This window comes from Sporosarcina sp. E16_8 (assembly GCF_017347095.1).
Classification (GTDB): Bacteria; Bacillota; Bacilli; order Bacillales_A; family Planococcaceae; genus Sporosarcina.
The window spans coordinates 1-115,343 of sequence record NZ_JADPRZ010000008.1; the positions used below are offsets into that span (position 1 = coordinate 1).

The window sequence follows — 115,343 nt, forward strand, 5'->3', positions numbered from 1 at the left end:
TATTGAACTCATTTCTTTATTTAGGGAATATTACATTTTTTTACTGCTATGCAACGCTAGTGAAAAATATCCGTGCACCACCTAATTGTGAAAAATGAAAATTATCTGAGTCCATGATAGACCATAGAAAAGCCAATGGGTAATAAAAAAGCAAACTCTTTATAGCCAGGAATTTTCCGTTTACAATTATTTTTCATTCACATCATAATAGTGGTTACGATAATCCCGAGAATGATCCCAAATGTAATGGTCGCACCAAATAATAATACTCGCTTCAATTCTACATCCCTTCATATAGTTAGTACTTGAAGTATATTAATGGGGTCTGAAACATATTCAGTAAATAAATAGACAAGCAATATAGTTTTGAGGTGAAGCGGTTATAGGCTAGTTATTATAGGTTGTCAGATCACTTTGTATTGTGAATTTGTGATGGTTTAATGCCGATTCAAGGCATTCTTCTGGCGATTGCCTTGATGTCTGCACTCGGCCCATCTATACCGAATGAATGTCAGTATCCTTTGTTTGTTTATATGGATGTGTGAATTGCTCTTTATTTAATGAGGACTAAAATTACCCACTTAAAATCGAATAGAACTCGTCTACAAACTGAAATTCTATCATATAATCAACAAGTATTATGTGTCTGGAAATTCTAAAAAGATGGAGGCGAAATTAGTGGAGGGTTTTGTAAATGGTCTGAATAACATTTTATGGAGTATGCCGGTCATCTATATTTTACTTGCGGTCGGTTTGTTTTTCACTATATTGACACGCTTTTTGCAGGTAAGACACATTAAAGAGATGGTCAGATTGATGTTTCAGGGGAAGAGTTCGAAAGCGGGTATTTCCTCCTTCCAGGCGCTATCGATTGCGCTTTCCGGGCGGGTCGGGACAGGAAATATCGCGGGTGTGGCAACGGCAATTTATTTCGGAGGACCAGGCGCTGTCTTTTGGATGTGGGCAATTGCTTTCATTGGGGCCTCAAGTGCCTTTGTTGAATCAACACTAGCACAAATCTACAAAGTGAAACAAGATGGACAATATCGAGGTGGTCCAGCTTACTTTATTGAGAAAGGGATAGGCTGGAAGTGGTTTGGGACTTTATTTGCAATTGCAGCTCTGATTGCGATGGCGGTCCTCATGCCAGGCGTCCAATCCAATTCAATTGCCGTTGGGATGAATAACGCATTTAGTATTCCTCAATGGGGAACTGGACTTGTAATCGTAACTATATTAGGTTTCATCATTCTAGGTGGAGTCAAGCGAATTGCGAACGTTGCACAGATAATCGTTCCGTTCATGGCACTTGGATACATGTTGGTTGCACTTGTAATCATCGTAATGAATATCAATTTATTACCTGAAGTCTTCGCTTTGATTTTTAAAAGTGCTTTTGCAATGGATTCGGCTTTTGGTGGAATTATTGGTATGGCGATCATGTGGGGCGTGAAAAGAGGAGTATTTTCAAACGAAGCAGGGCAGGGAACTGGAGCGCATGCGGCCGCGGCGGCAGAAGTATCCCATCCTGTCAAACAAGGTTTGGTTCAGTCGTTTTCCGTATATATTGACACATTGTTCGTCTGTTCAGCGACAGCATTCATGATCCTGTTTACGGGAATGTATAACACGCAAGCAGAGGACGGCACACATATCGTTAATAATATCCCTGGTGTAGAACAGGGACCAGGGTATACACAGGCAGCTGTCGACAGTGCTCTCCCTGGTTTTGGAGCAGGCTTTGTAGCCATTGCACTCTTTTTCTTCGCATTTACTACAATCATGGCTTATTACTATATAGCAGAAACAAATATTGCTTACTTAACACGAAAAAAGAACAAGAAAACGGCTATGCTTTTGTTGAAAATCATTATTCTAATCACGACTTTTTGGGGAACAATCCGATCCGCCGAGTTGGCCTGGGCACTTGGAGATGTAGGGTTGGGTATTATGGTTTGGCTGAATGTCATTGCAATCTTACTATTGACCAAACCGGCGCTACTTGCCTTGAAAGATTACGAAAGTCAGAAGAAGTTGGGGCTAGATCCTGTTTTTGATCCCAAAAAGCTTGGTATTAAGAATGCGGACTTTTGGGAAAATGAATACAAGCAGGATTCAGATGACCGTTTATAATACTAGGCCAAACATCAATGTCTATTATTGGCATTAAATAGTGTTCAGAAATGAAAAGTATCAGATTCTAACATAAATAACAATAGTATCAGAATCAGTTTCCTGAGGTTTAGTTAAAATCAGCCATGTATGTGAATGGCTGATTTTTTCGTTTCTTCACTTAATATGGATGAATTGATCGCCTTTGAATGTCACGCAATAGTCCTGTTGTATGTGACTAAATTCGGGGGAATTGGTTGTGGTAAAATAGGACAACAGATGTTTTTTCGAAATTGAATGGAATTAATAGTAGACAGATTATACTCGATATAAATGGAGGGACAAACATGAGATTGAATCAATATATTAGCTCATCGGGACTTTGTTCAAGACGGAAGGTCGATGTGTTGATTAAAGAGGGAAAAGTGACTGTGAACGGGGAGCAGATTTCACTGGGGCATGTAATTAGTGAAGGGGATCGGGTAGAAGTGAATGGGCTTCTTATAGAAGCGAAAGAAAATGATATATATCTTATGCTCAATAAACCACCCGGTGTGACGTGCACCGCAGCGAGCCAAATTGAGGGGAATATTATCGATTTCATCAATTACCCGGAACGAATTTTTCCTGTTGGAAGGCTAGATAAACAATCTGAAGGTTTAATTCTATTAACGAATGACGGTAGCATTGTCAATGAACTTTTACTGGAAGAAAATAATCATGAAAAAGACTATATTGTAACAGTGGATAAAAAAATAACGGCAGTGTTTATGGAGGAAATGGCTAGTGGTGTAGAAATTTACAATCCTAGAAAAAAAGAAAATGTACGAACAAAGCCATGTAAAGTCGTTCAACTAGATGATACTTGTTTTAAAATCACCATATCACAAGGGCTTAACCGGCAAATTAGAAGAATGTGCAGACGTTTTCAATTTACTGTCACTCGTTTGCAACGGGTAAGGATCAAGGAACTCCCACTTGGTGCGTTAGCTCTTGGTCAATGGCGTCAATTAACGGAAGAAGAAATAGCTGGGTTGAAATGAAACGTGTATAACTAGGAATTCGGAAAGTTCACTAGTTTCGCGGAGGAGTACTGATTTATCTTTGTTGGTTTATCCGTACAGATGAATGGCTATAAAAAGTCTGACGCAGGAAGCTGAAAAGTTACGGGAGTGTAACTAATCCTTTTGGACATACTACAATTTGAACTAAAAAATTGATGTGATGTCTAAACGGAGGTGAAAGAAATAATGCCAAGAAACAAAGATGCCAATAGTGATAGCAATAACGATAAAGGGAAGAAAGCCACTAGTGTAACGCCTCAAGGAAATAGAGATACGGAATTCGGTGAAGAGCCAAAAAGTAAGTTAGAAGAAGCAGCCAAAAAGAAAAACACAAAATAGATTTTAGCTGCTCAACACATTGGTCTAAACAAATAGAAATGCCCTGCCTTAAAACAAGAGACAGGGCATTTTGTAACTTCTCTAAGAACCATCGTTAACGCCTCAAAGGGCTTGAATCTTATTCCGGTGGTTTATTTTACGTATTTGATAAATCACAATCAGTAAAATAAACCAAACTGGAGTTACGAACAAGGCAACACGAGTATCTTCGACAAGTGCTAGCACGACAATAACGAATGCTAGGAAAGCAAGGATCAAGTAATTGGAAAATGGATGAAGCGGCATTTTAAACTTGCTCGCATTTGCAAGATCTGGTCTCGTTTTACGGTATTTCAAATGGCAGATGACAGTTATTCCCCAAATAAAGATGAAACATACTGTAGAAATACTCGTAATCAGTGTAAATACTCCTTCTGGCATGACATAGTTCAAAACAACTGAGATTAGAATGACGACGGTTGAGAAGAACAATGCATTAGAAGGGACTTTATTTGAAGTCAGTTTTGAAAATGGTGCAGGTGCATTATTATCTTTTGCAAGTGAGTATATCATTCGACTTGTACTAAAGACAGCGCTGTTACATGCCGATGCCGCAGATGTTAGCACGACGAAGTTAACGATACCAGCAGCTGCAGCGATACCAACTGCAACAAAAACTTGAACAAATGGGCTTTCCATTGGGTTGATGGCATTCCACGGATAAATACTCATGATCACAATTAGTGCACCGATATAGAATATCAAAATCCGAATCGGGATATTATTGATTGCTTTTGGAATAACCTTTTCCGGGTTTTCTGTTTCCCCAGCTGTCAGCCCTACAAGTTCAATACCGGCAAACGCAAACACAACCATCTGGAATGAAAGGATAAAACCATGAATACCATTAGGGAACATGCCACCATGGCTCCATAGATTTGAGAAGCTAGATGGTCCTGAATCAGTGGAAAAGCCTTTTATAATCATATAAATCCCAATAACAATTAATGCAAGAATCGCAATGATCTTAACTAATGCGAACCAGAATTCCATTTCGCCAAAAAGTTTCACGGTAGCAAGATTCATAAATAGTAAAACAACCAGCGCAATTAATCCTGGCATCCACTGTGGTACGTCGGGAAACCAAAACTGCGTATAAAGCCCGACTGCGGTTAAGTCGGCCATTGCGATAGAAATCCAGCAGAACCAGTACGTCCAACCGGTGACAAATGCCGCCATGTTTCCCATATAGTCTTGTACAAAGTCAACAAAAGAATTATATTCCAAATTAGTTAAGAGTAGTTCTCCAAGTGCACGCATGATTAAAAAGCAAACTATGCCTGTAATCAAATAAGCGAATAAAATAGAGGGTCCCGCTAAATGAATCGACTTCCCTGCACCAAGGAATAATCCAGTTCCGATTGCTCCCCCAATGGCAATTAGTTGTACGTGCCTGTTTTTAAGACCTCTTGACAATTGCTGTTCCTGCATATGTATTTCCCACTCTCCGCTTTTCTAGGATGTTCGCACTTTGGGTGTCTCACAATTTAGAATTGATATCCTAGTAAAATTTTAACATACTACCAATAAACTCAACAGCGGAAAATTAATACTCAATATGTTTTGATAATTAAGCTTGATCGAAGACCATTTCCCATACTAAAAAGTAAAAGCGCATTGGCTAACCAAGTTTGGCTGTTCAACACGCTTTTACTATACATAAATTTCTATTTCAATAAGTAACCTGATGACCGAAATTAAATTCGTTCCAGTATTGAATTTCATATGTGGGACGCGCGGTAGTTGAATTTATCTTTTGTTGCGGATTGAACCAACAAGTATCGATTCCGAAGTTATTGCCGCCTTGAATATCAGATGAAAGTGAGTCTCCAATCATAAGGACTCGGGATTTGTCTGCTATTCCTAGTTTATTGAAGGTGTACTCGAATATCTCCGCCTGCGGTTTTTGGTAACCTGCCTCTTCAGATGTAATGATAGCTTCGAATGAGTTTTTTAATACGGATCCATCTATTCGGGCCAACTGAACATCTTTAAATCCGTTAGTCAATATCGCCAATTTACAACCCGCCAGGCTAGTTAGCATTTCGGTCACACCTTCAATGAGATGGACTTCTTTACCCAAGTTTTCAAGATAAGTTTGTCCAAATACCTCGGCATTCATATCGAGACCGTGTTGCATGAACAAACGCTTAAATCTTTCCGTTTTTAACTCTGCCAATGAAATACGTCCTTGTTCCAAATCATCCCACAGTACCTTGCTGATTGTGTTGTAACTAGCCCTGTAGTCCCTTAATCCATTCGGGAAACCACTTGATTGGAATGAATGAGAAAACGCGCTTTTTTCTGTTTCGCCAAAATCAAACAACGTATCATCTAAATCAAATAAGAATATATCATATATCACAAACGTCTCATCCTTTTCAAACAGCACTTTTTTATTATGATGCCAGTATAACATGATTTACCGTTTTAATATCCGCAATAGGTGCCACACAGATAACTACTTTAAGTCATCAAAAAAAGCGCGCGTGCAGAACTTGTTCATCTGCAAGCGCGTTATTTAGATTTTCGGAAAAAACTTTCTTGCAGCTATAAATAACCAAGTACATACGATGAAAGGGAACGTTAGCGCAGGAAGTCCTAGTGGATTGAGAAGAAATTCTAATCCTGCAGTAACCGGAACTGTCAAAGTAGCAGCTATTATCCCAGTCAGTGGCGTTTTATCAGGTTTATTATCAAATACGAGACTTACGGCTATAATTGTCAAAACGGCGTTGTAATTATACAAACCTAAATTCAAAGATTGCGGATCTACACCCATAAAATAGGCAGCTATCCAGGATACAAACGTACCAATAATCGCATAAATCCCGAATCGCCAACCTGCCAAGAAAAGCCCGACAAGAATGAGGGATCCTGTCAAAAGAGAATCAATGATGAAAACTTCACCGATTCCTTTTATCAAACCAACTATTAAAGTCGGCGTCCCCTCAGTTTCCAAATTCCAGCGTGCGGGGGAGCTTATGACAAAATCTGGATCCATGTGAAGTGCATCGGACCGGTAAGTAACTAGTAGTCCGATCCATGTAATAAAAACGAACGGTATCGTTAGTATAGGAATTCCCCAATTTGCAATCCATTTCGTTAGTATAGCCATTGATAAAGCGGCAATTGCTGCAGAAATGAGAGCAATTAGCCAGCGATTCCCCCCAGTTAAAAAAAGAATTACGGCCATTCCACTTAGAACGGAATTGAAACTGTAAATCCCAGCATCAATCAGCGAACGGTCTCCACCGCAATATTGTGCAGTAAGCGTTCCGACTAAAGAACAAAGAAAAGCCATTAGACCAAGAAATGGGAAGTGGAGCGTAATGCCCAAAAGAATCAGAAACCCTGAAAAAGCATTATCAACTAGAATGACTTGTGAAAACCCTTTTAATGACGCCAAAATAAGAGCTGTAAACTTATTGGAAAGTGTGGGATTAGAATTAATTTGCTGCATTTGGACATCTCCTGTGTATTATTTGCGTTAAAGAGTTCATAATTAGTTGTCCAATGAGCGCAAAAAATAGTGATAGTAAGTACCTTTTAAATACTATTAAAGTATAGTACCACGAAAAGGGCTTTACTAATACAAAGAATAGTGTAGAATGTAAATTTGTAAATAAATAAAAACTCATTTAGGAGTGTCTAATGAAATTTTCAGAGAAGAATGTACTGATTGCCACAGGGATATTGTTTATTATTGTCGTAGCCATGTTGTGAACTTTGGCAACCAATAGACTGCTGGGCAACTTGAGAAGAAGCCTACTATAGAACTTGCTTCATTATCTGATAGCATAGATGATGGGAAACTGACTTTGGAATTTAGAAAACCGACTAACGATATTCAATAAGAATAATAATTCATTTTGTGGAGAGCCTAAACGGCAGAATCGGCAGAATGATTATTTACAAGTTGAAGCCTATATTCCTGGATTAATTCAAGGAGATATAGTAAGAATTGTAATAGAAGATACTACATCAAAAAGAATTTAAGATTAAATACAAAACTTCTCGAAATAGCGGCATTACGATTTAAGACAAATGTTGAACGCATTCAAGAGCTTTTAGGTGCAATATCCATGTTTTCATTATAAGATTGAAAAACCTATGACTGATTGTCTCCGAATATGGAGCAATCAGTTTTTGAGTGTCCGAATATAGGGCTAGAAATGCATTCCTTTAAATTAAAATAATTGTCATCCCTTAATAGTAATTGAACCAATTGATTGTTTGTATACATTTTTCATAAATACAGTGTCATACTTAAGAATAGACCAAATTTACGGAAGGAAGGCATGCTTAATGGGACAAAAATCAACCATAAATGAAACGATGCGCTGTGGGCTTGAAATTACGGCTAATGCACGCAAAGAACTCATGAAATGGTCAACGGATGAGCACGCCTTTTTTTCGATGCAGGTTGCCTTCGATGTACATATTGAAAAGCGTCCCAATAATAGACAAGGCAATATGTCTTTTTCGTTGTTCTTTGATAATGGCTCGAACGAAGCTTTATCCAAGCGTTTAAACAATAGAGTAGCCGTAATGGAATGTGTTTATCAAAATGATGGTTTTTTAGCAACAGGTTTTCACATAAGGGGCCGTAGAGAACCCGTACAGACGAACAGGCGTCTTCCGGCACGGTTGAAGTTTCTTGTAGGCCGCAGCACTGGAATTGCGATGCCTATTGATTTGTATACAAGCATCCGTGAATTGCCGATTGCCCAAGAACGCTCTGAGTATGTGAAGAAAAGAATTGCCAGCTGGGAAGGTTATTTGCGTATACAAGAAAGTAATGCGGATGTTGCAGATTTGACAACGGCTTTTTCAATGGCTAGTTTTAATGAAGATTTCAGTAAACTGAGTATTGTTTGTAGTGGATTAAAAGGAAATGAATGGAATACAATTAAAGGTTTTAGTGCCAAGATGAAAGGGCTACAATATGACATTGGAAGCGTTATAAATGCAGATAGGTCTAAGAAAATTATTGAAATCGAACTAAGTCGGAATTATAAAGAAATGGCAAGACGGAATGAATGGCATCCGAAATCGTATAAGGAAGTTGTATTTAGTAATTTTGCTGAGCTTAGTCAGGTAAAAAGACTAAGGAAAGGTTTTAAAGATCTTCAAGATGGTCTAGCAGCCAATGCGAATTTAGAAAAAGTGCTTTTTGAGGAGCGACCAGTCGTTCGTATCTCGAAGAAACAGCAAGAACTAGTTTTTCATAACGAGTTAAATGAATTCCAGCAAGAAGCCGTAACTGGCGCAATGACATCAAATGATCTGTACGTGATTCAGGGGCCTCCAGGGACTGGAAAGACGACGGTTATCTCTGAAATTTGTCATCAAAATGTCAAGGCAGGGTTGCGCACACTCGTAGCCTCACAAGCAAATCTAGCAGTGGACAATGCACTCGGCAGATTATTAGCCCATCAAGATATTAGGATTTTACGTTATGGTCGGACAGATAGCATTGAAGAAGAAGGAAAAAAGTTTATTGAAGAAAATGTAGCATTGAACTGGAAAAACGAAACGTTAGAAGCTGTGAATAATCAGCTTCAGTCAAATTCTGAAAAAGAAGCGCAACTTCAGGATGATTTAGCTAGTTGTGAAGTACGATTGGGAAAAATTCAACTTGACTTACTGTCATTAGATGAAAAAGTAAAGCAAAAAGAAGAGGCTGAAGCACAACACCTTGTCCTTTCTAGCGAAATCATGAAGCTCAGTAAAAAAGCAGAAATCTATAAAAAAGAACGTGAAGAATTACTAGGTAATGAAGCTGCTTTAAATAAACTAGCCGATGTATTAAACGAGGAAATTAGTCGACTTGAACAAATTTTACTAGTAGCAAATATTAGTCCAAAGACAATTGATAAGATGGAGAAATTAGAATTCCAATTAGAGAAAATGCGTCATTACATAAGCTATTATCAAACAAGACAAATGATTGATGATACAGAAAATGCAATTGTAATTATAGGTAAAGAACTAGAACTGAAAAGTAATAAAATCGATACTATTCATGTATTTGTGAAACAGTTAGATTCAATAACCAAAATAGATTTATTGAAAAATCGGTTGGAGTTTTTCGGAATTGTACCGACCTTTAATATGAATTGGAAAATGACCGAACTAAATAAGGTGATTGATTCAATTAAATCTGACACGACCAGCGGCGAATACAGTGATTGGCAAGAACTACAAAACCGACTTTTAGCCGCTATAGAGATGATAGAGCGTTTGTTGAAAGAGCATGGATTTCTTCCAAATGCAGTTAGAAGAACAGTGAATCAAAAGTATAGTTCAGTGACAGATATTCATGGGCTCATTGATCGTGTTGGGAAATTTCTAATCGATCCATCGACTAAAAGTAGTCTTGAAACGAGGAATTATTCGGCTCGAAAATATGACAATCTCGATAAAATAGCCATTGCTTTGGAGATGTTACGTGAAAGAAAGAATTATGTGCAGACACAGGGCGGAAACTTGGAAAAGCAAAATCAAATCAGGTTGGATGCCGAAAAAATGTTTGCTGATATTAAGACAGAAATAATCGATCATACCCATCAATTCATTTCAGAAATAGAACAGGAAAGAAGCGCCATGCAGCGCAATGCAGAAAATCACCAAATAACACTAAATGATCTCCAGCGTACAGCTGACAAACTTCAAAATGTGGTAGAAACTGTCGATGAAACGGTATCACTTAGTGAAGTGAAAGAACAATTGGTCCAAAAAGAACGAGTCTATGCCGATTATTTGGATAAGAAGGAGATGCTTAAAGAATATACCAAGGGGTTAGATGCTAAAAACTGCGAAGTCGACGTTAATGCTCAAGCATTGAAAAACAATAATGCGGCGCTTCAAGTCATAAGTGAAGAACTTGAATTGGTAAATGACGAGCGCCTTGAGCAGGAAAGCCTACTAGCACCTCTAATGGAACTGCTCGCCCAGAATCCCGAAGAACAGCGTCAACAAACGCAAACTTCATTAATGAATTTATCGGAAAAAATGAAAAAACTCAAAGTTGACAAAGAGCGCATGCCTATCAACCATTCACTTCAAGAAGAATGGAGGACACTGCTCACGGAAGCGAATGAATATGATCTTGACGAAATTCGGAAAATGTATGTACAACATGCGAATGTAATCGGAACAACTTGCGTCGCGTCTGCGAGACGTGATTTCATGGAGGAGTATCCAACATTCGATGTGGTCATTATCGATGAGGTTTCTAAAGCAACCCCTCCCGAATTGTTGCTGCCAATGTTAAAAGGGAAAAAGATTATTTTAGTAGGGGATCATCATCAGTTACCGCCACTTATGGGGCAAGATACACTAGAGGAATTGCTTGAGGAAAGCGACAATGTTGAAGAAAAGAATGAACTAGAAAAACTATTGAAGGAATCATTATTTGAACGTCTTTTTAGAACATTACCTAAGCAAAACAAAACGATGCTTGCCATCCAGTATCGCATGCATGAAAGTATCATGGAAACAATTACGCCTTTTTACAAAGAAGGAAATTATGGTCTTCAATGTGGTTTAACGGACTCCGATTCTGTTCGTGATCACCTTATAGAATCCCGCTATGTCCAAAGGAATGATCATCTTCTGTGGTTTGACATGCCGAACGAACCGAAGTATTTCGAGGAGAAGGTTAAAGGGGGAACAAGTCGTTTTAATCAGGCTGAATTGACAATGATTAAAAACCTTTTGATGGATTTAGATAAGGGCACTGAAAATGCGAAGAATGCAGGAAGAATAAAGCAGGAAGACAAAAAAAGTGTTGGTGTAATAAGTTTCTATGGTGAACAGGTGAAAAGGGTAGACCGATTGATCCAACAAGAGTTAATTCCGCAGCATCTACATTGCAGAACTGGATCAGTGGACAAGTTTCAAGGCATGGAAATGGACGTCATTATTTTAAGTTTCGTTCGGAATCACCAGGATAAGGGTGGAGACATCGGATTTGCTAGGGACTATAGACGTCTAAATGTTGCTTTGTCTCGTGCACGTGAGTTGCTCATAATTGTGGGGAGTTCGGGTATGTTCACGATGAGGACGAAACACCCAAGTTCAAGGGAAATGTATGGCCGTCTTTTAGAAAGCATCAAATCGGAAAATGGGTTTAGAAATCTCGAAGGAATTATTAAATCGTGATTTGTAGGGGGCTACTGTTTTTGAATGACTTAAAGGAAAGGTTAACGAAAGAACTGCAACAGGATTTTGATGTAAAAATAATGGGCTCTCAGTCATGGAGTTTGCCTGTAAATTCAATTGAGATTGTATACCAAACCGTTATGCGGACTAAAGTAGATATTCTGATGAAAATGATGTTGATTGCATTTGGAAAAGCCGATATTGCAACAGCTGAAGAGTTGAGTGATATTCTTCTCGTCGAACAGCTTTTTATCAATGATTTAATCGATAAAATGACTCGCTCAGGTGTAATCGAAAAAAGAGAAGGATTTTACTCTTTGACAGATGTTGGGGTACGGCAGTTTAAAACAGGGATTTTTGTCCATGAACCAGAAAATGGCTCTAGACAGGCACTTTATAGTCCGTGCCATCAAACTTTTCTGAATGGAGAAATCAACTCTATTCCATATGAAGAGAAGGGAATATATCGCTTTAAAAACGAATTCGACGATTGGTCTGTAGCGACACTTGAAGATACCGTTCTACTAGATGCGCTTAAAATAATGGGGGTAGAATCAGGTGAAGGAAACGTTCAGATTGTTGTGTCCGAAATTATATCTGCTTCTGATATAGAAGTAGATTTGGTTCCTTGTATTGAATTTCATATGTATAACGAGGCTGAAGATTTACTTTATGCAAGGGTGTGGAATACGCTGTCGGAACACTGGGATGAAAAACTTGAAGCGCAATTGAATGAAAAAGAACGGAAGAAGTGGCGGGAGATTTATTTGTAGTGAACAGCTACAGACAGCTATCTACATTGAAAACGGGAGAATCCTTTAGGAGGGAATCTGCCGTTTTTTTATTGTATAAACTTCGTGTTGTCTAAGTAAAAAATAATTGACAGAATGGCAGAAACGCGTATTGATAGGTCTCATTTGTTGGTGGATAGAATCAAAAACTTGTGCTACAGTTAATTCGCAGACAAGTTCAATTAGTTTTAGTCCATAAAAAATAAGAAATGTAGGGATGGAACATATGAAAATACTAGCAGTGGATATTGGGGGAACATCTATTAAGATGTGCATGGCTGATGAAAAAGGGAATGCTTCTGGATTTATAGAATTCGATTCTGAAGCTGAAAAGGGTGGACCGCATTTGGTTGATAATATAATCTCGAAAATTATCGAGGCTTATATTGGATTCGATGCCATTGGTATTAGTACAGCCAGTCAAGTAAATAGTGAAGACGGCTCTATCATTTATGCGAATGAAAACTTTCCGAATTATACGGGTATGAAAATAAAAACTATTTTTGAAGCTAAGTTCGGTGTACCTGTAAGAGTCGAAAACGATGTGAATGCGGCCGCTTTAGGGGAAAAACATTTTGGGGCTGGCAAGAAATTTGACGATTTCTTATGCTTAACTTATGGAACAGGTATAGGTGGCGCAATTGTAATGGATTCTACTGTTTATAAAGGGCTTAATGGAGGTGCAGGCGAATTTGGGCACCTGATTTTGCATCCGGGGGGCAAGAAGTGTAATTGTGGCTGTGTAGGATGTTATGAGATGTATGGATCGACCACCGCCTTAGTTAAAAAAGCATTGGAAATCGATAACAAATATATCAATGGGCGAATGATTTTTGAAGGCCTGGAAAAAGGCGATCTAGCGCTTGAGAAGGTGCTTAATGACTGGGTACTAGAAGTCGCATATGGCCTCGTCTCATTAACGCATATCTTTAATCCTCCTGCGATTATTATAGGCGGTGGCGTGATGGAACAAGATAGATTAATAGCAATGGTGACTAGCAAAGCAAAAGAATTAATGTTGAAAAGTTTTTCAAATGTGGAGATATTGAAAGCCTCGCTTGGAAATAAAGCAGGATTATTAGGGGCCGCGTCATTGCATATACCTAGCTGAAACTAGAGAAAGTATACACTATACAGGATTGTGAAAGTCGAAACTTTGAGAGATAGCTCCTTGTGTTACTTCTATAAATGAGAGTGATCACATTAAGTGGTTAACTCTCATTTTGGTATTTGTACAAGATGACAACATTCAATTTAGAAAATAAGGAGTGATATAAGTATGAATAACAAAGCAGGTTTTATGGGTGGCTTGTATGCTATTAGTGAATGGATTATGAAGTTTTCTTTAATTAATCTGTTTTGGATACTTTTTAATATACCTATTGTTTTTTTACTTTTAAATCTATTAATCATTGAATCAATAGAAGAGTTACCTCTATTATTGATTCCCTTAATACTACTAATGCCAATTTTATTCTTCCCCGCAACGACTGCAATGTTTGGGATGGTAAGAGGTTGGATTAGTAAAGATGAAGATAGTAGCCATCTTTTCAAGTCTTATTTGCAGTACTATAAAGAAAATTATAAAAGAAGTGCATTAAGTGGACTTCTTTTAACAATAGCTTGGATGATTTGGGCGGCAGATGTCTATTACTTCATTAATAAAAATAGCATTATGATGTTTCTTTTCATGATTATGGGTATTATTTTATTTGTCTTTTCAATCAATCTTTTTTCGGTTACTGTTCATTATCATATGAAATTGGTTCCTGCATTAAAAAATACGTTTCTTCTAACGATAGGAAGTCCAGTATTATTTATTGCGGTTGCAATTAGTAGTGGTGTAGTCCTATATATCAGCTTAAACGTTTTCAGGGTCTTCCTCCCCTTTTTAACAGGCTCCCTTATTGCGTTTTTATCCTTTTCCGCTTTTTATAGAAATCATCTCAAACTAACTGATAAAAGCGAAAACTGAAATCACCTAAAGTTTAATGAAAACTAATAAATCAATTATTTGTATTGCGCAATTTGAAATTGAATGTTAGTCTAAAGATGCGTAATTAATGCAACCGGTTTCATAAGCAGTCTGGGGGAGATAAATCTATAGGTGATAGATACTAGCGTGAAAATATGCAATCGCTTTCATTGAGGAAAACAAAAAAGGAGAGATTATATTGACGAATAAGAAGCATTTTATGGGTTTAGTTTCTGTACTGTTAATTTCTATTATTGCATTAGTGGGATGCTCAGCTTCGGAAGGTGAAGGAAAAGACACTTCATCTGCGGATCAGGTTACAGTAGATATTTTTCAATTTAAAGTAGAGATTAAAGAACAATTTGAAAGCCTTGTAAAAGTATATGAAAAAGAAAATCCTAATGTGAAAATTAATGTTAAAACTGTCGGCGGAGGAAGTGATTATGGTGGATTGTTGAAAACTTCATTCTCTTCCGGTGAAGCCCCAGACATTTTTAATGTCGGCGGACCATCCGCTGTTGAAGAATATAGAGAGTACTTAGCGGATGTCTCTGATACCGAGGCAGCCAAAACAGCTAATGAAGGAACACTTAACACCGTAACAGACGGTGATAAAGTGCTAGGATTACCGATAAATCAAGAAGGTTATGGATTGATTTATAATAAGAGGATTTTTAAAGAGGCAGGTATCAATCCCAATGATATTGTAACTTTCAAGGATTTAGAGAATGCAGTTGAAACGATAGATAGCCAAAAGAAAAAACTTGGTATAGATGCTGTGTTTGCATTAGCAGCAAAAGAAAAATGGGTGATTGGTAATCATTTAGCAAACATTTTCTTTGCCCCAGAATTTAATAATGATATTCTAGAAGCTTTTGATGCAAAGACAATCGCATTTGAAAAAAGCGATGAATTGAAAAGACACCTTGACTTGGAAAATAAATATTCAGTTCAGCCTGTCCTTAGCTTAGACTACTCTCAACAAGTGGAAGAACTATTCTCGTTAGAACGCGTAGCGATAATTCAACAGGGCAACTGGATTTATAATTCAGTTTATGATATGGATCCAGAACTAGCGGAAAATGGGATCGGTATTCTACCAGTTCCTCTTGAAGGATATGAAGGAAAGGTTCCAACAGGTGTCCCATCCTATTGGGCTGTAAATAGTAAGAGTGATCCAAAAGTAGTGCAAGCAAGTAAAGACTTCTTGAATTGGATGTACACATCAGAAATAGGTAAAAATGCTGTACTGGAAGACTTTAAATTCATCCCAGCATATAAAAACTATGATGCAACAAAAATAGCAGATCCACTTTCGCAACAAATTTATGACTATGCTTCTAAAGGGAACACGATTGAAGGATGGGTATTTTTAGCGTCTCCAACTTCTTGGAGTCAAGAAGTACTTGGCGTTAATATGCAAAAGTATTTAAGCGGTTCAATGGAATGGGATGACGTTATTTCTCAATCAAGAGCTAAATGGGAAGAAGAACGAAAATAACAGGATTCACAAGCAAATTACAGCTAAAAAAAACCTAAGCCGTTTTTATTAGCTGTACTACATATTGGGGGTGCTAGTAGTGCGTAACCGTGATCTTTCATTTTGGCTATTTATCATGCCAGCGATAGTAAGTTTATGTATTGTAATTATTGTTCCATTTATTTATGGTTTAATTTACTCCTTTACAAATTGGAATGGTATAGTGGCGACTGAATTTATTGGGTTTAATAACTATATTACATTATTTAAAGATGCTGAATTTAGAGCATCCATTTGGTTTACTACTAAATTTGCTGTTACATCAGTCATACTTCTAAACTTCCTGGGGTTAGGGCTAGCTTTGCTTGTGACTCGAAAAATGAAATCAAGTAACTTTATGAGAACGGTTTTCTTTATGCCAAACTTGATTGGTGGACTAATATTAGGGTTCATTTGGCAGTTTGTTTTTATCAGTGTTTTTGGAAGTATAGGGAAATCATTAGGGATTGAGGCATTAACGGGTTGGTTGTCTACGACAGCAACTGGTTTTTGGGGGCTAGTGATTTTGACATCTTGGCAAATGGCAGGCTATATTATGATAATCTATATTGCTTATTTAGAAAATATTCCGAAGGATTTACTTGAAGCGGCAGAAATTGATGGGGCATCTAGTTTTCAACGCTTTCGTAACATAACTTTCCCACTCGTAGCACCGGCATTCACCATTAGTATGTTTTTAACGTTGTCTGGCTCTTTTAAAATCTATGACCAAAATTTATCATTGACGAATGGAGGACCTTATAACTCTACACAAATGGTTGCGATGAATATTGTGAAAACAGCTTTTACTGAAAATAAAATGGCCTATGCTCAATCGCAAGCCGTTATTTTTTTCCTGATAATAGCATTTGTTGCAGTCACGCAAGTTTACTACAATAAAAAACGGGAGGTGGATCTATAATGAAGAAGAGTAAGCGTAAACTGTATATAATAGAGCTTCTTGGACTCTTTCTTGCTTTATTATGGCTATCACCGTTCTATTTAATGATTGTTAATGCATTTAAAACAAAAAGAGAAATTTTTTCGGATGTACTTGGTCTACCTAAGGAACTCATGACAGATAACTTTGTTAAAGCGTTTAGTGATTTAGACTTTTTTAAATCCCTTTTCAACTCCGTTTTAATTACCGTTTTAGGTGTCGGGGTGATTATTATCTTTTCATCTATGGCGGGCTATGCACTTGCTCGAAACAAAAGTAAAATTAGTGGCATAATCTTGTTGGTATTCGTTGCTGCTATGTTAATTCCGTTCCAATCCGTTATGATTCCACTTGTATCTCTTTTCGGAAAAGCAGATATGCTGAATCGCCCAGGCCTAATATTAATGTATTTAGGATTCGGTTCTAGTCTATCAATTTTTTTATACCATGGGGCGATGACTGGAATATCTAATTCTATGGATGAGGCGGCAATTATAGATGGAGCGAATAAATTCCAAGTGTTTTGGAAAATAATTTTCCCATTACTAAAGCCTATTACTGTTACAGTAGGAATTTTAAATGTCATTTGGATTTGGAATGATTTCTTATTACCATCACTCATATTATCAGATTCAAATGCGACTATTCCTTTGAAAATGTATCTGTTCTTTGGTCAGTATACAAAACAATGGCATTTAGCATTAGCGGGGTTAACAATTGCAGTTATTCCGGTAATTATTGGTTACTTCTTTGCACAAAAGCAAATTATTGAAGGAGTATCGGAAGGTGCCGTTAAATAAGCGTAAAAAGGATGATGGTTATGTCTGTAACAATTAAAGATGTTGCGGCTCAAGCAAATGTAGCCCCATCTACCGTTTCACGTGTAATTTCAGATAGCCCCCTCATTAGTGATAAAACGAAGAGAAAAGTCCAAAAAGTTATGGATGAAATGGGTTATCATTTAAACTATAATGCGCAAATGCTTGCTACACAATCAACAAAGACAATCGGTATTATTATGAAAAACTCTACGCCAGAATCCATGCATAACTCTTTTTTTCCGGAAGTCATTCGGGGAATCAGTGCCTTGTGCAGTAAGCATGATTTCAGTATCAGTCTAACTACAGGGGAATCTGAGGAAGAAATCTTTACTGATACGGTAAAAATGGTGCGTGGAAAAAGAGTAGATGGCATGATTGTCTTATACTCAAAAAAAGATGATAAAGTGGTTCCTTATCTAATTGAATCTGGCATTCCTTTTGTCGTCATCGGCAAACCTCTAATTGAATCCGGTAAGATCATGTTTGTAGATAATGACAACGTTCAAGCAGCGAAAGAAGCGACAGAGTTCTTACTAAACCTTGGCCATGAAAAAATTGCATTTATTGGAGAAGATGAGCAGTTTGAAGTAAGTGAAGCTAGATTAAATGGTTTCATTCAAGCAGTAAACGGAAAGAACTTAGATATTCGAGAGGAGTTCATCAAGAATATACAATTCGGTCTTAACCATGGCAAACAAATCGTCACTGAATTATTGGACTTAGCTGAACCACCTACAGCACTAGTTGTATCAGATGACTTAAATGCGTTAATTGTGTTAACTGCTTTAAGTGAGAAAAACATCAAAGTACCAGATGATATGAGTATGATTGTTTTTAATAATTCAGTAATATCAGAAGTAGCCAATCCACCCTTAACGACAGTGGATACGCAAATATATCAATTAGGGTATGAATCAGCGAACTGCCTAATCGAACTGGTGAAAGATCCGCAAATGTTTAGAAAAAGTGTTATCATACCAACTGTTATTGTGGAAAGAAATTCGTGTTTACCCTTGTAAGTAGGGAGAATGCAAAATTTCAAGCATAAATGCAACCGGTTGCTTGAATTCATGCAACAGATCATTTAGAAGGAGGAACTATTCATGAAAATCGTCGTATGGAATGAAAATCGTCATGAACAAAAAAATCCAGTTGTCTCGGATATTTATCCAAAAGGAATCCACGGGGCAATTGCAAATTTTTTGAAACAGGACTCTAACCATGTAAAAACAGCAACGCTTGACGAGCTAGAACATGGTTTAACGCAAGAGGTTTTGAATGATACTAATGTACTTGTTTGGTGGGGGCATGTTGCGCATGATGAAGTACAAGATGAGATAGTGGAAAGAGTTAAGAAGCGTGTATTGGAAGGCATGGGCTTGATTGTTTTGCACTCAGCTCATTTTTCTAAGATATTCAAGACATTGATGGGGACGACTTGTGATCTTAAATGGCGTGAAGCAGATGAGAAAGAACGATTATGGGTTGTTGATCCGAGCCATCCAATTACAGAAGGTATCGGGGAATATATCGAACTTGAAAAGGAAGAGATGTATGGGGAGCACTTTGATATCCCAGCACCTGATGAGTTAGTATTTGTCAGTTGGTTTGAAGGTGGAGAAATATTTAGAAGTGGGGCCACATTTAAGCGCGGCAAAGGAAAGATATTCTATTTCCGTCCAGGGCATGAAACATACCCTACATACTACAATAAAGATGTACAACAGGTTATTCGTAACGCAGTGAAATGGGCCGCGAATTCGAATACACCGACACCAATCTATGGTAATGCTAAGCCATTGGAGAAAATTGCGAATCATAACGAGTGAAAACAACTGGAGGGGTGAGTTAATGTTGAAATTACGAGTTGCGGTTATTGGATGTGGTAGCATTGCTAAATATAGACATTTAGGAGAATTTAATAACCATTCAGGAGTAGAAATTATCGCTGTCTGTGACATTATAGAAGAAAGAGCACAAGATATTGCGCAACAATATGGAGCAAAAGCGTATACGAGCTATGAAGAGTTATTAGAAGTGGAAAAACCTGATGCTGTGAGTGTTTGTTTACCAAACTATTTACACGCACCCGTTTCAATTGCTGCTTTACAAGCTGGTTGTCATGTTCTATGTGAAAAGCCTATGGCAACATCGAGAGCAGAAGCAGTGGAAATGATTAAGGCTGCAAAAAATAATAATAAAAAATTAATGATTGCTCATAATCAACGTTTTGTACCATCGCACGCTAAGGCACGAGACTTAATTGCAAAAGGTGAAGTAGGTAAAATCTATAGTTTCAGAACTGCATTTGGACATGGCGGACCTGAAGGGTGGAGTATTGACGGAAAAGATAGTTGGTTCTTCAATAAAGATCAAGCTTTTATTGGAGCGATGGGGGATCTTGGCGTACATAAAGCTGATTTACTCCGCTATCTACTTGGGGAAGAATTTGTAGAAGTTGCTGGTTTTATCGAAACAAGTGCAAAAGAGAATACAGATGTTGATGATAATGCTGTTTGTATTTTAAAGTCTGAAAGCGGTGTGATTGGAACGCTTGCAGCCAGTTGGGCTTATACGGCAAAAGAAGATAATTCCACAATTATCTACGGTGAACATGCTACATTACGTTTAGAAGATGATCCAAACTATTCGTTAATTGTGCAATATAAAAATGGAGAAGTCGTTAACTATGAATTGGGTGGAATTCAGTCTAATGCCGAAGGTGGTCAAACAACGACGCATATTATCGATCATTTTGTTGACTCAATTGTGCAAGATACTGAACCACTTATTAATGGTGAGGAAGGCATGAAATCATTACAGGTAATCTTGGCAGCTTTGGAATCAATGGAAACAAAAAGAATCACCCAAATTTAACTAACCATTGGAGGTACGATTTATGAAACTAGGCGTATTTGCTGTTTTATTTTCACAAAAGCCATTTGAGGAAATGCTGGATTATGTAAAAGATGCAGGTTTGCAGGCGATAGAAATTGGAACAGGTGGAAATCCAGGGGACGCCCATTGTAATGTAGATGAGCTACTTGCAAGTGAGGATAAGCGGAAGATATATCTGGATAAAATCCAATCTCGTGGATTAACGATTAGTGCATTCAGCTGTCATGACAATCCAGTTTCACCAAATAAACAAGTTGCTCAAAAAGCGCATGATACATTCGTAAAAACTGTTAAACTAGCACAGTTATTAAATGTACCTGTTGTCAATACATTTTCAGGGACACCGGGATCTCACGAGGGATCAACACATTCAAACTGGCCGATATCTCCATGGCCAACAGAGTACTCGGATATTTATAACTGGCAATGGGAACAGAAACTCATTCCTTACTGGAAAGAACAAGGGAAATTTGCTGAAGATCATGGTGTAAAAGTAGGGATTGAGCTTCATGGTGGTTTTTCAGTACATACACCATATACTCTATTGAAATTAAGGGAAGCAACCTCACCAGCTATCGGGGCCAATTTAGATCCAAGTCATCTTTGGTGGCAAGGGATCGATCCGGTCGCAGCTATTAAAATTTTAGGGAAAGAAAATGCCATTCATCATTTCCATGCCAAGGATACATTTATTGACCAGGATAATGTGAACATGCATGGCTTAACAGATATGCAACCGTACGGGGATGTACAATCACGCGCATGGACATTTAGATCTGTCGGTTGTGGGCATAGTATCCAGGAATGGTCCGATATGATGAGTGCTTTACGCACATATGGCTATGATTATGTTGTGAGTATTGAACATGAAGATCCGTTAATGTCTGTTGATGAAGGGTTTTCACGTGCGGTGACGAATCTGAAATCTGTAATGATTAAAGATAAACCTGCAGATATGTGGTGGGTGTAACAAACAAAAAAAGTTGCGTTGTATGAGGTTGATATTCATGCAGCGCAACTTTTTTATCGGCTAAATTAATGCCTGTATTCATATAGTAGACCCATTCGATTGATCAACAACAAATTGTAGATAATCTAAAAAGGAAAAGAGTGTTATGAATGAGTGTATTAAGAGTTGGAATTATCGGTGCTGGGGGAATTGCTAGTGATGTACATATCCCCAGTTATTTGAACAGCGCGTTTAAGGTGGAAATAGTCTCAATTGCTGATGTAATAGTGGAACGTGCACAACAAGTTGCAGAAACATATACGATTCCTCATGTCTTTTCTTCTTATAAAGAAATGCTTGAGCACGTAGAATTAGATGCGGTAAGTGTTTGCGTACCTAATAAATTTCATGCGGAAGCTTCGATTGCGGCGCTCAAGGCAGGTTGTCATGTGTTGTGCGAAAAACCACCGGCAATGACTGTGGAAGAAGCAGAATTGATGGCGAAAACAGCTACCGAGTGTGGAAAAAAATTAACTTATGGCTTTCATTATCGCTACCTACCTGAAGTAGAAATTGCAAAATCGTTTATTGAAGCGGGAGAATTGGGTGATATATACGCTGCTCGTGTTCACGCTATTCGTAGAAGGGGTATTCCCGGTTGGGGGGTATTTACAAATAAAGAATTACAAGGCGGAGGTCCGTTAATAGATATTGGCGTTCATATGCTAGATATTGCCCTCTATCTCATGGGCTATCCAGAGCCTGATGTTGTGTTGGGGAAAACGCATCAACAAATTGGCCATAAAAAAGGAGTAGGGCTATTTGGTGATTGGGATCATGAAAACTATACCGTAGAAGATATGGCTGTTGGTATGGTGACATTTAAAAATGGAGCCACCTTAACATTGGAAGCTGCTTTTGCTGCAAATGTAGAAAAAGATGAGACAATGCAGGTTTCCTTGATGGGGAATAAAGGGGGAGCTGATATTTTTCCTTTGAAAATTTATCAAGAGAAATATAACACATTAATTGATAGTACTCCTGCATATGTACCAGAAGTAAATGGGCATCAGCTTGAAATAAATCAATTTGTAGAATGCTGCTTAGAAGGTAAGACTCCATTAAGTACGCCTGAACAAGGGCTCATCATTCAAAAAATCGTGAATGCTATTTATGAATCTGCGGAAACTGGGAAGGCGATAGAGTTTTAAAAAACTAGTTTAGGAATAATTTACTATGTCGGGCCTAACACGTTTCCTAAAATTTCAAATTGATATACAGATTGTTTAGACCTGGAAAATTAAATTTGGCGCGCTAGGTAATTTGCTAACTACAGCATTTACCTAGCGCAATTTTTGTAGGGGATTAAAGTAAAGGGGAAGAATGAATAGCGATATCGATGTAGTTCAACTATCAAATTATTTAGAAATACATACTTCTAAAGCAATATCAGTGTTCATTTAACGGAATAAACTCAAAAGTAAATTATTGTGTTGACTGAAACGGATAATGATAGTAATATTCAGTATGTAATCGATTACATTAAAAATAGATTTCGAAAGTAGGCTGTTAAAATGGCTACCATTCAAGATGTCGCTCGAAATGCAGGGGTTTCAGTCGCGACAGTTTCAAGGGTGTTGAACAATCAGAATGTCGTAGCGAAGGAAACGGCAATTAAAGTAGAAAAAGCAATTAATGAACTAAATTATGAACCAAGTGTGCTAGGGCGTAACTTGAGGACGTCAGAAAGTAGGCTAATTCTTGTGCTGATTCCTAGTATTGCAAATCCATTCTACACTGAAATAATAAAAGGTATTGAAGATACTGCTATTGAACAAGATTATAACATCCTTCTTTGTGAAACAGGTTCCAATCCAAAAAGAGAAGCGATTTATATTAATTTAGTAAGGAATCGCCTAGCGGATGGAGTTATTTCCATGGATCCAGCTGTAGATAAGGTGAGGTTGACTGAGCTGGCTAAAAAGTATCCAGTTGTGCAGTGTAGTGAATATGACAAAGTTGGAACTATATCCTATGTAACTATTGATAGTGAATTAGCTGCATACCAAGCAGTAAGATACTTAATTCAGATAGGTCATAAGAAAATTGGACTTATCAATTCAGATAATAAATATTTATATGCTCGTGATCGTTATGAAGGTTATATAAAAGCTCTAAATGAATTTGATTTGCCAATTAACACTGATTGGATCTACAATGTTGAAAGTGTAAGATTTCAAGATGGCCAGCAAGCAATGAGGGGCCTATTAAATCAGCCCGATAGGCCAACTGCAATATTCGCTGATTCGGACGTATTAGCTATCGGTGCTTTAAAAGAAATTAATTCTAATGGATTGAATGTACCAAAAGATATTGCATTAGTCGGGTTTGATAATATTGATTTTTCAAATATGACTTATCCAACTTTAACTACTATTTCACAACCAATGTATAAAATGGGTAGTGCATCAGCGAATATGATTATTCATAAAATTAAAGGAAAAAAAGTGGGGAATATTATTTTAGACCATGAACTTATTATTCGTGAGTCTACTTAAATTTACGTTTAAAATAGATTGACAATTCAACTAAATGTGTTTAGAATTTATTTTATACTTAAATTGGAATATGAAGCACTAATAAAGTCCACCATACCCTATTAGTATCTAAATGAATGAATTAGATGACAAGATGAATATGTTATGGCTGTGTTGTTTATCTGTTATAAGAAATAATTTACCTATAAACACAATGACGATAGGGGGACAAGATTATGAAATTAGATGTAAGTTAAGGTACCATACAATAATTCGGTTCTAATTTTAAAACACTAATGTAATCGATTACATTTCAGAAGTGAGAAGAATGTAAGCTTGGAAATCAACGAATGAATTTTACATGGTAGCACCGAAATCTTAAAAAAGGGGAACTGACAAATGCAAAGTATACCAATTGCTCTTCAAATGTTTTCATTACGTAATGAAAGTGAAAAAGACTTTATCGGAACATTGAAAAAGGTTGCTGATATGGGGTACGACGGAATAGAGTTTGCTGGCTATGGGGGATTAGCCGCGGAAGAATTAAAAAAAGTATTGGATAATCTGGGTTTGAAAGCAGCTTCTAGCCATGTTTCACTTACCACACTAGAGACAGAGTTGGAGGAGATAATTAACTATCAGCATATTATAGGTAGTAAAAACATTGTTTGTCCATATCTTCCACCGGAAAGACGGGAAAAAGAAGACTACTATAATCTAATTCCATTCCTAAACAAAGTGGGGGAACGGTGTTTTGATGAAGGTATTACTTTCTCATACCATAATCATGATTTTGAATTAATTGAATTAGATAATGGGAAAAGACCACTTGAATTATTAATGGAAGAAACAAACCCTAAATGGGTTCAAACAGAATTGGATATTTATTGGCTAACTAAAGCTGGTGAGAATCCGGTCGAGTGGATAGAACGCTATCAAAATAGGACTCCATTAATTCATTTAAAAGACATGACGACTGACGGTGAACAGTTTTTTGCCGAATTAGGCACCGGTGGAGTAGATATTGATGGGGTTTTAAAGCAAGCAAGCAATTCGAATGTGGAATGGTGGGTTATTGAACAAGATCAAAGTAGACGTACCCCACTTGAAAGCGCAAAAATTAGCATCGATCATTTAAAAACAAAATTTGCGACTATTTCTTAAATACTAAACTTAACTAATAGGGGGATTAGAATGAAAAGATTATTATTCATGTTAATAGCTTGTTCAATGTTGTTTTTAGTTGCATGCGGAGGTAAAGATTCGTCTGAAGCAAAGGGGACTGCTTCTGACGAAAAGGTAATTGAGTTTTGGCATATTGAACCTGGTGAAAGAGGAAAAATATTCGAAGAAGTGGCACAGCAATTTGAGAAAGATAATCCGGGAGTTAAAGTAAAGTTAACCCGTATTCCTAATGATACATTTAAACAAAAGCTATCGGTAGCAATGGCCGGTGGAGAGGTACCCGACATATTCCAAAGTTGGGGTGGCGGATGGTTAAAAAACTTTGCCGATGAAGGTAATGTGCTAGATATTACGGATGATATAGATGAAGGCCATTTTAATCAGCTTGCTTTAGCTAATTCTACTTATGGTGATAAGGTATATGGGATGCCATTAGGTTTATCGATTGATGTCGTGTTTTATAATAAAGAAATATTCGATAAATACGGATTAAAGGCACCAAAGACATTTGATGAATGGCTTAAAGTTATTGATGTTTTGAATGAAAATAAAGTTATTCCGATAGCCCTAACAAACCAAACTAAATGGCCGGGAGCATATTATTTAATGAACTTTGCAGCTCGCATTGGCGGTCCTGATTTGTTTAACAGTGCGTTTAAACGTGAAGGTAAAGGATTTGATGATCCTGCATATGTCCAAGCGGGAGAATACATTCAAGAATTAGTGAAAAGAAATGCATTTAACCCAGGCTTTAACGGTGTTCCATATGATGAGGGACAAGGTCGGCAATTATTTTATTCAGGACAAGCGGCAATGATGGATATGACAATATCAATGCTAAATAATATTAGGGATGAAGCTCCGGAATTTGAAGAAAAGCTAGACTTTTTCCTTTTCCCTACAGTACCTGGAGGAAAAGGTGACCAAACACAAGTTGGTGGATCGGCATCCCCAGTTTTTTCAGTTTCGCAGGATAGTGAAGTTGCTGACTTATCGATAGCGTTAATCAAAGCACTTACAAGTGAAAAAATAGGACATGAATTTGTAAAACGTACTGGCGGTTTGAGTGCCGTTGCAGGAATAGAACCAGAAGATGAGTTAGTCAAACGGTTTTTTGAAATCACGGAAAGTGCTTCACACATCCAAATGCCTTATGACCAAACATTACCGCCTGAATTAGGAGAAATTCATAAGGATACTACTCAAGCAATCTTTGGTTTGGATATGACACCAGAAGAGGCTGCAGAACAAATGGAGAAAAAAGCAGTGGAATTGTTAGACAAATAATAGAAGGGGGGGAGAGTCCATCATCTCCCCATCTTCAATCAATAAATAAAGGGGGAGGAAAATCGTGGAGACAGAACTTAGTCCTACAAATTCAAAGGTAGTAAAACCGAAACGTAGACCAACGAATAAGAAGGTTAAAAAAGCAATGACGATTAGCCTTTTTATTGCACCAGCATTATTCATTTACTCTTTGTATGTTATTTATCCGATTTTAACTACATTAAACTATAGTTTTTTTGAATGGAATGGCATAAGCGATAAAGTTTTTATTGGTTTGGATAACTACGTTAAAATGCTTAACGATGATGTTTTTTGGATTTCTTTAAAAAATAATGCTTGGGTAGTACTGGCTTCGGTTTTCATTCAGATCCCATTAGGATTAGTCATGGCGCTATTGCTTTTCGCCCCTATTAGAGGGATTCGTTTCTTTAATGGTATTTACTTCATCCCCTTTCTTATGTCCACAGTCGCGGTCGGTATGTTATGGAGATTAATGTTCGATCCAATTAATGGAACAATTAATCAGTTGATAAACTTATTAGGACTTGAAAATGTCGCTTGGCTAAGCGAAAAGAACACCGCCATATTTTCAGTGTTAATGGTTATCGTATGGCAGTTTTCACCATTCTATATGATTCTTTTTAAAGCAGGAATAGTTGGAATATCGGAGGAGATGTATGAAGCTGCAGACATTGACGGGGCAAATTACCTACAAAAATTCGCGAAAATAACGTTGCCATTATTATCACCTACAATCGTAACATCGTCTATTTTAGCGATCGTAGGTTCCTTAAAATCATTTGATCTATTCTATATTATGACGGGTGGAGGACCGAACCATGGTACAGAGATACTTGGCACTTACATGTATAAACAAGCTTTTATAAATTATAACATGGGGTATGGAAGTGCTATTGCTTTTGTTATGTTTGTGCTTGCTTTAGTTGTAGTAATAATCATTCAGTATCTTGATTATTATCGTAAAAAGAAAGGTGATTTACTATGATTGCTAAACTGAAGCAAGGTTTACTATACCTATTTGCCTTAATTTTGTTGCTTTTTACAGCTTATCCGTTCGTATATATGATTTCAACGGCATTAAAGAGCCAACAGGAGTTTTACGAGTCCCCATTTGCTTTGTTTTCATCATTCAATTTTGAAAATGTCCAAACAGTCTTTGAAATGGGATTAACTCAATACTTTACAAATAGCGTATTTATAACTGTTACATCTGTTTTGGCCGTTATGTTATTTGCGTCAATGGCGAGTTATCCTTTAAGTAGAATGAAATTTAAATTGAGCGGTCTAGTATATATACTTTTTATCGCTGGAATGATGCTTCCAATCCATGCGACATTGATACCGATTTTTAAACTTACACAAAGTATGGGATTATATAATAATTTATGGGCATTATTGGGACCGTATATAGCATTTAGTTTACCAATATCAGTTTTCATCTTGACACAATTTATGCGGGATATTCCAAAGTCACTAGAAGAGGCTGCAGAGTTAGATGGAGCGTCGCACTTCAGTATATTTTGGAGAGTAATATTGCCAATGGTTTCGCCAGCCTTAATGACAGTACTAATTTATAATTTTATCCATTTATGGAATGAGTTTGTATTTGCTCTTGTGTTAATTTCTACGCCTGAAAAGATGACACTTCCACTTGGATTACAAAATTTCAAAGGAGAGTTTTCTGTTAATATCCCTGGACTAATGACTGCGTTGGCATTGGCTAGTATTCCGGTGCTTCTGGTTTACTTGTTTTCGCAAGAGAAAGTTACTACAGGATTAGCTGGTGGGGCAGTAAAGGAATAATGGCTGTTTATTTATTTTGAGAAAATATATTATTATATGGGGGGATTGAAATTTATGGGGACATTAAAAATAGGAGTAATTGGGTGTGGAAGTATTGCAAGAAGACGGCATTTACTCGAATATGAGGCGAATTCAAAGGTAGAAATTATAGCAGTTTGTGATATCGTTTCCGAACGAGCGGATGAAATGGCTACTAAATATAATGCAAAAGCATTTGTTGATTACAAAGAATTATTAGCCATCGAAGATCTAGATGCTATTAGTGTTTGTCTACCGAATTATTTACATGCTACAGTTTCTATTGACGCTTTAAATGCAGGATGTCATGTGTTATGTGAAAAACCAATGGCGATATCTAAAGAAGAAGCTGAAAGTATGATCAAAGTCGCTGAAAAAAATGATAAAAAGTTAATGATTGCCCACAACCAGCGATTTGTTTCGTCGCATCAAAAGGCGAAACAATTAATTGATAATGGAGAGCTCGGGAAAATTTATAGTTTTCGAACTACTTTCGGTCATCCGGGACCAGAGAAGTGGAGTATTGACGGAAAGGAAAGCTGGTTCTTTGATAAGGAAAAGGCATTTATTGGAGCTTTAGGAGATTTAGGTGTACATAAATCAGATCTAATGCGATATCTCTTGGGTGAAATTACCGAAGTAAGCGCGTTTGTAGAAACAAACGCAAAAGAGAATACAACAATTGACGATAATGCCGTTTGTATCGTGAAGACGGCAAATGGTGTGATTGGTACCCTAACTGCTAGCTGGACTTATGTGGCAGGAGGAGACAATTCTACAGTAATTTATGGTGAAAAAGCGACACTAAGATTAGAGAATGATCCAGTTTATTCTTTGATTGTACAGTATGTAAATGGAGAAACGGTAAATTATGAATTAGATAAGATTCAGACAAATGAAGAGGGCGGTCAAACAAATACTCATGTAATTGATCATTTCGTCGATTCTATCATTCATAACACGGAACCACTAATTAATGGAGAAGAAGGCAAGAAGTCGTTAGAAGTTATTTTAGCAGCACTCGATTCGAGTGCAACAAAGAAAATTATTCAACTAAATGCGGAAAGTAATTAGGTATAAAATAAAGATAATCACAACAATGTAGAATTGAAGAGGGTTCTTAGTAGAGTGGTATTGTTCATTAAGCCCTTGAACATAAATGTATGATTATATTGGCAGAGGTGAATGATTTGGAAAACTCTACTAGTCTCATGGGATCTCTTCACGGTTTATGTGATTGGATTATGAGGTTCTCTATTATTAATATGCTTTGGATAATTTTTAATATACCTATTATCTTAGTAACTATACTAATGATTTTTACAGATCCCAAAGAAGGCTATTATACCTTGGCAGTATTGATTGCTCTATTAATGCCATTACTATTTTTTCCTGCAACAACAGCAATGTTTGCATCAGTAAGACAATGGGTTATGCAAGGAACGATAAGCCCTTTGTTGAAATCTTATTGGGGTTATTATAAAGAAAATTATAAAAAAAGTTTTCTTGGGGGAGTTGTTTTAACAGCTGCCTGGACAGTATTGATTGCGGATTATTATTACTTTGTTAATAAAAGCACCCTTTGGTCATATATAGTACTCATAATAGGGATTTTCTTATTTGTTTTTTCGATGAATTTCTTTTCAGTTGTATCACACTACAATTTGAAATTAGGGCAGTTATTTAAGAATGCATTACTTGTTACAATAGGGAACCCGTTATTGACTGTGGTGGTTTTTATCGGGAGTAGTATTATTTTATATGTAAGTTTCTATGTTCTACTATTTCTAATTCCGCTTTTTACAGGAATACTAATAGCCTACTTATCATTTGCACTTTTTTATAGAATGTATTTAAAAACAACGACTATACAAATGGATACGAATTGAATAACAGCGGAAAGTAGTCTTGAACTTACTTGTTTAAAGCAGAACTACTAAAAACTATGGAGGTTAGATAGATGAAACTCGGTGTATTTGCAGTTTTATTTTCACAAAAACCATTTGAAGAGATGCTCGATTGTGTACAAGCCGCTGGTTTGCAGGCGATTGAAATTGGAACTGGTGGTAATCCCGGGGATGCGCATTGTAATGTCGACGAACTTCTCGCAAGTGAAGACAAGCGGAAAGAATATCTAGAAAAAATCCATTCGCATGGATTAACGATTAGTGCATTCAGTTGCCACGATAATCCGGTTTCCCCAAATAAACAAGTGGCACAAAATGCGCATGAAACGCTTGTAAAAACGATTAAACTCGCACAGTTACTAAATGTGCCTGTCGTTAATACATTTTCTGGAACACCCGGTTCACATGAAGGTTCCAAACATTCTAACTGGCCAATATCCCCGTGGCCAACGGAGTACTCAGATATTTATAACTGGCAATGGGAACAAAAACTGATTCCCTATTGGAAAGAAATAGGGAAGTCGGCAGAAGATAGCGGCGTGAAAATCGGGATCGAGCTACATGGTGGATTCTCCGTGCACACCCCTTACACATTGTTGAAATTAAGAGAAGCGACTTCACCTGCAATTGGTGCGAACCTAGATCCTAGTCATCTTTGGTGGCAAGGGATTGACCCGGTTGCGGCTATTAAAATTCTTGGAAAAGAAAATGCGATTCATCATTTTCATGCGAAAGATACCTTTATTGACCAAGAAAATATCAATATGCATGGTCTAACAGATATGCAGCCTTACGGGGATGTACAATCGCGTGCGTGGACATTCCGCTCTGTCGGATGTGGTCATAGCATTCAAGAATGGTCGGATATGATGAGTGCACTTCGCACATATGGCTATGATTATGTTGTCAGCATTGAGCATGAAGATCCATTGATGTCAGTAGACGAAGGATTTTCACGTGCAGTTACGAATTTGAAATCAGTATTAGTTAAAGATCAGCCTGCGGATATGTGGTGGGTGTAAGGAAATGAGTAATTGTGACATACGAACTTCTAGCTCATATGTCGCAACTTTTTTTGTTTATCTATTGGTCAAGTAAAATGGCATCAACTCAACTATTAAAAGGGAGATGGCATGATGAAATCGATTAATATCGGGATGATAGGCTATAAATTTATGGGGAAAGCACACAGCAATGCTTACCGGGCATTGCCGATGTTTTTTCCGAAAAGCATTCAGCCTAAGATGAAAGTTATCTGTGGAAGAAATGAAGAGGCTGTCTCCGAAGCAGCTAAGCAATTCGGTTGGGAAGAATATACGACAGACTGGAAAGACCTTTTGAAACGGGATGATATTGATTTAATTGATATAAATGCACCGAGTAATGTACATAAAGAAATTGCGATTGAAGCCGCTAAAGCAGGCAAACATCTTTATTGTGAAAAGCCATTAGCTTTTACATTAAAGGATTCTCGTGAAATGCTGCTGGCTGCTGAAAAAGCTGGTGTAAAGCATATGGTTGGCTTTAATTATCGTTTTACGCCGGCTGTCATGCTTGCAAAAAAAATAATTGAAGAAGGTCGTTTAGGGAAAATATATCATTACCGAGCGTGGTTTTTACAAGATTGGATTACAGATCCAGACTTCCCACTCGTATGGAGGCTCCAAAAAGAGATTGCTGGCTCGGGTGCCCACGGTGATTTGGGAGCGCATCTTATTGATATGGCCCATTATTTGATTGGTGAAATTTCAGAAGTAATTGGTATGAATGAAACATTTATTAAAGAAAGACCACTCCCCACAGAGATGGATGGGTTATCAGCAACAAGTGGAGAAGGCAGTGAAAAAGGGCCTGTTACGGTCGATGATGCAACATTATTTTTAGCGAAATTTGCAAACGGAGCACTTGGTAGCTTTGAAGCAACACGTTTTGCGACAGGACATCGTAGTACGAATTCATTTGAAATCAACGGTAGTAAAGGAAGTGTTATTTTTGATTTTGAACGAATGAATGAACTGCAAGTTTATTTTGAAAGTGACGCGGAAGATGTCCAAGGATTTCGACGTGTGCTTGCGACTGATTCTGCACATGCGTATTCGGAAGCATGGTGGCCAACTGGACATGCAATTGGCTATGAGCATACTTTTACTCATGCCTTTGTTGAATTAATGGATGCTTTTCGTGAAGATAGGCAACCTGTCCCTAACTTTGAGGATGGGGTGAAATGCCAACAAGTCCTTGAAGCAGTTGACATGTCAATTGAACAGAAACGATGGATTAAAGTATCTGACCTGTAATAATTTTGGCGAAAGGAGCATTAATCATATGAAGAAAAAGGCACTCATTGTATATGGCGGTTGGGATGGTCATGAACCAAAAGAAGTGGCTGATATTTTTAAAGGAATCCTTGAAAAAGAAAATTTTGACGTGGAAATGTCTGACACGCTTGATGCCTATGGAGACGTAAAAAAACTGAAAGGGTTAGATTTAATTGTCCCTCATTGGACAATGGGGGAGATTGAACAGGAATATGTGAATAATATTTCTGAAGCCGTGATGAGTGGTGTTGGACTAGCTGGATGCCACGGTGGGATGTGTGATTCCTTCCGGAAAAACGTAGACTGGCAGTTTATGACTGGTGGCAATTGGGTGGCGCATCCAGGAAATGATGGCATTGAATATAAAGTTAATATTAAGCATTCTTCGAGCAGTATTTTAGAGGGGATTGAAGATTTTGAGGTTGTGAGTGAACAGTATTATTTACATGTTGATCCTGCTGTTGAAGTACTTGCAACAACCCGATTCCCAATCGCAGAAGGGCCTCATTCTTTAAATAAGGCAGTGGATATGCCTGTTATTTGGACAAAACGTTGGGGGCTTGGTAGGGTGTTTTATAATTCAATAGGTCATTCAGCTAACATTGTGGCGATGCCAGAAGTATCAAATGTTATGCAGAATGGATTTTTATGGTCAGCAGAAGGAAAAGACCTGGCTGGGAAAGTTGCCAATTCAGGCAATGCTAGCCTATATTCTGGTATGGGAGACAATCAATAAAAAATGGGGGAAAGAAAATGGGGAAAGTAAGAGTAGGTATTATAGGTTGTGGAACAATTAGTTCTATTTATATGGAGAACATCCCGACCTTTGAAAATCTTGAACTTGTAGCGTGTGCAGATTTAGATATAGATCGGGCACGTGCTCAGGCGGAGAAATATCAGATTCCAGAAGCGTCCACAGTGAAAGTACTATTAGAAAATCCAAATGTAGATTTAGTTATTAATTTAACGATCCCTAAGGCACACGCTGAAGTCGCGATTGAGGCGCTTAAAAATGGCAAACATGTCTATGGTGAAAAACCATTAGCAGTCACACGTGAGGAAGGTAAAGAAATCTTGGCAGTTGCAAAAGAAAACGGGCTGTTTGTAGGAAGTGCTCCAGATACATTTTTAGGTGCAGGTGTCCAAACAGCTATCGATTTAATTGTAAAAGGGGAAATCGGGGTTCCGATTGGTGCTTCAGCCTTTATGATTGGACGCGGTCCTGAACATTGGCATCCAGATCCGATTTTTTATTATAAGGAAGGCGGCGGTCCGATGTTTGATATGGGTCCCTATTATTTAACAGCACTCATTGCTTTGTTGGGGCCTATTAAGCGACTTTCAGGTTCAGTTGGGATCAGTTATCCAGAACGAACCATTTTAAGCGAACCAAAAGCAGGAACAAAGATTAAGGTAGAGACACCAACACATATTGCAGGAACGCTTGAATTTACTTCAGGAGCAATTGGAACGATTACTACTAGTTTCGATGCATTCGGTGGTACAACTCTTCCGCCAATCGAGATATATGGAAGTGAAGGCACTATACTTGTTCCTGATCCCAATACGTTTGGTGGGCCTGTTCGACTTCGAAAGAGAGATGAGAAAGAATTTATTGATATCGAACTAACCCATAATCACGATGGAAACAGTCGCGGAATCGGTGTTGCCGACATGGCAAAGGCAATTTTAAGTGGTGGTTTATATCGAGCGAATGGAGAACTTGCTTACCATGTGCTTGAAGCAATGCATGGTTTTCATGATTCTTCTGAAAAAGGTTTATTCTATCAGATGCAAAGCACCTGCGAGAGACCAGAGCCATTGCCTGTTGACAATCAATTTTCACATGCGTAAGCGTCAAATACTGCCCACCTATTTTCCGATCAATCTTAAACGAAACATCACACTACTAAAAGAATAATAAGACAAAAAAATAGGCAACATCCTATTCAGAATCGAATAGGATGTTGCCTATTTTTTTTGGGGGAAACAGTTACGAAATAAAAGACGCAAGTTTTTCAGTGGCCTTATCATACATTGACTTTTTTTATTTGGAGTGACTAACACTGGTGTAATTTATAGGGAGTTTATACCAGAATAGTAAAAACGCAGTGTATCGTTTTTAATCTTTTATGTTTTGAATTATGTGAGAACTCTTGTCACACTGCGAGAAATTTCATGCGTATTAATTGTAGATTCTAGTTGTTTATTTTTGACGCATTTTATAAACTCTTCAACCTCATAGTACATAGAATCAAATTCATGCTTAACAGAGATATCCTCAGTTTGACCGTCTTTGTATTTAATAATAATTTGTTTTGGATCACTGATTTTATCGATTTCGATGACACCATTCTCACCCTGTATTTCATTTGGGGAATGGGAATCTGAAATTTTGGAGTACATAATAACTGCTTCAAATTCATCGTAATTCAAGATCATACTTCCTTGGCCATCCGCACCAGTGGATAGTAAATAAGTGTTTTTGAGTACAGATTTAGGTTCACCGACAAGATGAATAATAGGTGCGATACAGTAAACACCTAAGTCTGTTTTGGCACCATTCCCCAGTTCAGGTTTAAAAGCATTTTCAATAATACCTGCTTTGTATTTATCGTAACGCGAAGAGTATTGGTTATAATGAAATACGAATCGTCGGAGAGGGCCAATCTTATCTAGGTTCTCTTTCAAATTGAGAAATGTAGGTGTAACTGTGGATTTCATAGCTTCCATATAGGTTGTTTGATACTCAATAGATGCGTTGATTACTTGATCCATTTCATTTAAGGACGTGACAGCTGGTTTTTCGCAAAGAACATGAATACCGTTTTTCATTGCCAAAATACTTTGTTCTGCATGAAACGCATTTGGTGATGCAATATAAACGGCTTCAATAGTACCACTTTGAAACATTTCTATCATATCGGTATACACATGTTCGATATTATGCTTATCTGCGAACGCTCTCCCTGTTTCCTCAGTCCTTGAATAGACTGCGCCTACGCTAAACTCTGGATGTTCTTTAGCTGCTTTAATAAGTCGATCTGTTATCCAATTCGTTCCGATAATTCCAAAGTTCATAGTAATAGCCCCTTTTGTTATATTGATTGACATAAAGAATTTCATTTAATTCGCTGGGGTGCTTGGTGATGCCTCTCGCCCTAAGCCAAGCAGGTGCGCCGACAGTCTTATGGCTACGGTCATCCTTGAAAGGCGCATTCGCGCTATTTATATATAGGTGTTCATTTGTTCAATATATAGTCAATAATAAGTATACCTTGCCGTATAAAATGAATTTACCCCTTAATGCCAAATGAAAAAACTGTCTGCTTCTCATATAATTCATGGGCCTTTAAGATAACGGGCGGAAAGTCATCGTGATGCAAGGAGGCAGGGGAAGCTTGTGTTTCAAAACAAACACCTAAATAAGGTTTTGATTTTCCTTCTGCTAACTCAAGGTCGTCTTCAAGGTTATTCGATGTGTACATAACGACGCCTGGTTGGGTGGTCTTAATCGTCATTACACGGCCACTCGTTTCTTCATTTACACTAACGTTTGGGCGGTTAGTTTGATTGAGAATAAAGTAATGATCATAGCCATGATTAGCAACTCTATTTTGCGCTGACAGGGAATTAATACCGTCAGCAAGTTTCCTTTCAGTTCGGAAATCAAATGGCGTCTTCGCTACATTGATCTTTTTACCAGTTGGAATTAGTTCCTTATCAAGTTCAACAAATTCATCACTCTCTATTGTAACATGATGGTTGTGAATCGAGGCCGCTAAATTGCCATTTAAATTAAAATAAGAATGATTTGTCATAGTAAGCACAGTCGTTTTGTTGGATGTCCCCGAATAATCAAGGATGAGCTCATTGTTATTAGTCAATGTATAGGTAACGGAAACCTTAATAGTACCAGGGTATCCACCTTCACCATCTAAACTTCTATGGCTTAATTTCACGCCGACTGTATCATCTGTTTGAAAGGGGCTAGCCTGCCAGATTACTTGATGAAATCCTCCATCTCCTCCATGTAAATGATGGCCACCTTCATTTGCTACCAATGTATATAGTTGATCTTCGATAGTAAATGAAGCATCTTGAATTCTTCCAGCAACACGGCCGACAATCGCGCCAAAGAAGTATGGGTTTTTTTCATAATCGACATAATTTTTATAGCCAAGGACCACATTTTCTAGTTGATTATACCGGTTTGGAACGCTTATGTCAGTGATGATGCCACCGAAGTTCAAGAAGCTTACTGTCATGCCGGTATCATTCGTTAATGTATACAACTTCCATTTATTCAGTATATCTTGGGTTTTAATTTGCATCTCATTAGCCACCTACTTATTTAATGTCTTGATAAATCGTTCACACTCACTTTGTACTTTGAAAACGCCTGCATCTCCAAGCACTTTGGCGAATTTAATTCCAAGTTCTTTTTCTAAAATGGGTTCAATTTGCTTTAGGTTTGATAATTCTTCATGGTTAACTTTGATTTGCGTTGCCCATTCTTGATGATAGGGGGCTACAGCACTTGTTTGACCTAGTAAAAACTTCTTGATTTCAGCTAATTCATCTTTCAGACGCGCTGGTAATACTGCAAGACCCATTACTTCAATAAGTCCAATATTCTCTTTTTTAATATGATGGACATCTGCATGGGGGTGGAAAATCCCTAGTGGATGTTCATCGGTTGTTCGATTGTTGCGTAAGACAAGATCAAGTTCATACTTGTTAGCGCGCATTCGGGCAATCGGTGTGATTGTATTATGTGGGGTATCATTACTAAATGCTCTGATATCCGCTTCCTCATCACTATAATTTTTCCATGTGGTTAGGAAATGGTCAGCTGCTTGAATCAATGGCTCAATCTCATAGCTCTGCAAGCGAATGGTTGTTAACGGCCATTCCAGGACAGATGCAGTTATGTTTGAAAAATTTTCTAACGTAAACGAAAATGCATTTGTTGCAGTTGTCATTGGGAAATCATAACTTCCTGCTTGATAATGATCATGATTCAAAATAGATCCACCGACAATAGGTAAATCGGCATTTGAACCAATAAAATAATGTGGGAATTTCTCTATAAAAGTAAGTAAGCGTTTAAAAGTGTCCTTACTAATTTTCATATCACGATGTTCTTCAGCAAGTAAAATACTATGTTCATTATAATATACATATGGTGAATATTGCAGATACCAATTTTCATTTACAAGTGGCACTTGAATGATACGATGATTCGCCCTAGCTGGATAACCTGTTCGACCAGTATATCCTTCGTTATCTATGCATAATAAACATTTTGGATAATCAATATCATGTTTCAATTCGCTTTCTCTCTTGATTTGTTCAGGGTCTTTCTCCGGTTTTGACATGTTAATGGTAATATCCATTTCACCATAGATTGTTGCAGCTTTAAAATGGATATTTTTCTTGATGCGGTTCATCTGAATATAATTGCTGTTTTTACTTAATTCATAAAAATAGTCTGTTGCTTCTTTTGGGGAGTTACTATATTTTTTTCGGAAAATTTCATTGATAACAGAAGGCCTCGCTAAAAAGCAATTCATAATTTTTGCCGAAAGTATTTCTTTGTCATCAAAAACAGTGTCAATGACATTATTTTCGGTAGCATAGGCAATGACTTTGTCGAGTAGATTTGGAATTGAATCATCTGTTGCGCCTTCAGTTGTTGCAGGCATAGATGCGAGATGGAGCAATGCAAGTACTTGGTTCGTCACATAAATCTGGTCAGCTTTATCGATTAATCCCACTTCGATGCCTTTTTGAATGATGCCTCTAATATCAGAGTAAATCATTTAGCTGTCACGTCCTTCTTATAACCATTAGGGTTGTTGAGATGCCAGTTCCAAGCATCTTGAATGATTTTTTCAATCGAAGTCCGTGTTGGCTTCCAACCTAGAAGGATAGCTGCTTTATCAGAGCTTGCGATTAAGATACTAGGATCACCGGCACGGCGTTCGCCTGGTTTCTCAGGGATTTCTTTACCTGTAACTGCCCGTGCTGTATCAATCATTTCTTTGACTGAAAATCCTTGATTACTGCCAAGATTAAAAATATCGCTTTCCCCATCATTGTTTAAATAATTTAGTGCTAATAGATGCGCATTGATAAGGTCTTCTACATGAACATAATCTCGAATACATGTGCCGTCAGGCGTTTCATAATCTTCTCCGAAAACAGTGATATGTGAACGTTGATCGAGTGCTGCTTCGAGAATGATTGGTACGAGATGTGTTTCGGGATGATGGTCCTCACCAATTTCTCCAGATTCTCGTGCACCTGCAACATTGAAATAGCGTAATGCAACATAGCGAATGCCATAGGCTTGTTCGCACCATTTCATCATTTTTTCCATCGTCAGTTTTGTTTCCCCATAAGTACTTGTTGGATTGGTTGGCATCTCTTCTGTAATTGGGACAGATTCTGGCTCCCCATAAGTAGCTGCCGTGGATGAAAAAATAATTTTTCTGACAGTAAACTCAGTCATGACTTGCAGTAATACTTGAGTACCGTAGACGTTATTATCAAAGTACTCCAATGGTTTTTCCATTGATTCACCGACAAGAGAATTCGCTGCAAAATGAAATACTGCATCAATGGATTCATTGGTAAATACATTCCGCATAAACGCGATGTCTCGACTATCACCTTCGTAGAAAATTGCATTGGGATGGACAGCTTCTCTGTGCCCAGTTTGTAGATTATCAATCACTACGACATCCATCTGTTGATCAATTAACTGATAAACCGCATGTGAACCGATATATCCAGCTCCACCTAGAACTAATACACTCATTTAGTACACTCCTTCGGTAAGTTCTCTTGCTCCGTCACCAATGGTAGCGGTATAAAATGATGCCTTATAACCAATTTTTTCACTGTAGATTTTATTTACATTGTTCTTAAAGTTATCGACTTTGTCTGTTTCAACAATTGCAATCGCACACCCACCAAAGCCAGCGCCAGTCATGCGAGCACCTACAATCCCTGGTTGATCCCATGCTGCTTGGACAATCGTATCAAGTTCGATGCCTGTTACTTCATAATCTCGTTGAAGGGATAGATGTGATTCATTCATTAATTGTCCAAAGGCCTTTAAATTGCTTTGTTGTAGTTGTTGAAGGGCAACAACTGTACGTGCATTCTCATAGACAGCATGTTTTGCCCGCTTTTGGTTCGTAGTATTAGTAATGAGGTGTTTGTGTGATTCAAATTGTTCTATCGTCAAATCACCAATACTCTTTATTTGAAGGACTGTTTGCAAGTCTACCAAAGCTTGCTCACATTGAGCGCGGCGTTCATTGTATTTTGAACCAGCAAGTGTTCGTTGTTTATTAGTATTAATGATGATTATCACATGGTCAGCAAGCTCAATAGGTGCATAGTTGTAAGCTAATGTTTGGCAGTTTAATAGGATGGCATGCCCTTTTTTACCTTTACCGATTGCAAATTGATCCATAATTCCACTGTTGACACCGATATAATCATTTTCTACTTTTTGCCCAAGTTGGATCAACTGTACACGATCAATATTTAAATCAAATAGTCCTTCTAAAAGGACGCCGGTGACCATTTCAATAGAAGCAGAAGAGGACAGTCCGGCACCGTTAGGAATGTCACCATAAAATAAGATATCCATTCCAGTCGTTATTTCGAATCCACTTTCCCTCATATAGTTAATCATACCTTTAGGGAAATTCGCCCAATCATGTACTTCATTATAGTCTAAATCGGCAAGATCACATTCGATGGTTCCTATATGGGAAAAGTTTAACGAATAAAAACGTAACTTTTGATCATCACGTTTTTGAGCAAGTGCGTATGTTCCAAATGAAATTGAGGCGGGGAACACATGGCCACCATTATAATCCGTATGTTCACCAATTAGATTAATTCGTCCTGGTGCAAAAAACATACGTGGTATATTGATAACGTTGAAGGTAGATTGGAATTCATCTAGTAAATTTGGTTTTTTCAAGGTTGCTACCTCCTGAAGTTAATAAGTTAATTTAATTAAGTTGAGTGTACTATACATTGAGGCAATATTCAAACTAACTAGTCCGATTTTATTATATATTCGAGTTTGAAGACATGGTTCGATTAGCTGGAGACGGGGTTATCTATTAGACAACGATCAAAAGAAGAGTGTAGATTCAGGAAATACTGAAAGTAAGAGTATAAAATCTTGTAAAGTAAATCATTTACATCTATCATATATGGTAGTTGATTATTCTGTTTGTTTTCTTGGCAAGCTAAACTAATCGACTAAAAATAGTATAATTAGCGTAAAGAAAAATGAGAGGATAATAAATATATAAACTTTTATTACGGATGACTTTTTATTATTGATTGGTACAGCGAAAGAATTACAAATTATCGATTAAAATAGCCAATAGAGTAGAAGTGAATTTTACAAGATAAGAAGCTAACTAGTATATCTGTACTATTGCTAGGCGGGGATCTCTATAAATAGAGAGTTGTATTGCAAATGGCATTGATGAGAGGGCTACAAAGGAAGAGGTAGTAGCTGTTTTTCTGAAATGACTACACGCTGGAAATTAGCTGCAAGAGAAATTAAACAGTATAAAACCTATACATTACTAGCATTAGGTGAATTATATGCGGACAAAGGTTAGGTGACGCGAATGCATCTAAGTGCCTTTAGGGATAACAATACTAGAATGCCTCGTTTGCTTGGTCCAGATACTGGTTTTGATTCTATTGGTAATTTAATCATCGCTAATAAAGGAAGAAAGTTAAGTACCAATGAATATGGAGTTACTAGAAAAATATGATGCAAATAGTTACTATGAAAATTCAAATCGTTATTTTGGACTTTAAGATACATTAATTTGAATTAAATCGTTGAAAATAGTAGATAAAGAGAGGATGTATAACATGTCGAAACAACAAATTGGTGTAATTGGTTTAGCTGTTATGGGGAAAAACTTGGCGCTTAATATTGAAAGTAGAGGGTATTCTGTTGCTGTCTACAACCGTACAGCTGCAAAAACAGATGAGTTTTTGGGAAATGAAGCAGTAGGCAAGAACTTTTTCGGTGCCAAGGGTATTGAAGAATTTGTTAACTCATTGGAAGTACCGCGTAAAATTATGCTAATGGTTCAAGCAGGACAAGCAACAGATGCAACAATAGCATCCTTACAGCCGTATCTTGAAAAGGGGGATATCCTGATTGATGGAGGAAATACTTTATTCGAAGATACGATTCGCCGCAACAAAGATTTAGAGAAAACAGGCATCCATTTCATTGGTACAGGGGTTTCTGGGGGAGAAGAAGGTGCGCTAAAAGGTCCTTCGATTATGCCAGGTGGCCAAAAAGAAGCATATGATCTAGTTGCACCTATTTTTGATGCGATTGCTGCACGAGTAGATGGTGAATCTTGTAGTACATATATTGGGCCTGATGGTGCAGGGCATTATGTGAAAATGGTGCACAACGGGATTGAGTATGGGGATATGCAATTAATCGCAGAGGCCTATTTCATATTGAAGCATGTCCTTGATCTTGATGTACAAGAACTACATGAAGTCTTTTCAGTATGGAATAAAGGCGAATTGGATAGTTACCTAATTGACATTACTGCCGAGATTTTTACAAAAATAGATGAAGAAACAGGTCAACCACTTGTTGATGTTATTTTAGATAAAGCAGGCCAAAAAGGGACAGGAATGTGGACAAGTAAAAATGCCTTGGATTTAGGCGTTCCACTACCATTAATTACTGAATCCGTATTTGCACGTTGCATATCTGCGATGAAAGATGAACGTGTCAGAGCAAGCAAAGTGTTAGCGGGGCCTGAGGTAGGCAGCTATGAAGGTAATAAAGAGGAACTCATTGAAGCCGTAAGAAAAGCATTATATATGAGTAAAATTTGTTCCTATGCACAAGGTTTTGCACAAATGCGCGCGCAATCTGTAGAAAGTGGCTGGAATCTTCGCTATGGCGATATTGCGATGATTTGGCGTGGTGGTTGCATTATCCGTGCTCAATTCCTGCAAAACATTAAAGATGCCTATGATCAAGACCCAAATCTAGAAAACTTATTGTTAGATGCTTACTTTAAAGAAATTGTAGTAGGTTATCAATCTGCATTACGCGAAGTCGTATCAGTTGCAGTTAAACAGGGTATTCCCGTGCCATCATTCTCAAGTGCAATTGCTTATTATGATAGCTATCGTTCAGAAAATCTTCCTGCAAATCTAATTCAAGCACAGCGCGACTACTTTGGCGCTCATACGTATGAGCGTAAGGATAAAGAAGGATCATTCCATACAAACTGGTTCTAAGAGGAAAAGTACTGAGCCCTGATTGCAGGTGGGTGACTCTAATTGGTTTTAGTTGCGAGGTGTAATTATTAGTATTGATAGTGCACTCGACAATGAAAGGGCTGCTTCCCGTATATCAGAGCAAAATATAAGGAAAAATAGACCTCCCTTCTATAGATGGGGAGGTCTATTTTTTATTGCTATATATTCGACACTACTTATTTGGTGATAACTAGGTGATACATCTCACGAGTGTAACGAATAAATCTAGCGAAGGAGCTACACTAATGAAAGTCAGCACAATAGCACCGCATCCTGCAGGCGCCGGAGCAATAAGACTTAGGAAGGATGCAGTTCAATCCATCCCTAGTGATCTTCTGGCGGGCTTATTGCGTGAGGCCATCGCCAAGCGATAAAGTGGTTTTGGAAGAACATTTTAATTGTTAAGTGCTGACTATATAGTTGCAATTTAGATAGAATTGCTTCGTTTATGGGGCACACATCTATGAATCGCTTTGGTGATCCGAAACAATTGAACGGAATGGTCCATTGGCTTGTATCAAATCGTGCATCTAGCTTTGTAACAGGAGCACTATCACATTCCATTAACCACATCCGGGTTTGGGTGAACTAGATCCACTAGAAATTGAAAGGTCATCTGTAGGAGCAATTAAAGACGTGGTAGGTAAGGAGAATATAAGGCAAGAAGAACTTCTAACATGAGGGGATTCTTGTGTGATCCATTCATTTATTTGTGTGAATGAAAACTATAAGCCTTTATCTCCAGCCACTAAATGGCCATCAAATAAAATTAACAAAGAAAAAGCTCCTTCATTTGAGAGTGCTCAACTGAAGGAGGATTATTTTAAGTTAAACCTGAAGTTGCAAGATAGCTCGGATTGCCAATCCAACACCATCATGTTCATTTGTGGTTGTAATTTCAGTGCAAGCGGCTTTAATTTCTGCAGGGGCATTACCCATAGCAACAGAGCGTCCTGCACGTTCCATCATTGATAAATCATTATAGCTATCACCAATTACCATGACATTAGCCATTGAGATATCTTTACTCTTGGCATATTTTTCAACTGCTATTCCTTTTTGTGCATTGATATCTGTAATCTCTAGATTTCCCGCTCCTGAAGAACTGATAGCAAGTCCAGGTAACAGTTGAAGTGCTTTTCTAGCCTTATCTAAATTCACTCTATTAAAAGACGTTCCAAATACTTTATAAATTTCACTTCCGCGTTGGTTAATGAGCTCATTATAAGAATCAACTTGGCGGATATAACCTCGTTCTACTCTATTCATTACTTCTTGCCGGATTTTATCCACTGCGGGGATTTGGTTAGCTGCTTCAGCAAGTTGAATGAAAGTATCGATTTGATCTTCAATACTGTTAATATAAATTAGCGTATCAATAAATAGTTGATAATCTATTGTGTGAGCATCTAAAATAGATGTTATTTGTGAGATGTTATTTTCATCTATATGGGTTGCAGAAAGCAAATCCCCAAATGAATCTCTAATTTCTGCTCCATTAAGACAAATGTATGAAAGATCCAAACCACTATCACTAATAGGACCATAGGCCTCCGAGAAACCTCTTCCAGTAGCGATTACAACCTCAATTCCATTGGACTGTGCGGCTAAAATTGCTTGTTTGTTTTTAGTACTGATGGTGTGGTCAGGACTCAATATTGTTCCATCCATATCAATTGCAATTAGGCGTATCATAATTGTCCCCTTTCTTAGTACATAGAGACTGATAATACCAATGAATGCGATATATATCAACTTGCCAGTTCGACAGAGTTTTTTCTAACCCTAGCCAAAAAATATCGAAAATAAGAATAATCTGATGAAATGATTGAAAATGTCCTAACGAATCCTATAGAGATTTTAACCAGGCCAACTTAACGGGTGTATTTGAAAAGAATGTTGAAGAGTTGTTTACAAATGATGTTCATCTGTAAGAAAATGACAATCGCACAGATGCTTACTGCGCAAGCTTGGTTAATCGATATGGATTTGGTTTAATGGCGATAAGCATTAGTTCTACATTCGATTTTTGGACTACTTAAATATGATGTTACTGATTTTAAGAAAAGAGATTGTATTGTCCGACAGTCGGATGAAAAGCGCAATGGGGTATGTTCAATTTATGCGGCCAAAGACAATCGGAAACAATTAGTATAACTTTCAACCTTTCGCGAATTAAACTAAATTATCCGTGTACTCAACTAGAGAGATTAATGATAGTATAAAAGCTAAAGAGTGTTTCTTATATTTGAAAAAATGGCTTTAGGAAGTTCACCTCTTCAAGAAAAAGCGAAAAGTCATTGCAACTGCAAAGGTTAATATATATCCCCTAGTCAAAGTGGTTTATCCTATCAGGAAAAACCACGTTGGTTGATAGTGATAATATTTGTACTACCATCAAAGTAGGGATGTCCCTGTTCTGTCACTTTGATTATTAAAATAATAGGGGGGTTAATATGCGGCAAGGCACATTCCGGTGGATGAAATCGGTAAATAAGTCTATTATATTAAATAAAATACGGGCCGACGCACCCATCTCTAGGGCGCAAATTGCCAAAGAGACAAAACTAACGCCACCAACAGTTAGTAGTAATGTGAAAGAGTTGATTGATCAAGGGATTGTGATAGAAAGCAAGCTTGGTGAGTCTCAAGGCGGCCGAAAGCCAACGATGCTCTTAATCAATAATCAAGGTTTCTATGTTGTTGGAGTAGATGCGGGACCGGAAATGATAGAGTGTATCCTTACCGATTTATCTGGGGAAATTATTAAGCGAACTTCAAATAAGTTGACCACACCGATAACAAATACCGAGTTTCTGGCTGTTTTAAAAGAATGTATTCACAGTTGTTTACAAGGTATATCTACTACTCGTAAAAAAATTATTGGAATAGGTGTCGCAATGCATGGTGTTGTTGACGTTGGAGCAGGTACTTCACTGTTTGCTCCTATTTTAGGTTTGACCAATATCCCGATTAAGGAAGAACTTGAAAAGGAATTTGAACTAGTAGTCAAAGTAGAAAACGATGCACGCGCAATGGCACTCGGGGAATCTTGGTTTGGAGATCATGGTGAATTAACAAGTATGTTGGTTATGAATATTGGACGTGGTGTTGGCGCTGGGCTTGTCATTGATGGAAAGTTATACCACGGGGCACAAGATATTGCCGGTGAAGTGGGACATATGACAATTGATTTGTACGGTGAAATTTGTGAGTGTGGTAATCGTGGATGTTTGCAAACGTTTACAACCGGCCCAGCAATTGCTAGACGTGCAATGAAGGGGATATCTCCTGATCCAATCACTGCTGAGAAAGTATATGAATTAGCTATAGGTGGTAATGATGAGTTTGCGACCATACTTAAGGAAACCGGAAGAGTGATTGGGATAGGTTTAACAAATTTAATACATATTATTAATCCGCAAAAAATTGTTCTTGGTGGTGGGGTAACAAAGGCCGAAGAACTAATTTTACCAGTCATACTAAAAACGATTGAAGAGCGTGCATTGACACCACGGGCAAAACAGACTGAAGTAACCATAACTAAACTTGGTGATGATGCAACACTTATTGGTGCTGTGTCTTTACTTTTAGTAGATGTATTTGACCCAAATTGAATTTTCTACTAAACTAGGATAGATAGCTATGAGAAGAGTCTGAATAGAACGATTTTTTATCATTATTTTAGGAGGTCATTCATATGACGTGGCAAGTTGAAGCAGAAAAGTGGCTTAATCAAGAGAATCTAGAAGTTAGACTCAAACAGCAACTTATGATTGAAGAGAAAAATTCAGAATTGTTGGAAGACAGTTTTTATAAAAATCTCTCATTCGGCACGGCTGGCCTGCGCGGAGAACTCGGGTTTGGCACGAATCGGATGAATATTTACACAGTGAGGAAGGCGGCGCTTGGGCTTGTTTCCTATATTAATAGCTGTGGGGAAGCCGCGAGAAATAGAGGCGTCGTCATTGCATATGATTCGAGGCACCAATCTGCGGAATTTGGCCTTGAAGTGGCGAAAGTTCTTGGGTTCAATGGTATTCGCTCCTATTTGTTTGACGAACTGCAATCTACTCCATTGTTATCTTTTGCAGTACGCGAATTGAATACGTTTTCAGGCATTGTCATAACAGCAAGCCATAATCCGTCAGAATACAACGGACTGAAGGTGTACGGAGAAGACGGTGGACAAGTTACTTTAGAAGCAGCAACTGCGATTACTACACATACGGAGAGTATCGATGATCTATTTTCGGTGGAGGTAGCGGAAGAAGCTTATCTCTTAGAAAAAGGACTACTTACTTATTTGGATAATGATTTGAGTAATCGTTATTTATTGCATTTAGATGGAATACTTTTAAGTGGGGAACTAGATAAGAGTCTCTCGATTGTTTATTCCCCACTCCACGGGGCTGGTGGGAAATTAGTTTGTAAAGGACTAGAGGTAGCGGGCTTCTCGAACGTAACCATCGTCAGTGAACAGGCAATTCCAGATCCGGAATTTACGACCGTCAAGTATCCGAACCCTGAAGATCCACAAGCTTTTGAAATGGCACTTACGTATGGTCATAGAGTGAAAGCGGATCTACTCATAGCAACGGATCCGGATGCGGACCGAATGGGTGTGGCAGTCCGAGGTTTAGATGGCGACTATATATTTTTAACAGGAAACCAGATTGGTGCATTACTCGTAAATGCATTGTTGGAAGATAAATCAGACCGTAATGCAATGCCGGAAAACGGTATTGTTTTAAAGACAATAGTCACATCAGAGCTTGGCAGGGCCATTGCAGACAAGTATGGTGTTAAAACGATAGATGTATTGACAGGGTTTAAATTCATCAGTGAAAAAGTGTTAGAATTTGAAGAAACTGCAGAGTCAACTTTCTTATTTGGCTATGAGGAAAGCTATGGCTATTTGATTGGCGATTTCGTACGGGATAAAGACGCTGTTCAAGCTTCTGTATTAATTGCTGAAGTGGCTGCAAGTTATAAAGCAAACGGACAAACATTATTGGAAGGGCTACATGTGCTGTATGAAGAGCATGGCTATTACCAAGAAGGTTTGGAATCGATAACGCTAAGAGGGAAGACTGGCATGGTGAAGATTGATGAAATCGTAAATTATTTCAGGTCGACATCATTTGTTAACGAGTTTACTCAACCCCTTTCAATAATTGAAGATTATGCATCTGGTAATTCTGTTGTGGTTGAAACAGGGGATCGGCAGCCACTCGACTTGCCTATTGCGAATGCGCTTAAATTCAAGTTGTCTAATGATGCATGGTTTGCCATCCGTCCATCTGGAACAGAACCTAAAATCAAGTTCTATTTTGGGGTGAAGGGTGAAACAAAAGTCGAAAGTGATGAGGTTTTAGCAGCATTAAAAGCAGCCGTCATGACGATTGTTGAAAGGTTTACTTCCCACTTATTACAATAAGCGATGAAATTCTATACCGCTTTCGATAATGGCACGTTTACAGGTATTGATTTTTCAGGCTGGAGAAATCTACCTAGCGATAGCTGGGAAGTTACTGAGAAAATGTGGAATTGGTTGTTGTGATTGGTGATGGGGGATTAAATTTAAGTGCAAAAGAAGTTCAAGATACGCCCTCTCCCTATATTGAAAAAAGTGAGACCCTTTCCACCGATTATGGTGAAAAGGTCTCACTTTTTTTGTGTCGAATGTGATTTATGTCTTCAACTCTCTGTGTTTTAAAAAAGTTTAGGAGTTAATAATCATCAATTAGATAATTTACTCTGATAGCTAACTTAGTATTTCTCTATTCTCCAGGGGATTTACCGAGAGAAGCGCGAACTATTTTCTGGAGATAGTTACCACAGAAAATTTATTTTAGTAAACAAGATGCATTTGTTTACTAAACAGATGTATTTTGCATCCCGTAATATTGATTATATAGGTCGAAGTATTAAATTACATATGTAAACTTAGGATAGGTGCTTAACAGTACATCTGATGCTGTAACACCGTTGAGAAGCTTGAAAAAGGCATATTTTAGGGCTAAATTGGTGTTCTTTAGAATTAGATAATCTATATACATTCTAGATAAACTCTTTAATACTATACTTTTTCAAGAAAAGGCTTGCGAATAATTAGAATATTTGATATATTACTTTTAATACGTTTAGTTAACTTAACTAAAAAGGGGAGGTGAATCATGGCGACGATGAGAGAAATAGCAATAAAAGCTGAGGTTTCTACAGCTACTGTGTCTAGAGTTATCAATGGAGACCCTACATTATCGGTAACTGCTGAAACAAGAAGAAGAATAATGGAGGTCGTTGATGAACTCCAATACAAGCTACCTAGAAGAAAAAGTGGCAAAGCCTCTGAATCCGTCCAAGTGCAAAATATTGGGCTCGTCATATCCAATGATGAAACAATTGACCCGTATTTCCTTTCTATTCGACTAGGAGTGGAAAGTGTCTGTGAAAAATATTCAATGAATATTTCATCTGTACTCACGGTTGGTAAAAGTGATTTTACAGCTTTAGCACTCAGTCGCTTGGATGGGTTAATCATATTCGGGGACGTGATCATTGAAGATTTACGAGATGTATATTATCACAATGACAATATTGTTATCGTAGACTTTTTACCTGAAGAAAATACCTATGATGTAGTTCTATCTGATTTTGAGACAGCTACCGGTCGAGTAATGGATTATCTGTTCAACCTTGGTCATACGGATATTGCTTATATTGGCGGACAAGGTGCAATTAGGGGCATTACAACTGAACAAATAATTCCGAAAGAAGACACCCGCAAGCAAATATTTGAAAAGAAAATGAATGAGAAAGGTCTATACAATCCGGAATACATTCTTTTGGGTGATTTTGGTACCAATAGTGGCTATTTGTTAACGAAAGAGTTGATTGAATCTACCGCCAAACCAACAGCAATTGTCGTTGCTAGTGATCCGATGGCGATTGGAGTTATGCGTGCCCTGCATGAAGCAGGAATGAAGGTGCCAGATGAAATATCGGTTTTCAGCTTTGATGATATCGACTCTGCCGCCTACTTAAATCCATCATTATCTACCGTTAAAATTCATACCGAAGAAATGGGACGGACAGCTGTTAAGCTGTTGTATGATCGTATACATGGTGATCGGGTATTGCCGCTCAAAGTAGTACTCCCGACCGAATTAGTCGTTAGAGACAGCGTAGGCATTAAAAAAGCGTAGAAGTAAAAAAATGTATTGGAGGATCATATATATGAAAAAAATGATTTTGTTACTCGCGGCAGGTGTTCTATCCGTTGTTCTATTTGCCGGCTGTTCTAATGGAAATACCTCTAGTTCCAAAAGTGATGAAGTGAAAATTGAGTTCTTTCAATATAAAAGTGAAGCCATTCCTACTTTCGCTAAATTGATTGCGAAGTTCGAGGAAGAAAATCCAACGATTAAAGTCGAACAAGTAAGTCCGCCAGAAGCAGAAGTTGTTTTAAAAACGAGAGTCATGAAAAGTGATATACCCGATATCATTGGAATTGGCGCTAACAATAACTTTAAAGAACTATCAAAAGCAGGCGTATACAAAGATATGACAAATGATGAAAACCTAGATAATGTTCAACCTGCTTACTTGCAAATGTTGAAGGATGTCACAGGATTAGAAGAAATTTATGCAGTTCCTTACGCAGCTAACGCAGTAGGTGTTATTTATAACAAAGCAATCTTCAAAGAGTTAGGACTCGAGGTACCGACAACATGGGATGAGTTTATTGCAGTTGCAGAAAAGGTGAAAGAATCAGGGAAAATACCTTTCTATTTCACATTCAAAGATGCTTGGACAACACTTCCAGCCTTTAATGTACTTGCAGCAAATACACAAGGCGATGATTTTTATGATGAATTAAATAAAGGAAACGTGCTCGTTGGAACAAGATATAAGGAAGCAGCGGAAAAGTTTGTAAAGTTGCTCGATTATGGGCATAAAAACCAACAAGGTGTCGCTTACAATGATGGGAACACCGCTTTCGCAAACGGAGAAAGTGCCATGTACTTACAAGGTATTTGGGCAATTCCTGAAATCAAAAAAGCGAATCCTGCTATTGATCTAGGTGTTTTCCCTTATCCACTAACAAATACGCCAGGGGAGAGTAATGTCGTTTCTGGAATCGATTTACTTTTAAGTATAGGCGCATCATCGAAGCATCCTGAAGAAGCGCAGAAATTTATCGAATTCCTATTAAAAGAAGAAAATATAACCATGTATATTCAAGAACAAAATGCATTTCCAACGCTAAAAGGAATCTCACAAGAGGAGCCATCGCTTGAGGGCTTGAAAGAAAGCTTTGCAAAAGGGGCACTTGTCGATTTTCCTGACCATTATATACCCGTAGGTGTCACAGCTGATCAGTCCCTACAAATATTAGCTCAAAATAAAGATGTAGCTGCATTTTTAGATACGATGCAGAAAGACTGGGAAAAGGTTGAGGATCGAAAGTAATGCCAAAAGAGAAACTGAGTAAATTCAGTTTCTCTTCCTTTGATAAGGAAGGAAGGAGGAATAATAATGAAAAAAGCTAGTCCTACTTTGACACCTCCCGTAAATTCAAGAAAAAAGGCGAAGCAGAGGTTTATAAAAAAAAATTGGGCTTTTTATGCAATGGTTATACCAGCTGTATTACTTTTCGCTACTTTTCATACCTTTCCCGCTTTACAGGGAATCTATTATTCTTTTACGAACTGGAACGGAATCAGTTTAGAGTATGACTTTGTGGGCTTTAAAAATTATTTGCATTTGTTTAAAGACAAAGTTGTAAAAGATTCGTACATATTTACGTTTTCATTCGCCATCATGGCTACAGTTCTTGTAAACGCAATTAGTTTAGTGGTTGCGATAGGCTTAAATGCGAAAATAAAAGGGCGTAACTTTTTCAGAGCCATTTACTTCCTCCCTAACATATTGGGTGTATTAATCGTTGGATTTATTTTCAACTTCTTTTTCACGAATATTCTTCCGACAATTGGTGAGCGATTAGATATCCAGTTTTTGATGGTAAATATTCTTGGCTCAGAAAAGTATGCATGGATGGGAATTTTGCTTGTTGTCGTTTGGCAAGCCTGCGCATTTAACATCATTCTTTACCTTGCTGGATTACAGACCGTGCCAGGTGAATTATATGAAGCAGCTGGTTTAGATGGTGCAAACTATTGGCAGCAGTTTTGGAAAATAACATTCCCTATGATTGCCCCATTCTTTACGATTAATATGGTTTTGTCGATGAAGAACTTCTTAATGGTGTTTGACCAGATTGTCGCTATGACAGCTGGAGGACCAGGTCACTCGACGACATCCATTTCTCTACTAATTTATAAAGGTGGATTTCAAGGTGGGGAATTTGCATTCCAATCAGCGAACGCCGTTATATACTTCCTCCTGATTATGTTTGTCTCTATTTTTCAACTTAAAATCTTGCAAAAAAGAGAGGTGGATATGTAATGAAACAGCGAACAAACTGGCCTGTCACAATTCTGATTACACTTGGCTCGCTAATCATCCTTTTCCCATTATATATGTCCTTCTCAATTGCCCTGAAAAACCCACAGGAACTTGCTAAATCAGCACTGGCATTTCCAACCGTATTTCGCTGGGAAAACTTTACGAGAGCAATCGAGGCAACCAACTTTTTTAATGCGTTAAAAAACAGCGCGCTTATTACGGGTGTTACACTTGTGTTGACAATTTTATCTAATTCACTTGTAGCCTATGCAGTGGCAAGAAATATGCATAAGAAATTCTTTAAAGGCTTATATTTCTATTTTGTCAGTGCGTTATTTATTCCATTTCCAATAATCATGCTGCCCATTGTAAAGCAAACATCCGCACTCGGACTAAATAACCCAGGTGGACTTATCTTACTGTATGTTGTATACGGTATGGCTATAAATATTTTCATCTATGTCGGGTATATCCGATCAATTCCCAAGGAGTTGGAAGAGGCTGCTATTATCGATGGATGCAATACATGGCAAGTATTTTGGAAAGTCATCTTCCCGCTTTTAATGCCGATTAATGCGACGATTGGTATTTTGACATGTCTATGGGCGTGGAATGATTTCTTGTTGCCATTAATTATATTAAGTGATTCGGCTCATGCCACGCTCCCACTTGTTCAATATGTGTTCCAATCAGAATTTGGGACAGATTACAACTTAGCTTTCTCCTCTTATTTAATGGCATTGGCACCGATGGTTGTTGTCTACCTGTTTGCACAAAAATGGATCATTGGCGGCGTTGTACAAGGATCGGTTAAGTAAACCTATAATATAGTTAAGGAGCTGAATATTAATATGGCGATACATTTTGATTCCAAGAAAAACAGATTTCATCTACAAGCAAATGATACGAGCTATGTCATGGAAGTTGTACGTGACGGCTATTTACTCCATCTGTATTGGGGTAGAAAAATAAACGACTTTAATTATTCAAATGAAATTCAACTTGTAGATCGTGGCTTCTCTGGGAATCCCTACAAGGAAGATCGTACGTTTTCGCTGGATACATTACCACAGGAATACCCGCAATTCGGGAATACGGACTATCGCAAGCCAGCTTATCAGGTCCAACTTGAAAATGGTTCAACAATTAGTGATTTACGCTATGAGTCGCATGAAATCCGGAAAGGAAAGCCCGCATTACCAGGTCTTCCGGCTACTTATGTGGAAGACGATAATGAAGCGGAGACGTTAGAAATTGTCATGCGTGATGCGGAAACAAATTTAAAGGTCGTGCTTAGTTATACCGTTTACGAACAGTTTAATGTCATTACGCGATCTGTAAAATTCCTAAACGAAGGAACAGCATCACTCAAACTATTACGTGCTTTAAGCGTTAGCGTTGATTTTCGGGATGCAGATTTCGATATTATGCATCTTCATGGTGGTCATGTCAAAGAAAATCATATCGAGCGTCAGCCACTTAGACTTGGTGTTCAATCTATTGAAAGTGCAAGAGGCGCAAGCAGTCACCAACATAATCCCTTCATAGCATTGCTGAGAAAAGGAGCGGACGAGCATACAGGTGATGTATATGCGTTCAACTTTGTTTACAGTGGAAATTTCCTTGCCCAAGCAGAAGTAGATCAATTTAACAATACAAGAGTAACGATGGGCATCAACCCATTCGATTTTAATTGGAAATTGGAACCAGGAGAGGCGTTCCAAACACCTGAAGCAGTAATGGTGTTTTCAGCGACCGGACTTGGAGGTATGTCGAGAACGTTCCATGAGTTATACAGAACTAGGCTAATGAGGGGGATGTATAAGGAAAAAGAACGTCCGATTCTCGTAAATAACTGGGAAGCAACTTACTTTGATTTTAATACTGAAAAAATTATTGATATTGCCAAAACCGGTCAGGAGCTTGGAATTGAGCTAGTCGTTTTGGATGACGGTTGGTTTGAAAAAAGAAATAGTGACCACTCATCACTTGGTGATTGGTTCGTAGACGTTGAGAAGCTGCCGAACGGACTTAATGATTTGGCTGGTCAAGTGGCAGAAATGGGTATGAAGTTCGGTCTGTGGTTTGAGCCGGAAATGGTTTCAGTTGACAGTAATCTTTACCGTGATCACCCCGACTGGTGCCTACATGTTCCGGGGCGCAATCGCTCCGAAAGCCGCAATCAGCTAGTCCTTGATTTTTCGAGGCCGGATGTTTGTGAGGAAATCACAAAGCGCGTCTGTGCCATTTTGGCAAGTGTGCCGATTTCTTATGTGAAATGGGATATGAACCGCTCCATGACGGAAATTGGTTCCGCAGTACTTCCTGCTGACAGGCAAAGAGAAACGGCTCACCGTTACATGCTCGGCTTGTATAACGTCATTGAGACCATCACTTCTCGTTTCCCTGAAATTCTATTTGAAAGTTGCTCTGGAGGGGGGGGTCGTTTTGACCCTGGTATGCTTTACTATATGCCTCAAACATGGACAAGCGACAATACAGATGCAATTTCACGCTTGAAAATTCAATACGGTACAAGTATGGTTTATCCCATAATTTCAATGGGTGCGCATGTATCAGCAGTTCCGAACCATCAAGTTGACCGGGTTACGTCGCTAGCTATGCGTGGAGATGTTGCGATGTCAGGGAATCTTGGGTATGAGCTTGATTTAACGAAGCTGACGGAAGCAGAAAAAATAACGGTTAAAGCACAAGTAGAAAGATATAAAGAAATACGCAAGCTTATACAGTTCGGTGACTTTTATCGTTTGAAGAATCCTTTTGAAGGCAATGAGACGGCTTGGCTGTTCGTCAATAAAGATAAAACAGAGGTCATCGCTTACTTGTTCCGCGTGCTTGCGGAGCCGAATGCAGCAATTGGAAGCGTACGGTTATCGGGCATTGATACTACGAAGAAGTATGAATTGCTTGGAACAGATAAGGTATATGGCGGCGATGAACTAACCTTCGTAGGTTTAAGCATTCCAATCGATATGAAGGGTGATTTCCAAAGTCATGTCTGGCATTTCAAAGAATTATAAGTAAAGTAAAAACGATGAGTATTCCCTGTTCAAAGGAATGGGGAACATCGTTTTCTTTCTATCTAGGTTGAATAACGTTAGTTTGTATGGCGTATTCAATACATCAACTTAATTATACATAAAAGTGAGGGATTATAGTGGTTACACTTCATCAAGAACGAATCATGAAGGCTGAAAAGGCTTTACAAGTGGCAAGTGGAAAAGTGAAAGATACGCCATACCGACTAGGCTATCATATCATGGCTCCTGCACACTGGATTAATGATCCGAACGGATTAATTCAATGGAATGGGGACTATCATGTATTCTTTCAGCATCATCCATTTGGTGCGAAGGGAGGCCCAATGCACTGGGGACATGTGAAAAGTAAAGATCTTGTGCATTGGGAACATCTCCCCATCGCACTCGCACCAGGAGATGAGTTTGATAAAAGTGGGTGCTTTTCAGGAAGCGCCCTTGAACATGATGGGCAATTGCTCCTTTTTTATACAGGGCATAACAATTTGATTGAAGATGGCTCTGATTTTTTTGAAGTGCAATGTCTTGCAACAAGTAATGACGGAATTCATTTCGAAAAGCTGGTAAGTAATCCAATTATTTCGAAACCACCAGAAAATGGTTCTCTGCATTTTCGAGACCCAAAAGTTTGGAAATACCAAGATACCTGGTATATGGTGTTGGGGAATCAAGTCGATGAATTAGGCAATGTACTTTTATATGAATCCCATGATTTGACTACATGGGTCTATCAAGGCGTCATCGCACAGAGTGAAGGGGAGATGGGCTATATGTTTGAATGCCCGGACTTTTTTGAACTTGAAGGAAAGCATGTACTACTATTCTCTCCCCAAGGAATTGAGCCAGAAGAGGATATATATCAGAATTTGTATCAGAACGGGACTTATATTGGTGATTTTGATTATTCAACAAAACAGTTCTCGCATGGTCAATTTACTGAGCTTGATAAGGGCTTTGATTTTTATGCAGGACAGACCTTACTCGATGATCGCGGAAGACGAATTTTGTTAGGCTGGATGAGCATGTGGGAAACTACGATGCCAGAACAAGAACATGGTTGGGCTGGGGCCCTAACCTTACCGAGAGAGTTGAAGTTCAATAATCATGGTGAACTTTCAATGACTCCAATTGAGGAACTTCAAAAATTGAGAACGGTAAAAAATGTAGTTGAGAAAACTATGATTAACGACAACGTTCGATTATCAACTATCAAAGGTGATCAGCTTGAAATTATTGCTGAGTTTTCGTTAAAAAATAGCACTGCTGAAAAATTCGGTCTTAATATTCGTTGCTCTGCAGATGGAGAGCAGAAAACAGAGATTTTTTATCAAGTGGCTGAAGGTAAAGTTGGGATTGACCGTAATCATTCAGGGCATGGAGAGGGTGGAATTAGACAGAGCATCATTCACGGACGAGACTGTGAAACTCTCAAACTCCATCTGTTTATAGACCGATCATCTCTTGAGTTATTTGTCAACGACGGCGAAACAGCGATGACTGCCCGTATCTATCCAGATCAAACGAGCATATCTGTAGAATTATTCAGTGATAGTGGAGAAACAAAACTGATTAAGCTCGACGCGTGGGAATTGAAGGATAGTTGGATGGGCATTTCTTAACTAACGTGTAACCGAGTGTTTCAAACGCATTGATCATACATCCATTGGTTTACCAAGAAATAATAGACTTATCCATGATAAATAAACCAGCATACTGATAAATTCAACTGAATAATAAAAACCCTCCTACTCTATTATTTAATGCAAGGCATAATAGAGTAGAAGAGATTGATTAACTTCCGATTTCTCACACCACCGTATCAAACAGGACTTTTAGAAATTGTCTAGTCACATTTACGCATGTTAGCCCATTCGTATGCTATATCTTCCACAAAAACCAAAATAAATTGATTGACAATTTTGAATTCCGGTTCTATAATTCGTTGTAAGCTCTTATATTAGTTTTTAGATAAAAACTAAAACGTTTTCGAAAATTAACAAAATGAACTTCTCAATCAAAACGCATATTTTTTTAAACTAATACAAAAACGTGGAGATTAAAGGGCGTATTAAGTTAGGAATGAGGCTGCAAAAAGATAATATGCTTGTTCTACTAGAAGCACTTAATATTTATTAGTCATCTCAAAAACGCCAAAGGGAATTTCTTTAGGCGTTTTTACATTACTTGGTTCTACTGTGATAGCCTCACGTTTATGTTGGAGTGTAGTTACAAAAAGGGTATCATCTAATTGCAAGGCGTATATATGTATTAATGTGGTACTATTAAATTTGACGCAATAGTCTAAAGTGTAAATGCTTTTTGAAAAAAGAAAGGGGTGTTTTGATGATCAATCAATTACGTAAAATTTATTCGTCACTCCTTGTATATTCAGAGGGACATGATAACTTAGATACTACATATAAGTGGTTTGTGACAGGTGAAAATGAAATTGTTGGTATTCATGACGAGGAATTAACCTCTAAAGACGTATCATTATTAACTACTTTTTTATTACCATATAATATAAATTTACCAATACCTACTGATGAAGAACGAAAATGGAAAAATGCTATTCATGCGACTGAATCAAGTGCTAACTTTGAAATTAAAAATCCCTATCGTTTTATCTACTTTTCAATCAAAAAAAATCAAATTGACCCTACTGTATTTAAAGATGCTATTCATGAGCTTTTTGCTAATCCTGTACCTATTTTATGGGGAAATGGACATGAAGGGATAATAATAGAAGAACAGATTGACTATGAAGATAGTATCTCATTTGAAGAGATTAAAGATATACTCATGAGCGATTTATCTGTAAAAATCCACTTCTTTATTGGATCTTATAAGGAAGGTTTGGAGGACATCGCGCAGTATTATCACTCATTAACAAATGCAGCTAAGAAAGTATTTGTATATACGAATAAAACAGTAGTAACGTATATTGATGCTGTACCTTATTTACTCATTAATCAAACAGAACCAGACCTACGTTCGGATATTGGTAAAACTGTTTTACAAGAATACATAAACGATGAAGAAACACTGAAAATGATCGAAACGTTTCTTCAATGTAATTTAAATATATCAGAGACAGCAAAGGTATTGCATATGCACCGCAATAGCCTCCAATATCGTTTGGATCGTTTTTTTGAAAAGACGGGAATAGATGTGCGACAATTTCATCATGCAATGACAGTTTACCTTGCCCTTCTAGCAAGAAAGTAACACTATTTATTTGGAAACGTCGTTCATAGTAAATATGCACGAAGACTATCCAGATCTTTGTGCATATTCACCATTACTAGAATAGTATAAATAATGTATGCTATTAGTAGTTAATGAAAGCACTTACATACTCTGGAGGGAATAAAATGGCAGACTTAAAATTGGTAAATATAAGAAAAGTATATGACAAAGATGTGGTTTCTGTTAAAGATTTTAGTTTGGAAATTAGAGATAAAGAATTTTTAGTATTAGTTGGTCCATCAGGCTGTGGAAAATCAACAACACTGAGGATGATTGCTGGTTTGGAAGAAATATCAGGAGGCGATCTTTACATTGGTGATAAAAGAGTGAACGATGTCCCACCAAAAGATCGTGACATCGCTATGGTTTTCCAAAACTATGCATTATATCCACATATGGATGTTTACAATAATATGGCGTTTGGTTTGAAGCTTCGTAAATTTAAAAAAGACGAAATAAAAAAACGGGTTGATAATGCAGCTAAGATATTGGGACTTGAAGACCTGTTAACGCGTAAACCGAAGGCTCTATCAGGTGGTCAGCGTCAGCGTGTTGCTTTAGGACGTGCAATTGTACGGGATGCCGAAGTATTCTTAATGGATGAGCCCTTGTCTAACTTAGATGCTAAGCTACGTGTACAAATGCGTGCAGAGATTCAAAAACTACACAGACGCCTGCAAACAACAACCGTTTATGTAACACATGATCAAACGGAAGCAATGACAATGGCGACGCGCCTTGTTGTCATGAAAGATGGATATATTCAACAAGTAGGGGCTCCTAAAGAAGTTTACGATGAACCTAATAATGTTTTTGTTGGTGGATTTATCGGTTCTCCTGCAATGAACTTCTTGAACGGTAAATTAGAAGAGAATTATTTTGTTATGGACGATGTGAAAATTCTTGTACCTGAAGGGAAGATGAAATATCTTCGTGAGCAAGGTTATGTCGGTAAAGATATCATTCTTGGGGTTCGTCCGGAAGATATTCATGATGAACCGCTATTCCTAGATTTTTCTCCTGAAACAAAAATCAAGGCCTCGATTGAAGTTGCTGAATTAATGGGAGCAGAAATTATTCTTTATTCTAAAGTAAATGACCAAGATTTCGTTGCACGGGTTGATGCACGTTTCAGCGTTGCAGCAGGCGAAACAGTCGACTTAGCATTTGATCTTAATAAAGCGCACTTTTTCGATTGTGAATCAGAATTACGTATAAAATAAGAGTGTAACGTAAAGCCGCCAAGGGAATCGAGTCTCCTTTGGCGGCTTTTTAATTGTATTTTTTGATGTTGAAAGTGATTGTCGAATACCACTTGTTTTTAGCTGGTGTTCGACAATCACTTAATTATGTTATTTGAAATCTGATGAGAGTCAGATACCATTAACTTTGTTTAAAAACTAAAAGATTTGGACAAACTAAGTAATCAAGATATAAACATGGAAAGGAGAGTATACAAATGAATGAGAAAAAGCCTCCACATGAACAATTGACCGATAAAAATAATGGATTGTCTTCAGCGCAAGAAGTACTGTATCAGGAAGAATATAAAAAAGCGGATAAAGAGGGCGAGAAAGAAGAAAAAGATAGGGATAATAACAAAAAAGGCTGAAGTTTGCATATGGAATAAACTGATTTCCAAGAAATTTTACCCTCTACTAATAAGATTATTTCCAGAAAAAACGGTTGCACAATAAATGCAACCGTTTTTGATATTGGGAAATAAATTTATATCTAACTATATGCTGAACAACTGAATTTCCTATATAAACTGAGCGAAGGCATCCCCTAACACCGTAGCGAATTCAATGGGATTTCTTAATCTCACTATTTCCAGGTTGATTCTAAGCACTAACAAACTTTATTTACTGTTGATTGTAAAATTCATCTATCGGTATAAATAACCCGACTTTTCCATACGTTTCTTGATCTAACGTGGCGAAAATTATGCCAATCACCAGCCCATTTCTATTTAGTACAGGGCTGCCGCTATTTCCTCGATAAACGGGTGCTTGCATCATTACGACAGGTACATCCCAATACGGTAGCTGGATATAATCAATAATCGTGCCTTCATTTGCAATGCCCTTAAAACTTAAAGGATTGCCAATAAAGTTGATGGCTTCATTAGTTGTAAAACTCGTTTTTTCAGCGAGTTCTAAATAGGGTAGATCTTGTCCATAGACTTTCAGTACAGCGAGATCGACTGAAGGATATGTATGCACAACGTCTGCCGTTAAACGACCTTCTTCTGGGAAGTAGACATTTACAGTATCGCTACCTTCGACAACATGATAGTTCGTTAGAATAATTCCTTCACTCGAAATGGAGAAACCTGTGCCTTTGCTTTCAGCGGACTGAATAACAACGACAGATTTCTTATAAGTTGCAATGTTTTCTTGCTTCGATAATTTTGAGGAAGTCTGTAAGAATTCAATAGCTGGAATTGAATAAACTTCAAAAATAATCGCAAATGTATTGAAAACCATCACAATGGAGATGAGCCAAAATAGCCATTTTGGAAATGGACGCTTAGTTTTGCGGTTGTTTTTTTCTTGCGCCTCTCTAAAAAGGGCCAGCTGTTGTGCTTCTAATACCAGTTCTTGCAATTCTTCATCATCAATTTCTTCATTTGAATCAACGTTATTTAAATCAGGCGATTGTTTTTCATTCGACTCCATACACCCACACACCCTAACTATTAAATACATATCGTTATAGTTCATTATAGCAAAGGAAAGAATACAAGGTTTTCTTCTTTTATTTGTTTGTCATAATTATGTAGTCAGCGCATATAATGAATAGTTCAATGACATTTAAATGGAAGAATGAATATTGTCCAAGCGTCTTCTTATTACACTATTATTTTTAAAAAAGGGGAATGAATTATGAGTAGGGAAAAGCAGAGGATGTTTGTCGTTTCAATTGCGTTGGCACTTGGGATTGGTGGAGTGATGCCTTCTTATACTTCCGCGGCAGTGGAACAAACTAAATCACAAATTCAAATCGGACAGATTGTCAAAGGGACAGTCGTTGAAAATTGGGGTAATGAAATAATCGTTAAAGGTGATAGCGGTGAACGCTACCATGTTGGATTGCATACTTTTGCTGAAGAGCAAATCCAGGCTATGAATTTCTCAGTTGGAGCTTTGGTGCAAATCGAAGGAGAAGTCTTGGAAAGCATTGCCGATTTTTATAGCGTTGACTACTTTGTTAAAAATCTACCACTCGGCGTAACAGAAGATGAAATTAATAAGCTTGAACTACTTTACAATGAGGTAATGACTTTAGAAAAGAATGAGTTATGGGAGGAGGCAGGAGAATTATGGACACAAATAAATCGCATAATAAATCCGCATTATCTTGCCAATTGGGAGCCTGAACCATTTGACGTTTATATAAGTATGTTTGAATATCCATTTACGAGTGATGAACTGCTGCAAATGGAAGAACTATATAATCAATGGATTTCACTTGCAAAGAGTGGGGCGGAGATAGAATCTGGTGTGAAGATCGACCGATTATTTGAAATTGTCAATAGTTATTTTGTAGAGCCAACATTTGATGAGTATATTATACAGTTAGGAACGACTATTTCCAAAAAGGATTACCCGGTGATTAAGAAATTATATGAGGATGCTCACCAAGCTAGTAGCGACGGAGACGACCAACTCGCGATGGATAAATGGGAGGCATTTGACTTGGTGATGCGCCCGTATTATCGTGCTGCCAATCCAATGCCAACATTTAATGAACAAATGGCTAATTATGATTTCGAAGTATCTAAGGAAGATCTGTCTAAACTACAAAAAGTTTACACGAGCATCATTGACTTAGAGCTTAATGGTAAATATGAAGAAGTAGATAATCAATGGGAGTCTTTTTATAGCATTTTAGAGCCATATTTTTCAACGAATATAAATATCCCATTCCGTGCCTCGGAAGTCATTATTAACGGTGAGACTTTTCACAGATAAAGCTAATGTTAGAATGCCTATCATTTCGATAGGCATTTTTGTGTTGGATTAAATGTAACGTACTATTTTTTATACACTGAAACTCTGATCTATATATGTTGAACAAATGAATTACTATATAAACTGAGCGAAGGCGGCTTACAAGGGGTAGCCGAAGCTCTAAGACTAGCCCCGTAGCGAATTCAAAGGGATTCTCATTGCAACATATATAGCTAGACGTCTGCGTAAAGAGGGGACTCGGATAATACACTCGAAATTCACTACAGCTTTCTAATGTTAATCTGAATAACTAATGACTAGTAAGGCCATATTAATAAGTAAATCACATTTTTCACCTCTGGCATAAGCAATTAATAAATTCCTTTTTAGATGCATTTATCGTTAAAAATAATAGCTTATTTTCATATTAAGTAGTATTCATAGGGGGACCTCCATGAAAAGTATAGTCAGGGTAACCAAAGTAGAAATAACCAATTTGAAAAATGTTAAAAATGGTGCGTTTCACACAAATTCAACATTCAATACGTTAGAGAAAGCGGATGTCATAGGGTTTTATGGTCAAAATGGCTCGGGGAAAACTGCGGCAGTGGAAGCGTTCAATCTTCTAAAGACTTTATTATCAGCCAATCTTGATGCACCCCTTCCTAAGCTCACATCTAACTTGCTGTATTTTAACGAAAAGGCTATTCGCTTATTGTTTCAATTTATTGTTGAAAATCAATTCGGTGAATACTTCGTAAACTACTCAGTTTCTTTGTCGGCGGGAAAAGGAAGGTATCAAGTTGTCCAAGAACGAGTAGTATATCGTGAAAATAAGGAAAATGAGCGATTCAAAGTTCTAATTTCAAAAACTGTTAAAGGCTTAACGATAGGAGATAATGAATCACATGAAATGACTGAAACTGCAAGGGTTTCAGTCATGGTAGCCAATCGAATGGCTACTAGTAACTCAACTTCATTTGTGTTTAGAGAGGAATTAAAGGATGTATTTGAAGTGCTCTTAGAAGAAACAGAAACTGAAATTATGAAAAACCTTTCAGATGACCTCAATCGAGATTTACACGTTATTGATACGATTCAATATGGTCTATTAGTTGCTAATCTTGTTATGCCTTTTAGTGTTCATTTGGAAAGAAAACGTGGACATATACCTTATGAGATGCAAGATACAATGGTGTTGCCATTGGATTTGTTTGAAACGATTGACCAAGTGGTTAGTCAGACGAATATTGTCTTGCAGACCATTATCCCAGGTCTTCTAATAAAGATAAGAAAAATCAATAAGCAAAAGTTGAGTGATGGAAGTGAGGGAGTTCGCTTTGAGTTTCTATCGGAAAAAAGGGATATCGAACTTCCTTTACGAAGTGAGTCTGAAGGTACGTTGAAAATTATTTCAATTTTAAGTACACTCATTGCCGTTTATAATAATCCGAACGCTTGCGTTGTCATTGATGAGCTCGATGCAGGGATTTTTGAATATTTACTTGGCGAAATATTAGAAGTCCTGGACGAAAATGCACAAGGTCAACTCTTTTTCACTTCTCATAACTTGCGGATATTAGAAGTGCTTCCAATTCGAAACTTATGGTTTACTACTCTAAATGAAGAGGACAGATACCATCAATTAAAAGGGGTTGAAAAGCTAAGTAATGCACGGGATATCTATCTACGTGCTGTACAGCTGGGTGGTCAAGATGAAGAAATCTATGCGGAAACAAATTTATATGATATTAAGACGGCATTCCGAAAAGCAGGGATTTCACATGACAATTACTAAAAAGAAGGTCGTATTATTACTTGTCGAGGGAAGCTGCGAAGAGGTATTGCTATACAATCGGTTACGTAGTCTTTTCGAACAGCATAATATACGTTTCCATATTCAGCACGGCGATATTTTATATGACTTGGACAGGCCGGACCAACCTATCAAGTCTGTGATAGGAAATGCAGTAAATGAATTTATGCTTAAAAGTAAATTTCGTCCGGAAGATGTATTCTGTGTACTACATATTATTGATATGGATGGTTGTTTCATCCCAGAAGACGCGATTGTAATTGAAGATACCCAAAAAGAATTAACACTTTACCATGAAGATCGAATAACTGTTCCGCATGAAAAACAAAAGCAACAAATAGCAGCTAGAAATGCGGATAGGAGTACAAATATCAATATAATGAAGGCATTAGATAAGATACTATCTGCTGAAATCGATTACCGTATGTATTATTTTTCAAGAAATTTAGAACATGTACTATTTAAAGAACCCAATCCAGAAAAGGAAGGGAAATTTCCACAGGTAGAACGATTTATAGAACAGTTAGAGATGCCGATTGAAGACTTTTTACAGCAATCCATGCCATTATTAACCGGAGCAGATCCTTATACGGAAAGCTGGGATAAGATTTCTGAAAGCTCAGCTTCCTTACAACAATACAGTAATGTACCTTTGTTATTTGAATTTGTTAAATTGCAATCCGGATTTTAGATTTCCTAAATTAACACATAGTTAAAGTGTTTGTTTTCGGTTATATAAAAGCAAAGAAATCACTTTATTACCAAAGTGGATTCTTTGCTATGTCTTTCTATTTGTTAATCGGGGTCGTCATTAAAGGCACATATTTAGCATTGGTTTCCCACTAAATCTTACTAGAACTCTTCAAAATTTGTTGAAGTGCCTTCTCGATTGTATCAAATGTAAAATGAAACCCTTCCTTTTCCAATCTATCAGGAACAACCCAACGGCTTTTTAAAACCAATTCCGTTTCGGTTTTCATAAAAACAGCCCCCATTTCGAGCATCCATTTCGGTGAAGGTAATCCAAACTTTCGGTCCATTGTTTTCCGCAGTTGTGTCATGAATACTCGATTCGTAATCGGCTGTGGGGCTGAACAATTAAATATCCCATCCAAATCTTTATTCTTTTGAAGAAAAAGGATGATTCGAAATAGGTCTTCCATATGAATCCAGCTAAACATTTGGTTGCCCGATCCTTGAATACCGCCGAGCCCATAGCGTACCAAGTTGAGGTAGGGCTCCATCACTCCACCATCCTCACCAAGTACAATTGCAATTCTTAATGCGACTTTCCTTGTCTGAGGAAGCTGGAAAGCAAATAGGGATTTCTCCCATGCTTGTGCTACCTCAACGGAGAAACCTGTCCCAATCTCGCCACTAGCCTCCGTCATAGGTCTATCTTCTGCATGTCGATAAATCGTAGCGGTACTTGAATTGATCCATAATGACGGCGGATTTTTACAGGCTAGCAAAGCGTTTCCAAGTATTTCTGTGGTTCCTGTTCTGGAATCAAGGATTTCTTTTTTATTGTTCTCGTTATAACGGCAGTTGACAGACTTCCCAGCAAGATTGATGAGCATCTCCGCTCCTTCCAAGGCCTCTACTATACCTACGTCATCCGCCCAAATAAGTTGGTCAGACTGTCTTGAAATGATGATTATTTCATAGCCCAAATTCGTAAACTTCTTTTCAAAATATTGACCTAGAAAACCCGTTCCACCAGCTATGACTATTTTCTTTTTCATATCATCCACTCGTTTCCTATAGTTCTTCCTAATTGGACGATTGAGTGCTCAATTATGTTGCGAAGACAGCTATTTTCTTAGAGAACCAAGGGCCCTTTTTGTTAGTATGAAATAAGCGATGAAAAGTAATGAAACCGATGAACTTATTGTGATACAATTTATTAAAGATTTCACTCGCGATATATATATTCGGCACTACTTATTTAGAATTAACCAAGTGGTATACCTCACCCTTATAACAAACAACTCTAGCGAAGAAGCGACACTAATGAAAGGTGCCCAATATTGCGGCATCCTGCAGGCGACGGAGCAATAAGATCAAGGAGGGATGCAGTTAAATCCCTCCCCAGTTATCTTTTGGCGGGGTAATTGCGTGAGGCCATCACCAAGCGACAAAGTGGTGTTGGAAGAAAACTCTATTTGTTAAGTGCCGACTATATAGAAATCTATTTTCTCAACTTAATCAGGAGGCAAATAGAATGATTTATGTAAAAGGAATTGTATCTTTTCTGTCAAACAGTAAATTACCAAAATCCAAAATATATATGAAAAATAAATTTGTGAGTATGAAAGTTATTGAAATAAACCAGCGAATATCATCTACCGATGAAGAACAATCTGTGGTGATCACATGTAGTTTTACTGTTTCTATGGACGAAGACTACATATGCAAATCACTTGAAGATTACACTGGAAAAGTTAAACCTTTTTTACAGAAATATATTAAAAGTTTGATTTATAGAGTAGAGATTCAAAACTTGAATTATTTAAGGAACAGTGAAATGAAATCTACTTCTCGTATGTCTTCATATTAATTAATCAGAAAACTCTTCCGGTGTAGCAACACTAATCGTTCATTACTTTAACCGTTAAAATGTGTGAAATATATGTCATGAGCTCAGAAATAATCCGCGTAGATAAGTGAGGGGAAATCATGATCCAAGTATTCGATACAGTAGAAAGTTACCAATGTCCTATTTGCAAAGAAAACAATAATTGTTGTAATTCCACAGAAAAGTCCCTAGGTACATGTTGGTGTAATGGAGAGTTCTTTCCGAAAGCTATTTTCGATCTAGTACCTTACGAGAAATCGAGAAAATCATGTATATGTAAAAAATGCCTAGATGAGTTCGTAGGGTGATGGAAGAAAGGGGAATAGAATATGTACGAGCAAAAAACGAAGGAAACAGACAATGACGTCATTGAATTTATAGAGAATGTAGAAAATCTCAAAAAACGTGCGGATGCTTACAGGCTACTTGATATTTTTAAAGAGGCGACAGGCTATGAAGCAAAAATGTGGGGACCTAGTATTATTGGCTTTGGAACGTATCATTATGTATACAAAACGGGCCACGAAGGTAACGCACCGTTGACTGGTTTCTCTCCACGTAAAGCAAAAACTAGTTTGTACTTTGCACCCGGCGATAGCGAGCGTGATGCATTGCTGGCGATGTTTGGAAAACATACTTCTGGCAAAGCGTGCGTGTATATTAATAAAGTAGATGATATCGACACGAGTGTATTAAAAGAGTTAATTACTCAATCGGTTACGTTTTTGCAAACACAATACCCGGATAATAAATAACGCTTTACCTAACGAGAGGTTTGCAGTGGTCCATTAAGTAGATGGGGACTGTAAATTCTGATAATACAGTAGTGCCTTGTGTATACTTAAATCCATCAAGTATACATATGGCAACAATAGAAGTGACAAAATAGCGTTTACATTCGATTGCCTAACGAATGTAAACGCTTTATTATTGGGAGTAATCAAACAGTTGTCGCTTCATAAAAAAGGAAGGGAGTGTGTGGGAATGGAAAATGAACAGCAACATAATTCAAGATTCAAAATGAAAGTTCAACGTTTTGGAAGTTTTTTGAGTGGGATGATCATGCCGAATATTGGCGCTTTCATCGCTTGGGGAATCATCACTGCATTATTTATTCCAACAGGTAGGTTTCCGAACGAAGATTTTGCAGAACTTGTAGGACCTATGATCAATTACTTACTGCCAATTTTAATAGGATTTACGGGTGGACGCCTTATCCATGGTATCCGTGGAGGAGTCGTTGGTGCAACGGTTACGATGGGGGTCATTGTTGGGGCAGATATTCCAATGTTCCTTGGTGCAATGATTGTAGGACCTTTAGGCGGATGGGCAATTAAGCAGTTTGATAAATTAATTGAAGGAAAAATCAAGTCAGGTTTTGAAATGCTTGTCAATAACTTTTCATCAGGTATTATTGGGGTTATTCTAGCACTGTTTGCTTTTAAAGGAATTGGTCCGGTAGTAGAGGTGTTGAATAAATCACTTGGAGCAGGTGTTCAAGCGATTGTTGATGCTAATCTATTGCCAATTGCAAGTATATTGATTGAGCCTGCAAAAGTTTTATTTTTAAATAATGCCATTAACCACGGTGTTTTAAGTCCAATCGGAATTGAACAAGCTACACAAACAGGCAAATCAATTCTCTTCCTATTGGAGGCCAATCCAGGACCTGGTTTTGGGATATTACTGGCGTATATGATTTTCGGCACAGGTATGGCGAAGCAAACAGCATCAGGTGCAGGTATCATTCATTTCCTTGGAGGGATTCATGAAATTTACTTCCCTTATATTTTAATGAGACCATTGCTATTGGTCGCTGCGATTGCGGGAGGCGCAACGGGCGTGTTTACACTTCAATTATTGGGTGGAGGTTTAGTTGCAGCGGCATCACCAGGTAGTATTTTTGCCATCCTTGCGATGACACCAAAAGGAAGTTATTTAGCTGTCATTGCAAGTGTCTTCTTTGCAACGCTCGTATCTTTCATAATTGCATCCATTATTTTAAAAACAGGGAAACAAACGGATGAAGACGATTTATTGAGAGCGACAGAAAAAACGTCTGCGTTAAAAGGAAAAGAGAGCCATGCGGCAAACTTCATGCAACAATCAGTAGCTGAAGAAGCTGTTCAAGAAGTGTCATTTGCAAATGTTAAAAGTATTATTTTCGCGTGTGATGCAGGAATGGGTTCAAGCGCGATGGGTGCTTCTATTTTGAGGAATAAAATTAAAAAAGCTCAAATTGATGTTGCTGTTTCAAATATGGCAATCAGTAATTTACCGTCCGACGCGGAAGTGGTAATCACTCATAAAGATCTTACTGAACGTGCGAAAGCAAAATCACCAAACGCATATCATATTTCAGTCGAAAACTTTTTAAATAGTCCTAGATACGATGAACTTCTTGAAAAACTGAAAAAGTAATGAGTGTACACTTAAGCTCAGCCTAATTCGAAAGAAATTGGGCTGAGTTTTACCAATGATTATAGAGTATTTCAATGGGGTGTTTAACATGGATATTTCAGCTCGGGAAAAAATTATCTTGGATGAATTAATCGACAGAAATGAAGAAGTAACCATTAAAGAATTATCGGAGAAAATAGCTGTTAGCCCTCGAACGATTCACCGTGATTTGAATACGTTAGAAAAATTACTACGCGCGTACAACCTTGAACTTATACGAAAAACTGGGGTTGGCATTCAGATTGTAGGGGTAGAAACAGATAAGGAAATCTTAAAACAAAAGTTAAACACTTTCTCTTCTCGTGAGTATACGCTGGACGAGAGGCAAACCATGATTTTGTGCACATTGTACGAATCATCAGAGCCCGTGAAGCTTTTTGCACTTGCCAATGAAATAGGAGTGGCAATAGCGACAATCAGTGCAGATTTACTTAAGCTAGAGGAACAATTAAAACCCTTTAAGCTTCTAATAGTGAAAAAAAGAGGGTATGGAATTGAAATAAGCGGTTCAGAAAAAGCAAAACGAAGAGCAATGAGTTACGTGATTGCCAAAACATTAAAAGAAGACGAGCTATTTTCGTTTACAAAAGAACGTATTCAGAAGAAATCTGGGAATCAAGAGAATCCTATATCCAAACGGTTATTGCATCTTGTTGATCGGGAAAAAATACTGATTATTGAAGATGTCATGCAACAATTAAATCGAGTATTACCATTTCCAATTACGGATAATGCTTATGTCGGGCTCATTGTTCATCTAACGTTGGCAATTGAACGTATTATGTTAGGTGAAAATATTCAGATGGATACTGTGTATTTAGAGCAGTTAACAAAGGAACCGGAATACCACATTGCACAGGAGATTATTGCCAAATTATCGGCTCGGTTCCAGATAGAAATACCTAAAGCTGAAATTGGGTATATTACAATGCATCTTCAAGGTGCCAAGCTTCGTCATAATGAAGGACAATTACTTGAAGCCTCCAATTTGGAAACATTCATACATGCGAAGAAACTGATTCAGTGCATGGAAGATGCTACGGGTGAAGATTTAATGGATAACGCGCCCTTGTTAGAAGGCCTTGTTACACATTTGAAGCCTGCAATCTATCGTATTCGACAGGATATGGGTATCACCAATCCTTTGTTGAAAAGTATTCGTAAAGATTATGAAGAGTTGTTTCAGATTGTCAAGAATGCCGTTGGAAAAGTATTTCCGGAACTACAAATACCTAATGAAGAGATAGGTTACTTAGTCATGCATTTCGGATCTGTCTTACTCGGTGTGAAGGGTGAAAAAGATTTAAAAGCCTATATTGTTTGTTCAAGTGGAATAGGGACATCCAAAATGCTCGTATCGCGACTTCAACGAGAAATACCAGAAATTGCAGAAATAGCGAATGTATCTCTTTTTGAATTAAATGAACTTCAAATCTCAGATAGAGACTTAGTTATTTCTACTATTTATTTACAAGATTTTACCAAGGAATATTTGATCGTCAGTCCATTTATGACAGAAGAAGAAATTAAACAAGTACAGCTGTATGCAAGAAGGCAGAAGCTTATTAAAAAACCGGTTACCTTGGTAAACCATAGTAATTCCACAATTGAAGAAATAACTAACAGAATGAAAAGTATCCATTTATACACGGGAACTGTAGCCGAGTTATTATCGGGTTTTCAGCATTCATCACAAAAAGAACATATGTCAGTAGAAAAATATATACGAGTAGCATGTAACCAATTGGAAAAGAAAAATATTATCAAAGATGCTGAAATTGTGGCAGATGCTCTATTTGCAAGAGAAGCAATTGGAGGAATAGGAATACCTGAAACAAAGCTAGCTTTATTCCATACCCGCCACGAACAAATTCTTAAGCCTTCGTTTACGATCCAAACACTTGTGGATCCAATCGTTATGAAAGCGATGGACGGAACGGATAGCGAAGTCAGGCATTTATTACTGTTGTTAGCCCCTCATTCATACCATGAACAGGGTTTAGAAGTACTAAGTTATATTAGTTCACTCATTATCGAAGACGAAAAAAGTATTGAATTGTTTGAATCCAGTCCGGGGACGCATATCCATTCCTATTTGGCACAGAAATTTGAGCAGTTCATTAATGAAAAAATAAAATAACTAGAGGAGTTTTTACAATGACATTACCTATTTTATCGATTGAAAACATTGTGTTGAATCAAGTGCTAGCGACAAAAGAAGAAGCAATCCGCTTAACAGGGAAAATCCTTTTTGACAGGGGTTATGTTGAGTCAAGTTATGTAGAAAAAATGCTTGAACGCGAAGAAATGACAACTACGTATATGGGGAATTTTGTAGCCATTCCACATGGTACAGACGATGCAAAGCAAGAAGTAATGGAGTCAGGAATTGCAATTATTCAAGTGCCACAGGGTGTAGATTTCGGAGATGGGAATATCGTCAAATTGATCTTTGGGATTGCTGGAAAAGGGGACGAGCATTTAGAAATCCTGTCGAATATTGCAATCGTAGTTTCTGAAGAAGAAAATGTAGAGGCAATTGTGAATGCATCGTCTAAAGATGAAGTTTTATCCTTTTTTGAAGGAGTGAACTAACATGATCGCTGTTCATTTTGGCGCTGGAAATATAGGTAGAGGTTTCATTGGAAACTTATTGTATCAATCCGGATTTGAAACATGCTTTGTAGATGTGAACAGCGAGCTTGTTAAGTTGATAAACGAAAAAAAACAATACCGTGTTGAACTTGCAAATGCAGCTCATGAAGGACTGCTTGTGAAAAATGTTCGGGCCATTAATAGTGCGACGGATCCGGAATTAGTTATTGAAACAATTGTCAAAGCAGATCTTGTGACGGCTGCGGTTGGGCCGAATGTGCTGCCCTTCATAGCGGGTTTACTTGCTGAAGGACTTAAGGAGCGTCTCGTTCAAACGGGACAACCGTTAACAATCATCGCTTGTGAAAATATGATTGGCGGAAGTGCTTTTCTTAAAGAAAAAGTATATGAAAAATTAACTGAAGACGAAAAGTTACGATTTGATGAATGTTTTAGCTTTCCGAATGCAGCAGTAGACCGCATCGTTCCGAATCAAGTAAATGAAGATAAGATTGCGGTTCAAGTGGAGCCATTTTATGAATGGGTAGTTGAAGAATCAGAAATCATTGGCGAAAACCCGCCAGTTAAAGGGATTACGTTCGTTAAAGATTTAGAACCATATATTGAAAGGAAACTGTATACCGTGAATACAGGTCATGCTGCCGTTGCGTACTTTGGTTATTTGGCGGGTATTAGGAGAATGGACGAAGCACTTGCGAGCGAAGAAATCAGGACTTTGACTGAGAATATTTTGCAAGAAACCGGTAAATTACTCATTGCTAAATATCAATTTAATGAGCAAGAGCATGGCGATTATATTCAAAAGATTATGGGGCGATTTGCAAATCCATATCTATCTGATGATGTAACACGAGTGGGTCGATCACCTTTACGTAAACTCAAATTCAATGATCGGCTGGTCGGCCCCGCGACTCAATACGTGGAGTTGTTTGGTGAGACACCGACTTACTTGGCGCTGGGAATAGCAGCAGCATTGCGTTTTGATTATTTGGAAGATCCAGAAGCAAAACTCATTCAAGAAACAATTAAACAGCAAGGTATTCGTTATGCAATTGAAAAATTTACCGGGTTGAAGGCTGGAACAGCTCTATTTACGGCTGTTGAAGAGGGATATCGAAAACTTAAGGGAAATTGACTAATAGTAATGACGGTCGTAAGTTTAAGTATTTATCAACTTAATTAAAAAATGCCTACCTATATGCACTTCGCATATAGGTAGGCATTTTTATATGTGAATTTGAATACTCACACTTAGGCCCTAGTGAATACTTTAATAAACCAGATGTATCTGTCTACTTAGCATCATTTGTCCTGTTTGTTATGAATGTTTTCTTCGCTAATGATTCGCTCAGGATGAGTGTACAGGTTAAAGGAGCTTTTGCGAATAAATCCGACGGTCGTAATGCCAAGTTCTTCTGCAAGTGTTAGTGCCAATTCCGTAGGTGCTGATTTTGAAAGAACTATTTCGCAACCGATTTTTGCCACTTTCAATAAAATTTCCGATGAAATACGACCACTGAACACAATTACTTTGTCGCTGACTGGAATCTTATGTTTCAAACAATGACCGTAGATTTTATCCAGGGCATTATGCCTTCCAATATCCATCCTCGACATAATAATGTCGGTAGGCGTGCAGAGGGCTGCATTATGGACGCCGCCAGTTTGATGGAACATGTCTGCTGATTGTTCCATCTGCTCCATTAGGAAAAAGCACTCTTTCGGAGTAAGTGAAATATGAGTTTTTGTCATTTTCTTTGCCGTCAATGCATCATTTGCGAACACAAATCCTTGTCGACTCATGCCGCAACAAGAGGAGATATAGCGTTTGTTCAGCAATTTTTCGTAAAAAGGATACATTTTGTCCGTTTTGATATGGACAATCCCCAATTCTTCCTGCACGGAAATAGCTTTGATATCTTCATAGTTCGGAATGACGCCTTCAGATGCTAGAAAACCGACGACCATATCTTCGATGTACTCAGGTGAACAAACGATTGTTGCAAATTCTTGGTTGTTGATTTTGATGGTAATTGGATGTTCAATGACAATTTGGTCTTCCTTTTTCACTAAATACCCATTTGAGTATCGAAAGACAGTCCGTTTAGTTACTTGTTCCATCTGCTTATCCCCCCTACGTTTGTAAAAGAAAAGTGCTCTAATTGTAAATTGTTTATTCTATCAATTTAAAGTATACTAGTATTTAAGAGGGCGTTACAGTATGAAACGCTATGGTGTTATCAAACGTTAATTAGAATTATGTATTGGTAGTTCACCATGTCCTGTTAGAGGACTATTCCACTAAGAAAGTGCACATGTCAAGTTGGTGTATTTTTTAAGGTGGTTTTTTATTTATTAAAAAGGAGGCGACCACATGCCAATCAAGATTGACGGTTCAAATTATGACTTCGTGGAAGGCAAGACGATTCTTGAGGTGATCAATCAATATCAAATTGATCATCCGCAAATATGTTTCTTACCTGAAGTGGATCCGATTGAGACATGTGATACGTGTATCTTGGAAGTAGATGGTCGTCTAATGCGTGCTTGTTCAACAAAAGCTGTTTCTGGAATGAGTGTAGAACTGTCTTCGACTCGTGCAAAAGAAGTCCAGATGGAGGCGATGGATCGAATTCTCGCAAATCATCTCCTGTATTGTACCGTGTGTGACAACAATAATGGCAACTGTAAAATACATAACACGGTGGATATGATGGAAATCGAACATCAAAAATATCCGTATGAACCAAAATGTACACAAGAAAGTGTGGATTTCACACATCCATTTTACCGTTACGACCCAAATCAATGCATTGCTTGCGGTCAGTGTGTGGAAGTATGCCAAAATCTACAGGTAAATGAAACCTTATCGATTGATTGGAAGAGGGACCGTCCAATTGTCCTGTGGGATGGGGGTACGAAAATCAATGATTCATCTTGTGTCGGTTGCGGCCATTGTGTTACCGTATGTCCATGCAATGCACTTATGGAAACATCAATGCTTGGTGAAGCAGGATTCATGACTGGGCTAAAAGAGGAAATCCTATCGCCGATGATCGATCTTGTCAAAGAAGTGGAGCCGGGGTATAGCGGCATTATGGCCATCTCAGATGTTGAATCAGCGATGCGTGATACGAGGACGAATAAAACGAAAACAGTCTGTACATTCTGCGGTGTTGGCTGTTCATTTGAAGTGTGGACGAAAGACCGGAAGATATTAAAAATCCAACCCGTTTCAGAAGCACCAGTCAATGCGATTTCAACATGTATTAAAGGGAAATTCGGTTGGGATTTCGTCAACAGCGAAGAACGAATTACAACACCACTTATTCGGAAAGGCGATTCTTTTGTTGAAGTTACATGGGAAGAAGCGCTTGACCTTGTTGCTCTGAAACTCGGTACAATCAAAAAAGAGCATGGCAAAGAAGCTGTCGGCATCATTTCATCTTCGAAGATTACAAATGAGGAAAACTATGTCATTCAAAAGTTGGCACGCCAGGTATTTGAAACAAATAACGTAGATAACTGTTCACGCTATTGTCAGTCTCCAGCTACAGACGGTTTATTCCGTACAGTCGGCATGGGAGGGGACGCTGGAACAATTAAAGATATAGCGAAGGCTGGTCTTGTTATTATTGTTGGAGCTAACCCAGCTGAAGGGCATCCAGTTCTCGCCACTCGTGTGAAGCGTGCGCATAAGTTACATGGACAAAAATTGATTGTCGCCGACTTGCGGAAAAATGAAATGGCTGAACGCTCAGATATATTTATTAGCCCGAAGCAAGGAACTGATCAAGTATGGCTCATGGCAGTGACAAAATACATGATTGATAAAGGATGGCATGATCAGTCGTTCATTGATGATAACGTCCATTATTTGGATGAATTTAAAGAAGTTCTTGAGAAATATACACTCGACTATGCTGAAAAAGTATGTGGCGTATCAAGGGATTTGCTAATCAGAACGGCGGAAATGATTCGTGATGCAGACGGTACTTGTATTCTTTGGGGAATGGGTGTTACGCAAAATACTGGTGGATCGGATACTTCCGCGGCAATATCCAATTTGCTACTCGCGACGGGTAATTATCGACGTCCTGGCGCAGGTGCCTATCCGCTACGTGGACATAATAACGTTCAGGGTGCATGTGATATGGGATCGCTACCAGGATGGCTTCCGGGCTATCAACACGTCACTTATGATTTGGCCCGTCTGAAATTCGAAAAGGCATACGGCGTGAAAATCAATGATAAGCCCGGACTTGATAATATTCAGATGTTGCATTCCGTCGATGCTGGAATCATGAAAGCCATGTATATCGTAGGGGAGGATATGGCGCTCGTCGATTCTAATGCGAATTATGTACATGATGTCTTGTCTAAGCTCGATTTTCTCGTTGTGCAGGATATTTTCTTTTCAAGAACTGCACAATATGCAGATGTCATATTACCGGCAGTTCCATCGCTTGAAAAAGACGGCACATTTACAAATACGGAAAGACGTGTGCAGCGTTTATACAAAGCACTTCCGGAATTGGGCGACGCACGGGCGGACTGGTGGATTGTACAGGAAATCGCTATCCGTCTCGGTGCAGACTGGACCTACAGTCATCCAAGTGAGATTTTTGCGGAAATGGCGAGTCTTTCACCGATATTTAGTCAAGCCGATTATAGCGTAATGGAAGATTGGGACAGCTTCTTATGGGGCAATTTGGATGGTGCAAGCACACCGCTATTATACGTGGACGGATTTAATTTCCCCGATAAAAAGGCACGGTTCGCTCTGTCTGACTGGGTGGAACCTGTAGAGTTTCCAGTAGAATATGATCTCCACATTAATAACGGGCGCTTGCTGGAACATTTCCACGAAGGCAATATGACGAATAAATCGGATGGGATTCAGGAGAAAGTACCGGAAGTTTTCGTTGAGGTTTCGCCGGAACTTGCAAAAGAACGTGGTGTGTTAAGCGGATCCCTTGTACGCCTGATATCGCCATACGGCGCACTAAAGCTGCCGGCACTTGTAACGGAACGTGTGAAGAAAAACGAATTATTCTTACCGATGAATTCGGTTGAAAAAGAATCAGCCATTAATTTCCTAACCGGACCTGCTGTCGATCAGCGCACGAATACACCTGCGTATAAACAGACAATGGTACGAATGGAAGTACTTCGAAAAGAGGGCGAAAACCCGTTGCCGAAATCGAACCATCGCAATAAAGAGCGTCACCCGCAAAATGGTGTGGAAGTAGAGCGGAAATGGGCGCGTCCAGGATATCTACAATTAGCAGAAGATGAGAAAGAGAGATGATCTACGATGGCGGCGCCAATTACTTCTATAAAAAAGAAAGTAATGACAACGCAGGAAATCAAACAGAATAAACTTGAGGAGCTACAGTCATTAATTGCAGAACAAGACCAGGCTCTCAATAAAATATTAGAGATCACTGGAGAGTTGGATGGCGCAGGAGTCTTCGACGCGCTGAAGGCAATGGTGAAAGCAAAGGGGGATATCGCAAAAATTGCAGTAGACCAAGCGTCACGTGACCCAGTGACCAACATCATCAACCATGTGCTAAATGCAACCAGTGTGATTTCATCTATTGACCCTGATGTTACAGCGAAACTTGCAGCGAGTGTTAAAGGTGGATTGCATGAAGCTGAGCTCTATAGCGGTAATGGGCAAAAAGTAAGTGTTTTTCAATTGATGACTGCATTAAATGATCCTGATACGAACCGTGCTGTGAAATATGGACTGGATTTTCTGAAAGGGATGGGGAAAGCGTTAGAATAAGATAGCAAGTAGTAGGACATTCAAATAATTGCTAGTAATATGTTTCGATTAGCCATAAAATAATCAGCCATGTATGGTAATGGCTGATTTTTATTTTGCGTTATTCATTACTTAATTACGTCGATAACTCCATTGTTGGTATTGGAAGCGTACAAAGCAACCTATGCAAAAACCTAGAATTGCGATGAGTGCAGCTAGGCCAACCATCATCGTAGCAATATTAAATAATATAATCCAATTCAATAAAAAACTCACGTTTGCAACGAATAGAAATCCGACAGCCAACCATTGGTTAAATCGTAACTGCGAGTAGTCTTCCTGAATATATTGATTAGCTGGTCTAGCTAAAAATCGCTTTACAAGTACTAAAATCGGATGGAATCCCGTTAATAAACTTGAAAGATTCGCGATTAATGGAATGAGTAAAATCCAAGCTGACTGTGTTAGTAGTGAAATAATTACAGTCAAAACAATCGTCCATTGATTCGCCATTACCAAAGGTTTTGGTATTGTCTTCATATTAAAACCTACTATTCTAATTGGATTTTATACTATTATATGTTATGGTGACCGGATTGTACATTAGGAGGGATAAAAGCAGTGTAAAGGGGCTCCCATAACTTCTTAATGTAAAGTAGAATCGGTTTTTGGTATTTATCTAAAATTGAAGTTCAAGGTCTCCATACGTAATAGAGAGCTCAACTATATTTCGACTGGCTTTAATTTTCCAACCTATTCAGTGTATTTTATAGTTATACTTTCTTCCTTTATTAGTCAAAATGACAGAATTGAGTTTAAGGACAACTATCAGCCCTAGATGTACATAGCTGAAATTTTGTTTTGGAAAGGATTACTGTATGAATAAAAAAGCTTTTTTACTTGCGCTGTTTACAGTCATTGTATGGGGATCAGGGTTCGCCGCTATACGAGCTAGTTTGCTAGGTGGCTATTCACCGGGCCATTTGGTACTTACTCGCTTTTTAATCGCATCCAGCGTGTTCGCCATTTATGCACTCTGGCCTGGGACTACATTCCGATTACCTAGAAAAGAGGATATACTTAAGATAAGTGTACTTGGGTGGATTGGAATTAGTGTTTATCACTGGGGAGTTACATATGGGGAAGTGACGGTTTCAGCAGGTACCGCAGGAATGTTCATTGCTTCTGCTCCTGTTTTCACTGCATTGATAGCTGTCATTTTTCTGAAAGAACGGTTAAGTACTCTCGGTTGGGTGGGAATGTTTGTTGGGATTATCGGGATTTTTCTCATTACAATTGGATCTGAGGGAACATCTTTCACTATTTCAAAAGGAGTTATTTTCATTTTAATCGCATCTGTTGCAACATCCGCTTTCTTCGTTTTCCAAAAACCATTATTGAGAATTTATCGTCCAATAGAATTAACCGCATACTTCACTTGGGCAGGGACACTGCCATTTTCAATTTACTACCCAGGTCTCCTACAAAGCATTCAAGGGGCGACAATCGAAGCAAATTTTTCGACTATATATCTGGGGGTTTTTCCTGCGGCGATTGCTTATGTTGCATGGGCTACGGCACTTTCATTGGGTGAAACGGGCTCTGTTGCAAGTATGTTATATGCTGAACCTGTTGTCGCCATTATTGTCGCGTTGCTATGGTTGCAGGAATTTCCAAGTATCTTGTCTATTATAGGAGGCATTGTCGCCATTGTAAGTGTTATCATTGTCAATTGGATTGGCATTAAACGTCGGCCCGTCTTACGATAGATGGATACCATATGAGCGACAGAATCCATTTGGCGGTAGTAACTGTTTTGCAAATTGTAAATTATTCAAGAAAATGAAAGACGCCAGATTCCAAAACAGTTCCGAGTTGTTTTAGAATCTGGCGCTTTCCATTGTGAATGATACTAGGCTTGAACTAAATTACTGATTTTCGAAAACGTCGTTATTCAATCTCTTGGCACGAATGTTTTGCAATCCGTTTCTTCGCTACTAGTTGCCTTTTTACCTTTTTGGCTGACTACGTAGATAGAATTCGCTTTACATTTGTTTCCCGGACCCCAATACTTACAGTTGCTCACTTCACAAAGAATTTCTTGAGCCATAGTATCACACCTCCTTTTTGTTATGATGAACAGAAACAGGAGGATTGATACTTTAATTCTTTAACAAGCACCTATTTATAGAACTATCTTGATTTGTTAAAAGTAAGTTGTAGTGCAAACATTGCGTAGTCGTGTAGTATGACGGATACTATTAACGAGCACGATTAATATTAGGAGATGTTCAGAAATGTCTATAAAAAAAGAAGTTGAAATGAAACTGAAACAACGTGGAAATAAAAGAGAAAACCGGGGGCGGCTGTTAGTGAAATGTCCGGATAAACCGGGAATTGTATCAATGTTGTCGACGTTTTTGCTTAATCATGATTCAAATATTATTGAATCAAGTCAGTATTCAAATGATCCGGAAAAGGGTAACTTTTTTATTCGAATGGAGTTTTACTGTGAAAACTTGAAAGAAAAGTCAGCACAATTGGAAAGTGAGTTTGAGGCGATCGCTACCAGTCATTCTATGGATTACCACTTTGCTTATGAAAATGAGCGGAAGCGGACAGCCATTTTTGTTTCAAAAGAGACGCATTGTTTGATGGAACTTTTGTGGGAATGGCAAAATGGCGATTTAGACACTGATATTGTCGTCGTTGTAAGTAATCATGAGGACGCGCGAGGGGTGGTCGAATCTTTAGGAATTCCTTTTCACTATATACCGGCCAATAAGGATATCCGTAAACAAGTTGAAGAAGAACAGATTCGCCTAATGGAGGAATATGGTGTTGATTTACTAGTACTTGCTCGTTATATGCAAATTCTCACGCCTGATTTTGTCGGTCATTTTCAGCATCGGATCATCAATATTCACCACTCTTTCTTGCCGGCGTTTATCGGAGCCCGACCATATGAACGTGCATATGAACGTGGCGTGAAGCTTATAGGGGCTACATCCCACTATGTAACGAATGATCTTGACGAAGGTCCGATAATTGAACAGGATATCGAGCGAGTGGATCATCGAGATGACGTAATTGATTTGAAAAAAATCGGCAGTCGCATTGAGCGGCGCGTTCTTGCAAAAGCTGTAAAGTGGCATCTTGAGAATCGGATTATTGTTGAAGATAACAAAACGATTGTGTTTCATTAATTAGAGTTTAGCTTTTGGTACAGTTTTGAATAGTGAAGGAATCTAGATTGCTTAGCACACGGTATCTGTATTTTAGTAAATGGAAAGACAAAATAAATAAGGCCAATTTCTCACATAAACACGAATGATTACAACTTCGTGTTTAAGGGAATTGGTCCTTTTTTTGTTTTGTGAATGATTCCTATGTGCACTGAAAAGATACGATTCTATCCAATTCTATTCTCCATGGAATCCATGCATAGCCATCCCATTTAAAACCAGTTGTTGTCATATAATCGATGTATGTTGGATGAAACCAAAAAGAAGTCCGGTTTACGAGCCGTAGGTAAGTATCTCGATATAAGCAACCACGTAACGCGCCTGGATCTATGGAAAGTGGTCCCGTTTGTTGTTTTGGAATAGTAGATGGTGGTGCATTAGTCGGTGCAGCACCTTGTTTCGTAAATTGAACTGATTCTTGATTTTTTGGATAATGTGGCTGTCCAAAGGGGAACTCCGAGTTATTGGGATTGTGCGGGACTGAAAATTGATCATCAGACATAATTGAACACCTCCTTTATCGATACATACCTAGTAATATATGTGAGAATCGTATATTAGGAACCAGTTAGAAAAGTGGTCGAGGTGTTGATGTAGCAACCGAATCGGCAGATTCAGCTATCACGTCTGCACAAGTACTTGCTTTACCTAAAAAGGGTGGGGAAGTCGTCTTTATGTGAATCCCATATGGAGATGTTCCAAATTGAACGCTTTTGTTTCGAAAAAATAGTTAGAAATGAATTAATTGTATTGGGTATATGGAATGCTATTTCTGCCCCATTCCCAGGTAATGAATGGAATATATCGGTTCATTATATGAGTACAGGGCAAATAAACGTGAAACCGATGATAACACATCGATTACAATTAAATGAAGCGCCAGAAATAATTAATAAAATTGTCAAAAGAGACGGTTTTTTTGGAAAGGTCCTTTTCTATCCCGACTCAAAATGATAAGCTGAGTAGGTAAGTATTAATTTAATGAAGGAGTTTGATTTAAATGGTTGAAAAACAATTTATAGTTACTGATGAGCAGGGGATCCATGCACGACCCGCATCAATATTAGTAAGTACAGCTACCAAATTCAAATCCGATATAAATTTGATTTACAATGAAAAAAATGTCAATTTAAAATCAATTCTTGGCGTAATGTCTTTAGGAATTGGTTTAGGTGGAGAATTTAAAATTAGCGCTACTGGAATCGATGAACAGGATGCCCTTAACGAACTTGAAGAAGCGTTGAAAAATGGAGGACTGACTAACTAATGAGCCTACTTCATGGGATTTCTGCATCAAATGGAATTGCGATAGCAAAAGCATACCGTTTTGTTGAGCCAGATCTATCTTTCAGTAAAAAAACTGTTGAGGACATTCCGGAAGAACTTGCACGTTTTCAGTCAGCTGTCTCTATTTCGAAAAGTGAGTTAGAGTCAATTCGTGATACCGCTGCAAAAGGACTTGGTGCAGATGAAGCAGCAATCTTTGACGCACATATATTAGTTTTACTTGATCCGGAGCTACTGACTTCAATTGAGGATAAAATTAAAGCAGATCATGTGAATGCTGAACATGCACTCAAAGAAACGTCAGATATGTTTATAACAATGTTTGAGCAAATGGATAATGAATATATGAGAGAACGGGCTGCGGACATTCGTGATGTTGCGAAACGTTTACTATCACATTTGCTAAATGTTGAAATTGTGAATCCAAGCATGATTACTGAAAAAGTAATTATTATCGCGGAAGATTTAACACCATCAGACACGGCACAGTTAAATCGTGAATTTGTAAAAGGTTTTACAACTAATATTGGTGGAAAGACTTCCCATTCTGCGATTATGGCGCGTACATTGGAAATTCCTGCTGTTGTAGGCACGAAGGAAGCGACCAAGCTTATCCAGGACGGTGACATCATCATTGTTGATGGCTTTAAAGGAGAGGTTCATATTAATCCTACTCCGGATGTCATTGCTACATACGAAAATGAACAATTGAAGTATGAGCAACAAAAGGCAGAATGGACAAAGCTAGTGGATGAAAAAACAACAACTGCTGATGGACATCTTGTTGAGTTAGCTGCAAATATCGGCACCCCGGAAGACTTAGAGGGAGTCATTAATAATGGTGGAGAAGGAATCGGATTATACAGAACTGAATTTTTGTATATGGGTAGAAACCAACTCCCAACTGAAGAAGAGCAGTTTGAGGCTTATAAGAAGGTTCTACAGGGAATGTCAGGTAAGCCGGTCGTTGTTCGGACACTTGATATTGGCGGGGATAAAGAACTCCCTTATTTAAATCTCCCTAAAGAAATGAATCCATTTCTAGGACTTCGTGCCATCCGTTTATGTTTGGAAGAGCAGGATATCTTCAGAACGCAATTAAGAGCACTATTAAGAGCCAGTTCATATGGGAATCTGAAAATCATGTTCCCGATGATTGCAACTCTTGATGAATTCCGCCAGGCGAAAACCATTTTGGAGGAAGAGAAACAAGAACTCCTAACTAAAAATATTGATGTTTCTACTACTATTGAGGTTGGTATCATGGTAGAAATCCCTTCCACTGCAATTCTAGCAGATCAGTTTGCGAAGGAAGTTGATTTCTTTAGTATTGGAACAAATGATTTAATCCAATATACGATGGCTGCTGATCGCATGAATGAACGCGTTGCCTATTTATATCAACCTTATAATCCAGCAATTCTAAGGTTGGTCAAGATGGTGATTGACGCCTCACATAAAGAAGGTAAATGGACTGGAATGTGTGGGGAAATGGCGGGGGATGAAATCGCTATTCCTTTACTGTTAGGTCTAGGTCTTGATGAATTCTCTATGAGTGCCACTTCGATTTTAAAGGCCCGTACTCAGATACTGAAATTGAACAAGAGTGATATGGTAGAACTTGCAAATGAAGCCTTACAGATGTCTACAGCCGAGGACGTAGTTCAAGCAGTTATGACCCGTTACAACTTATAACCCAAAAGAGTAAATGAAAACAACCATTCATATTTGAATGGTTGTTTTTTTTATTGCGTATCTTGAACATTATGTAAGTGGATCCAGTCGCTAAAATGATAATAATATAATTTTCATAAAACAAAATAGTAGTTGTGTTACAATATGGTCTCTTTTTATTTAATTAGATTGTTTATTTTTAACAGATTCGGGGCAATACTTGAGAATACAAATTACGGATGGCAGATTAGTATATGCTGTCGTAGTTGATTTGAAGGAGGGGACTTTTATTGAAAATAAAAATTTTTCTGTTAGCCACACTTTTGGCATTTTCTACTTATTCATTAACACATGCATCGACATTTGCAGAACCTCTTGTAAGTGGGGATGCTATATCCAATTCACATGAAGCAGAAACAACTTTGGATGAATATGAAGAAATTGACTTGCTTGCTCCGGGAGAAGTAGATAAAGAATTGAGCGTGGACAATCCACCAGTTAAGACAATTCCGAAGCCGCAAGGCTATACGGTAGCCATAGGAGATAATTTGTATAGAATTGCACTCAATCATTCAATTTCCCTAGACTCTCTTAAAATGTGGAACAGCCTTGAAGGAGAATTAATACACCCAGGTGATGTATTGATTGTCAGCGGAAATATAGAAGACGCAGGAACTGTTGAATCTGAGTCAGATACAATTACGGCTGCATTCGTGCCAACGCCACCACCACCTGCAAGCGATGGGAAAGAGATGCTGGTTACTGCAACAGCCTATACAGCGTACTGTACGGGATGTTCAGGAACTACCGCTTACGGCATTGACTTACGTGCTAATCCAAATCAGAAAGTAATTGCAGTTGATCCGAAAGTTATTCCGCTTGGTACAAAAGTTTGGGTGGAAGGCTATGGAGAAGCGATTGCTGGAGATATAGGAGGAGCCATTAAAGGAAATAAAATTGATGTCTTCATTCCTTCTTATAATAATGCGATGGAGTGGGGAGTCAAAAAAGTGAAACTAAAAGTACTTAATTAATAAAGAAAGGCTGTGCAAAAAATAGTGTTTTTTTGCACAGCCTTTTCATTCAGGTTAAGATAAACGGCTTCTAAAATCGTCATAGCCAAATTGTTTAATCACTTTAATACCATCATTAACGGTATTTAAGACGATAGAAGGTAAGTTAACGCCATTAAATGTATTGTTTTTCACCATCGAGTAGTGGCCCATATCACAAAAGACAAGTTTATCGCCAGGCTTTAAAGGTTCATCAAAAGAGTAATCACCAATGACGTCGCCAGCGAGACAAGTCGGCCCACCAAATCGATAGGTGTAAGCCTTTTCGTTCGGCATTCCTGCACCAATGATTTCAGGTCGATAAGGCATCTCAAGTACATCAGGCATATGACATGCTGCCGAGGTATCTAAAATAGCAATCGGCATACCGTTGTGGAGGGTGTCTAAAACAGTCGCAATAAGATAGCCAGTATTCAATGCGACAGCCTCGCCAGGCTCTAAATACACTTGAACACCGTATTTATTCTTCATAAACATGATCGAACGGATAAGCGTTTCAATATCATAATCGGATCTTGTGATATGATGCCCACCGCCAAAGTTAATCCACTTCATATTTTTAATGTATTCCCCGAACTTTTCATCGACAACTTGCACGGTGCGCTCCAGCGTATCAGAGTTTTGTTCGCACATGGTGTGGAAGTGTAAGCCATCGATACCTTCAAGCTGGTCCGCTTCAAAATTATCAAGCGTAACGCCAAACCTTGAATGTGAAAAACATGGATTATACATATCGACTTCGATTTCAGAGTACTCAGGATTAATGCGAAGTCCAATATCTATTTGCTTTGGATTGCTTTTAACTTTTTCTTTGAATTGATTATATTGTTGAAACGAATTAAAGACGATGTGATCTGAATAGGAAAGAATCTCATCAAACTCCGTTTCAGAAAAAGCTGGAGCATAGGTGTGTACTTCCTTGCCCATTTCTTCGTAGCCCAGTCTCGCTTCGTGTACGGAACTGGACGTTACGCCATTCAAGTATTCACCCATTAACGGATAAACAGAGAACATCGAAAATCCTTTTTGAGCAAGAAGAATCTTGCAGCCCGTCTGATCAATAACAGACTTCATTTTTTCCAAGTTTTTAATAAGCAATCCTTCATCCACTACATAACAGGGAGAGGGGAGTGCATTCACATCAATATTCAATTTCAAGCCCTCCTCAGTCAATTAATTCAGGATTGAAGCTTTCCTGCCATGGTAGCCCGTATTTGTTGAGTGCTTCCATGAATGGATCTGGATTGAACTCTTCGATATTGTGTACGCCAGGATTCTTCCATTTACCAGTCATCACAAGCATAGCACCGATCATTGCAGGGACACCCGTTGTATAAGAAATCGCTTGTGAACCAACTTCTGCATAGCATTCTTGGTGATCACAAACATTATAGACATAATACGTTTTTTCTTCGCCGTCTTTGATCCCTTGGAAAATACAGCCGATATTCGTTTTCCCTACTGTCCTAGGTCCAAGAGAAGAAGGGTCAGGCAAGATCGCTTTCAAGAATTGAAGTGGAACAATTTCTTTTCCTTCGAAAATAATCGGCTCAATAGAAGTCATACCAACGTTTTCAAGCACTTTTAAGTGATTCAAATAGTTCTCAGAGAAGGTCATCCAGAAACGAATCTTTTTGATACCTGTAATATTGAGTGCAAGAGATTCCAATTCCTCATGATGTAATAAATAAACATCTTTAGGACCGATTTCAGGAAGGTCATAGACGCGTTTGATAGATAGTGGTTCGGTTTCGATGAACTCACCATTTTCAAAGTAGCTTCCATTAGCTGTGATCTCACGAATGTTAATTTCAGGATTAAAGTTTGTAGCGAACGGATAGCCATGATCACCAGCATTTGCATCCACAATGTCAATTGTATGAATTTCATCAAAGTGATGTTTTAGTGCGTGTGCAGAGAAGACACCTGTAACGCCCGGATCAAAGCCACTTCCAAGTAGTGCCGTGATACCTGCTTTTTCAAAACGTTCTCTGTACGCCCATTGCCAGCTGTATTCAAACTTAGCTTCGTCAAGAGGTTCGTAGTTTGCTGTATCGACATAGTCAACGCCAGTAGCAAGACATGCATCCATAATCGTTAAATCCTGGTATGGCAATGCAACGTTTATGACAATATCTGGTTGGAATTTATTAATAAGTTCAATCAGTTCTTCCACATTGTCAGCATCTACTTGAGCCGTTTGAATTTTAGTACGGCCGCCGTCCAATTTATCTTTTAACGCATCACATTTAGAAACTGTACGACTTGCGATACAGATTTCTTCGAATACGTCAGGAACCTGACAACATTTATGAACAACTACTCCTGCAACTCCACCAGCACCAATAATTAAAGCTTTTCCCATAATGAACACCCGCCTATAATATAGTTTTTTTAGTTATATAAGTTGAAATAGAGAATTCCATTGAATACGATACGGCGCTTAGGGCCCCGGCTACCCCTTTTATGGCGCTTACGCTCAGTTAGTACATGTAGCAAAACACCATACCCGAGTGCCTAGTTGCTGGCACCAAATTCAAATTGCCAACAGCAATTCGCGTAAAACTTTACATGCAACGGCTGTGGAAACACCGCTTTGATCATAAATTGGAGACAGCTCATTTACATCGCAAGCGACAATGTTGAGGCCGCTTACTGTTAGTATGGCATTCAGTAATTCCATAAAGCTGACACCGCCCGCCTCAGGTGTTCCTGTACCAGGAAATACAGAAGGGTCCAGTACATCCAAATCAATAGTTAAATAAACTGGTTTTCCTTTAAGCTTTTCAACGATTTCTTCTAATCCGTCGAAGTTAAACTTGTTCGTAAACACATGGTCTTGACCCCATTGGAATTCACTTCGGTCTCCAGAGCGGATACCGAATTGGAAGATCTTATCATCTCCGAGCAAGTCCCATACTCTGTGAATAACTGTTGCATGAGAAAGGGTTTCACCAAGATAGTCCTCACGTAGATCAGCATGTGCATCAAATTGGATGACATGAAGGTCAGGATGTGTTTTTGCAACAGCGCGCATTGCACCGAGTGTTACTAGATGTTCTCCGCCAATCATGCAAGGGATTTTGCCGTCTTCTAAAATTCGAGTTGTAAAATCTTCGATTTGTCCCAATGCTCTTGACGTGTTTCCGAAACTTAATTCTAAATCGCCCCCATCAAATACAGCGATATCCTCTAAGTCTTTATCCTGATAGGGGCTATACGTTTCAATACCAAACGATTCACCACGCATTGCTTTGCTGGCGAAGCGTGTACCTGGACGAAATGAAGTTGTAGAGTCAAAGGGAGCGCCGAAAATAACGATTTTCGACTCGTCGTACTCATTGTCACAGCCAATAAATGTCTCAACGTTTCTATTCAACATCTTTTAATTGCTCCTTTACATAGTTTGGAAGTGCAAATGAACCAACATGAATATCTGTATTGTAATACCTTGTTTTCAAGTCAAGGTCATTCCACGCTGTTGCATCCAAATCTAAAATGGGGTCGAATTTCTTTGATGCAAAACCAAACAACCAGTGACCGGATGGGTAAGTCGGCATATGAAATTGATAAACTTTACAAACAGGGAAGAAGCCTACAATTTTTTGATGTGCTTTTCTCATACCAAGTGCATCTTCAGCGTAAAAAGGACTTTCATGCTGATTCACAAGAATACCATCCTCTTTCAGCGCTTTATAGCAGTTTCCATAAAATTCCTTTGTGAATAACCCTTCACCTGGACCGAATGGATCTGTCGAGTCTACGATGATTAAATCATAGTCATTTTCGATTCTACGAACAAATTTTAGCCCGTCTTCAAAGTAGAGATTAACCCTCGGATCATCTAGTTTTGAAGCAGTCTGCGGTAAAAACTCCCTACAGACATCGACAACCATTTTATCAATTTCAACCATGTCGATTTGTTCAATAGTTGGGTAAGCAGTCAGTTCACGGATTGTTCCGCCATCACCGGCTCCAATGACTAGTACTTTTTTTATAGCCGGATTGGTTGCCAGTGCTACATGCGTAATCATCTCGTGATAAATAAATTCATCTTTTTCAGTACACATTACGAGTCCATCAAGTGTGAGAATTCGACCAAACTCCAACGTTTGTAAAATATCGATTTTTTGGAAGTCACTTTTACCAGTGTAAATGTGCTCTTCCACTTCCAATGAAAAACGGACATTAGGCGAATGATTTTCTGTATACCATAAATTCATTCCACGAACTCCTTCAACACATTAATATTTGCAATGTCGCTGTCTTCAGTACCCGTCAAGAAACAACCTTTATCTTTGGAGTATTGAATGAAATCTAAAATTTCCTCAGTAATCCGTTCACCAGGCGCCAAAATCGGGATGCCTGGGGGATAACACATAACGAATTCACTGGAAATATAACCAGCGCTCTCCGAGATGGGCAATTTTTGCTTTGGTGCATAAAAGGCTTCTTGGGGCGTTAAAGCAACTTGCGGACGAATGTATTCATGGATGAAAACGCTGTTTTTATCCTGAGAATAGCGGCGTTTTATTTCAGCGAGTGCTGCAACTAACCGTTCCAGATCTAGGTGTCTGTCACCGACAGAAATATAGGCCAAAATATTACCGATGTCGCCAAATTCAATTTGAATATCATACTCATCTCGAAGAATATCATAGACTTCAATTCCAGCTAAGCCAATATCACGGGTATCTACCGAAAGTTTCGTGACATCAAAGTCAAAAATAGTATCTCCATTAATCAATTCTTTCGAATAGGCGTAATAGCCGCCAATTTTATTAATTTCAGTTCTTGTATAGTATGCCATTTCGGCAACTTTTTGGAAAATCTCCTTACCATTAAGTGCTAAATTTCTTCTCGAAATATCCAAAGAGGAAAGTAGTAAATAGGAACCACTTGTCGTTTGCGTCAAATTGATAATCTGCCTCGTATACCCTTCGCTGACATCATTATTTATCAACAAAAAAGAGCTTTGTGTCAATGAACCGCCGGATTTATGCATACTAACGGATGCCATATCAGCACCAACTGACATGGCAGAAGCGGGAAGGTTATCCCCAAAGTAAAAATGTGTACCGTGGGCTTCGTCGACAAGGACGAGCATATCGTGTTGATGTGCAAGATCGGTAAGAGCTTGCAGGTCTGAACAAATCCCATAATAGGTAGGATTGTTGATGAGGATGGCTTTAGCATCCTTATGTTCCAAGATGGCTTCTTTTACATCTTTTAAAGCCATCCCTAAAGCAATACCAAGTTCACTATGCACGCCTGGATTTACATAGACGGGAACAGCACCGCTTAAAATAAGAGCATTAATCGCACTACGATGTACGTTGCGAGGCATTATGATTTTATCCCCAGCTTTACACGCAGTCATGATCATTGCCTGTACTGCCGATGTGGTCCCATTGACCATGAAAAAGGCATGCTTGGCATTAAATGCTTGTGCTGCTAATTCTTCCGCTTCTTTAATAACCGAAACAGGATGGCAGAGATTATCAAGCGGTTTCATGGAATTGACATCCATAGACAGGCATTGTTCACCTAAAAACGCGGCTAATTCAGGATTACCTCTTCCGCGTTTATGTCCAGGAACGTCAAAAGGAACGACGCGCATTGATTTGTATTGATTTAGCGCCTCCATTATGGGGACTTTCTGTTGCAGAAAATTTGTCACGTAATCACCCCTTATTCATCTATATTAGAACCATTAAAAATTTCAGTCATCTCTTTGCGCAACATGGTTGTTATTTCGAGCCTTTCATTAAGTGGCAGCTCAGAGACATCCGTATTGAACAAATAGTTCTGTAGGTTTATGTCTTTAATAAGTAGTTTTGTATGAAATATATTGGATTGGTGTACATTGATATCTTTCCAATCGTATTTCAGCAATGTATGGCTGTCAATATAATCCCGAATAGAGTCAATCGCATGATCTATATACAGCTTTACGCCTTCCATATTGCGTGTGAATCCACGTACTCTGTAATCAGTCGTAATAATGTCTGAGTCGAAACTACCGATCAGATAATCAAGTGCATTCAATGGGGAAATTGTGCCGCACGTTGAAACATCAATATCGACTCGAAAAGTAGCGATCGAATTATCAGGATGATATTCCGGATACGTGTGGACGGTAACGTGACTTTTATCCAGGTGACCTACGACTGTTTTTCGAGTTCCTAAAATAGTCAGTTCACCTTGATTGCACGATTCATCAATCAAGGTGACTGGAAAGGATTCCTCCGAAATAAGAATCGTCACACTTGCACCTTGTGGATCGTAATCCTGTTTACTGACATTCAAGACATGTGCCCCGATTATTTCTGTCACTTCGTACAGAATACTGGTTAATCTATCCGAATTATATTGCTCATCAATATAAGCAATATATTCACTTTGCTCCCGCTCACTTTTCGCATAGCAAACATCATAGATGTTGAAGCTAAGAGTCTTTGTGAGGTTGTTAAAGCCATAAAGCTTCAGCTTATTTTCCAACCCTACCATCACGCCTTTCATGTAAAACAAATCTTATTATAAAGTATAACATTTCTTAGTCAATAAAATTTAATCTTGATATGTCGAAGCTAAGAATTCCATTGAATTCGCTGCGGCGCAAGGGGATGCCTCTCGCCCTAAGCCAAGCAGCTTCGACGCCAGTCTTAGGGCTTCGGCTGCCCCATGTAAGGCGCATTCGCTTTGTTAATGTAGTTATTCATTTGTTCAACATATTCAGGTAAATAAAGTAGTAGGTATTCACTAGGACTGCATAAGTGTTGCAGTAGAAAAAAGTGGTGCTGCTTTGAGAATTGATTAATTACTTGCGAAAAAATGCCCCTAATTAGTAGCAAGGAAACGACGACTAAATCAGTTACCTATACCATTAAAAGGAGCTTAATGAAAAGTGTAAACTAAAGTTTAATCTTTCGTCAATAGTTTTTAAATTTAGTGTTTGTGGACTGTGAAAAAAAGGGGATAAAAAATAGGTCGAAAATATGTGAAGAAAAATGGGTGGTTACTATTTCCGTTATAATTTCACTCGTAAATAGTTACTTATTAGTAAAATTAAATCTTGGGCCATAGGGTGATTCCAAAACGTGAGGAGATTGTTTACTTGGGAAACTAATGTGGATGATTATTTCTCCAGGGTATTTTTTGTATCGAGAGTTAGCTTATTTTAAAGAAGAATTGGAGTTAGATAATTTCTCTGTTACGTAAAAAGGCGGGATATTTTCTTTTTTGTTTTCAGAAAAATACGACATATTGATAAGGTGTATCCATTCCGTTTTTAGTACATACGCTAATGAGTGAGTATGAAACGGAGGGAATATAACTTGATAGATATTGTGAATTTACAGGCGAATGTTGAGGATCATAGAAGACAAATAAAACCTAAGAGAATGACAAGCGGAGAGAAACGAGTTCTTTCACTGCAAAAAGAGGACAGACGACTTAATGGGCAAAAGCCCTGACAGTCGTTTTTTATTGACTATTATTAAAGGAAGCATGCCTTAGTATAGTTGAGAATCAGTTCTTTTGATGTGCTTTTTAAGAACAGATTCTTATCTGGGAATGATTTCTGAAAAAATACCGTAAATACTCACGCTATAGACGGGTAAACCAAACTGGCAAACTAGAAATGAACACTTATTATTTTTGTATAGACATGTTAGACTTAAATGTATTCTTATTTAATTAAAAGGACGTGTTTGTATGGTTGGACGTAATGATCCATGTCTCTGTGGCAGTGGAAAAAAGTATAAAAAATGTTGTGAATCAAAAGCGACATTTTCAATAGAAGAAGTGCAATCGGAAGAGCTAGAAAGAATTTTGCAAGTTTTTTATGAAGAGTATCCAAAGAAACGCGACTTAAATGAATTCTTGAGCTTAGTAAAAAAATGGAGCGAGCCGCTCAATAAGTATTTAGTTGATGAAATGATTGAAGCGATTGTCATGGATGAATTCTTTTTCCATCATAAACCGGACATTTGGAAGAACTATATGGAAAAACAACGGAAAAACATTATCCGTCCATCTGTAGTGAATGTCTTAGAAACATGGTCTGATCCACGTGTCTTCATTGGCGAAGTAGTAGCTGTGGACGCTACTAATATGTCGGTTAAAAACATTTTGGAGGATGAAACGATACTATTACGACGTGAAAGCGAAAAGCCTGTCCCAGTTGGCGTCCATGTGTATTGCTTCATTTTACCAGACGGCTCATCGAAAGATAATCACTATTTGGCGGTTTCAAGCTTGATTTTCTTCCCAACTGATCATACAAAAGCATTCGTGCAATTTGCGAAGCAATTTGAATCACAAAAAGAACAAACTGTTTCTGTATTTTTAAAAGAAAATGGAATTGCATTTTGGAAACTACTTGGTGAGGATGGTTATGACGGCGGGGAATTTACCAACTTTGAATCGGGTGTACTCCAAAAGGCAATCGAGTTTTTAGAGAAAAATGACCGAGAATCTGATAAGCTAATAGAAATAATAGAAGATTATTTGGTAGAGCAGCAGCCGAATGCACGAAAAGAAGTTGCTATTGCGGCTGGAGCGATTCGATTTGGCCAAGAAAACGCCTTATTTGAACCACTTCTGATAACTGTAAAAGAGATTGCCGAATGGTTTGAAGTCTCTACCTCTTCATTGAATAAATATTATAATGATTTAAATGTGTATTATATTAGCAAGGACTGATCCATATTTATAGTAAAGAACATCTCACTCATTGGAATGGGATGTTTTTTGTTTGTCAATAGTAGACGAATTTTGAGATAACTCCGATAATTGCTGATATACTAAAATAAACTCTTTCAAAAAATCATTGGGGGGCTTGCATGATGCATGAGAAAGATTTTATTCAACTAAACGACAGAATCTACTTAATAGATGGATTTGATTTGGGTGTACCTGAACGGACGGGAACCTATGTTTTTAATGAAGAAGAATTGACACTTGTAGATACTGGTCCAAGTCCGTCGATTAAGTATGTGAAACAGGGATTAGAAGCGTTGGGATTCTCGCTAGACCAAGTGAAGTATATCATTGTGACGCATATCCACTTGGATCACTCCGGAGGGGCTGGATTACTCATTCAAGAATGCCCGAATGCTACCGTTGTTGTACATCCGAGAGGGGCAAGGCACTTGGCTGAACCAGAAAGATTGGTTGCCGGAGCCAAGGGAGTCTATGGGGAAAGGTTTTCTGAACTGTTTGATCCAATTATTGCCATCCCTCAAGAGCGCTTGCTCGTTAAAAATGAAGGAGCTACCTTGAAAATCAGCCCGACATGTACACTAAGGTTTTTGGATACCCCAGGACATGCGAAACATCACTTTAGTATATATGATCCGGTCAGTAATGGCATGTTTACCGGAGATACAGTCGGAATTCGCTACGAGCAATTGATTCGCGATGGTGTCGATTTGTTTCTACCTTCTACTTCACCAAACCAATTTGATCCAGAGGCGATGCAGCGGGCCATTAACCGTATGCTTCGGATGCATCTCGATTGTATTTACTTTGGACATTTTGGCATGACCACCAACCCAAACAAAGCCCTTCGACAAGTATCCGAGTGGCTTGATGTTTTCGTAGAGGAGGCGGAAGCTGTCGTTGCCGAGCAAAAAGGTCATGAAGTACTTGCGCAACGACTTTTTGACCGAGTAAGGGGATACCTTAGGGAGATGGAAGTTCCTGATGACCATGAGGTGTATGGTTTAATTGAAGTAGATTTGCATGTCAGCTCAATGGGAATGCTTGACTATTTTCGAAGATGAATACATAGAACTTTCTAGTAATTACATTAGCACTGTTTTGGAGAGGGATAGACTATATGAAACTACGTTTTTATAATCCGGAATTTGATAAGCTTATTGAAAAATATACATTAACCGACGAGCAGCTACGATTTACTGGAACGCCTAAAGATGCTATTGACCTTTCGAATGCTGAACAGAATCGATATTCGATTTTAGCATTAAAAAACGAGCAACTGGTAACGTTCTTTAGCCTACATAGGGGGGAAGGGGTTAAGCCTTTTTCTCCTAATGACAACGCTATATTAATTAGAAGTTTTTCAACTGATTTCCATCAGCAAGGCAAAGGCTATGGGAAGAATGCATTGATGCTTACACCGGGATTTATTAGAAGCTATTTTAGTGGTATTGATGAAATCGTACTTGCTGTAAATGTTAAAAATGAGATTGCCCAAGCTTTGTATAAAAACTGTGGCTATATTGATAAAGGCGTTCGAGAGATGGGTAGGAGTGGTGAACTCATTGTGATGAGTTACCACTTGTAGGAATAGGAGGAGTAATCAATATGATGTTAGAAATTATTGCTACAAGTTTGGCAGATGCAATTGCCGCAGAACATAGTGGTGCCGATCGATTGGAACTTTGCGTAGCTTTGTCTGAAGGTGGGCTAACGCCAAGTTTGGGACTGGTGGAAGCAGTGGTTGCAGGTGTCAATATTCCAGTGCATGTAATCATTCGTCCGCATAACCGAACTTTTCACTATGATGACAATGATTTAGCTGTAATGATAGCCGATATTCGCCATATTAAACGTGCAGGAGCTGCGGGAGTCGTTATTGGAGTACTAACTGAGGAACGCAAAGTGAATACGGGAGCCTTATCACGTTTGTTAGAGGAAGCTGGGGAGATGAAAGTCACTTTCCACCGTGCATTTGATGAAATAGAAGATCAGTTGGAAGCGTTAGAAGTTATTGCTCGTTACCCACAGATTCAGCGGATTTTGACTTCGGGAGGACAAGCGCCAGCGCCAGAAGCTGCTGAACAACTTAAAAGGTTGGTGGACAAGTCTAAAAATACGTCTGTACAAATTTTAGCGGGGAATGGGATGAACCCTGAAAAACTGTCTGAATTGGTGTCTGCAACTGGACTAGAAGAAGTTCATTTTGGTTCGGCTGTTCGTGTAAATCGAAGTTTCATGTATCCGATTGATCCAGCTGTTATTACTGCGATAAAAAGCGAGCTAGCGGATAGTTAGTTTTTGAAAAAACATAAAATTGTGCCTATAAACATCGGAATTACGGCAATTGAATAAAGGACAAGTAATCAGCCATTTTACGCTTATGACTGATTTTTTTGTTTTGCCAAAAACTGTTGTGATTCCACTATCACTCTGCATACTTTAGTGTGTAGGGGGAGTTTTTGAATTAAACCTGTGCTATCAGAGAATCAATTATCAACCGAGTCTCACGCAGTTATTTATTGACAAGAAAATACTAAGTTCTGTAAGATAATAAAGTTGATTCATAGCTACTAGTAATAGATAGGCTATTGGTCACCGCGTGAATAGGAGTGAAAACCACGCGTTAAACGTAAATCGGAAAACAGTTAAAGCGCCAGTGCTGAAGAAATCGGACGTTACTAATTTTCAGCAGACGAGGTGGAGGAGTATCGAATTTTCGGCGGAAGCCTCCCGATCGCAATTGCCCGGTTGTAATTTTGCTAGTAAATCATTTGAGCAATCAAATGGACAAAGGAGCAAAAAGGCAAATAGTTCAAGTGATATGCAAGTACACTTCGCTAATTCAGCTGAGGTGTAGTTAAGTGTTGCTTATTTTGCAGACATCGGAGGAATAAATATGTGCGGAATAGTAGGATATATTGGTGAGTTAGACGCTAAAGAAATTCTGGTAAAGGGACTTGAAAAATTAGAATATCGTGGTTATGATTCAGCAGGAATCGCCCTTGGTAATGAAGTTGGTCTTACTGTTGTGAAAGAAAAAGGACGTGTTGCGGACCTACGTTCAGCAGTGGATTGGACTATCCACTCAACTACTGGAATTGGTCATACGCGCTGGGCCACACATGGAGTACCGAACCAAACGAATGCGCATCCTCATCAGAGTACATCCAATCGTTTTTCACTTGTGCATAATGGCGTTATTGAGAATTATCAACAACTACAAAAAGAGCATTTACATGATGTTCAAATGAATTCTGATACGGATACAGAAGTTATCGTACAGCTTGTTGAAAAATTCACAAAAGGCGGCATGAAAACTGAAATAGCATTCCGTCATACTTTATCTCTGCTTCAAGGATCTTATGCGATTGCTATGTTAGATGCAGATGAAACAGACGTAATCTTCATCGCAAAAAATAAAAGTCCACTTCTCGTAGGAATTGGCGAACATTTCAATGTCGTTGCATCTGATGCTATGGCAATGCTGCAAGTCACCGATCAATATGTCGAATTACATGATAAAGAAGTTGTCATTCTCCGCAAGGAAGCAATTGAAATTAGTACATTGGATGGCGTAATTATTGAACGTACACCCTATACGGCTGAGCTAGATATGAGCGATATTGAGAAGGGCACATATCCTCACTTTATGTTAAAAGAAATTGAGGAACAGTCGGGTGTTGTTCGTAAAATTATTCAAAAGTATGAAGATGAGCATGGCGAGCTAACGATAGACACTGATGTCTTAACTGCTATAAATGAAGCAGACCGTCTTTACATTATTGCAGCAGGAACAAGTTATCACGCCGGTCTAATCGGTAAGCATTATTTTGAAAAAATCGCAGGTATCCCAGTAGAAGTGCATATCTCAAGCGAATTCGGTTATAATATGCCGCTTTTATCAGATAAACCGTTATTCATTTTCATTACACAATCGGGTGAGACTGCTGACAGCCGCCAAGTATTGGTGAAAATAAAAGCGTTAGGCTATCCAAGCGTTACGATAACAAATTCCCCAGGTTCTACACTTTCTCGTGAAGCAGACCACACGTTACTGTTACATGCGGGTCCAGAAATTGCCGTAGCTTCGACAAAAGCTTACACAGCGCAAGTAGCAGTTCTTGCCATCGTTGCCTATGTTGCAGCGAAAGAACGAGGGGAAACAGTTGTTATTGACTTGAAGAGGGAGCTTGCCATTGCGGCAAATGCTATTCAAACTCTTGTTGATTCAAAAGCAGAAATGAAGCAAATCGCTCATGAATTCTTAGCAGTCTCGCGGAATGCTTTCCTCATCGGGCGTAACCTTGACTATTATGTTAGCTTAGAAGGCGCACTTAAAGTAAAAGAAATCTCTTACATTCAAGCAGAAGGCTTTGCCGGCGGGGAACTAAAACACGGTACGATAGCATTGATTGAAGAAGGAACACCTGTCTTTGCACTTGTTACACAAAAAACTGTGAGTTTAAATATTCGTGGAAATGTAAAAGAAGTCGTCGCAAGAGGAGCCAACCCTTGCATTATTTCAATGGAGGGATTGGAAGAAGAGGGTGATTGTTTAGTCTTGCCAAAAGTGCATGCATTACTCACCCCGCTTGCAGCTGTGATTCCAATGCAGTTAATCAGCTATTATGCCGCTCTTTACAGAGGCTGTGATGTTGACAAGCCACGCAATCTAGCAAAATCAGTTACGGTTGAATAACGGAATTAACTAATGAAATCAATTGTTGTGAAGAGATAATAAAGATGTAAATCAAAATGGATTCACCCTATTTACCGTAAAATGTATATTTTCGAACGAACTTTATTTCAAAGCTATAGATTGTTTACATTTGAAATAGAAGTAAAGCGTTAATAAAAAAGATACAACGTTTTATCCCTTTAGATATAATTGTCTAAAGGGCTTTTTATATTTAAGAGAAAAATAACATCTATATAGTCGGCAATTAACAAATAGAATGTTTTTCCTACATCGCATAGTCGCTTGGTGATGGCCTTACGCAGTAAGCCTGGCAGAAAGAACACTGTCAGTCTATTGCTTCGGCTCACACTTGTCGCTCCTTCGCTAGACTTGTTCTTTATATTGGTGAAGTATACCGCCTAGTTAATTCTAAATAAGTAGTGCCGAATATATAACATAGAAAAATGAAATAAAGATTTTCAAACTTCAATTAATCGTATAATATCTACTAATTTAGTAATTGAGTTACGTAAAAGAATATACGGTTCTCGCTTAACGAAACTGCATAAATGTAGGGTGGGCTACATCCAAATTTACGCCTGTGGAGTGTTAAACCAACCGTGGTAGTGAGCAACTGGCGAGGCGGGGTACATAGAAGCAGGAAACCGTCTAGCGTAGAAAAACAAATACGTTTTTCTATGTTTTTAGTAATAGCTGAATCATGTATATACCTAAGTATTTTAAAGTCACAGACGTAGATGAAATTAAAGAATTTGTTCAAGAGAATTCATTTGGAACTATTGTTACAACAAAAAAAAGTAAACCAATTGCTAGTCATTTACCTTTGGCGTTATATAAAAAAGGAGATGATTATTATATTACTGGACACATGGCTTATGGGAATCCGCAGTGGAGAACATTAGATAGTTGTGATGATGTACTAGTTATGTTCCAGGGGCCTCATGCTTATATTTCTTCCTCTTGGTACGGGCATGAAAATGTTCCAACATGGAATTATCAAGCAGTGCATGTATATGGCACAGCTAGCATTCTAGATGAGGAGGAGTTAAAACAAGACCTTATCATGATGCTACAAAAATACGAGAAACATCGTCAAAATAAGGTTCTATGGGACAAGCTTTCTCCTCAGTTAGTAGAAAAAGAACTAAAAGGGATTGTTGGATTTAAGATTAAAGTACAAGAAATTCAAGCTGCATATAAATTAAGTCAGAATCGTAATGAGGAAGATTACCTTAACATCGTTGACAAACTGTATAAGGAAGAAGATCTGAGTTCCCAACAAATGGCGAATGTCATGAAGAAGAGAGTGAAGAATGACGGGGATTCTGATTAATGTGTCGAGAACTCCGATAACGGTGTGAAAATGTTCTTTTACTAAGCGTTGAATAATGCCACTTGAAAAACAGAATGGTATTATTCAACGCTTATCTAGCAAGTTCTGCAAAATACAAACAACAAACCGGAATAATATCTTTTGGTGATATCCTCACTAATTTTTTTCAAAGTATAGCCCAATTTAATTAAGTAAAGGAGAATAATCCACTTGCGAATATAAGTATATTCTTATATGATGATTTCGGGAGGGATAGTAGATGAATGAAACAGTAACTATTGATATTCAGCGAGCATCACAACTCTTAAAATTACTCGGAGATCCAACTCGTTTGACTATGATGCGGCTACTTAAGACGCATGAATGCTGTGTGTGTGAATTTGTTGAAATCTTTAATATGAGTCAGCCGGCGATCAGCCAGCACTTGCGTAAACTTAAGGATATTAAGGTAGTGAAAGAAGAACGTAGAGGGCAATGGATATTTTTCTCGATTAACAAAAATCATGAAGATTACCCGTTTATTCAAAGCATTCTTGAACAGCTTCCCGAACAGAATGAGTCTATAGCCAGACTGGAAGCGCAAGGGCTTAGAGTTTGCTGCAAGTAGGAAGGGGAAAAAGCGTTGGTTTCAGTAATAACGGCGTCATTGATATTCATCATTACACTTATTTTTGTTATTTGGCAGCCTAGAAATTTATCAATTGGATGGTCCGCCTGTATTGGGGCAATAATTGCTTTGTTAGTAGGAGTAGTTACTTTTCAAGACGTTATTGATGTAACTGGGATTGTCTGGAATGCTACACTGGCTTTCATTGCCATTATAATCATTTCATTAATATTAGATGAGATTGGATTCTTCGAGTGGTCGGCTCTACATATGGCTAGATTAGCCAAAGGCAGTGGGGTTCGCATGTTTATTTATGTCAGTCTGCTTGGTGCAGTCGTTGCTGCTTTGTTCGCAAACGATGGGGCTGCCCTTATACTAACGCCAATTGTACTTGCAATGGTACGAAATTTGAATTTTAATGAAAAAATGATTTTCCCATTCATCATGGCCAGTGGTTTTATTGCAGACACCACTTCGTTACCATTAGTTGTGAGTAACTTAGTCAATATTGTTTCGGCAGACTTTTTCGGTATTGGCTTTGTCGAATATGCATCCCGAATGATTGTACCCAATTTATTTGCTTTAGTTGCTAGTATTTTAGTGTTGCTGCTATTCTTCCGTAAAAGTATCCCTAAAAATTATAAAGTAGCAGAACTAAAACAACCGAAGGATGCTATCAAAGATATTAAGATGTTTCGACTGGCTTGGGTGATATTAAGCATGTTACTTATCGGGTATTTCTCAAGTGGATTTACAGGGCTTCCTGTTTCGATTATAGCTGGAATTACGGCGATATTCTTTATGATCATGGCACAAAGAAGTCCTGCTGTTCACACGAAACAAGTACTGAAAGGCGCACCTTGGGCAATCGTGTTCTTCTCGGTTGGGATGTACGTCGTCGTCTACGGATTGCGTAATGTCGGTCTGACTGGTGTATTGGCCGATGTCATTCAAATGGCTGCCAACCAAGGACTATTTGTAGCGACGATTTCGATGGGCTTTATTGCAGCGATCTTATCATCCATTATGAATAATATGCCTACCGTCATGATTAACGCGTTAGCCATATCAGAAACGACGACAACGGAGTCGATTCGAGAGGCTTTGATTTATGCGAATATCATCGGATCCGATTTAGGTCCAAAAATCACACCAATCGGTTCTTTGGCCACTTTATTGTGGTTGCATGTACTGTCTCAAAAAGGTGTGAAAATCTCTTGGGGTAGCTATTTTAAAATCGGTATACTCCTAACGGTACCTACACTCCTGATAACATTAATCGGACTGTATCTGTGGCTGTCGTTCATCCAGTAAAAAAAGGAGGTTTTCTTTATGTCGAAAAAAACACTTTACTTCCTATGTACGGGTAATTCATGCCGTAGCCAAATGGCTGAAGGTTGGGGTAAAAAAGTTCTAGGAGAAGAATGGCAAGTTCTAAGTGCTGGAATTGAAGCCCATGGAGTAAACCAAAATGCTGTGAAAGCCATGAATGAGGTTGGAATCGATATTTCAAATCAAACCTCTGATATCATCGATCCACAAATCTTAACTAATGCAGATTTTGTCGTCACTCTTTGTGGGGATGCTGCTGACAAGTGTCCGATGACACCCCCTCATATCAAACGTGAACATTGGGGCTTTGATGATCCTGCTAAAGCAGAAGGAACTGATGAAGAAAAACGGGTTTTTTTCCAACGTGTTCGTGATGAAATTGGTATTCGTATTCAGCATTTTGCTGAAACTGGGAAATAACAAACAAATCAAAGTCGAGAGTATCTTTTCTTCGACTTTGATCCTATATATGTTGAACAAATGATTGACGTATATAAACTGAGCGAAGGCGCCTTATAAGGGGAAATAGTCAAAGACAGGAATTTCACTATGGTCATGAAGAACAATCATCTCGTTTTTCAATGGTTCATGTGTCCACTCAATATCATAAATTACCAAAACTCATGGATTGTAATTTAATTCATGAGTTTTATTATTTGACCTTCATCTAGCAGTAGTTTAATATTTCTAATATGGATAATGTTTATCTGTATTAGTCTCGTTAATGAACGTTCAAAAAATACAAAAGATACAGAGGTGATTTTCATGCAAATGAAAACAGGGGTTGAGCAATCTGTATACGCCATTCTTTTACTGAATATGTTGCCGGATAAAGCGGTATTGCCTGGAGATGCCATCAGTCAACAATTAGGGACTTCACCGACTTATTTTCAAAAGTTGTTAAGGAAGTTAGTTAGTGCAGACCTGATTACTTCCGTTGCAGGTGTGAAGGGTGGCTTTAAATTAAAGAAAAAAGCGGAAGAGATTCGGATATACGATGTTTATCTTGCAGTAGAAGGCCAACAATCACTTTATTCCCCGAGTGGTATTCTCGATGACATGCTTGAATTGGAAAAAGAAGATAGATGCTGCTTGTTAACGGATTTAATGGATGAGGCTGAATCAACTTGGAGAACGATATTGAAGCGAGAAACAATTGCATCTTTAGATGAAGAAACAGCTAATCGTTTTCCCAGAAAAGTAGAAGATTTAAAAGAATGGATAAACGGAAAAATGGTCTTATAAGAGAATACATGTAAGTAGGTGAACAACTATTATGAATGATTTCCAATCTCATCAAGGCTTTGCACGAACATTTAAAGAGAATAATTTAACGCTGGGACTAACATTTCCTTTGGAATCGTATGCAGGAAGTTTTCCAACGATGGATTTAGATGAGCAAATGATACTGGCGAAAAAGGCGGAAGGTCTAGGATTTGCCTCTTTATTTGTCAGAGATTCTCCCCTTTACGATTCGAATTTTGGTGATGTTGGAGCTCTATACGATCCGTGGGTGTTGCTTTCTTACGTAGCAGCACATACGGATCGAATTGCTCTTGGTACTTCAAGCATTGTGACGACATTGCGCCACCCACTTCACGTAGCAAAATCAGCTGCCTCGCTAGATAAAATATCGAATCAGCGGCTGTTATTGGGTGTTGCCACTGGTGATAGGCCCATTGAATTCCCGGTATTTAAAGTGGATGTTAACGAAAAAGAAGCGTTATTTAAAGAATCTATAGTGGTAATGAAAAAAGTCTGGAAAGAAGTATTCCCGCAAATACAGACAGAGCGAGTTGACATGCTTCAAGGTGATATCGTTCCCAAACCAATTTTATCTGCTATTCCGATTTTGGGAACGGGGTATTCTGGCCAGACAATTGAGTGGCTAGCGGAGCATACAGATGGTTGGTTATTTTATTCTCAAGGTGTCAATGAACAGCGCGAACTTGTGAAAAAATGGCGGCAAGCAACTGGCGGATTCAAACCATTTGCTCAAGCTTTGGCAATTGATTTATCAGAGAATCCAAAAGAAGCACCCAAGCCAATAAAGGGTGGGTTTAGATCGGGTTATCGATTTTTAATTGATTATTTACATGCTTACGAGGATGCCGGAGTTAATCATGTAATGTTTGGGCTGAAGAATGGAACACGCCCTGCAGCAGAAGTGATTCAAGAATTGGGCGAATATGTGCTTCCTCATTTTCCTGCAAATAAATTATGAAAGAAGTGGAATATAGATGATTAAAGGTCTAGATCGTATTAATGAATTAGCAAAAAAGCAAAGGGAAGAGGGGTTGACCAATGCCGAAATGGTAGAACAAACCGTCTTGCAACAAGATTACTTACGCGAAATTCGCGGACAGGTTCTTAATACCGTCTCTGGAATAACCGTTCTGGATCCACTTGGCAATGATGTGACACCTGACAAAGTACAAGAGGAAAGGAAGTTAACTAAATGAGGTTAAGTGTACTGGATCAAGCACCCGTTACGAATGGAAATAGTGCGCCGGATGCTTTGGAAAAGGCAGAAGAACTGGCCGTTTTGGCAGATGAATTGGGCTACCATCGCATGTGGATGGCTGAACATCATGGAACAAACGTTTTGCAAGCTCGGCTCCTGAGGTGACTGCGGCACATTTAGCTGCCAAAACGAAACAAATTCGTATTGGTACTGGCGGCGTGATGATGATGCATTATTCCCCATTAATGCTGGCTGAAGTATTTAAGACACTCAGTGCTTTTTCACCAGGTAGGATTTATTTTGGTGTAGGCCGAGCTCCGGGAGGCGATAACGATTCCATCTATGCTTTATCTGAAGGGCGTCCTCCAATGGTGAACAATATGTATGGAAAATTCGAACTAGCACTGCAATTGATCAACGATGAAGTACCAGGCGATAGCCTTTATAATAAAACGATTGCTACGCCATCTCGAGTTGTTTTGCCTGAGGCTTGGCTATTAGGTTCGAGTGGCAATAGTGCCATTCAAGCAGGACGTATGGGCGTTGGTTATTCTTTTGCACAATTTTTTAATGGTCAGATGTCAAAATCGATTTTAGATACGTATAAGAATAATTTTCAAGCTTCAGCGTTTATGGAGAAACCGGAAATCAATGTTTCCTATATGGTGACAGCCGCCGAAACTGCAGAAGAAGCTGAGTTTGAGGCAATGCCTCAAGATATTTGGCGTTTACAGTTTATGAAAGGCAGGGTCGGGCAAGTTTTGACGCCTGAAGAAGCCCGTGATTATCCACTGACGGAAATGGACCGCATGATGATTAAAGAAAGTCGTAAAATCCACTTAGTGGGATCTTCGAAAGAAATTGCAGCTCTATTACAAGAAGAGCAAGAACGATATGGATTTGGTGAAGCAATGATTTGTAGCATTCCTCATTCGCAAGTGAAACGTTTGAATGTCTATCGCTTATTGGCAAAGGAGATTTTTTAACTGTGAAAGAAGAAAGGAATGTATGAAGTGAAGGATTATTTAGTAAAGGCAACTGCTTATAATAACCAAGTACGTGCTTATGCGGTGAGAACTACAGATAGCGTTGGCGAAGCACAACGTCGCCATAAGACATGGCCAACTGCTTCCGCTGCACTTGGGCGTTCTATGACAGCCAGCGTGATACTCGGTGCAATGCTCAAAGGTGAGGAGAAAATAACGGTCAAAATAAATGGCGGTGGTCCACTTGGAACCATTCTAGTAGATGCGAATACCAAAGGGGAAGTCAGGGGCTACGTCACAAATCCTCAAACTCATTTTGATTTAAATGAACAAGGTAAATTAGATGTGAAAAGAGCAGTTGGAACGGATGGAATGCTAACTGTATCAAAAGATATCGGATTACAGCAGCCCTTTGTTGGGCATGTCCCCCTTGTATCGGGTGAGCTAGATGAAGACTTTACGTCCTATATTGTTCTTTCAGAGCAAGTAGCTTCCTCAGTAGGAGTGGGTGTTTTGGTAAATCCTGATCATACAATCCAAGCAGCAGGGGGATTCATCATTCAACTTATGCCTGGTACAGATGAGGAGACAGTCAATGCGATAGAGGAACGTTTGAAAGGAATGACACCTATTTCTTCGATGGTTGAGCAAGATATGACGCCGGAACAGATACTTGAACACCTACTGGGTACTGGAAATGTGAAATTTCTAGAAAAAATGCCTGTTCATTTCCAGTGTCAATGCTCCGTGGAGAGAATTTCCAATGCCATCTTCAGTTTAGGAAGTGACGAGATTCAAGAAATGATTCAGACGGACGGGCAAGCTGAAGCACACTGCCATCTTTGTAATGAACACTATCATTTCTCTAAAGAGGATTTACTATTATTATTGGAAGCTGCGGTTTAAAGGGCTTCTTGAAACAAATTGCTAGAGCTACTACATTTCACTTTTCCAGATAAGTTGTTGCATACACAAATAAGCCACTCCACTAAAGAGATGGCTTATTTATATTTTCTGTCACATACTACGCTCAATCACCGTGATGGAAAAAAGTCATATGACTCTAGCCCTATATCATGGACCCACACTTTTGCATGGTCACCATTTGGATCAGCCACCCATAAATCACCTTTTAAAGTTACTAAATCACTTTGTCTTGTCCAAGTGATTTTATTTATGGAGGGTAAAAAAATGGGTGTAAAATCCCCTTGGCCTTTTGGAGGCTTCGTTATTTGTAATTGTTTTGGATCGGTTAGTGATAATAGATACAATACCGGTTTAGGGCGCTTGTTAGCCTCATCGGACCATTCGGTTTCCGGTACTCTGGAAACGATTAATGAAGCATTATCTACCCATGAAAAACCCATTTCAGCATAGTTTTTTGGTGTAAGCGTTACTGTTTGATCGGCAGGGAGTTCGGTTACTTTTAGATCCTTATTTTTAAAACCAAAGACAATCCTTCCGCCCCCGGCAATATAACCGAGCAAGTTTTTGGTGTAAGCCCATTTCGGCTTGGATTCCTGGTTGAGCTCATCAATCACTTCAAAGTTTTTGCCGTCTACAGAAATCACACAAAGCATATCGCTGTCCATCGACCATGAAGCAGTAGGGGATACGACAAAAGCTATCCATTGTTTGTTTGGAGAATACGTAAACGAACCCACGTCGATTGAGAGGATTTTCACGTCATCTTTTCCTAGCTCTTTTGGTATTACAAATAATTTCTTGGCGTTATTTGTTAAGGTATTTCTGTTTTGATAACCCTCAATCGAAATGGTGTAAAGAATTGGATGGGTCCAGCCATCTGGGTGGGGAGTAGCACTTGATGACGCGATAAAACCTTTTCCATCTGGCTGCCATGCATAATCGTCAACACCTATAGCAATATTATAGAAGTGTTCCAAATCAGCTATATTCAATACACCTACAGCGCTAAAGGCAACAATGTTCTCTGTTGGAGACCATTTTGGATTAGAGCCGTCACGAAAAATTCTGCGATGCTTTTTTGTTGCGACATCATAAACCCATAATTCATTTGAAGTGCCTTTCGTATCGATTATATTGCCAGCCACTTCTTTTTGATAAAGAAGCAGTTTTCCATCGAAAGACCATTGGGGAGGATAATTATACGTCGCTTTTTCTTTCGTCAATTTCTCTTCTTTGTCATCGACCTTGAGCCATAAATGACCATCTCGAATAAAAGCAATTTTCACATCGGATGTTTTCGTTTGCGCATGGATAAGGGACGGAGCAAATAAACATAAGACCATCAGGAGTTGTACGATCTTTTTCATAACTTCACCTCATGTCTTGTATGTTGTCCTGCAAACGTAAACTTAATCATGTCTAATTTCCACTGTTACTAATGGGCTATTTTCGAAATTTGCCCTTTTAAATTTCGGAATGAATATAGATGGAAGTGAAGTTCATATTACAGATTAAGACTTGAACCTTTCCGACTTAAGCGTTGGCACTATTATTCCCACCCCCACATCAATACTAGCAACATACGGTGACTATATGTGCGTTATAGTGGAACCGGCCTCAATCGAATTTACCGGTAACGCGTTTATAAACTCGGGTTCTTTTTGTTTTTGTGTTCAAGCGAACCTACATAGTTAAATCAATGTTTTGCACGATGATGAGTCCGAGCTCAATATAGTTGACACTCGGAAAAATAAAGGATATCATAGATACTTAAGGTCTGTGATTAAGGTGGTTTAGCGACGTGAAATATTCTAAAGCGACGAATTATGCACTTCATACGATAATGTATCTAACATCGATTGCTTCTGAAAAGCGTATTGGTGTCCAACAATTGGCTGAGGCTCAAGGAGTTTCCCCTTCATACTTATCCAAGATATTAACAAAACTAGTCAAGGCAGGCATGATTGAATCGGTATCAGGAGCGAATGGTGGGTATAAGTTAAGACCGTATTGGGAAACTATTTCGTTCTTAGATATTATTCATGCAATCGAAGGATCGACTTCTTTATTTGATGGCTGTCTAAATCACAATCCTGAATGCTTAATTCAAAAGGTTATGGTTTCAGCAGAAGAAAAGATGGAGCATGAATTAGTAAATCAAAAAATAGGGGATCTTGCAAAGAAAATGACAGTGACTCTTTAAACCGTCATTTTTTTAGCTATATTAGCGACATTGTAGATAGCTTATATCTTTAATATAATCGAATAAGATTTTACTTAAAAAGAAGGGAGGAGGAAAATGACAGTTTTTGATTGTATGATTATTGGGGCTGGACCAGCCGGTTTAAGTGCTAGCTTAGTGTTAGGCCGAGCAAGAAGAAAGATAGCTGTCTTGGATGATGGGACGAACAGGAATAGGGTTACGCAAGAGACACATGGCTTTATCACACGGGATGGCATTAAACCACAGGAATTTAAAGAACTTGGTTTCGATGAACTGAAAAGATATCCTTCCGTATCTATTATTAAAACGACGGTTACTGAAATTATCAAAGAACCTACTACTGAGTGGTTTAAGGTCAAGACAAAGGATGGGCATGAATACCTAACAGAGAAAATCATTTTAGCTACAGGGGTGCAAGAAATTTTACCAGCCATTCCAGCTGTTAGAACATACTACGGAAAAAGTCTGTTTAGCTGCCCGTATTGTGATGGTTGGGAACTTCGGGACAAGCCCTTAGTTATCCTCGCTGAAAAAGAAGATCACGCGCTTCATTTGGCTAAACTAGTGTATAACTGGTCAAAAGATTGAGTAGTTGCAACGAATGGAAATGAAATGTCTACAGTGAAAATCGAACTGTTACAACAACGGGGCATTAAGGTGATGGCAGAACCTATCCTGAAATTACACGGGGAGGATGGCTCTTTACAACAGGTTGAGTTTGAGTCTGGGGAGATTATCGCACGAACAGGCGGATTTGTCTTGCCTACCTTTTATCGTCCCAATAAATTTGTTGAACAACTAGGGTGCGAGTTTACTGAATTGGGGGCGGCTGTAACGGATGGTTCTGGACGTACAACAGTAAAAAATGTATATATTGCTGGTGAAACGGAGAATACAGGACCCTCTTCGTTACTGTATGCTGCAACGGATGGTAGTAAAGCTGCATTTTCTGTGAATATGGATTTAACGATGGAACGTTTCTAAAGCCCAGTGGTAAGGCAAATCGGTGAAAGACGTTTGTTGTAAAATGCATCAAAATCATTTTACAACCAGTGATACTTCACTACAAAATTAAACAATGAAGGTGGATTTATAATGACAGAAGAACTTGCATTCAATTCCAAACATACGATTGCGTACGAGGCAAACGCTCGAGTCTCGATTCCCACATATGATATGTTATTTACGATGGTTCAATCCTATTTTCGAGCTCAATTGGGTGAAAAAGAGCCATCATTGCTCGTGGTTGGAGCGGGTGGCGGAAATGAACTAGCCGCATGGGGACCGTCTAACCCCAAATGGACATTTACCGGGATTGACCCTTCTAAAGAGATGCTTCAGATGGCTATGCATAAATCAATTCAATTAGGCTTAGAAAGTCGTGTCAAACTTATTGAGGGAACGATTGCTGACCTGTCACCTGCAGATTCTAAATTCGACGCGGCAAGTTGTATCTTAGTTCTTCACTTCATAAAAGATGTACAACAGAAGTTGGAACTGCTTAGAACCATTAAAGATAAGTTGAAGCCGGGAGCTCCATTCGTGCTCGTTACCGCATACGGAGATCCTGATGATGCCGAACTGCAAGACAGAATAAACGTATGGAAAAGCTTTTTCTTTGATGTCGGGTACGATTCGTCTAAATTGGACGAGATGGGCAAAGGGATTATGAATATTTCTTTCATTCCTGAACAAAAAATCGAAAATTTATTGGCGGAATCTGGTTTTACAAATAGTACTCGATTTTATTCTACTGGACTTTTTGCGGGATGGATCTGCCATGCGGAATGATTTTTTAGATAACAATCAAATGTAACAGACTTAGCAAATGCGAAAACGGAGGCTCAGACGTATATAACTGCGCTAAATGCATTGGAAATTTCGACAGTCTCGAAGTTCAAGCCAAAAGATGCGGCCAAGCGCGTACATTTTGCATCCTTCTTAAATAAGCCGATTGAACTTATTGAACTAGAATGCCCAGTGCTGTATTTCGAATGTACCGCAGGGGAGCTCGGATTTTCACAAAACAATCATGTAAGAACGGTATTTTGCTGTAACGTGGAACTAACCAACCAAATCATGTTTTATTGAAATCGGTTCTATCGGGAAAGTAAGGAACTTTCAATAAGTGAAAATTAATTCGATATGACTTTGTACCTTATATAAACGTAGGAATTCCTCGGCGTTTATGGCATTGCATCAATACTTAGATAGGATTGAGTGGAATGTGAAAATCATGGATATATCGAAGATTATCGCTAATCGGGCAATAAATCATAACCTTCCTGAAATCTATTCAGCTCCAAATCTTTTTGCAGTTCTAGCACGAACACGTTCTGCTTCAATTTCTCGATTACGTGGCTCGGCATTAGTTACCAGTGTGTCTAGTAGATTTTTCGTAGCGAGAGCCACGTCCTCAATAGCCCGATTAATAGCATCCTCGTTTGCTTTCGATGGTTTGTTGAAACCAGAAACCTTGCGAACATATTGAAGCGAAGCTGCAAAGATTTCCTCGTCGGTAGCTGGAGGGGCAAAGTTAAATAGTGTTTTAATGTTTCGGCAGATATCGTTCACCTCTTTTATTTGTCTTATTTTCTAGATTGTATCATATTCCTCTGAAACCTCTTATAGACTATCTAGATTCGAAGAGTAAAATTGGGGAAAAGTGATTTTATGTTAATTCTAAGCCGTCGAGACAATCTCGATGGCTTGTTTTTAGATGACTACATTTCGAAGGGAAACGTATTTTTGAATAATTACAAGTAGAGTAGTGTGTGTAGGAGAGGTATTTGAAAAAAACTTTCCAGTATGAACCTCTTCTTCCCCTGTAAATAAAAAATACGGTTTGTTGAATCCTTTTCTACCTAAAGAACGGATTTTTTTAAGTAGGATAATATAAAACCATACTTAAGCGAGTTAATGTTTCCCCCGAATTATGATAGCTATGAGGTCTATCAGCTTTGAATCGGATTGAATCACCGCTTCTCACGGTGTGTTCATCATTATTTATACGTACTGTTAGTTCCCCATTAAAAATAGTTAAGAGCTCCTCAGTGCCCTCCATGTGCGAATCAGCACTTAGAAATCCTCCTTTTTCTATCTCTACTGAATACAGTTCAAAGCGTTTGTCATCTTCGAAGGGGAAATAGGGATAGACCCGATACTTTCCATTGTCTTCAGATAATGGTTGAATTTCGCTCCTCAACACGATTTTTGTGTCTGGCTGTGGATTATTGATAAGGGCAGTAAAGGAAATCTTTAAACCATTTGCTATTTTCCAGATTGTTGTAATGGTTGGGGCCGATTCACCTCTTTCAATTTGTCCGACCATCGTTTTGCTGACGCCTGTCAATTCTGCTACCTTTTCTAAACTTAATTTCTTAGTTTTTCGTAAAGCTTTAAGGTTTTTTGCAATGATAAGATGAATTTCTTGCATACAGACACCCCAATTTCTTCTGTACAATATAACGTCTGAATTGTACAATGAAAATAAAACGTTATACCGTCCATTTTAGACAGTATAACACACTCGTTGAGGGAGAGGTCTAATATGTCCGTTGTATCATTCTTGTTATATGTTTTTGTCACGAGTTTTACGCCAGGCCCCAATAATATTATGGCCATGTTATTTGCGAATAAATATGGGTTTAAGAAAACACTGCGGTTTTGTTTTGGAGTAGGTGCAGGCTTCTTTGGTATTATGTTATTAGCTAGTTATTTTAATCTATTGCTTCATAATTTCATTCCGAAAATTGAACTTCCCATGATGATACTGGGAGCGGGCTATATGTTGTATCTAGCCGTAAAAATAATAACCAGTAAAGATAGTGAGAACGCCGATGAAACAGGCAAATATAATAGTTTTTTGGCGGGCATGCTTTTGCAATTTATAAATCCAAAAGGTGTTTTATATGGAATAACAGTAGTGGGAATGTTCATCCTGCCATATCATACTTCAAATGTTAGCTTACTACTGTTTTCATTATTTTTGGCTGTTGTTGGTTTTGTTAGTACTAGCAGTTGGAGTCTGTTTGGTTCAATGTTTCAAACGTTATTATCAAAATATAGAGATCAGTTTAACGTAGTGATGGCTTTACTATTAGTTTATAGTGCAGTTTCGATTTTTTGGGGGTGAACTATTCTCGGAGATAATTGCTCCTTAACATCTGAGAATAGCAGAGGGGAAAGTAAAAGTTGGCGATAGCTTATTGCTTAGTTTCTTGGCAGTTTTGTCTAGTTCGGCGAAAGTATTGTTTAGTTACCTATATATTCAGAATTACTTATTTAGAATTAACTAGGTGGTCTACCTCACCAGTACAACTAAATAAAACCCTTGGAACCACCTAATGGGGCTTCCAAGGGAGCAAAAGTCAATTATTACGTTACGAAACATTGCGTCATTCATCTGAATTGAACCGTCGTATACCGTAGTGAACGTAAGGCGGTGTGGAAGGTTGGGAGTTAATTGTTCTCTTTTACGCGATTATTTCAGTACCTCTTCATATACCGTTCAATCTCCCAAGGGTGGACGGTAATTCGGTAACTTTCCCATTCTAATTTCTTCTCTGCCATAAAGTTCGTGAAAATGTGCTTGCCAAGAGCTTCTTTGATAAGTTCATCTTTACCTAGTGCAATGAGGGCGTGGTCAAGGTCAGTAGGTAAGGTACCGATTCCTAATTCCTGAAGCTCGGCAGGTTTCATTTCGTAAATATTGCGGTCGACCGGCTTCGGGGGTTCGAGTTCGCGTTTAATGCCGTCTAAACCTGCTTTTAATATTACGGCCATTGCAAGATATGGATTTGCAGCCGAGTCAACCGAACGAACTTCAATCCGAGTGCTTATACCTCGGGATGCAGGGATTCGGATTAGCGGGCTGCGGTTTTGAGCGGACCAAGCAATGTAGCAAGGTGCTTCGTAGCCAGGGACAAGCCGTTTATAGGAGTTAACTGTCGGATTTGTCACCGCTGTAAAACCAGGAACATGTTCGAGAACGCCAGCCAAGAACTGATATGCCGTGGTACTTAATTGTAATTCACCATTTTCGTCAACAAAAGCATTTTCACCGTTTTTGAATAGGGAAACATTGCAATGCATACCTGATCCGCTGACACCGAAAAGAGGTTTCGGCATGAAGGTCGCGTGCAAGCCATGTTTTCGCGCGATTGTTTTAACGACAAGTTTGAATGTTTGGATATTGTCACAAGCGGTAAGTACATCCGCATATTTAAAGTCGATCTCATGTTGCCCTGGTGCGCACTCATGGTGGGATGCTTCAACCTCGAAGCCCATTTCTTCTAGCTCCAAGACGATATCGCGTCGACAGTTTTCTCCAAGGTCCATTGGTGCGAGGTCGAAATAGCCGCCGTTGTCGTTCAACTCCATGGTCGGTTGCATATTTTCATCGAGCTTGAATAAAAAGAATTCTGGTTCTGGTCCCAGATTGAAATCCTCAAATCCTAGCTCCTTCATTTCTTTCAATACACGTTTTAAATTGCCACGAGGGTCACCTGTAAACGGCGAACCATTGGCAAGAGAAATATCACAGATAAGCCGTGCGACCCTTCCTTTGCCTGATGGCCACGGGAATACCATCCATGTGTTAAGATCTGGTATGAGGTACATATCGGATTCCTCGATACGCACAAATCCTTCGATCGAAGAGCCGTCGAACATCATTTTATTGTTAAGCGCCTTTTCGAGCTGGCTGATGGGAATTTCCACGTTTTTGATCATTCCTAAAATATCGGTGAACTGAAGTCGAACGAAATTCACATTTTCTTCTCCTACAAATTTGCGAATGTCTTCTTTTGTATAATTCCTCATCATGCCACTCTCCTTAAGTATCATTAATTACGGATTACTCCATAACATTTTTCTATAATAAAGCAAAAAGTTACCATTAACAAGTTTTTTTTGACTAACGCTTCTTTTATTCTGTTTTCAAAATATGAATGCTTAATAAATCCTATTCAATACTGAGATGTATTTGGGTGATTGTACCTTAGGCTTGTTGACGTAAGAACACCAAAACTGCATCTTCATCCAAAGGTCTCCAATAACGATTTCCTTGAATTCATTTGACATTCATTTGAAGAAGGATCTCATGCTGCGTTTCATCTCCAAGGCCTTCATCGGCGATTTTATAGCCAATTCTAAGTAAACTCCTTACGTCAACTCATCTAAATGAAATAGATTAAACCTTATCATTAACTTCAAATCTGGCACTAAATCCTTCTGTTATCCACTTACATAACGCTACGTGATCAGTGGGATTTAAAGAAGATGACGCCGGTACAATACCGAGGTCATCTCCTAACAAGATAAACTATATTTGTTGAGCGTATTTTCCAGTACGGGGGGCTTCGCCAAGCGCAGAGCATTGTAAGTGAGACCCTTTCATTCAACTTATATAATGGTTCTTCTTATTAAATGCCCGTATTACAGGGGCAGTTCAATAGGGCATGATTTATGTGTTTTAATCATTCTAATTGAATATATTATGATCCAGTGGAAGATCCTACCCTGATAGCTGAGCAGTTCGGGAAATGGATTGACAGATAAAATAGAAAGACTATAGGTTTTTTAAAATTAATTTCAGAAATTCCCCAGTAGTCGCCGAATTTCAGTTATACTAGAGACAAGAAAAAGTAATCATTATTCGATAGTAAGGAGGATTTTAAATGACTGAAAACAAGGAAACAAATGAACAAGAAGCGCCAAAGAAAAAGATTAGCTT

Annotated in this window: 98 protein-coding genes and 3 pseudogenes (1 of these 101 running past the window's edge); 76 read left to right on the top strand and 25 right to left on the bottom strand. The window is 38.4% G+C overall.

Annotation, left to right across the window (positions count from 1 at the left end; all coding sequences use genetic code 11):
• Nucleotides 1–720: 720 nt before the first annotated feature.
• The 3 genes from I2484_RS08430 to I2484_RS08440 all read left to right on the top strand — a co-directional run bounded on the left by I2484_RS08430 (nucleotide 721) and on the right by I2484_RS08440 (nucleotide 3,515).
• Nucleotides 721–2,133 (top strand): alanine/glycine:cation symporter family protein, encoded by a 1,413-nt coding sequence (locus I2484_RS08430; protein ID WP_481886392.1) that lies wholly within the window; start codon nucleotides 721–723, stop codon nucleotides 2,131–2,133.
• Nucleotides 2,134–2,459: 326 nt separating this feature from the next.
• A complete protein-coding gene (locus I2484_RS08435) occupies nucleotides 2,460–3,155 on the top strand; it encodes a pseudouridine synthase (protein ID WP_207150591.1) in 696 nt (231 codons plus the stop codon).
• A gap of 207 nt (nucleotides 3,156–3,362) precedes the next feature.
• Nucleotides 3,363–3,515 carry a small, acid-soluble spore protein L gene (locus I2484_RS08440; protein ID WP_207150592.1) on the top strand — a complete coding sequence of 51 codons (153 nt, stop codon included), beginning with the start codon at nucleotides 3,363–3,365 and terminating at the stop codon, nucleotides 3,513–3,515.
• A 102-nt stretch (nucleotides 3,516–3,617) separates the two neighbouring features.
• On the opposite strand, the gene I2484_RS08445 is transcribed toward I2484_RS08440, so the two are convergent.
• The 3 genes from I2484_RS08445 to I2484_RS08455 form a co-directional block, all read right to left on the bottom strand.
• A complete protein-coding gene (locus I2484_RS08445; protein WP_207150593.1) occupies nucleotides 3,618–4,985 on the bottom strand; it encodes an amino acid permease in 1,368 nt (455 codons plus the stop codon).
• Nucleotides 4,986–5,226: 241 nt separating this feature from the next.
• On the bottom strand, nucleotides 5,227–5,919 hold the full coding sequence (locus tag I2484_RS08450; protein WP_207150594.1) for a YjjG family noncanonical pyrimidine nucleotidase: 693 nt from the start codon (nucleotides 5,917–5,919) through the stop codon (nucleotides 5,227–5,229).
• Between the two features lie 156 nt (nucleotides 5,920–6,075).
• Nucleotides 6,076–7,017, bottom strand: a complete 942-nt coding sequence (locus tag I2484_RS08455) for an urea transporter (RefSeq protein WP_207150595.1) — start codon at nucleotides 7,015–7,017, stop codon at nucleotides 6,076–6,078.
• 845 nt (nucleotides 7,018–7,862) lie between these two features.
• Here I2484_RS08455 and I2484_RS08460 point away from each other — a divergent pair.
• The 23 genes from I2484_RS08460 (at nucleotide 7,863) to I2484_RS08570 (ending at nucleotide 34,546) form a co-directional block, all read left to right on the top strand.
• Nucleotides 7,863–11,723, top strand: a complete 3,861-nt coding sequence (locus I2484_RS08460; protein ID WP_207150596.1) for an AAA domain-containing protein — start codon at nucleotides 7,863–7,865, stop codon at nucleotides 11,721–11,723.
• 20 nt (nucleotides 11,724–11,743) lie between these two features.
• Nucleotides 11,744–12,496, top strand: coding sequence for a hypothetical protein (locus I2484_RS08465; RefSeq protein ID WP_207150597.1), 753 nt, complete (start codon nucleotides 11,744–11,746; stop codon nucleotides 12,494–12,496).
• Nucleotides 12,497–12,740: 244 nt separating this feature from the next.
• On the top strand, nucleotides 12,741–13,625 hold the full coding sequence (locus tag I2484_RS08470) for an ROK family protein (RefSeq protein WP_207150598.1): 885 nt from the start codon (nucleotides 12,741–12,743) through the stop codon (nucleotides 13,623–13,625).
• Nucleotides 13,626–13,793: 168 nt separating this feature from the next.
• Entirely contained in the window at nucleotides 13,794–14,489 is a 696-nt protein-coding gene (locus I2484_RS08475) for a YesL family protein (RefSeq protein ID WP_207150599.1), read from the top strand.
• 199 nt (nucleotides 14,490–14,688) lie between these two features.
• Complete coding sequence (locus tag I2484_RS08480) at nucleotides 14,689–15,990, top strand: ABC transporter substrate-binding protein (protein WP_207150600.1); 1,302 nt, start codon at nucleotides 14,689–14,691, stop codon at nucleotides 15,988–15,990.
• A 79-nt stretch (nucleotides 15,991–16,069) separates the two neighbouring features.
• On the top strand, nucleotides 16,070–16,930 hold the full coding sequence (locus I2484_RS08485; protein ID WP_207150601.1) for an ABC transporter permease subunit: 861 nt from the start codon (nucleotides 16,070–16,072) through the stop codon (nucleotides 16,928–16,930).
• Nucleotides 16,930–17,748 (top strand): carbohydrate ABC transporter permease, encoded by an 819-nt coding sequence (locus I2484_RS08490; RefSeq protein ID WP_207150602.1) that lies wholly within the window; start codon nucleotides 16,930–16,932, stop codon nucleotides 17,746–17,748. The genes I2484_RS08485 and I2484_RS08490 overlap by 1 nt, the downstream gene beginning before the upstream one ends.
• Before the next feature lie 20 nt (nucleotides 17,749–17,768).
• Nucleotides 17,769–18,788 (top strand): LacI family DNA-binding transcriptional regulator, encoded by a 1,020-nt coding sequence (locus tag I2484_RS08495; protein WP_207150603.1) that lies wholly within the window; start codon nucleotides 17,769–17,771, stop codon nucleotides 18,786–18,788.
• A gap of 84 nt (nucleotides 18,789–18,872) precedes the next feature.
• Nucleotides 18,873–19,598: a ThuA domain-containing protein gene (locus I2484_RS08500; RefSeq protein ID WP_207150604.1), complete on the top strand. Its 726-nt coding sequence runs from the start codon at nucleotides 18,873–18,875 to the stop codon at nucleotides 19,596–19,598.
• Nucleotides 19,599–19,620: 22 nt separating this feature from the next.
• Nucleotides 19,621–20,646: a Gfo/Idh/MocA family protein gene (locus I2484_RS08505; protein WP_207150605.1), complete on the top strand. Its 1,026-nt coding sequence runs from the start codon at nucleotides 19,621–19,623 to the stop codon at nucleotides 20,644–20,646.
• Nucleotides 20,647–20,668: 22 nt separating this feature from the next.
• Nucleotides 20,669–21,637, top strand: a complete 969-nt coding sequence (locus tag I2484_RS08510; protein WP_207150606.1) for a sugar phosphate isomerase/epimerase family protein — start codon at nucleotides 20,669–20,671, stop codon at nucleotides 21,635–21,637.
• A 149-nt stretch (nucleotides 21,638–21,786) separates the two neighbouring features.
• Nucleotides 21,787–22,827, top strand: coding sequence for a Gfo/Idh/MocA family protein (locus tag I2484_RS08515; protein WP_207150607.1), 1,041 nt, complete (start codon nucleotides 21,787–21,789; stop codon nucleotides 22,825–22,827).
• A 363-nt stretch (nucleotides 22,828–23,190) separates the two neighbouring features.
• Nucleotides 23,191–24,174: a LacI family DNA-binding transcriptional regulator gene (locus tag I2484_RS08520; RefSeq protein ID WP_207150608.1), complete on the top strand. Its 984-nt coding sequence runs from the start codon at nucleotides 23,191–23,193 to the stop codon at nucleotides 24,172–24,174.
• 378 nt (nucleotides 24,175–24,552) lie between these two features.
• Complete coding sequence (locus I2484_RS08525) at nucleotides 24,553–25,317, top strand: sugar phosphate isomerase/epimerase family protein (protein WP_207150609.1); 765 nt, start codon at nucleotides 24,553–24,555, stop codon at nucleotides 25,315–25,317.
• A gap of 30 nt (nucleotides 25,318–25,347) precedes the next feature.
• Entirely contained in the window at nucleotides 25,348–26,625 is a 1,278-nt protein-coding gene (locus tag I2484_RS08530; RefSeq protein ID WP_207150610.1) for an ABC transporter substrate-binding protein, read from the top strand.
• A gap of 64 nt (nucleotides 26,626–26,689) precedes the next feature.
• On the top strand, nucleotides 26,690–27,631 hold the full coding sequence (locus I2484_RS08535) for a carbohydrate ABC transporter permease (RefSeq protein ID WP_346014169.1): 942 nt from the start codon (nucleotides 26,690–26,692) through the stop codon (nucleotides 27,629–27,631).
• The gene (locus I2484_RS08540) at nucleotides 27,628–28,449 is read left to right on the top strand and encodes a carbohydrate ABC transporter permease (protein WP_207150611.1); all 822 of its coding nucleotides are present in this window, start codon (nucleotides 27,628–27,630) and stop codon (nucleotides 28,447–28,449) included. Before I2484_RS08535 ends, I2484_RS08540 begins: the two co-directional genes overlap by 4 nt.
• A 54-nt stretch (nucleotides 28,450–28,503) precedes the next feature.
• Nucleotides 28,504–29,541 (top strand): Gfo/Idh/MocA family protein, encoded by a 1,038-nt coding sequence (locus I2484_RS08545; protein ID WP_207150612.1) that lies wholly within the window; start codon nucleotides 28,504–28,506, stop codon nucleotides 29,539–29,541.
• Nucleotides 29,542–29,648: 107 nt separating this feature from the next.
• Complete coding sequence (locus I2484_RS08550; protein ID WP_481886393.1) at nucleotides 29,649–30,356, top strand: YesL family protein; 708 nt, start codon at nucleotides 29,649–29,651, stop codon at nucleotides 30,354–30,356.
• Nucleotides 30,357–30,427: 71 nt separating this feature from the next.
• The gene (locus I2484_RS08555) at nucleotides 30,428–31,396 is read left to right on the top strand and encodes a sugar phosphate isomerase/epimerase family protein (protein WP_207150614.1); all 969 of its coding nucleotides are present in this window, start codon (nucleotides 30,428–30,430) and stop codon (nucleotides 31,394–31,396) included.
• Between the two features lie 114 nt (nucleotides 31,397–31,510).
• Complete coding sequence (locus tag I2484_RS08560) at nucleotides 31,511–32,671, top strand: Gfo/Idh/MocA family protein (protein WP_207150615.1); 1,161 nt, start codon at nucleotides 31,511–31,513, stop codon at nucleotides 32,669–32,671.
• 28 nt (nucleotides 32,672–32,699) lie between these two features.
• Nucleotides 32,700–33,428 carry a ThuA domain-containing protein gene (locus I2484_RS08565; protein ID WP_207150616.1) on the top strand — a complete coding sequence of 243 codons (729 nt, stop codon included), beginning with the start codon at nucleotides 32,700–32,702 and terminating at the stop codon, nucleotides 33,426–33,428.
• A 17-nt stretch (nucleotides 33,429–33,445) separates the two neighbouring features.
• The gene (locus tag I2484_RS08570) at nucleotides 33,446–34,546 is read left to right on the top strand and encodes a Gfo/Idh/MocA family protein (protein WP_207150617.1); all 1,101 of its coding nucleotides are present in this window, start codon (nucleotides 33,446–33,448) and stop codon (nucleotides 34,544–34,546) included.
• A 288-nt stretch (nucleotides 34,547–34,834) separates the two neighbouring features.
• Here I2484_RS08570 and I2484_RS08575 read toward each other — a convergent pair whose 3' ends face one another.
• The 5 genes from I2484_RS08575 to I2484_RS08595 all read right to left on the bottom strand — a co-directional run bounded on the left by I2484_RS08575 (nucleotide 34,835) and on the right by I2484_RS08595 (nucleotide 40,700).
• On the bottom strand, nucleotides 34,835–35,773 hold the full coding sequence (locus tag I2484_RS08575) for a Gfo/Idh/MocA family protein (RefSeq protein ID WP_207150618.1): 939 nt from the start codon (nucleotides 35,771–35,773) through the stop codon (nucleotides 34,835–34,837).
• 215 nt (nucleotides 35,774–35,988) lie between these two features.
• On the bottom strand, nucleotides 35,989–37,026 hold the full coding sequence (locus I2484_RS08580; protein ID WP_207150619.1) for an aldose epimerase family protein: 1,038 nt from the start codon (nucleotides 37,024–37,026) through the stop codon (nucleotides 35,989–35,991).
• Nucleotides 37,027–37,038: 12 nt separating this feature from the next.
• The gene (locus I2484_RS08585; protein ID WP_207150620.1) at nucleotides 37,039–38,517 is read right to left on the bottom strand and encodes a UDP-glucose--hexose-1-phosphate uridylyltransferase; all 1,479 of its coding nucleotides are present in this window, start codon (nucleotides 38,515–38,517) and stop codon (nucleotides 37,039–37,041) included.
• Entirely contained in the window at nucleotides 38,514–39,518 is a 1,005-nt protein-coding gene (galE, locus tag I2484_RS08590) for a UDP-glucose 4-epimerase GalE (protein WP_207150621.1), read from the bottom strand. The genes I2484_RS08585 and galE overlap by 4 nt, the downstream gene beginning before the upstream one ends.
• Nucleotides 39,519–40,700 (bottom strand): galactokinase, encoded by a 1,182-nt coding sequence (locus I2484_RS08595; RefSeq protein WP_207150622.1) that lies wholly within the window; start codon nucleotides 40,698–40,700, stop codon nucleotides 39,519–39,521.
• 667 nt (nucleotides 40,701–41,367) lie between these two features.
• On the opposite strand from I2484_RS08595, the gene I2484_RS21965 reads away from it, so the two are divergent.
• Complete coding sequence (locus tag I2484_RS21965; RefSeq protein WP_207150623.1) at nucleotides 41,368–41,517, top strand: glucuronate isomerase; 150 nt, start codon at nucleotides 41,368–41,370, stop codon at nucleotides 41,515–41,517.
• 103 nt (nucleotides 41,518–41,620) lie between these two features.
• Nucleotides 41,621–43,030: an NADP-dependent phosphogluconate dehydrogenase gene (gene gndA, locus I2484_RS08605; protein WP_207150624.1), complete on the top strand. Its 1,410-nt coding sequence runs from the start codon at nucleotides 41,621–41,623 to the stop codon at nucleotides 43,028–43,030.
• 849 nt (nucleotides 43,031–43,879) lie between these two features.
• Here gndA and I2484_RS08610 read toward each other — a convergent pair.
• Nucleotides 43,880–44,746 (bottom strand): Cof-type HAD-IIB family hydrolase, encoded by an 867-nt coding sequence (locus tag I2484_RS08610; RefSeq protein WP_207150625.1) that lies wholly within the window; start codon nucleotides 44,744–44,746, stop codon nucleotides 43,880–43,882.
• 761 nt (nucleotides 44,747–45,507) lie between these two features.
• On the opposite strand from I2484_RS08610, the gene I2484_RS08615 reads away from it, so the two are divergent.
• From I2484_RS08615 to I2484_RS08665, 11 genes are all read left to right on the top strand, one after another.
• Entirely contained in the window at nucleotides 45,508–46,668 is a 1,161-nt protein-coding gene (locus I2484_RS08615) for an ROK family transcriptional regulator (RefSeq protein ID WP_207150626.1), read from the top strand.
• 83 nt (nucleotides 46,669–46,751) lie between these two features.
• Nucleotides 46,752–48,491: a phospho-sugar mutase gene (locus I2484_RS08620; protein ID WP_207150627.1), complete on the top strand. Its 1,740-nt coding sequence runs from the start codon at nucleotides 46,752–46,754 to the stop codon at nucleotides 48,489–48,491.
• A gap of 739 nt (nucleotides 48,492–49,230) precedes the next feature.
• Nucleotides 49,231–50,259, top strand: a complete 1,029-nt coding sequence (locus I2484_RS08625; RefSeq protein ID WP_207150628.1) for a LacI family DNA-binding transcriptional regulator — start codon at nucleotides 49,231–49,233, stop codon at nucleotides 50,257–50,259.
• Between the two features lie 31 nt (nucleotides 50,260–50,290).
• Entirely contained in the window at nucleotides 50,291–51,526 is a 1,236-nt protein-coding gene (locus tag I2484_RS08630; RefSeq protein WP_207150629.1) for an ABC transporter substrate-binding protein, read from the top strand.
• Nucleotides 51,527–51,685: 159 nt separating this feature from the next.
• A complete protein-coding gene (locus I2484_RS08635) occupies nucleotides 51,686–52,522 on the top strand; it encodes a carbohydrate ABC transporter permease (protein WP_255551246.1) in 837 nt (278 codons plus the stop codon).
• Complete coding sequence (locus I2484_RS08640) at nucleotides 52,522–53,340, top strand: carbohydrate ABC transporter permease (protein ID WP_207150631.1); 819 nt, start codon at nucleotides 52,522–52,524, stop codon at nucleotides 53,338–53,340. The genes I2484_RS08635 and I2484_RS08640 overlap by 1 nt, the downstream gene beginning before the upstream one ends.
• 33 nt (nucleotides 53,341–53,373) lie before the next feature.
• The gene (locus I2484_RS08645; protein WP_207150632.1) at nucleotides 53,374–55,563 is read left to right on the top strand and encodes an alpha-galactosidase; all 2,190 of its coding nucleotides are present in this window, start codon (nucleotides 53,374–53,376) and stop codon (nucleotides 55,561–55,563) included.
• A 164-nt stretch (nucleotides 55,564–55,727) separates the two neighbouring features.
• A complete protein-coding gene (locus I2484_RS08650) occupies nucleotides 55,728–57,200 on the top strand; it encodes a glycoside hydrolase family 32 protein (protein WP_207150686.1) in 1,473 nt (490 codons plus the stop codon).
• 724 nt (nucleotides 57,201–57,924) lie between these two features.
• A complete protein-coding gene (locus I2484_RS08655) occupies nucleotides 57,925–58,809 on the top strand; it encodes a PucR family transcriptional regulator (protein ID WP_207150633.1) in 885 nt (294 codons plus the stop codon).
• Between the two features lie 146 nt (nucleotides 58,810–58,955).
• Entirely contained in the window at nucleotides 58,956–60,053 is a 1,098-nt protein-coding gene (locus tag I2484_RS08660; RefSeq protein ID WP_207150634.1) for an ABC transporter ATP-binding protein, read from the top strand.
• A 236-nt stretch (nucleotides 60,054–60,289) separates the two neighbouring features.
• A complete protein-coding gene (locus I2484_RS08665; protein ID WP_207150635.1) occupies nucleotides 60,290–60,442 on the top strand; it encodes a YfhE family protein in 153 nt (50 codons plus the stop codon).
• Between the two features lie 253 nt (nucleotides 60,443–60,695).
• Here the strand turns inward: I2484_RS08665 and I2484_RS08670 are convergent, their stop codons facing one another.
• Nucleotides 60,696–61,511: a S1C family serine protease gene (locus I2484_RS08670; protein ID WP_207150636.1), complete on the bottom strand. Its 816-nt coding sequence runs from the start codon at nucleotides 61,509–61,511 to the stop codon at nucleotides 60,696–60,698.
• Nucleotides 61,512–61,718: 207 nt separating this feature from the next.
• Here I2484_RS08670 and I2484_RS08675 point away from each other — a divergent pair, with 207 nt between their 5' ends.
• The 3 genes from I2484_RS08675 to I2484_RS08685 all read left to right on the top strand — a co-directional run bounded on the left by I2484_RS08675 (nucleotide 61,719) and on the right by I2484_RS08685 (nucleotide 65,293).
• Nucleotides 61,719–62,807, top strand: coding sequence for a hypothetical protein (locus tag I2484_RS08675; protein ID WP_207150637.1), 1,089 nt, complete (start codon nucleotides 61,719–61,721; stop codon nucleotides 62,805–62,807).
• Nucleotides 62,808–63,240: 433 nt separating this feature from the next.
• Nucleotides 63,241–64,584: an AAA family ATPase gene (locus I2484_RS08680; protein WP_207150638.1), complete on the top strand. Its 1,344-nt coding sequence runs from the start codon at nucleotides 63,241–63,243 to the stop codon at nucleotides 64,582–64,584.
• Complete coding sequence (locus I2484_RS08685; RefSeq protein ID WP_207150639.1) at nucleotides 64,571–65,293, top strand: hypothetical protein; 723 nt, start codon at nucleotides 64,571–64,573, stop codon at nucleotides 65,291–65,293. The genes I2484_RS08680 and I2484_RS08685 overlap by 14 nt, the downstream gene beginning before the upstream one ends.
• A 151-nt stretch (nucleotides 65,294–65,444) precedes the next feature.
• On the opposite strand, the gene I2484_RS08690 is transcribed toward I2484_RS08685, so the two are convergent.
• Nucleotides 65,445–66,347 carry a TIGR01777 family oxidoreductase gene (locus I2484_RS08690; RefSeq protein WP_207150640.1) on the bottom strand — a complete coding sequence of 301 codons (903 nt, stop codon included), beginning with the start codon at nucleotides 66,345–66,347 and terminating at the stop codon, nucleotides 65,445–65,447.
• A gap of 479 nt (nucleotides 66,348–66,826) precedes the next feature.
• Here I2484_RS08690 and I2484_RS08695 point away from each other — a divergent pair, with 479 nt between their 5' ends.
• From I2484_RS08695 to I2484_RS08725, 7 genes are all read left to right on the top strand, one after another.
• A complete protein-coding gene (locus tag I2484_RS08695; protein WP_207150641.1) occupies nucleotides 66,827–67,162 on the top strand; it encodes a hypothetical protein in 336 nt (111 codons plus the stop codon).
• Between the two features lie 119 nt (nucleotides 67,163–67,281).
• Nucleotides 67,282–67,488, top strand: coding sequence for a cysteine-rich CWC family protein (locus I2484_RS08700; protein ID WP_207150642.1), 207 nt, complete (start codon nucleotides 67,282–67,284; stop codon nucleotides 67,486–67,488).
• A gap of 21 nt (nucleotides 67,489–67,509) precedes the next feature.
• A complete protein-coding gene (locus tag I2484_RS08705; RefSeq protein WP_207150643.1) occupies nucleotides 67,510–67,935 on the top strand; it encodes a DUF1801 domain-containing protein in 426 nt (141 codons plus the stop codon).
• Nucleotides 67,936–68,164: 229 nt separating this feature from the next.
• Nucleotides 68,165–69,601, top strand: a complete 1,437-nt coding sequence (locus I2484_RS08710) for a PTS mannitol transporter subunit IIBC (protein WP_207150644.1) — start codon at nucleotides 68,165–68,167, stop codon at nucleotides 69,599–69,601.
• Nucleotides 69,602–69,689: 88 nt separating this feature from the next.
• Nucleotides 69,690–71,780, top strand: a complete 2,091-nt coding sequence (locus I2484_RS08715) for a BglG family transcription antiterminator (protein WP_207150645.1) — start codon at nucleotides 69,690–69,692, stop codon at nucleotides 71,778–71,780.
• Between the two features lie 17 nt (nucleotides 71,781–71,797).
• On the top strand, nucleotides 71,798–72,235 hold the full coding sequence (locus I2484_RS08720; protein WP_207150646.1) for a PTS mannitol transporter subunit IIA: 438 nt from the start codon (nucleotides 71,798–71,800) through the stop codon (nucleotides 72,233–72,235).
• A gap of 1 nt (nucleotide 72,236) precedes the next feature.
• Nucleotides 72,237–73,391: a mannitol-1-phosphate 5-dehydrogenase gene (locus I2484_RS08725; protein WP_207150647.1), complete on the top strand. Its 1,155-nt coding sequence runs from the start codon at nucleotides 72,237–72,239 to the stop codon at nucleotides 73,389–73,391.
• Nucleotides 73,392–73,558: 167 nt separating this feature from the next.
• Here the strand turns inward: I2484_RS08725 and fdhD are convergent, their stop codons facing one another.
• Nucleotides 73,559–74,377, bottom strand: a complete 819-nt coding sequence (fdhD, locus tag I2484_RS08730) for a formate dehydrogenase accessory sulfurtransferase FdhD (protein ID WP_207150648.1) — start codon at nucleotides 74,375–74,377, stop codon at nucleotides 73,559–73,561.
• Nucleotides 74,378–74,630: 253 nt separating this feature from the next.
• On the opposite strand from fdhD, the gene fdhF reads away from it, so the two are divergent.
• Together fdhF and I2484_RS08740 are read left to right on the top strand one after the other, a co-directional pair.
• Nucleotides 74,631–77,567: a formate dehydrogenase subunit alpha gene (gene fdhF, locus I2484_RS08735; RefSeq protein WP_207150649.1), complete on the top strand. Its 2,937-nt coding sequence runs from the start codon at nucleotides 74,631–74,633 to the stop codon at nucleotides 77,565–77,567.
• Between the two features lie 6 nt (nucleotides 77,568–77,573).
• Complete coding sequence (locus I2484_RS08740; protein ID WP_207150650.1) at nucleotides 77,574–78,050, top strand: helical membrane plugin domain-containing protein; 477 nt, start codon at nucleotides 77,574–77,576, stop codon at nucleotides 78,048–78,050.
• A 111-nt stretch (nucleotides 78,051–78,161) separates the two neighbouring features.
• On the opposite strand, the gene I2484_RS08745 is transcribed toward I2484_RS08740, so the two are convergent.
• The gene (locus I2484_RS08745; protein ID WP_207150651.1) at nucleotides 78,162–78,569 is read right to left on the bottom strand and encodes a DUF4395 domain-containing protein; all 408 of its coding nucleotides are present in this window, start codon (nucleotides 78,567–78,569) and stop codon (nucleotides 78,162–78,164) included.
• Between the two features lie 338 nt (nucleotides 78,570–78,907).
• Between I2484_RS08745 and I2484_RS08750 the strand changes: the two genes are divergently transcribed.
• Nucleotides 78,908–79,798, top strand: coding sequence for a DMT family transporter (locus I2484_RS08750; RefSeq protein WP_207150652.1), 891 nt, complete (start codon nucleotides 78,908–78,910; stop codon nucleotides 79,796–79,798).
• 185 nt (nucleotides 79,799–79,983) lie between these two features.
• On the opposite strand, the gene I2484_RS08755 is transcribed toward I2484_RS08750, so the two are convergent.
• Entirely contained in the window at nucleotides 79,984–80,139 is a 156-nt protein-coding gene (locus I2484_RS08755) for a DUF1540 domain-containing protein (protein WP_207150653.1), read from the bottom strand.
• Nucleotides 80,140–80,350: 211 nt separating this feature from the next.
• Here I2484_RS08755 and purU point away from each other — a divergent pair, with 211 nt between their 5' ends.
• Complete coding sequence (gene purU / locus I2484_RS08760) at nucleotides 80,351–81,235, top strand: formyltetrahydrofolate deformylase (protein WP_207150687.1); 885 nt, start codon at nucleotides 80,351–80,353, stop codon at nucleotides 81,233–81,235.
• Nucleotides 81,236–81,416: 181 nt separating this feature from the next.
• Here the strand turns inward: purU and I2484_RS08765 are convergent, their stop codons facing one another.
• On the bottom strand, nucleotides 81,417–81,776 hold the full coding sequence (locus I2484_RS08765; RefSeq protein WP_207150654.1) for a collagen-like protein: 360 nt from the start codon (nucleotides 81,774–81,776) through the stop codon (nucleotides 81,417–81,419).
• 76 nt (nucleotides 81,777–81,852) lie between these two features.
• Between I2484_RS08765 and I2484_RS08770 the strand changes: the two are divergent.
• The 4 genes and pseudogenes from I2484_RS08770 to I2484_RS21770 form a co-directional block, all read left to right on the top strand.
• Nucleotides 81,853–82,228, top strand: a pseudogene (locus I2484_RS08770) (galactitol-1-phosphate 5-dehydrogenase); the annotation flags it as partial.
• Nucleotides 82,229–82,274: 46 nt separating this feature from the next.
• Nucleotides 82,275–82,541, top strand: coding sequence for a phosphocarrier protein HPr (locus I2484_RS08775; protein WP_207150656.1), 267 nt, complete (start codon nucleotides 82,275–82,277; stop codon nucleotides 82,539–82,541).
• On the top strand, nucleotides 82,541–84,256 hold the full coding sequence (gene ptsP / locus I2484_RS08780; RefSeq protein WP_207150657.1) for a phosphoenolpyruvate--protein phosphotransferase: 1,716 nt from the start codon (nucleotides 82,541–82,543) through the stop codon (nucleotides 84,254–84,256). The genes I2484_RS08775 and ptsP overlap by 1 nt, the downstream gene beginning before the upstream one ends.
• 269 nt (nucleotides 84,257–84,525) lie before the next feature.
• The gene (locus I2484_RS21770; RefSeq protein WP_207150658.1) at nucleotides 84,526–85,269 is read left to right on the top strand and encodes a 3D domain-containing protein; all 744 of its coding nucleotides are present in this window, start codon (nucleotides 84,526–84,528) and stop codon (nucleotides 85,267–85,269) included.
• 54 nt (nucleotides 85,270–85,323) lie between these two features.
• Here the strand turns inward: I2484_RS21770 and nspC are convergent, their stop codons facing one another.
• The 6 genes from nspC to speD all read right to left on the bottom strand — a co-directional run bounded on the left by nspC (nucleotide 85,324) and on the right by speD (nucleotide 91,830).
• On the bottom strand, nucleotides 85,324–86,460 hold the full coding sequence (gene nspC / locus I2484_RS08790; protein WP_207150659.1) for a carboxynorspermidine decarboxylase: 1,137 nt from the start codon (nucleotides 86,458–86,460) through the stop codon (nucleotides 85,324–85,326).
• Between the two features lie 13 nt (nucleotides 86,461–86,473).
• Complete coding sequence (locus I2484_RS08795; RefSeq protein ID WP_207150660.1) at nucleotides 86,474–87,673, bottom strand: saccharopine dehydrogenase family protein; 1,200 nt, start codon at nucleotides 87,671–87,673, stop codon at nucleotides 86,474–86,476.
• Nucleotides 87,674–87,844: 171 nt separating this feature from the next.
• Nucleotides 87,845–88,690 carry an agmatinase gene (gene speB / locus I2484_RS08800; RefSeq protein WP_207150661.1) on the bottom strand — a complete coding sequence of 282 codons (846 nt, stop codon included), beginning with the start codon at nucleotides 88,688–88,690 and terminating at the stop codon, nucleotides 87,845–87,847.
• A complete protein-coding gene (gene speE / locus I2484_RS08805; protein WP_207150662.1) occupies nucleotides 88,680–89,531 on the bottom strand; it encodes a polyamine aminopropyltransferase in 852 nt (283 codons plus the stop codon). The genes speB and speE overlap by 11 nt, the downstream gene beginning before the upstream one ends.
• Entirely contained in the window at nucleotides 89,528–90,955 is a 1,428-nt protein-coding gene (locus I2484_RS08810; protein WP_207150688.1) for an aminotransferase class I/II-fold pyridoxal phosphate-dependent enzyme, read from the bottom strand. Before I2484_RS08810 ends, speE begins: the two co-directional genes overlap by 4 nt.
• Nucleotides 90,956–90,999: 44 nt before the next feature.
• Complete coding sequence (gene speD / locus I2484_RS08815) at nucleotides 91,000–91,830, bottom strand: adenosylmethionine decarboxylase (RefSeq protein WP_255551242.1); 831 nt, start codon at nucleotides 91,828–91,830, stop codon at nucleotides 91,000–91,002.
• 1,194 nt (nucleotides 91,831–93,024) lie between these two features.
• Between speD and I2484_RS08820 the strand changes: the two genes are divergently transcribed.
• The 14 genes and pseudogenes from I2484_RS08820 (at nucleotide 93,025) to hslO (ending at nucleotide 106,362) form a co-directional block, all read left to right on the top strand.
• On the top strand, nucleotides 93,025–94,014 hold the full coding sequence (locus I2484_RS08820) for a YecA family protein (protein ID WP_207150663.1): 990 nt from the start codon (nucleotides 93,025–93,027) through the stop codon (nucleotides 94,012–94,014).
• Between the two features lie 143 nt (nucleotides 94,015–94,157).
• Nucleotides 94,158–95,096, top strand: coding sequence for an MBL fold metallo-hydrolase (locus I2484_RS08825; RefSeq protein WP_207150664.1), 939 nt, complete (start codon nucleotides 94,158–94,160; stop codon nucleotides 95,094–95,096).
• Between the two features lie 56 nt (nucleotides 95,097–95,152).
• Nucleotides 95,153–95,620, top strand: coding sequence for a GNAT family N-acetyltransferase (locus I2484_RS08830; protein ID WP_207150665.1), 468 nt, complete (start codon nucleotides 95,153–95,155; stop codon nucleotides 95,618–95,620).
• A gap of 20 nt (nucleotides 95,621–95,640) precedes the next feature.
• A complete protein-coding gene (locus tag I2484_RS08835) occupies nucleotides 95,641–96,330 on the top strand; it encodes a copper homeostasis protein CutC (protein ID WP_207150666.1) in 690 nt (229 codons plus the stop codon).
• Nucleotides 96,331–96,931: 601 nt separating this feature from the next.
• On the top strand, nucleotides 96,932–98,734 hold the full coding sequence (gene glmS / locus I2484_RS08840) for a glutamine--fructose-6-phosphate transaminase (isomerizing) (RefSeq protein ID WP_207150667.1): 1,803 nt from the start codon (nucleotides 96,932–96,934) through the stop codon (nucleotides 98,732–98,734).
• Between the two features lie 700 nt (nucleotides 98,735–99,434).
• A complete protein-coding gene (locus tag I2484_RS08845) occupies nucleotides 99,435–100,067 on the top strand; it encodes an FMN-binding negative transcriptional regulator (RefSeq protein ID WP_207150668.1) in 633 nt (210 codons plus the stop codon).
• Between the two features lie 259 nt (nucleotides 100,068–100,326).
• Nucleotides 100,327–100,674: an ArsR/SmtB family transcription factor gene (locus I2484_RS08850; RefSeq protein ID WP_207150669.1), complete on the top strand. Its 348-nt coding sequence runs from the start codon at nucleotides 100,327–100,329 to the stop codon at nucleotides 100,672–100,674.
• Between the two features lie 15 nt (nucleotides 100,675–100,689).
• On the top strand, nucleotides 100,690–101,988 hold the full coding sequence (locus tag I2484_RS08855; RefSeq protein ID WP_207150670.1) for an arsenic transporter: 1,299 nt from the start codon (nucleotides 100,690–100,692) through the stop codon (nucleotides 101,986–101,988).
• Between the two features lie 18 nt (nucleotides 101,989–102,006).
• On the top strand, nucleotides 102,007–102,426 hold the full coding sequence (gene arsC / locus I2484_RS08860; protein ID WP_207150671.1) for an arsenate reductase (thioredoxin): 420 nt from the start codon (nucleotides 102,007–102,009) through the stop codon (nucleotides 102,424–102,426).
• A gap of 345 nt (nucleotides 102,427–102,771) precedes the next feature.
• Nucleotides 102,772–103,251, top strand: a complete 480-nt coding sequence (locus tag I2484_RS08865) for an RrF2 family transcriptional regulator (RefSeq protein WP_207150672.1) — start codon at nucleotides 102,772–102,774, stop codon at nucleotides 103,249–103,251.
• 31 nt (nucleotides 103,252–103,282) lie between these two features.
• Nucleotides 103,283–104,230 carry an LLM class oxidoreductase gene (locus I2484_RS08870; RefSeq protein ID WP_207150673.1) on the top strand — a complete coding sequence of 316 codons (948 nt, stop codon included), beginning with the start codon at nucleotides 103,283–103,285 and terminating at the stop codon, nucleotides 104,228–104,230.
• Nucleotides 104,231–104,246: 16 nt separating this feature from the next.
• The gene (locus I2484_RS08875; protein ID WP_207150674.1) at nucleotides 104,247–104,468 is read left to right on the top strand and encodes a DUF896 domain-containing protein; all 222 of its coding nucleotides are present in this window, start codon (nucleotides 104,247–104,249) and stop codon (nucleotides 104,466–104,468) included.
• Nucleotides 104,465–105,456: pseudogene (locus tag I2484_RS08880) on the top strand (MsnO8 family LLM class oxidoreductase). Before I2484_RS08875 ends, I2484_RS08880 begins: the two are co-directional and overlap by 4 nt.
• A 27-nt stretch (nucleotides 105,457–105,483) precedes the next feature.
• Entirely contained in the window at nucleotides 105,484–106,362 is an 879-nt protein-coding gene (gene hslO / locus I2484_RS08885; RefSeq protein WP_346014170.1) for an Hsp33 family molecular chaperone HslO, read from the top strand.
• Between the two features lie 128 nt (nucleotides 106,363–106,490).
• Here the strand turns inward: hslO and I2484_RS08890 are convergent, their stop codons facing one another.
• Entirely contained in the window at nucleotides 106,491–107,750 is a 1,260-nt protein-coding gene (locus I2484_RS08890) for a TolB family protein (protein ID WP_207150676.1), read from the bottom strand.
• Between the two features lie 434 nt (nucleotides 107,751–108,184).
• Here I2484_RS08890 and I2484_RS08895 point away from each other — a divergent pair, with 434 nt between their 5' ends.
• From I2484_RS08895 to I2484_RS08905, 3 genes and pseudogenes are all read left to right on the top strand, one after another.
• Nucleotides 108,185–108,586 (top strand): Rrf2 family transcriptional regulator, encoded by a 402-nt coding sequence (locus tag I2484_RS08895; RefSeq protein WP_207150677.1) that lies wholly within the window; start codon nucleotides 108,185–108,187, stop codon nucleotides 108,584–108,586.
• 96 nt (nucleotides 108,587–108,682) lie between these two features.
• Nucleotides 108,683–109,591, top strand: a pseudogene (locus tag I2484_RS08900) (NAD(P)/FAD-dependent oxidoreductase).
• Between the two features lie 111 nt (nucleotides 109,592–109,702).
• A complete protein-coding gene (locus I2484_RS08905; RefSeq protein WP_207150678.1) occupies nucleotides 109,703–110,398 on the top strand; it encodes a class I SAM-dependent methyltransferase in 696 nt (231 codons plus the stop codon).
• A gap of 501 nt (nucleotides 110,399–110,899) precedes the next feature.
• Here the strand turns inward: I2484_RS08905 and I2484_RS08910 are convergent.
• Nucleotides 110,900–111,172 (bottom strand): DUF2277 family protein, encoded by a 273-nt coding sequence (locus I2484_RS08910; RefSeq protein ID WP_207150690.1) that lies wholly within the window; start codon nucleotides 111,170–111,172, stop codon nucleotides 110,900–110,902.
• A 316-nt stretch (nucleotides 111,173–111,488) separates the two neighbouring features.
• Nucleotides 111,489–112,043, bottom strand: coding sequence for a helix-turn-helix domain-containing protein (locus I2484_RS08915; RefSeq protein ID WP_207150679.1), 555 nt, complete (start codon nucleotides 112,041–112,043; stop codon nucleotides 111,489–111,491).
• Nucleotides 112,044–112,157: 114 nt separating this feature from the next.
• Between I2484_RS08915 and I2484_RS08920 the strand changes: the two genes are divergently transcribed.
• Nucleotides 112,158–112,742 carry a LysE family transporter gene (locus I2484_RS08920; protein WP_207150680.1) on the top strand — a complete coding sequence of 195 codons (585 nt, stop codon included), beginning with the start codon at nucleotides 112,158–112,160 and terminating at the stop codon, nucleotides 112,740–112,742.
• A gap of 353 nt (nucleotides 112,743–113,095) precedes the next feature.
• Here I2484_RS08920 and glnA read toward each other — a convergent pair whose 3' ends face one another.
• Nucleotides 113,096–114,430, bottom strand: a complete 1,335-nt coding sequence (gene glnA / locus I2484_RS08925; protein WP_207150681.1) for a type I glutamate--ammonia ligase — start codon at nucleotides 114,428–114,430, stop codon at nucleotides 113,096–113,098.
• A gap of 857 nt (nucleotides 114,431–115,287) precedes the next feature.
• On the opposite strand from glnA, the gene I2484_RS08930 reads away from it, so the two are divergent.
• Nucleotides 115,288–115,343: the 5' portion of a hypothetical protein gene (locus tag I2484_RS08930; RefSeq protein WP_207150682.1), read on the top strand. It continues 148 nt past the right edge of the window; only the first 56 of its 204 coding nucleotides appear in the window; its start codon is at nucleotides 115,288–115,290; its stop codon lies beyond the right edge, outside the window.

What these genes read in the sequence shown, in the direction of transcription:
- I2484_RS08430 (WP_481886392.1), top strand. Translation starts at nt 721, where the DNA reads ATGCCGGTCATCTATATTTTACTTGCGGTCGGTTTGTTTTTCACTATA.
- I2484_RS08435 (WP_207150591.1), top strand. Translation starts at nt 2,460, where the DNA reads ATGAGATTGAATCAATATATTAGCTCATCGGGACTTTGTTCAAGACGG.
- I2484_RS08440 (WP_207150592.1), top strand. Translation starts at nt 3,363, where the DNA reads ATGCCAAGAAACAAAGATGCCAATAGTGATAGCAATAACGATAAAGGG.
- I2484_RS08445 (WP_207150593.1), bottom strand. Translation starts at nt 4,985, where the DNA reads ATGCAGGAACAGCAATTGTCAAGAGGTCTTAAAAACAGGCACGTACAA.
- I2484_RS08455 (WP_207150595.1), bottom strand. Translation starts at nt 7,017, where the DNA reads ATGCAGCAAATTAATTCTAATCCCACACTTTCCAATAAGTTTACAGCT.
- I2484_RS08460 (WP_207150596.1), top strand. Translation starts at nt 7,863, where the DNA reads ATGGGACAAAAATCAACCATAAATGAAACGATGCGCTGTGGGCTTGAA.
- I2484_RS08470 (WP_207150598.1), top strand. Translation starts at nt 12,741, where the DNA reads ATGAAAATACTAGCAGTGGATATTGGGGGAACATCTATTAAGATGTGC.
- I2484_RS08475 (WP_207150599.1), top strand. Translation starts at nt 13,794, where the DNA reads ATGAATAACAAAGCAGGTTTTATGGGTGGCTTGTATGCTATTAGTGAA.
- I2484_RS08490 (WP_207150602.1), top strand. Translation starts at nt 16,930, where the DNA reads ATGAAGAAGAGTAAGCGTAAACTGTATATAATAGAGCTTCTTGGACTC.
- I2484_RS08495 (WP_207150603.1), top strand. Translation starts at nt 17,769, where the DNA reads ATGTCTGTAACAATTAAAGATGTTGCGGCTCAAGCAAATGTAGCCCCA.
- I2484_RS08500 (WP_207150604.1), top strand. Translation starts at nt 18,873, where the DNA reads ATGAAAATCGTCGTATGGAATGAAAATCGTCATGAACAAAAAAATCCA.
- I2484_RS08505 (WP_207150605.1), top strand. Translation starts at nt 19,621, where the DNA reads ATGTTGAAATTACGAGTTGCGGTTATTGGATGTGGTAGCATTGCTAAA.
- I2484_RS08510 (WP_207150606.1), top strand. Translation starts at nt 20,669, where the DNA reads ATGAAACTAGGCGTATTTGCTGTTTTATTTTCACAAAAGCCATTTGAG.
- I2484_RS08515 (WP_207150607.1), top strand. Translation starts at nt 21,787, where the DNA reads ATGAGTGTATTAAGAGTTGGAATTATCGGTGCTGGGGGAATTGCTAGT.
- I2484_RS08520 (WP_207150608.1), top strand. Translation starts at nt 23,191, where the DNA reads ATGGCTACCATTCAAGATGTCGCTCGAAATGCAGGGGTTTCAGTCGCG.
- I2484_RS08525 (WP_207150609.1), top strand. Translation starts at nt 24,553, where the DNA reads ATGCAAAGTATACCAATTGCTCTTCAAATGTTTTCATTACGTAATGAA.
- I2484_RS08530 (WP_207150610.1), top strand. Translation starts at nt 25,348, where the DNA reads ATGAAAAGATTATTATTCATGTTAATAGCTTGTTCAATGTTGTTTTTA.
- I2484_RS08540 (WP_207150611.1), top strand. Translation starts at nt 27,628, where the DNA reads ATGATTGCTAAACTGAAGCAAGGTTTACTATACCTATTTGCCTTAATT.
- I2484_RS08545 (WP_207150612.1), top strand. Translation starts at nt 28,504, where the DNA reads ATGGGGACATTAAAAATAGGAGTAATTGGGTGTGGAAGTATTGCAAGA.
- I2484_RS08555 (WP_207150614.1), top strand. Translation starts at nt 30,428, where the DNA reads ATGAAACTCGGTGTATTTGCAGTTTTATTTTCACAAAAACCATTTGAA.
- I2484_RS08560 (WP_207150615.1), top strand. Translation starts at nt 31,511, where the DNA reads ATGAAATCGATTAATATCGGGATGATAGGCTATAAATTTATGGGGAAA.
- I2484_RS08565 (WP_207150616.1), top strand. Translation starts at nt 32,700, where the DNA reads ATGAAGAAAAAGGCACTCATTGTATATGGCGGTTGGGATGGTCATGAA.
- I2484_RS08570 (WP_207150617.1), top strand. Translation starts at nt 33,446, where the DNA reads ATGGGGAAAGTAAGAGTAGGTATTATAGGTTGTGGAACAATTAGTTCT.
- I2484_RS08575 (WP_207150618.1), bottom strand. Translation starts at nt 35,773, where the DNA reads ATGAACTTTGGAATTATCGGAACGAATTGGATAACAGATCGACTTATT.
- I2484_RS08580 (WP_207150619.1), bottom strand. Translation starts at nt 37,026, where the DNA reads ATGCAAATTAAAACCCAAGATATACTGAATAAATGGAAGTTGTATACA.
- I2484_RS08585 (WP_207150620.1), bottom strand. Translation starts at nt 38,517, where the DNA reads ATGATTTACTCTGATATTAGAGGCATCATTCAAAAAGGCATCGAAGTG.
- galE (WP_207150621.1), bottom strand. Translation starts at nt 39,518, where the DNA reads ATGAGTGTATTAGTTCTAGGTGGAGCTGGATATATCGGTTCACATGCG.
- I2484_RS21965 (WP_207150623.1), top strand. Translation starts at nt 41,368, where the DNA reads ATGCATCTAAGTGCCTTTAGGGATAACAATACTAGAATGCCTCGTTTG.
- gndA (WP_207150624.1), top strand. Translation starts at nt 41,621, where the DNA reads ATGTCGAAACAACAAATTGGTGTAATTGGTTTAGCTGTTATGGGGAAA.
- I2484_RS08610 (WP_207150625.1), bottom strand. Translation starts at nt 44,746, where the DNA reads ATGATACGCCTAATTGCAATTGATATGGATGGAACAATATTGAGTCCT.
- I2484_RS08615 (WP_207150626.1), top strand. Translation starts at nt 45,508, where the DNA reads ATGCGGCAAGGCACATTCCGGTGGATGAAATCGGTAAATAAGTCTATT.
- I2484_RS08620 (WP_207150627.1), top strand. Translation starts at nt 46,752, where the DNA reads ATGACGTGGCAAGTTGAAGCAGAAAAGTGGCTTAATCAAGAGAATCTA.
- I2484_RS08625 (WP_207150628.1), top strand. Translation starts at nt 49,231, where the DNA reads ATGGCGACGATGAGAGAAATAGCAATAAAAGCTGAGGTTTCTACAGCT.
- I2484_RS08630 (WP_207150629.1), top strand. Translation starts at nt 50,291, where the DNA reads ATGAAAAAAATGATTTTGTTACTCGCGGCAGGTGTTCTATCCGTTGTT.
- I2484_RS08635 (WP_255551246.1), top strand. Translation starts at nt 51,686, where the DNA reads ATGGTTATACCAGCTGTATTACTTTTCGCTACTTTTCATACCTTTCCC.
- I2484_RS08640 (WP_207150631.1), top strand. Translation starts at nt 52,522, where the DNA reads ATGAAACAGCGAACAAACTGGCCTGTCACAATTCTGATTACACTTGGC.
- I2484_RS08645 (WP_207150632.1), top strand. Translation starts at nt 53,374, where the DNA reads ATGGCGATACATTTTGATTCCAAGAAAAACAGATTTCATCTACAAGCA.
- I2484_RS08650 (WP_207150686.1), top strand. Translation starts at nt 55,728, where the DNA reads ATGAAGGCTGAAAAGGCTTTACAAGTGGCAAGTGGAAAAGTGAAAGAT.
- I2484_RS08655 (WP_207150633.1), top strand. Translation starts at nt 57,925, where the DNA reads ATGATCAATCAATTACGTAAAATTTATTCGTCACTCCTTGTATATTCA.
- I2484_RS08660 (WP_207150634.1), top strand. Translation starts at nt 58,956, where the DNA reads ATGGCAGACTTAAAATTGGTAAATATAAGAAAAGTATATGACAAAGAT.
- I2484_RS08665 (WP_207150635.1), top strand. Translation starts at nt 60,290, where the DNA reads ATGAATGAGAAAAAGCCTCCACATGAACAATTGACCGATAAAAATAAT.
- I2484_RS08670 (WP_207150636.1), bottom strand. Translation starts at nt 61,511, where the DNA reads ATGGAGTCGAATGAAAAACAATCGCCTGATTTAAATAACGTTGATTCA.
- I2484_RS08675 (WP_207150637.1), top strand. Translation starts at nt 61,719, where the DNA reads ATGAGTAGGGAAAAGCAGAGGATGTTTGTCGTTTCAATTGCGTTGGCA.
- I2484_RS08680 (WP_207150638.1), top strand. Translation starts at nt 63,241, where the DNA reads ATGAAAAGTATAGTCAGGGTAACCAAAGTAGAAATAACCAATTTGAAA.
- I2484_RS08685 (WP_207150639.1), top strand. Translation starts at nt 64,571, where the DNA reads ATGACAATTACTAAAAAGAAGGTCGTATTATTACTTGTCGAGGGAAGC.
- I2484_RS08690 (WP_207150640.1), bottom strand. Translation starts at nt 66,347, where the DNA reads ATGAAAAAGAAAATAGTCATAGCTGGTGGAACGGGTTTTCTAGGTCAA.
- I2484_RS08695 (WP_207150641.1), top strand. Translation starts at nt 66,827, where the DNA reads ATGATTTATGTAAAAGGAATTGTATCTTTTCTGTCAAACAGTAAATTA.
- I2484_RS08700 (WP_207150642.1), top strand. Translation starts at nt 67,282, where the DNA reads ATGATCCAAGTATTCGATACAGTAGAAAGTTACCAATGTCCTATTTGC.
- I2484_RS08705 (WP_207150643.1), top strand. Translation starts at nt 67,510, where the DNA reads ATGTACGAGCAAAAAACGAAGGAAACAGACAATGACGTCATTGAATTT.
- I2484_RS08710 (WP_207150644.1), top strand. Translation starts at nt 68,165, where the DNA reads ATGGAAAATGAACAGCAACATAATTCAAGATTCAAAATGAAAGTTCAA.
- I2484_RS08715 (WP_207150645.1), top strand. Translation starts at nt 69,690, where the DNA reads ATGGATATTTCAGCTCGGGAAAAAATTATCTTGGATGAATTAATCGAC.
- I2484_RS08720 (WP_207150646.1), top strand. Translation starts at nt 71,798, where the DNA reads ATGACATTACCTATTTTATCGATTGAAAACATTGTGTTGAATCAAGTG.
- I2484_RS08725 (WP_207150647.1), top strand. Translation starts at nt 72,237, where the DNA reads ATGATCGCTGTTCATTTTGGCGCTGGAAATATAGGTAGAGGTTTCATT.
- fdhD (WP_207150648.1), bottom strand. Translation starts at nt 74,377, where the DNA reads ATGGAACAAGTAACTAAACGGACTGTCTTTCGATACTCAAATGGGTAT.
- fdhF (WP_207150649.1), top strand. Translation starts at nt 74,631, where the DNA reads ATGCCAATCAAGATTGACGGTTCAAATTATGACTTCGTGGAAGGCAAG.
- I2484_RS08740 (WP_207150650.1), top strand. Translation starts at nt 77,574, where the DNA reads ATGGCGGCGCCAATTACTTCTATAAAAAAGAAAGTAATGACAACGCAG.
- I2484_RS08745 (WP_207150651.1), bottom strand. Translation starts at nt 78,569, where the DNA reads ATGAAGACAATACCAAAACCTTTGGTAATGGCGAATCAATGGACGATT.
- I2484_RS08750 (WP_207150652.1), top strand. Translation starts at nt 78,908, where the DNA reads ATGAATAAAAAAGCTTTTTTACTTGCGCTGTTTACAGTCATTGTATGG.
- I2484_RS08755 (WP_207150653.1), bottom strand. Translation starts at nt 80,139, where the DNA reads ATGGCTCAAGAAATTCTTTGTGAAGTGAGCAACTGTAAGTATTGGGGT.
- purU (WP_207150687.1), top strand. Translation starts at nt 80,351, where the DNA reads ATGAAACTGAAACAACGTGGAAATAAAAGAGAAAACCGGGGGCGGCTG.
- I2484_RS08765 (WP_207150654.1), bottom strand. Translation starts at nt 81,776, where the DNA reads ATGTCTGATGATCAATTTTCAGTCCCGCACAATCCCAATAACTCGGAG.
- I2484_RS08775 (WP_207150656.1), top strand. Translation starts at nt 82,275, where the DNA reads ATGGTTGAAAAACAATTTATAGTTACTGATGAGCAGGGGATCCATGCA.
- ptsP (WP_207150657.1), top strand. Translation starts at nt 82,541, where the DNA reads ATGAGCCTACTTCATGGGATTTCTGCATCAAATGGAATTGCGATAGCA.
- I2484_RS08795 (WP_207150660.1), bottom strand. Translation starts at nt 87,673, where the DNA reads ATGGGAAAAGCTTTAATTATTGGTGCTGGTGGAGTTGCAGGAGTAGTT.
- speB (WP_207150661.1), bottom strand. Translation starts at nt 88,690, where the DNA reads ATGTTGAATAGAAACGTTGAGACATTTATTGGCTGTGACAATGAGTAC.
- speE (WP_207150662.1), bottom strand. Translation starts at nt 89,531, where the DNA reads ATGAATTTATGGTATACAGAAAATCATTCGCCTAATGTCCGTTTTTCA.
- I2484_RS08810 (WP_207150688.1), bottom strand. Translation starts at nt 90,955, where the DNA reads ATGGAGGCGCTAAATCAATACAAATCAATGCGCGTCGTTCCTTTTGAC.
- speD (WP_255551242.1), bottom strand. Translation starts at nt 91,830, where the DNA reads ATGAAAGGCGTGATGGTAGGGTTGGAAAATAAGCTGAAGCTTTATGGC.
- I2484_RS08820 (WP_207150663.1), top strand. Translation starts at nt 93,025, where the DNA reads ATGGTTGGACGTAATGATCCATGTCTCTGTGGCAGTGGAAAAAAGTAT.
- I2484_RS08825 (WP_207150664.1), top strand. Translation starts at nt 94,158, where the DNA reads ATGCATGAGAAAGATTTTATTCAACTAAACGACAGAATCTACTTAATA.
- I2484_RS08830 (WP_207150665.1), top strand. Translation starts at nt 95,153, where the DNA reads ATGAAACTACGTTTTTATAATCCGGAATTTGATAAGCTTATTGAAAAA.
- I2484_RS08835 (WP_207150666.1), top strand. Translation starts at nt 95,641, where the DNA reads ATGATGTTAGAAATTATTGCTACAAGTTTGGCAGATGCAATTGCCGCA.
- glmS (WP_207150667.1), top strand. Translation starts at nt 96,932, where the DNA reads ATGTGCGGAATAGTAGGATATATTGGTGAGTTAGACGCTAAAGAAATT.
- I2484_RS08845 (WP_207150668.1), top strand. Translation starts at nt 99,435, where the DNA reads ATGTATATACCTAAGTATTTTAAAGTCACAGACGTAGATGAAATTAAA.
- I2484_RS08850 (WP_207150669.1), top strand. Translation starts at nt 100,327, where the DNA reads ATGAATGAAACAGTAACTATTGATATTCAGCGAGCATCACAACTCTTA.
- arsC (WP_207150671.1), top strand. Translation starts at nt 102,007, where the DNA reads ATGTCGAAAAAAACACTTTACTTCCTATGTACGGGTAATTCATGCCGT.
- I2484_RS08865 (WP_207150672.1), top strand. Translation starts at nt 102,772, where the DNA reads ATGCAAATGAAAACAGGGGTTGAGCAATCTGTATACGCCATTCTTTTA.
- I2484_RS08870 (WP_207150673.1), top strand. Translation starts at nt 103,283, where the DNA reads ATGAATGATTTCCAATCTCATCAAGGCTTTGCACGAACATTTAAAGAG.
- I2484_RS08875 (WP_207150674.1), top strand. Translation starts at nt 104,247, where the DNA reads ATGATTAAAGGTCTAGATCGTATTAATGAATTAGCAAAAAAGCAAAGG.
- I2484_RS08890 (WP_207150676.1), bottom strand. Translation starts at nt 107,750, where the DNA reads ATGAAAAAGATCGTACAACTCCTGATGGTCTTATGTTTATTTGCTCCG.
- I2484_RS08905 (WP_207150678.1), top strand. Translation starts at nt 109,703, where the DNA reads ATGACAGAAGAACTTGCATTCAATTCCAAACATACGATTGCGTACGAG.
- I2484_RS08915 (WP_207150679.1), bottom strand. Translation starts at nt 112,043, where the DNA reads ATGCAAGAAATTCATCTTATCATTGCAAAAAACCTTAAAGCTTTACGA.
- I2484_RS08920 (WP_207150680.1), top strand. Translation starts at nt 112,158, where the DNA reads ATGTCCGTTGTATCATTCTTGTTATATGTTTTTGTCACGAGTTTTACG.
- glnA (WP_207150681.1), bottom strand. Translation starts at nt 114,430, where the DNA reads ATGAGGAATTATACAAAAGAAGACATTCGCAAATTTGTAGGAGAAGAA.